At 34.2% G+C, this 113,678-nt stretch carries 138 protein-coding genes and 2 tRNA genes (1 of these 140 running past the window's edge); 86 read left to right on the top strand and 54 right to left on the bottom strand.

The genetic code is table 11. The annotated features are described in order from the left end of the window. Positions 1-610, top strand: partial view of a ribonuclease HII gene (rnhB, locus tag C6990_RS10015; RefSeq protein WP_182130966.1) — the 3' portion only. The gene continues 11 nt to the left of window position 1, outside the view; only the last 610 of its 621 coding nucleotides appear in the window; its start codon lies beyond the left edge, outside the window; the stop codon is at positions 608-610. On the opposite strand, the gene C6990_RS10010 is transcribed toward rnhB, so the two are convergent. Beyond that, positions 607-1,317 carry a fibrillarin-like rRNA/tRNA 2'-O-methyltransferase gene (locus C6990_RS10010; protein ID WP_182130964.1) on the bottom strand — a complete coding sequence of 237 codons (711 nt, stop codon included), beginning with the start codon at positions 1,315-1,317 and terminating at the stop codon, positions 607-609. The genes rnhB and C6990_RS10010 overlap by 4 nt on opposite strands. After that, on the bottom strand, positions 1,268-2,623 hold the full coding sequence (locus C6990_RS10005; protein ID WP_182130962.1) for an NOP5/NOP56 family protein: 1,356 nt from the start codon (positions 2,621-2,623) through the stop codon (positions 1,268-1,270). The genes C6990_RS10010 and C6990_RS10005 overlap by 50 nt, the downstream gene beginning before the upstream one ends. 43 nt (positions 2,624-2,666) lie before the next feature. Between C6990_RS10005 and C6990_RS10000 the strand changes: the two genes are divergently transcribed. From C6990_RS10000 to C6990_RS09985, 4 genes are read left to right on the top strand one after another with little or no spacing between them, the layout of a single operon-like run. After that, complete coding sequence (locus C6990_RS10000; RefSeq protein WP_255465428.1) at positions 2,667-3,620, top strand: dihydroorotate dehydrogenase; 954 nt, start codon at positions 2,667-2,669, stop codon at positions 3,618-3,620. Next, positions 3,604-4,416, top strand: a complete 813-nt coding sequence (locus C6990_RS09995; protein WP_182130960.1) for a dihydroorotate dehydrogenase electron transfer subunit — start codon at positions 3,604-3,606, stop codon at positions 4,414-4,416. The genes C6990_RS10000 and C6990_RS09995 overlap by 17 nt, the downstream gene beginning before the upstream one ends. A 51-nt stretch (positions 4,417-4,467) precedes the next feature. Next, a complete protein-coding gene (locus C6990_RS09990) occupies positions 4,468-6,192 on the top strand; it encodes a B12-binding domain-containing radical SAM protein (RefSeq protein ID WP_182130957.1) in 1,725 nt (574 codons plus the stop codon). Between the two features lie 40 nt (positions 6,193-6,232). After that, the gene (locus C6990_RS09985; RefSeq protein WP_048115322.1) at positions 6,233-6,415 is read left to right on the top strand and encodes a 30S ribosomal protein S30e; all 183 of its coding nucleotides are present in this window, start codon (positions 6,233-6,235) and stop codon (positions 6,413-6,415) included. A gap of 290 nt (positions 6,416-6,705) precedes the next feature. Here C6990_RS09985 and C6990_RS09980 read toward each other — a convergent pair whose 3' ends face one another. Continuing rightward, positions 6,706-6,849: a hypothetical protein gene (locus tag C6990_RS09980; RefSeq protein WP_182130955.1), complete on the bottom strand. Its 144-nt coding sequence runs from the start codon at positions 6,847-6,849 to the stop codon at positions 6,706-6,708. Between the two features lie 208 nt (positions 6,850-7,057). On the opposite strand from C6990_RS09980, the gene C6990_RS09975 reads away from it, so the two are divergent. Both C6990_RS09975 and C6990_RS09970 read left to right on the top strand, forming a co-directional pair. Further along, positions 7,058-7,243 (top strand): hypothetical protein, encoded by a 186-nt coding sequence (locus C6990_RS09975; protein WP_182130953.1) that lies wholly within the window; start codon positions 7,058-7,060, stop codon positions 7,241-7,243. A gap of 31 nt (positions 7,244-7,274) precedes the next feature. Further along, on the top strand, positions 7,275-7,547 hold the full coding sequence (locus C6990_RS09970) for a hypothetical protein (RefSeq protein WP_182130951.1): 273 nt from the start codon (positions 7,275-7,277) through the stop codon (positions 7,545-7,547). Here C6990_RS09970 and C6990_RS09965 read toward each other — a convergent pair whose 3' ends face one another. After that, positions 7,548-8,678: an IS6 family transposase gene (locus C6990_RS09965; RefSeq protein WP_255465422.1), complete on the bottom strand. Its 1,131-nt coding sequence runs from the start codon at positions 8,676-8,678 to the stop codon at positions 7,548-7,550. An 87-nt stretch (positions 8,679-8,765) separates the two neighbouring features. Here C6990_RS09965 and C6990_RS09960 point away from each other — a divergent pair, with 87 nt between their 5' ends. After that, positions 8,766-8,927: an AbrB/MazE/SpoVT family DNA-binding domain-containing protein gene (locus C6990_RS09960; RefSeq protein ID WP_182130949.1), complete on the top strand. Its 162-nt coding sequence runs from the start codon at positions 8,766-8,768 to the stop codon at positions 8,925-8,927. Here the strand turns inward: C6990_RS09960 and C6990_RS09955 are convergent. Next, positions 8,893-9,636: an Ntn hydrolase family protein gene (locus C6990_RS09955; RefSeq protein ID WP_182130947.1), complete on the bottom strand. Its 744-nt coding sequence runs from the start codon at positions 9,634-9,636 to the stop codon at positions 8,893-8,895. The genes C6990_RS09960 and C6990_RS09955 overlap by 35 nt on opposite strands. 216 nt (positions 9,637-9,852) lie before the next feature. On the opposite strand from C6990_RS09955, the gene C6990_RS09950 reads away from it, so the two are divergent. Then, a complete protein-coding gene (locus C6990_RS09950) occupies positions 9,853-11,793 on the top strand; it encodes an HsdM family class I SAM-dependent methyltransferase (protein WP_220463382.1) in 1,941 nt (646 codons plus the stop codon). Continuing rightward, positions 11,794-12,849, top strand: coding sequence for a restriction endonuclease subunit S (locus C6990_RS10915; protein WP_220463381.1), 1,056 nt, complete (start codon positions 11,794-11,796; stop codon positions 12,847-12,849). Between the two features lie 9 nt (positions 12,850-12,858). Here C6990_RS10915 and C6990_RS09945 read toward each other — a convergent pair whose 3' ends face one another. Next, positions 12,859-13,071, bottom strand: a complete 213-nt coding sequence (locus C6990_RS09945; RefSeq protein ID WP_182130945.1) for a hypothetical protein — start codon at positions 13,069-13,071, stop codon at positions 12,859-12,861. Positions 13,072-13,162: 91 nt separating this feature from the next. On the opposite strand from C6990_RS09945, the gene C6990_RS09940 reads away from it, so the two are divergent. The 8 genes from C6990_RS09940 (at position 13,163) to C6990_RS09905 (ending at position 19,177) form a co-directional block, all read left to right on the top strand. After that, entirely contained in the window at positions 13,163-14,278 is a 1,116-nt protein-coding gene (locus C6990_RS09940; protein ID WP_182130943.1) for a DDE-type integrase/transposase/recombinase, read from the top strand. Positions 14,279-14,380: 102 nt separating this feature from the next. Then, positions 14,381-15,544, top strand: coding sequence for a DNA repair and recombination protein RadA (radA, locus tag C6990_RS09935; protein ID WP_182130941.1), 1,164 nt, complete (start codon positions 14,381-14,383; stop codon positions 15,542-15,544). Between the two features lie 93 nt (positions 15,545-15,637). Continuing rightward, complete coding sequence (gene rlmN, locus C6990_RS09930; RefSeq protein WP_182130939.1) at positions 15,638-16,693, top strand: dual-specificity RNA methyltransferase RlmN; 1,056 nt, start codon at positions 15,638-15,640, stop codon at positions 16,691-16,693. A 57-nt stretch (positions 16,694-16,750) separates the two neighbouring features. Further along, on the top strand, positions 16,751-17,050 hold the full coding sequence (locus C6990_RS09925; protein ID WP_182130937.1) for a 50S ribosomal protein L21: 300 nt from the start codon (positions 16,751-16,753) through the stop codon (positions 17,048-17,050). Position 17,051: 1 nt separating this feature from the next. After that, entirely contained in the window at positions 17,052-17,378 is a 327-nt protein-coding gene (locus tag C6990_RS09920) for an RNA polymerase Rpb4 (RefSeq protein WP_182130935.1), read from the top strand. Between the two features lie 20 nt (positions 17,379-17,398). Continuing rightward, entirely contained in the window at positions 17,399-17,965 is a 567-nt protein-coding gene (locus C6990_RS09915; RefSeq protein ID WP_182130933.1) for a DUF655 domain-containing protein, read from the top strand. Next, entirely contained in the window at positions 17,962-18,669 is a 708-nt protein-coding gene (gene rsmA / locus C6990_RS09910) for a 16S rRNA (adenine(1518)-N(6)/adenine(1519)-N(6))-dimethyltransferase RsmA (RefSeq protein WP_182130931.1), read from the top strand. Before C6990_RS09915 ends, rsmA begins: the two co-directional genes overlap by 4 nt. After that, positions 18,644-19,177, top strand: a complete 534-nt coding sequence (locus C6990_RS09905) for a HemK2/MTQ2 family protein methyltransferase (protein ID WP_182130929.1) — start codon at positions 18,644-18,646, stop codon at positions 19,175-19,177. Before rsmA ends, C6990_RS09905 begins: the two co-directional genes overlap by 26 nt. On the opposite strand, the gene C6990_RS09900 is transcribed toward C6990_RS09905, so the two are convergent. After that, complete coding sequence (locus C6990_RS09900) at positions 19,178-20,209, bottom strand: isocitrate/isopropylmalate dehydrogenase family protein (RefSeq protein WP_182130927.1); 1,032 nt, start codon at positions 20,207-20,209, stop codon at positions 19,178-19,180. It lies immediately after the preceding gene. 109 nt (positions 20,210-20,318) lie between these two features. Between C6990_RS09900 and C6990_RS09895 the strand changes: the two genes are divergently transcribed. Both C6990_RS09895 and C6990_RS09890 read left to right on the top strand, forming a co-directional pair. After that, positions 20,319-21,065 (top strand): metallophosphoesterase family protein, encoded by a 747-nt coding sequence (locus C6990_RS09895; RefSeq protein WP_182130925.1) that lies wholly within the window; start codon positions 20,319-20,321, stop codon positions 21,063-21,065. A gap of 33 nt (positions 21,066-21,098) precedes the next feature. Further along, positions 21,099-21,185: transfer RNA gene (locus C6990_RS09890), tRNA-Ser, on the top strand. Between the two features lie 332 nt (positions 21,186-21,517). Here C6990_RS09890 and C6990_RS09885 read toward each other — a convergent pair. From C6990_RS09885 to C6990_RS09875, 3 genes are read right to left on the bottom strand one after another with little or no spacing between them, the layout of a single operon-like run. Then, the gene (locus C6990_RS09885; RefSeq protein WP_182130923.1) at positions 21,518-22,390 is read right to left on the bottom strand and encodes a hypothetical protein; all 873 of its coding nucleotides are present in this window, start codon (positions 22,388-22,390) and stop codon (positions 21,518-21,520) included. After that, positions 22,387-22,845, bottom strand: coding sequence for a hypothetical protein (locus C6990_RS09880; protein ID WP_182130921.1), 459 nt, complete (start codon positions 22,843-22,845; stop codon positions 22,387-22,389). The genes C6990_RS09885 and C6990_RS09880 overlap by 4 nt, the downstream gene beginning before the upstream one ends. Continuing rightward, positions 22,845-23,330, bottom strand: a complete 486-nt coding sequence (locus tag C6990_RS09875) for a hypothetical protein (RefSeq protein WP_182130919.1) — start codon at positions 23,328-23,330, stop codon at positions 22,845-22,847. The genes C6990_RS09880 and C6990_RS09875 overlap by 1 nt, the downstream gene beginning before the upstream one ends. 56 nt (positions 23,331-23,386) lie before the next feature. On the opposite strand from C6990_RS09875, the gene C6990_RS09870 reads away from it, so the two are divergent. From C6990_RS09870 to cas1, 4 genes are read left to right on the top strand one after another with little or no spacing between them, the layout of a single operon-like run. Next, the gene (locus C6990_RS09870) at positions 23,387-24,091 is read left to right on the top strand and encodes a hypothetical protein (RefSeq protein ID WP_182130917.1); all 705 of its coding nucleotides are present in this window, start codon (positions 23,387-23,389) and stop codon (positions 24,089-24,091) included. Then, positions 24,088-25,044 carry a hypothetical protein gene (locus tag C6990_RS09865; protein WP_182130915.1) on the top strand — a complete coding sequence of 319 codons (957 nt, stop codon included), beginning with the start codon at positions 24,088-24,090 and terminating at the stop codon, positions 25,042-25,044. The genes C6990_RS09870 and C6990_RS09865 overlap by 4 nt, the downstream gene beginning before the upstream one ends. Beyond that, positions 25,041-26,468 (top strand): hypothetical protein, encoded by a 1,428-nt coding sequence (locus tag C6990_RS09860; protein ID WP_182130913.1) that lies wholly within the window; start codon positions 25,041-25,043, stop codon positions 26,466-26,468. Before C6990_RS09865 ends, C6990_RS09860 begins: the two co-directional genes overlap by 4 nt. Further along, complete coding sequence (cas1, locus tag C6990_RS09855) at positions 26,465-27,676, top strand: CRISPR-associated endonuclease Cas1 (RefSeq protein WP_182130911.1); 1,212 nt, start codon at positions 26,465-26,467, stop codon at positions 27,674-27,676. Before C6990_RS09860 ends, cas1 begins: the two co-directional genes overlap by 4 nt. A gap of 7 nt (positions 27,677-27,683) precedes the next feature. Here cas1 and C6990_RS09850 read toward each other — a convergent pair whose 3' ends face one another. Further along, positions 27,684-27,824 (bottom strand): hypothetical protein, encoded by a 141-nt coding sequence (locus C6990_RS09850; protein ID WP_182130902.1) that lies wholly within the window; start codon positions 27,822-27,824, stop codon positions 27,684-27,686. Positions 27,825-27,891: 67 nt separating this feature from the next. Then, positions 27,892-28,824, bottom strand: coding sequence for a hypothetical protein (locus C6990_RS09845; RefSeq protein ID WP_182130900.1), 933 nt, complete (start codon positions 28,822-28,824; stop codon positions 27,892-27,894). A 105-nt stretch (positions 28,825-28,929) separates the two neighbouring features. Between C6990_RS09845 and C6990_RS09840 the strand changes: the two genes are divergently transcribed. The 4 genes from C6990_RS09840 to C6990_RS09830 all read left to right on the top strand — a co-directional run bounded on the left by C6990_RS09840 (position 28,930) and on the right by C6990_RS09830 (position 30,128). Further along, a complete protein-coding gene (locus C6990_RS09840; RefSeq protein ID WP_182130898.1) occupies positions 28,930-29,073 on the top strand; it encodes a hypothetical protein in 144 nt (47 codons plus the stop codon). Between the two features lie 227 nt (positions 29,074-29,300). Beyond that, entirely contained in the window at positions 29,301-29,426 is a 126-nt protein-coding gene (locus C6990_RS11095; protein WP_255465416.1) for a hypothetical protein, read from the top strand. Positions 29,427-29,451: 25 nt separating this feature from the next. Then, positions 29,452-29,640: a hypothetical protein gene (locus C6990_RS09835; RefSeq protein WP_182130896.1), complete on the top strand. Its 189-nt coding sequence runs from the start codon at positions 29,452-29,454 to the stop codon at positions 29,638-29,640. 212 nt (positions 29,641-29,852) lie between these two features. Beyond that, the gene (locus tag C6990_RS09830; RefSeq protein WP_182130894.1) at positions 29,853-30,128 is read left to right on the top strand and encodes a hypothetical protein; all 276 of its coding nucleotides are present in this window, start codon (positions 29,853-29,855) and stop codon (positions 30,126-30,128) included. Between the two features lie 35 nt (positions 30,129-30,163). On the opposite strand, the gene C6990_RS09825 is transcribed toward C6990_RS09830, so the two are convergent. Then, positions 30,164-30,595, bottom strand: a complete 432-nt coding sequence (locus tag C6990_RS09825) for a response regulator (protein ID WP_182130891.1) — start codon at positions 30,593-30,595, stop codon at positions 30,164-30,166. Between the two features lie 6 nt (positions 30,596-30,601). Next, positions 30,602-30,973 carry a response regulator transcription factor gene (locus C6990_RS09820; protein ID WP_182130889.1) on the bottom strand — a complete coding sequence of 124 codons (372 nt, stop codon included), beginning with the start codon at positions 30,971-30,973 and terminating at the stop codon, positions 30,602-30,604. A gap of 213 nt (positions 30,974-31,186) precedes the next feature. Here C6990_RS09820 and C6990_RS09815 point away from each other — a divergent pair, with 213 nt between their 5' ends. From C6990_RS09815 to C6990_RS09770, 11 genes are all read left to right on the top strand, one after another. Beyond that, on the top strand, positions 31,187-31,459 hold the full coding sequence (locus C6990_RS09815) for a hypothetical protein (protein WP_182130887.1): 273 nt from the start codon (positions 31,187-31,189) through the stop codon (positions 31,457-31,459). Between the two features lie 239 nt (positions 31,460-31,698). Then, the gene (locus tag C6990_RS09810; protein ID WP_182130885.1) at positions 31,699-31,932 is read left to right on the top strand and encodes a hypothetical protein; all 234 of its coding nucleotides are present in this window, start codon (positions 31,699-31,701) and stop codon (positions 31,930-31,932) included. Between the two features lie 2 nt (positions 31,933-31,934). Beyond that, a complete protein-coding gene (locus C6990_RS09805) occupies positions 31,935-32,348 on the top strand; it encodes a hypothetical protein (RefSeq protein WP_182130883.1) in 414 nt (137 codons plus the stop codon). Then, positions 32,345-33,568: a hypothetical protein gene (locus tag C6990_RS09800; protein ID WP_182130881.1), complete on the top strand. Its 1,224-nt coding sequence runs from the start codon at positions 32,345-32,347 to the stop codon at positions 33,566-33,568. Before C6990_RS09805 ends, C6990_RS09800 begins: the two co-directional genes overlap by 4 nt. 160 nt (positions 33,569-33,728) lie before the next feature. After that, positions 33,729-34,082, top strand: a complete 354-nt coding sequence (locus tag C6990_RS09795; RefSeq protein ID WP_182130879.1) for a hypothetical protein — start codon at positions 33,729-33,731, stop codon at positions 34,080-34,082. Beyond that, positions 34,072-34,482, top strand: a complete 411-nt coding sequence (locus C6990_RS09790; protein ID WP_182130877.1) for a hypothetical protein — start codon at positions 34,072-34,074, stop codon at positions 34,480-34,482. The genes C6990_RS09795 and C6990_RS09790 overlap by 11 nt, the downstream gene beginning before the upstream one ends. Positions 34,483-34,548: 66 nt before the next feature. Next, positions 34,549-36,027, top strand: a complete 1,479-nt coding sequence (locus C6990_RS09785) for a CAP domain-containing protein (protein WP_182130875.1) — start codon at positions 34,549-34,551, stop codon at positions 36,025-36,027. Beyond that, positions 36,024-36,818, top strand: coding sequence for a hypothetical protein (locus tag C6990_RS09780; RefSeq protein WP_182130873.1), 795 nt, complete (start codon positions 36,024-36,026; stop codon positions 36,816-36,818). Before C6990_RS09785 ends, C6990_RS09780 begins: the two co-directional genes overlap by 4 nt. Before the next feature lie 3 nt (positions 36,819-36,821). Continuing rightward, a complete protein-coding gene (locus C6990_RS11090; RefSeq protein ID WP_255465414.1) occupies positions 36,822-36,947 on the top strand; it encodes a hypothetical protein in 126 nt (41 codons plus the stop codon). Between the two features lie 107 nt (positions 36,948-37,054). Beyond that, positions 37,055-37,216 carry a hypothetical protein gene (locus C6990_RS09775; RefSeq protein ID WP_179371275.1) on the top strand — a complete coding sequence of 54 codons (162 nt, stop codon included), beginning with the start codon at positions 37,055-37,057 and terminating at the stop codon, positions 37,214-37,216. A gap of 73 nt (positions 37,217-37,289) precedes the next feature. Then, positions 37,290-37,460, top strand: coding sequence for a hypothetical protein (locus tag C6990_RS09770; RefSeq protein WP_182130871.1), 171 nt, complete (start codon positions 37,290-37,292; stop codon positions 37,458-37,460). On the opposite strand, the gene C6990_RS09765 is transcribed toward C6990_RS09770, so the two are convergent. Both C6990_RS09765 and C6990_RS09760 read right to left on the bottom strand, forming a co-directional pair. After that, on the bottom strand, positions 37,457-38,275 hold the full coding sequence (locus C6990_RS09765) for a SirB1 family protein (RefSeq protein WP_182130869.1): 819 nt from the start codon (positions 38,273-38,275) through the stop codon (positions 37,457-37,459). The two genes, C6990_RS09770 and C6990_RS09765, sit on opposite strands and share 4 nt — an antisense overlap. A 4-nt stretch (positions 38,276-38,279) precedes the next feature. Beyond that, the gene (locus C6990_RS09760) at positions 38,280-39,473 is read right to left on the bottom strand and encodes a hypothetical protein (RefSeq protein ID WP_182130867.1); all 1,194 of its coding nucleotides are present in this window, start codon (positions 39,471-39,473) and stop codon (positions 38,280-38,282) included. A 91-nt stretch (positions 39,474-39,564) separates the two neighbouring features. Between C6990_RS09760 and C6990_RS09755 the strand changes: the two genes are divergently transcribed. After that, entirely contained in the window at positions 39,565-40,434 is an 870-nt protein-coding gene (locus tag C6990_RS09755) for a methyltransferase domain-containing protein (protein ID WP_182130865.1), read from the top strand. Between the two features lie 5 nt (positions 40,435-40,439). On the opposite strand, the gene C6990_RS09750 is transcribed toward C6990_RS09755, so the two are convergent. Together C6990_RS09750 and C6990_RS09745 are read right to left on the bottom strand one after the other, a co-directional pair. Then, a complete protein-coding gene (locus C6990_RS09750) occupies positions 40,440-40,916 on the bottom strand; it encodes a hypothetical protein (RefSeq protein ID WP_182130863.1) in 477 nt (158 codons plus the stop codon). 76 nt (positions 40,917-40,992) lie between these two features. After that, positions 40,993-41,766: a PKD domain-containing protein gene (locus tag C6990_RS09745; protein WP_182130861.1), complete on the bottom strand. Its 774-nt coding sequence runs from the start codon at positions 41,764-41,766 to the stop codon at positions 40,993-40,995. 203 nt (positions 41,767-41,969) lie between these two features. On the opposite strand from C6990_RS09745, the gene C6990_RS09740 reads away from it, so the two are divergent. Both C6990_RS09740 and C6990_RS09735 read left to right on the top strand, forming a co-directional pair. Continuing rightward, the gene (locus C6990_RS09740) at positions 41,970-42,179 is read left to right on the top strand and encodes a hypothetical protein (RefSeq protein WP_255465413.1); all 210 of its coding nucleotides are present in this window, start codon (positions 41,970-41,972) and stop codon (positions 42,177-42,179) included. A 305-nt stretch (positions 42,180-42,484) separates the two neighbouring features. Continuing rightward, on the top strand, positions 42,485-42,784 hold the full coding sequence (locus C6990_RS09735) for a hypothetical protein (RefSeq protein WP_182130857.1): 300 nt from the start codon (positions 42,485-42,487) through the stop codon (positions 42,782-42,784). A gap of 17 nt (positions 42,785-42,801) precedes the next feature. On the opposite strand, the gene C6990_RS09730 is transcribed toward C6990_RS09735, so the two are convergent. Continuing rightward, positions 42,802-43,665: a prohibitin family protein gene (locus C6990_RS09730; RefSeq protein ID WP_182130855.1), complete on the bottom strand. Its 864-nt coding sequence runs from the start codon at positions 43,663-43,665 to the stop codon at positions 42,802-42,804. Positions 43,666-43,768: 103 nt separating this feature from the next. Here C6990_RS09730 and C6990_RS09725 point away from each other — a divergent pair, with 103 nt between their 5' ends. Together C6990_RS09725 and C6990_RS09720 are read left to right on the top strand one after the other, a co-directional pair. Further along, positions 43,769-44,191 (top strand): hypothetical protein, encoded by a 423-nt coding sequence (locus C6990_RS09725; protein WP_182130853.1) that lies wholly within the window; start codon positions 43,769-43,771, stop codon positions 44,189-44,191. 112 nt (positions 44,192-44,303) lie between these two features. Further along, on the top strand, positions 44,304-45,179 hold the full coding sequence (locus C6990_RS09720) for a transcription initiation factor IIB (protein WP_182131024.1): 876 nt from the start codon (positions 44,304-44,306) through the stop codon (positions 45,177-45,179). A 412-nt stretch (positions 45,180-45,591) separates the two neighbouring features. Here C6990_RS09720 and C6990_RS09715 read toward each other — a convergent pair whose 3' ends face one another. Then, a complete protein-coding gene (locus tag C6990_RS09715) occupies positions 45,592-45,729 on the bottom strand; it encodes a hypothetical protein (protein ID WP_182130851.1) in 138 nt (45 codons plus the stop codon). A gap of 131 nt (positions 45,730-45,860) precedes the next feature. Here C6990_RS09715 and C6990_RS09710 point away from each other — a divergent pair, with 131 nt between their 5' ends. The 3 genes from C6990_RS09710 to C6990_RS09700 all read left to right on the top strand — a co-directional run bounded on the left by C6990_RS09710 (position 45,861) and on the right by C6990_RS09700 (position 49,602). Beyond that, positions 45,861-46,127 carry a hypothetical protein gene (locus C6990_RS09710; RefSeq protein ID WP_182130849.1) on the top strand — a complete coding sequence of 89 codons (267 nt, stop codon included), beginning with the start codon at positions 45,861-45,863 and terminating at the stop codon, positions 46,125-46,127. Between the two features lie 313 nt (positions 46,128-46,440). After that, on the top strand, positions 46,441-46,839 hold the full coding sequence (locus C6990_RS09705) for a response regulator (protein ID WP_182130847.1): 399 nt from the start codon (positions 46,441-46,443) through the stop codon (positions 46,837-46,839). Between the two features lie 117 nt (positions 46,840-46,956). Then, the gene (locus C6990_RS09700; RefSeq protein ID WP_182130845.1) at positions 46,957-49,602 is read left to right on the top strand and encodes a DEAD/DEAH box helicase; all 2,646 of its coding nucleotides are present in this window, start codon (positions 46,957-46,959) and stop codon (positions 49,600-49,602) included. A gap of 177 nt (positions 49,603-49,779) precedes the next feature. On the opposite strand, the gene C6990_RS09695 is transcribed toward C6990_RS09700, so the two are convergent. From C6990_RS09695 to C6990_RS09685, 3 genes are read right to left on the bottom strand one after another with little or no spacing between them, the layout of a single operon-like run. Further along, positions 49,780-50,580, bottom strand: a complete 801-nt coding sequence (locus tag C6990_RS09695) for a helix-turn-helix transcriptional regulator (protein ID WP_182130843.1) — start codon at positions 50,578-50,580, stop codon at positions 49,780-49,782. Positions 50,581-50,622: 42 nt separating this feature from the next. Continuing rightward, positions 50,623-51,591 carry a nitroreductase family protein gene (locus tag C6990_RS09690; protein ID WP_182130842.1) on the bottom strand — a complete coding sequence of 323 codons (969 nt, stop codon included), beginning with the start codon at positions 51,589-51,591 and terminating at the stop codon, positions 50,623-50,625. Between the two features lie 42 nt (positions 51,592-51,633). Then, complete coding sequence (locus C6990_RS09685) at positions 51,634-51,783, bottom strand: hypothetical protein (protein WP_182130840.1); 150 nt, start codon at positions 51,781-51,783, stop codon at positions 51,634-51,636. Positions 51,784-52,100: 317 nt separating this feature from the next. Between C6990_RS09685 and C6990_RS09680 the strand changes: the two genes are divergently transcribed. The 3 genes from C6990_RS09680 to C6990_RS09670 all read left to right on the top strand — a co-directional run bounded on the left by C6990_RS09680 (position 52,101) and on the right by C6990_RS09670 (position 52,995). Then, positions 52,101-52,280 (top strand): hypothetical protein, encoded by a 180-nt coding sequence (locus C6990_RS09680; protein ID WP_182130838.1) that lies wholly within the window; start codon positions 52,101-52,103, stop codon positions 52,278-52,280. A 152-nt stretch (positions 52,281-52,432) separates the two neighbouring features. Then, positions 52,433-52,795, top strand: a complete 363-nt coding sequence (locus C6990_RS09675) for a hypothetical protein (RefSeq protein WP_182130836.1) — start codon at positions 52,433-52,435, stop codon at positions 52,793-52,795. Next, positions 52,792-52,995, top strand: a complete 204-nt coding sequence (locus C6990_RS09670) for a hypothetical protein (protein ID WP_182130834.1) — start codon at positions 52,792-52,794, stop codon at positions 52,993-52,995. Before C6990_RS09675 ends, C6990_RS09670 begins: the two co-directional genes overlap by 4 nt. Before the next feature lie 81 nt (positions 52,996-53,076). Here the strand turns inward: C6990_RS09670 and C6990_RS09665 are convergent, their stop codons facing one another. Further along, on the bottom strand, positions 53,077-53,277 hold the full coding sequence (locus C6990_RS09665; protein ID WP_182130832.1) for a hypothetical protein: 201 nt from the start codon (positions 53,275-53,277) through the stop codon (positions 53,077-53,079). 249 nt (positions 53,278-53,526) lie between these two features. On the opposite strand from C6990_RS09665, the gene glnA reads away from it, so the two are divergent. The 7 genes from glnA to C6990_RS09630 all read left to right on the top strand — a co-directional run bounded on the left by glnA (position 53,527) and on the right by C6990_RS09630 (position 58,051). Beyond that, on the top strand, positions 53,527-54,972 hold the full coding sequence (gene glnA / locus C6990_RS09660) for a type I glutamate--ammonia ligase (protein ID WP_182130830.1): 1,446 nt from the start codon (positions 53,527-53,529) through the stop codon (positions 54,970-54,972). 261 nt (positions 54,973-55,233) lie between these two features. Beyond that, positions 55,234-55,521 (top strand): hypothetical protein, encoded by a 288-nt coding sequence (locus tag C6990_RS09655; protein WP_182131022.1) that lies wholly within the window; start codon positions 55,234-55,236, stop codon positions 55,519-55,521. Positions 55,522-55,599: 78 nt separating this feature from the next. Then, positions 55,600-56,340 carry a DUF4377 domain-containing protein gene (locus C6990_RS09650; protein WP_182130828.1) on the top strand — a complete coding sequence of 247 codons (741 nt, stop codon included), beginning with the start codon at positions 55,600-55,602 and terminating at the stop codon, positions 56,338-56,340. Further along, entirely contained in the window at positions 56,333-56,695 is a 363-nt protein-coding gene (locus C6990_RS09645) for a proteinase inhibitor (protein WP_182130826.1), read from the top strand. The genes C6990_RS09650 and C6990_RS09645 overlap by 8 nt, the downstream gene beginning before the upstream one ends. A gap of 35 nt (positions 56,696-56,730) precedes the next feature. After that, on the top strand, positions 56,731-57,111 hold the full coding sequence (locus C6990_RS09640) for a nuclear transport factor 2 family protein (protein ID WP_182130824.1): 381 nt from the start codon (positions 56,731-56,733) through the stop codon (positions 57,109-57,111). A 319-nt stretch (positions 57,112-57,430) separates the two neighbouring features. Then, positions 57,431-57,595, top strand: coding sequence for a hypothetical protein (locus C6990_RS09635; RefSeq protein ID WP_182130822.1), 165 nt, complete (start codon positions 57,431-57,433; stop codon positions 57,593-57,595). 33 nt (positions 57,596-57,628) lie between these two features. Continuing rightward, positions 57,629-58,051 (top strand): hypothetical protein, encoded by a 423-nt coding sequence (locus tag C6990_RS09630; protein ID WP_182130820.1) that lies wholly within the window; start codon positions 57,629-57,631, stop codon positions 58,049-58,051. A gap of 128 nt (positions 58,052-58,179) precedes the next feature. On the opposite strand, the gene C6990_RS09625 is transcribed toward C6990_RS09630, so the two are convergent. After that, positions 58,180-58,482 (bottom strand): hypothetical protein, encoded by a 303-nt coding sequence (locus C6990_RS09625; RefSeq protein WP_255465411.1) that lies wholly within the window; start codon positions 58,480-58,482, stop codon positions 58,180-58,182. Between the two features lie 133 nt (positions 58,483-58,615). Here C6990_RS09625 and C6990_RS09620 point away from each other — a divergent pair, with 133 nt between their 5' ends. Continuing rightward, entirely contained in the window at positions 58,616-58,975 is a 360-nt protein-coding gene (locus C6990_RS09620) for a hypothetical protein (protein WP_182130818.1), read from the top strand. 163 nt (positions 58,976-59,138) lie between these two features. Continuing rightward, complete coding sequence (locus C6990_RS09615) at positions 59,139-59,972, top strand: hypothetical protein (protein ID WP_255465410.1); 834 nt, start codon at positions 59,139-59,141, stop codon at positions 59,970-59,972. A 74-nt stretch (positions 59,973-60,046) separates the two neighbouring features. Here the strand turns inward: C6990_RS09615 and C6990_RS09610 are convergent, their stop codons facing one another. Continuing rightward, positions 60,047-60,448, bottom strand: a complete 402-nt coding sequence (locus C6990_RS09610; RefSeq protein WP_255465408.1) for a DUF302 domain-containing protein — start codon at positions 60,446-60,448, stop codon at positions 60,047-60,049. Positions 60,449-60,540: 92 nt separating this feature from the next. On the opposite strand from C6990_RS09610, the gene C6990_RS09605 reads away from it, so the two are divergent. The 5 genes from C6990_RS09605 (at position 60,541) to C6990_RS09585 (ending at position 64,961) form a co-directional block, all read left to right on the top strand. Beyond that, positions 60,541-60,867 (top strand): rhodanese-like domain-containing protein, encoded by a 327-nt coding sequence (locus C6990_RS09605; RefSeq protein ID WP_182130816.1) that lies wholly within the window; start codon positions 60,541-60,543, stop codon positions 60,865-60,867. 155 nt (positions 60,868-61,022) lie between these two features. Further along, a complete protein-coding gene (locus tag C6990_RS09600; RefSeq protein ID WP_048115443.1) occupies positions 61,023-61,373 on the top strand; it encodes a winged helix-turn-helix domain-containing protein in 351 nt (116 codons plus the stop codon). Between the two features lie 483 nt (positions 61,374-61,856). Beyond that, positions 61,857-62,420 (top strand): hypothetical protein, encoded by a 564-nt coding sequence (locus C6990_RS09595; RefSeq protein WP_182130814.1) that lies wholly within the window; start codon positions 61,857-61,859, stop codon positions 62,418-62,420. A 121-nt stretch (positions 62,421-62,541) separates the two neighbouring features. Then, complete coding sequence (gene speB / locus C6990_RS09590; protein ID WP_182130812.1) at positions 62,542-63,393, top strand: agmatinase; 852 nt, start codon at positions 62,542-62,544, stop codon at positions 63,391-63,393. Beyond that, positions 63,390-64,961: an aldehyde dehydrogenase family protein gene (locus C6990_RS09585; RefSeq protein WP_182130810.1), complete on the top strand. Its 1,572-nt coding sequence runs from the start codon at positions 63,390-63,392 to the stop codon at positions 64,959-64,961. Before speB ends, C6990_RS09585 begins: the two co-directional genes overlap by 4 nt. On the opposite strand, the gene C6990_RS09580 is transcribed toward C6990_RS09585, so the two are convergent. After that, a complete protein-coding gene (locus tag C6990_RS09580) occupies positions 64,943-65,815 on the bottom strand; it encodes a proline dehydrogenase family protein (protein WP_255465407.1) in 873 nt (290 codons plus the stop codon). The genes C6990_RS09585 and C6990_RS09580 overlap by 19 nt on opposite strands. Positions 65,816-66,060: 245 nt before the next feature. On the opposite strand from C6990_RS09580, the gene C6990_RS09575 reads away from it, so the two are divergent. Beyond that, positions 66,061-66,579, top strand: a complete 519-nt coding sequence (locus C6990_RS09575) for a hypothetical protein (protein ID WP_255465406.1) — start codon at positions 66,061-66,063, stop codon at positions 66,577-66,579. 78 nt (positions 66,580-66,657) lie between these two features. On the opposite strand, the gene C6990_RS09570 is transcribed toward C6990_RS09575, so the two are convergent. Beyond that, positions 66,658-67,053, bottom strand: coding sequence for a hypothetical protein (locus C6990_RS09570; RefSeq protein ID WP_182130806.1), 396 nt, complete (start codon positions 67,051-67,053; stop codon positions 66,658-66,660). A 152-nt stretch (positions 67,054-67,205) separates the two neighbouring features. On the opposite strand from C6990_RS09570, the gene C6990_RS09565 reads away from it, so the two are divergent. Next, positions 67,206-67,349: a hypothetical protein gene (locus C6990_RS09565; RefSeq protein WP_182130804.1), complete on the top strand. Its 144-nt coding sequence runs from the start codon at positions 67,206-67,208 to the stop codon at positions 67,347-67,349. A 96-nt stretch (positions 67,350-67,445) separates the two neighbouring features. On the opposite strand, the gene C6990_RS09560 is transcribed toward C6990_RS09565, so the two are convergent. The 5 genes from C6990_RS09560 to C6990_RS09540 form a co-directional block, all read right to left on the bottom strand. After that, positions 67,446-70,565, bottom strand: a complete 3,120-nt coding sequence (locus C6990_RS09560) for a coiled-coil domain-containing protein (protein WP_182130802.1) — start codon at positions 70,563-70,565, stop codon at positions 67,446-67,448. 528 nt (positions 70,566-71,093) lie between these two features. Continuing rightward, a tRNA-Met gene (locus tag C6990_RS09555) sits at positions 71,094-71,208 on the bottom strand. A 71-nt stretch (positions 71,209-71,279) separates the two neighbouring features. Beyond that, complete coding sequence (locus tag C6990_RS09550; RefSeq protein WP_182130800.1) at positions 71,280-72,941, bottom strand: DNA topoisomerase I; 1,662 nt, start codon at positions 72,939-72,941, stop codon at positions 71,280-71,282. Positions 72,942-73,018: 77 nt separating this feature from the next. Further along, on the bottom strand, positions 73,019-73,849 hold the full coding sequence (locus C6990_RS09545; protein ID WP_182130798.1) for an SDR family oxidoreductase: 831 nt from the start codon (positions 73,847-73,849) through the stop codon (positions 73,019-73,021). 42 nt (positions 73,850-73,891) lie between these two features. Then, positions 73,892-76,402 carry a DEAD/DEAH box helicase gene (locus tag C6990_RS09540; RefSeq protein WP_182130796.1) on the bottom strand — a complete coding sequence of 837 codons (2,511 nt, stop codon included), beginning with the start codon at positions 76,400-76,402 and terminating at the stop codon, positions 73,892-73,894. Between the two features lie 95 nt (positions 76,403-76,497). Between C6990_RS09540 and C6990_RS09535 the strand changes: the two genes are divergently transcribed. Further along, positions 76,498-77,274 (top strand): DNA-methyltransferase, encoded by a 777-nt coding sequence (locus C6990_RS09535; RefSeq protein ID WP_182130794.1) that lies wholly within the window; start codon positions 76,498-76,500, stop codon positions 77,272-77,274. Here the strand turns inward: C6990_RS09535 and C6990_RS09530 are convergent, their stop codons facing one another. Then, positions 77,275-77,619: a Sec-independent protein translocase subunit TatA/TatB gene (locus tag C6990_RS09530; protein ID WP_182130792.1), complete on the bottom strand. Its 345-nt coding sequence runs from the start codon at positions 77,617-77,619 to the stop codon at positions 77,275-77,277. It lies immediately after the preceding gene. 129 nt (positions 77,620-77,748) lie between these two features. On the opposite strand from C6990_RS09530, the gene C6990_RS09525 reads away from it, so the two are divergent. After that, the gene (locus C6990_RS09525) at positions 77,749-78,063 is read left to right on the top strand and encodes a P-II family nitrogen regulator (protein WP_182130790.1); all 315 of its coding nucleotides are present in this window, start codon (positions 77,749-77,751) and stop codon (positions 78,061-78,063) included. Here the strand turns inward: C6990_RS09525 and C6990_RS09520 are convergent. The 3 genes from C6990_RS09520 to C6990_RS09510 are packed head-to-tail and all read right to left on the bottom strand — an operon-like array spanning position 78,060 to position 80,675. Beyond that, entirely contained in the window at positions 78,060-79,214 is a 1,155-nt protein-coding gene (locus C6990_RS09520) for an MFS transporter (protein WP_182130788.1), read from the bottom strand. The genes C6990_RS09525 and C6990_RS09520 overlap by 4 nt on opposite strands. After that, positions 79,211-79,900: a class I SAM-dependent methyltransferase gene (locus tag C6990_RS09515; protein WP_182130786.1), complete on the bottom strand. Its 690-nt coding sequence runs from the start codon at positions 79,898-79,900 to the stop codon at positions 79,211-79,213. Before C6990_RS09515 ends, C6990_RS09520 begins: the two co-directional genes overlap by 4 nt. Before the next feature lie 49 nt (positions 79,901-79,949). Then, complete coding sequence (locus C6990_RS09510) at positions 79,950-80,675, bottom strand: archaeal proteasome endopeptidase complex subunit alpha (protein WP_182130785.1); 726 nt, start codon at positions 80,673-80,675, stop codon at positions 79,950-79,952. Positions 80,676-80,779: 104 nt separating this feature from the next. Between C6990_RS09510 and C6990_RS09505 the strand changes: the two genes are divergently transcribed. Together C6990_RS09505 and C6990_RS09500 are read left to right on the top strand one after the other, a co-directional pair. Further along, the gene (locus tag C6990_RS09505) at positions 80,780-81,163 is read left to right on the top strand and encodes an ArsR/SmtB family transcription factor (RefSeq protein WP_182130784.1); all 384 of its coding nucleotides are present in this window, start codon (positions 80,780-80,782) and stop codon (positions 81,161-81,163) included. 66 nt (positions 81,164-81,229) lie between these two features. Further along, entirely contained in the window at positions 81,230-82,504 is a 1,275-nt protein-coding gene (locus tag C6990_RS09500) for a Glu/Leu/Phe/Val family dehydrogenase (RefSeq protein ID WP_182130783.1), read from the top strand. On the opposite strand, the gene C6990_RS09495 is transcribed toward C6990_RS09500, so the two are convergent. Next, the gene (locus tag C6990_RS09495; RefSeq protein WP_182130782.1) at positions 82,501-82,878 is read right to left on the bottom strand and encodes a toprim domain-containing protein; all 378 of its coding nucleotides are present in this window, start codon (positions 82,876-82,878) and stop codon (positions 82,501-82,503) included. The two genes, C6990_RS09500 and C6990_RS09495, sit on opposite strands and share 4 nt — an antisense overlap. Before the next feature lie 49 nt (positions 82,879-82,927). On the opposite strand from C6990_RS09495, the gene C6990_RS09490 reads away from it, so the two are divergent. The 3 genes from C6990_RS09490 to C6990_RS09480 are packed head-to-tail and all read left to right on the top strand — an operon-like array spanning position 82,928 to position 86,569. After that, positions 82,928-83,611: a type 1 glutamine amidotransferase gene (locus C6990_RS09490; protein ID WP_182130781.1), complete on the top strand. Its 684-nt coding sequence runs from the start codon at positions 82,928-82,930 to the stop codon at positions 83,609-83,611. 42 nt (positions 83,612-83,653) lie between these two features. Beyond that, positions 83,654-85,771: a 3-hydroxypropionate--CoA ligase gene (locus C6990_RS09485; RefSeq protein ID WP_182130779.1), complete on the top strand. Its 2,118-nt coding sequence runs from the start codon at positions 83,654-83,656 to the stop codon at positions 85,769-85,771. Between the two features lie 36 nt (positions 85,772-85,807). Beyond that, positions 85,808-86,569, top strand: coding sequence for an enoyl-CoA hydratase/isomerase family protein (locus tag C6990_RS09480; protein ID WP_182130777.1), 762 nt, complete (start codon positions 85,808-85,810; stop codon positions 86,567-86,569). 62 nt (positions 86,570-86,631) lie between these two features. Here C6990_RS09480 and C6990_RS09475 read toward each other — a convergent pair whose 3' ends face one another. Further along, the gene (locus C6990_RS09475) at positions 86,632-87,153 is read right to left on the bottom strand and encodes a cupredoxin domain-containing protein (RefSeq protein ID WP_182130775.1); all 522 of its coding nucleotides are present in this window, start codon (positions 87,151-87,153) and stop codon (positions 86,632-86,634) included. A 94-nt stretch (positions 87,154-87,247) separates the two neighbouring features. Between C6990_RS09475 and C6990_RS09470 the strand changes: the two genes are divergently transcribed. The 4 genes from C6990_RS09470 (at position 87,248) to C6990_RS09455 (ending at position 90,033) form a co-directional block, all read left to right on the top strand. Next, on the top strand, positions 87,248-87,604 hold the full coding sequence (locus C6990_RS09470) for a helix-turn-helix transcriptional regulator (protein ID WP_182130773.1): 357 nt from the start codon (positions 87,248-87,250) through the stop codon (positions 87,602-87,604). 90 nt (positions 87,605-87,694) lie between these two features. Then, positions 87,695-88,045: an iron-sulfur cluster insertion protein ErpA gene (gene erpA / locus C6990_RS09465; protein ID WP_182130771.1), complete on the top strand. Its 351-nt coding sequence runs from the start codon at positions 87,695-87,697 to the stop codon at positions 88,043-88,045. Between the two features lie 150 nt (positions 88,046-88,195). Then, on the top strand, positions 88,196-89,341 hold the full coding sequence (gene dnaG / locus C6990_RS09460) for a DNA primase DnaG (RefSeq protein WP_182130769.1): 1,146 nt from the start codon (positions 88,196-88,198) through the stop codon (positions 89,339-89,341). An 8-nt stretch (positions 89,342-89,349) separates the two neighbouring features. Next, a complete protein-coding gene (locus C6990_RS09455) occupies positions 89,350-90,033 on the top strand; it encodes a DUF120 domain-containing protein (RefSeq protein WP_182130767.1) in 684 nt (227 codons plus the stop codon). Here the strand turns inward: C6990_RS09455 and C6990_RS09450 are convergent. The 13 genes from C6990_RS09450 to C6990_RS09390 form a co-directional block, all read right to left on the bottom strand. Further along, positions 90,030-90,647: an FAD synthase family protein gene (locus tag C6990_RS09450; protein ID WP_182130765.1), complete on the bottom strand. Its 618-nt coding sequence runs from the start codon at positions 90,645-90,647 to the stop codon at positions 90,030-90,032. The genes C6990_RS09455 and C6990_RS09450 overlap by 4 nt on opposite strands. Positions 90,648-90,691: 44 nt before the next feature. Then, entirely contained in the window at positions 90,692-91,729 is a 1,038-nt protein-coding gene (gene dph5, locus C6990_RS09445; RefSeq protein WP_182130762.1) for a diphthine synthase, read from the bottom strand. Then, positions 91,729-92,814: a M20/M25/M40 family metallo-hydrolase gene (locus tag C6990_RS09440; protein WP_182130760.1), complete on the bottom strand. Its 1,086-nt coding sequence runs from the start codon at positions 92,812-92,814 to the stop codon at positions 91,729-91,731. Before C6990_RS09440 ends, dph5 begins: the two co-directional genes overlap by 1 nt. A 42-nt stretch (positions 92,815-92,856) precedes the next feature. Then, positions 92,857-93,699, bottom strand: a complete 843-nt coding sequence (gene lysX / locus C6990_RS09435) for a lysine biosynthesis protein LysX (RefSeq protein WP_182130758.1) — start codon at positions 93,697-93,699, stop codon at positions 92,857-92,859. Further along, positions 93,696-93,863 (bottom strand): alpha-aminoadipate/glutamate carrier protein LysW, encoded by a 168-nt coding sequence (locus C6990_RS09430; protein ID WP_048115651.1) that lies wholly within the window; start codon positions 93,861-93,863, stop codon positions 93,696-93,698. The genes lysX (C6990_RS09435) and C6990_RS09430 overlap by 4 nt, the downstream gene beginning before the upstream one ends. Before the next feature lie 22 nt (positions 93,864-93,885). Further along, on the bottom strand, positions 93,886-95,052 hold the full coding sequence (locus tag C6990_RS09425; RefSeq protein WP_182130750.1) for a LeuA family protein: 1,167 nt from the start codon (positions 95,050-95,052) through the stop codon (positions 93,886-93,888). 117 nt (positions 95,053-95,169) lie between these two features. Continuing rightward, on the bottom strand, positions 95,170-95,589 hold the full coding sequence (gene lysM / locus C6990_RS09420) for an HTH-type transcriptional regulator LysM (RefSeq protein WP_048115653.1): 420 nt from the start codon (positions 95,587-95,589) through the stop codon (positions 95,170-95,172). After that, positions 95,576-96,757, bottom strand: coding sequence for an aspartate aminotransferase family protein (locus tag C6990_RS09415; protein WP_182130748.1), 1,182 nt, complete (start codon positions 96,755-96,757; stop codon positions 95,576-95,578). The genes lysM and C6990_RS09415 overlap by 14 nt, the downstream gene beginning before the upstream one ends. Continuing rightward, positions 96,750-97,553, bottom strand: a complete 804-nt coding sequence (locus C6990_RS09410; RefSeq protein ID WP_182130746.1) for a [LysW]-aminoadipate/[LysW]-glutamate kinase — start codon at positions 97,551-97,553, stop codon at positions 96,750-96,752. The genes C6990_RS09415 and C6990_RS09410 overlap by 8 nt, the downstream gene beginning before the upstream one ends. Positions 97,554-97,557: 4 nt before the next feature. Next, positions 97,558-98,604 carry an N-acetyl-gamma-glutamyl-phosphate reductase gene (gene argC / locus C6990_RS09405; RefSeq protein WP_182130744.1) on the bottom strand — a complete coding sequence of 349 codons (1,047 nt, stop codon included), beginning with the start codon at positions 98,602-98,604 and terminating at the stop codon, positions 97,558-97,560. A gap of 28 nt (positions 98,605-98,632) precedes the next feature. Continuing rightward, entirely contained in the window at positions 98,633-99,490 is an 858-nt protein-coding gene (gene lysX / locus C6990_RS09400; protein ID WP_182130742.1) for a lysine biosynthesis protein LysX, read from the bottom strand. Next, the gene (locus tag C6990_RS09395; RefSeq protein ID WP_014965593.1) at positions 99,490-99,657 is read right to left on the bottom strand and encodes an alpha-aminoadipate/glutamate carrier protein LysW; all 168 of its coding nucleotides are present in this window, start codon (positions 99,655-99,657) and stop codon (positions 99,490-99,492) included. Before C6990_RS09395 ends, lysX (C6990_RS09400) begins: the two co-directional genes overlap by 1 nt. Then, complete coding sequence (locus C6990_RS09390) at positions 99,654-100,853, bottom strand: argininosuccinate synthase (RefSeq protein ID WP_182130740.1); 1,200 nt, start codon at positions 100,851-100,853, stop codon at positions 99,654-99,656. Before C6990_RS09390 ends, C6990_RS09395 begins: the two co-directional genes overlap by 4 nt. A 132-nt stretch (positions 100,854-100,985) precedes the next feature. Between C6990_RS09390 and C6990_RS09385 the strand changes: the two genes are divergently transcribed. The 4 genes from C6990_RS09385 to C6990_RS09370 all read left to right on the top strand — a co-directional run bounded on the left by C6990_RS09385 (position 100,986) and on the right by C6990_RS09370 (position 107,016). Next, the gene (locus C6990_RS09385) at positions 100,986-102,011 is read left to right on the top strand and encodes an ABC transporter substrate-binding protein (RefSeq protein ID WP_182130738.1); all 1,026 of its coding nucleotides are present in this window, start codon (positions 100,986-100,988) and stop codon (positions 102,009-102,011) included. Further along, complete coding sequence (locus C6990_RS09380; protein ID WP_182130736.1) at positions 102,011-102,775, top strand: ABC transporter ATP-binding protein; 765 nt, start codon at positions 102,011-102,013, stop codon at positions 102,773-102,775. Before C6990_RS09385 ends, C6990_RS09380 begins: the two co-directional genes overlap by 1 nt. Before the next feature lie 5 nt (positions 102,776-102,780). Further along, positions 102,781-103,539: an ABC transporter permease gene (locus C6990_RS09375; protein ID WP_182130734.1), complete on the top strand. Its 759-nt coding sequence runs from the start codon at positions 102,781-102,783 to the stop codon at positions 103,537-103,539. Positions 103,540-103,668: 129 nt separating this feature from the next. After that, on the top strand, positions 103,669-107,016 hold the full coding sequence (locus tag C6990_RS09370) for a multicopper oxidase domain-containing protein (RefSeq protein ID WP_255465401.1): 3,348 nt from the start codon (positions 103,669-103,671) through the stop codon (positions 107,014-107,016). A 33-nt stretch (positions 107,017-107,049) separates the two neighbouring features. Here the strand turns inward: C6990_RS09370 and C6990_RS09365 are convergent, their stop codons facing one another. Continuing rightward, complete coding sequence (locus C6990_RS09365; protein ID WP_182130732.1) at positions 107,050-108,150, bottom strand: MFS transporter; 1,101 nt, start codon at positions 108,148-108,150, stop codon at positions 107,050-107,052. A gap of 105 nt (positions 108,151-108,255) precedes the next feature. Here C6990_RS09365 and C6990_RS09360 point away from each other — a divergent pair, with 105 nt between their 5' ends. Both C6990_RS09360 and C6990_RS09355 read left to right on the top strand, forming a co-directional pair. After that, entirely contained in the window at positions 108,256-109,218 is a 963-nt protein-coding gene (locus C6990_RS09360) for a homocysteine S-methyltransferase family protein (RefSeq protein WP_182131004.1), read from the top strand. A 32-nt stretch (positions 109,219-109,250) separates the two neighbouring features. Then, complete coding sequence (locus C6990_RS09355; protein ID WP_182130730.1) at positions 109,251-111,749, top strand: methionine synthase; 2,499 nt, start codon at positions 109,251-109,253, stop codon at positions 111,747-111,749. Here C6990_RS09355 and C6990_RS09350 read toward each other — a convergent pair. Further along, positions 111,746-112,483 carry a 5,10-methenyltetrahydrofolate synthetase gene (locus C6990_RS09350; RefSeq protein ID WP_182130728.1) on the bottom strand — a complete coding sequence of 246 codons (738 nt, stop codon included), beginning with the start codon at positions 112,481-112,483 and terminating at the stop codon, positions 111,746-111,748. The genes C6990_RS09355 and C6990_RS09350 overlap by 4 nt on opposite strands. A gap of 73 nt (positions 112,484-112,556) precedes the next feature. On the opposite strand from C6990_RS09350, the gene C6990_RS09345 reads away from it, so the two are divergent. The 3 genes from C6990_RS09345 to C6990_RS09335 all read left to right on the top strand — a co-directional run. Further along, on the top strand, positions 112,557-113,105 hold the full coding sequence (locus C6990_RS09345) for an NUDIX hydrolase (protein ID WP_182131002.1): 549 nt from the start codon (positions 112,557-112,559) through the stop codon (positions 113,103-113,105). 37 nt (positions 113,106-113,142) lie between these two features. Then, a complete protein-coding gene (locus C6990_RS09340; RefSeq protein ID WP_048115676.1) occupies positions 113,143-113,301 on the top strand; it encodes a 50S ribosomal protein L39e in 159 nt (52 codons plus the stop codon). Beyond that, positions 113,302-113,678 (top strand): 50S ribosomal protein L31e (locus C6990_RS09335; RefSeq protein WP_182130726.1); only part of this gene is annotated, 377 nt, incomplete at its 3' end.

Here is a 113,678-nt window from a genome sequence, read left to right as displayed (position 1 = left end):
TGGTATAGATGATGCTGGACGTGGTCCTATGTTGGGCCCATTAGTAATAGCTGGAGTGTTAATTGATAAAAAAAATATGAAAAAATTAAGCGCATTAGGTGTAAAAGATTCAAAAAAACTTACTCCTAAACTACGTGAACATCTATACAAAAAAATTATTGAAATCGTAGATGATTATTATATTGCAAAAATTTCTCCTAGATTAATTGATGCTAGTGTAAAGAAACACTGCCTAAATGGTTTAGAGGCAAAATACATGGCAAAAGTAGTTTCAAAATTAAATCCGGATATATCATATGTGGATTCCTGTGATGTAAATCCCACTAGATTTGGAAAAGAAATCTCCAAACTATCTGACAATCATAAAATTAGATCATATCATCGCGCAGATAGTAGATTTGTAGTAGTCTCTGCTGCATCTATTCTTGCTAAAGTTACAAGAGATAAAGCAATTGCAAAGTTAAGAAGAAATCATGATTTGGGTAGTGGGTATCCTTCAGATTCTATAACAGTGAAATTTGTGACTAAATATTATAAAAATAATCATGCCCTGCCTAATTTTGTGCGTAAAAGCTGGAAACCCGTTCTAAAAATAACTGGAAATAATTAATTTTTATATTTTGCAATTACCATTGCATGATCTTTATCATATGGATGCAAATCAATTGATTGCAAGATATCAAAATTCTTTTTTAGCTTCTCAGTTTCCTCTTCAATAATTCTTCTTGGTGATTTTGTAACATCAATACTACGTGTCTTGATGACTAAAAAGAAATAACCTCCTTTTTTTAGATACATCTCACAATTATCTAATGCAATTTGTGTTTGATCTGGTTGTGCTATGTCGACATATATGATGTCTACTTTTCCAAAGACTGAAAAATATTCTTTTGGTTTTCTTGCATCTTGTAATATTGGAATGATGTTTTTTCTATATGATGCGACTCTATCGAGAAAATCTCTTGCCACTCTACTCGCATGTTCTACACCAAAAACTATTCCACTAGGACCTACAATATCTGAAATGTGACTAACCGTAGTTCCAGTTGAGGCTCCTAAATACAGAACTATACTTTTATTTTCAAATGGGAAATATTCAAGATCATTCATTATAGCTGCTGCTAATTTACTCCTAAATGCATCCCATAATCTATATTCTACTCCTTTTTTGATAATTAATTTTTCTTTATACACTTGATTTCCTGGAACTAAATTTTCAGTAGCTAGTTTTCTTTCGCCTTCTGATTTTATCCAAAAATATGATTGATTATCTTCTTCCAAACTTCTTTCTCTTTTTATTTGAACCTGATCTTTCATTTCTTGAACCGCCTTCTTCTCTTCTTCTATCTCCACCTTCTCTTCTTCTATCTCCACCTTCTCTTCTTCTATCTCCACCTTCTCTTCTTCTATCTCCACCTTCTCTTCTTCTATCTCCACCTTCTCTTCTTCTATCTCCAAAGCCCCTTCCTTCACGCCTAAATTCTTGGGGTTTTCTCATGTATTTCTCAGTTGGATTTTCATACTTTTTTCCAATCTCATCTACTCTGATGTTGAGTTTTTCAAGAAGTGTTTGGTTTAGTCCTTCTCCGTAGACATCTACTCTCGCAGCAATTACGGCTTTGGCAGCAACTGCTCTGGCAATTTTTCCTCTTTGCCATCTGGGAGCTGCATGAACCATAGCATGCTGGAACAATAATCCGTGCTTTGGAGGTTGAGAACCTGTCTTCAATGATCTAAACAATGCTTTTTCAGCTCCCAGTACTTGGATTGTACTGGCAGGTAATGATGCCAATCTCTTGAGACTTCCAGCTCTTCCTAAAATTCTTGCACCTACTGCACTTCCAAGAATTGCTGAAAGATTTGGTGCAATTTCTTGCATGGCAGTTTCAACATGCTCTTCAAGTTTTTTACGTAATTCATGAAAATCTAAAATTTGTTTTGCAATTGATTGAACTATAGCTAAATTGACATCTGAAATATCTCCTCCCCTACTTTTTGAAGAAATTAAAGTCAACATCTCTACTTTTGATTCTGGAAACCCTGCTTCTTCAAAAACTTGTTTTGTTAATGATTCTCGTTTTCCAGCAAGAACAATTTGTGCATATCCATTAATGCTGTCAATAATGTTATCTAATTCTGGAAAGTGTAATCCATACCATTCCCGAAGTCTTGAACTTAGACCATTTGCAATCTTGTCAATCTCATCTAATGAATTAATTGCTTGAATGATGTGAAGATCCGGACTTTCAGAAACCTCTGTTACTTTGGATGATGAAATTCCCAAAGCAAACTCTCTTAGTTTTCCTAATGTGTCTTGTAAATTAGAGGCAAAGCCAGAATCTACAATAATTTGTGGTTTTGTTGCTTGAACATTATCTAATTGTGCTGCATCCATCAAATAACAATCAATTGAATGTTTTTTTAAAATTGCAAGTAGTGCTTCATCACTAACGGAGACTCCTCTTTGAATTGAAGCTAAATAATTGATTAATTCATTAAGTTTTGATTCTTTGTTTTTTACTAAAAGATATTCTTTAACTGGATTTGAGAAAGGAAATGATTTTTCAAGCTTGTCATCATTGAAAACTGAGATTCCAAATTCTGTTAATATCACAGAATACATGACTAGTTGATTCTAAATCACCTTTAAAAAAGGTACCAGAATCGTGAATCAACTATTATATTCGAAACCAAGTTCATTATTCAAAGTGGAAACCAGTCTTGCAACTTCCATAGGTCAAATTCAATTAGATAGGCCTGTAATGCTTGCATCTGGAATTTTAGGTATATCTTTGGATGTTTTTAATCGATTATATCGTTCAGGTGCTGGTGCAGTTGTAACAAAATCACTTAGTACAGAACCATGGGAGGGTTATCCAAATCCAACAATCTTTGGCGTAAAAGGTGGTGGTTGGATAAATGCTGTAGGCCTATCCAACCCTGGAGCTCCAAATTTTGCTAAAATGATTGAACCAAACCAAGATGTTCCAATTGTAGTTAGTTTGGTTGGCTCAATTCCTGAAGATTTTGAGTTTATGATAAAACAATTTGAAAATTGTAAAGTTACAGCATATGAGCTAAATTTATCCTGCCCTCATGTTGCCAAAGTTGGTTTGGAAGTTGGCGATGATCCTGAACTAGTTAGAAAGATTGTAACTACATCTAAAAATTCAACTGATGTTCCTATAATTGCTAAAGTCGGTTTAGGAACTACTCATTATCTTAACACTGTAGGCACTGCAATAGATTCTGGAATTGATGCCATTACTGCAATCAATACTGTTAGGGCTATGGCTATTGATGTTGAAACACAGCGACCTATTCTTAGCAATAAATTTGGTGGATTATCTGGAACTCCAATCAAACCTATTGCGTTGAGATGTGTGTATGAGATTTCTTCAAAATATGACATTCCAATTATTGGATGTGGTGGTGTCTCAACTTGGGAGGATGCAGTAGAGTTCTTCTTGGCAGGTGCATCTGCAATTCAACTTGGAAGTGCGGTTGGTGATAATTGGATAAATGTATTTGGTGAAATCAATAATGGTATTCTAGAATACATGAAAAGAAAAAATTATTCTTCAATAAAGGAGATGGTGGGTCTTGCAAAGAAATCATAATCATACAACAATTGTCACAATTGAAAAAGTAATTGATGAAACACCTACTGTTAGAACTCTGGTTTTTTCTGATGATGTAATGTCAAATGTACTTCCTGGACAATTTGCAATGGTTTGGATTCCCGGAGTTAATGAATTACCAATGAGTGTAATGATTACTAGAGAACCTGGAAAAGCTGCATTTACTGTGAGAAAACATGGACCAGCTTCAACTGGATTATTTAATATCAAAGAAGGACAACAGATTGGAATTCGCGGTCCTTATGGAAATTCATTTGATCTAAAAGAAGGAAAACTTTTGTTAGTGGGTGGTGGAACTGGTCTTGTTCCAATGATGCGATTGCTTTCATTTGTAAAACCTACAGATGATGTTACTGTTCTGATAGGGGCAAAATCAAAAGATGAAGTTTTCTTTGAAGAATTTGCAAATAGCATGCTGGAGAACAATTCTCACAAAGTACTCGTTTCAACTGATGATGGAAGTTATGGCGAAAAAGGCTTTGTTACTGATTTAGTTGAAAAACTAGTCAATGAATCTCATTTTGATGGTGTGTATGTGTGTGGGCCAGAAATAATGATGTATAAAACTGTCCAATCTGCACATTCAAGGAACATGTTTGTCCAAGCAAGTCTTGAGAGAATGATGAAATGTGGTGTTGGAATTTGTGGAAGTTGCTGCGTTGGTGAAGACCTAGTATGCAGGGATGGTACTGTCTTTGATGGTGAGCATCTTTCTTCAAACAAGGAATTTGGTCATTTTTACAGGAATAAGGCTGGAATTTTAGAAAAATATTGAATTTCGCTAGCAAGGTTTAAAATAAATCATAAAATTATTTCCTTGAAGGATATGGGAACTCCGAAAATTGTTTTAACTGCAGACAGAACTTTAATGTCTCCATATCGAGGACTTTCATTAGCTACCTTTTTTGGATGTGCACCTGCACTTGACCCTAATCGGGATAAAAGCAGTTTTTGGTACAAAATTCTTGGAAATCAAGTAACCCCAAAAATTCTGTTTGATTTTATTTGTAATTATATTCCTCACACAAATGGTGTTGCAAACTATGCCCCATACGGTTTGAGAAAATTAGAAGCCGGTTTACTCCGAGATGGATTTAGCAGACAAGATGTAGTTGTAGCTCATCCTGATCACATTGAAAAATTCATTGGCCCTCAAACTGAAGTTGTTGGAACTTATGAAATGGATCCTCTTGGAATGGGTCCTGTAACAATGACATTTACTTATGGTAGAAAACAAACCTCTTATGATGAATTTTACAATGCTGAATTACATCATAGAATCAAAGCTGCTAAATTAAAAACTGGTAGTAAGGCAAAAGTGATTTCCGGTGCATCTGGAACTTGGCAATACAATTATGATCCAGAAAAAATTGAAGAGTTTGGAATCTATGCAATTCTAGAGGGAGAATTGGGTGGAATTGCACCTGAAATTGACGGACATGCTGGAAGATTCTTCAATTATTTGATTAATGGTGAATTTGAAAATATGGATCCTTTCAGAAAGAGAAGTGACTTTAAAGTCAACGTAAAAGAATTTGAAAGAAATGGTAAAAAAATCCATGGACGATTTGTTAATTTCTGGGATAGACCTGAACTAGAAGAAATTCCTGACATTGTAGAACCAAGTATGCATGGAATGGTAGAGGTAATGCGTGGTTGTGGTAGAGGTTGTAAATTCTGTGATGTTACATTAAGATCATTGAGATACTATTCTCCAGAAAAAGTCAAAAAAGAAATTGAAGTTAACATTAAGAAAGGTGGCTCCAAGTCTGCTTGGATTCATAGTGATGATATCTTTGTTTATGGAATGGATCCTAGAACCGCAAAAGGAATGGAGCCAAACAGAGAAGCTCTTGAAGAACTATTTACAGCAATCATGTCTACAGGAGTTGAGCACACAAATCCCACACATGGTACATTGGCAGGAGCAATTGCTGATGAAAAATTAATTCCAAATCTTTCTAAAATTATCAAAGCAGGACCTGACAACATGATTGGTGTTCAAGCTGGATTTGAAACTGGCAGTCTTAGACTAATTGGTAAATACGCTGATAGAAAATTAGCCCCTTATGATCCATCTGAATGGCACTGGGTTGTAAAAGAAGGTGTTAAGACATTAAATCAGGACTATTGGATTCCTGCCTTCACATTAATTATGGGTCTTGATAATGATGAAACTCCTGAAGACTCTTGGGAGACAATTCGTTTACTCAGTGAACTAGAGCATGAGCAACCTGATTCCATGTTTACTGCAACTGCACTAACCTTCGTTCCTATTGGATTGCTAGAAAAATCTGATTTCTTTAATATCGGAAATGAAATGACTCCTGCTCAGCTTGGAGTTCTATACAAGACATGGCAGCACAATTTCAAATATGGTATTCAAAAATTCATGACCAAAACTGGTTCTAAAGGACCTCAAAGATACTTCTTTAACGCCATTGCAAGATCTCTTGGCGGTGTTCCATTAGGTGCCATGGAGAGATATGCACGTAGAAAGAGTAAGGAACACGAACAAGTTATTGAGACTGTAAAGGCCAAATACTGGTAGTCATACAAATACATAAATTCACTAATTCCTATTTTATAACATGGCAACACACGGTTCACTTACCAAAGCAGGTAAAGTGAGAGGACAGACACCAAAGGTTGAAGGAAGAAAAATTGTAGGTACTAGCTCTAGTCTAAGAAACAAAAGTAACTTCAAAAAACGATTTGTCCTAGGTAGATTCCCTGGACAGAACAAACCAGGACAAAGAAGAAAGCGACGTTAGTCAATTTTTACTAAAATTTATCATTTTACGATCTAATTCTAAAACAGGTTCTGTCAAGCCTGCGGTTGGTAATTCAGGCGTAAAAAGTCGGTTGATGAGAATTTAGGCGGTACCGCACTAGGCGTAATAGCGATCAATATGTGAAACATCAACGTTTCACCATTTGTAGAATATTTTTATCAGTAACCTCCTTAAGTCACATCTTTCAAATTTGGATATGCGTGTATGGATTAAAGGCATAATCATATCTGCAATAATTAGTGCTGGTATTGGTGCTAGTTTCTATTATCTTAGCACCCTTCAATAATTATCATAATTTTTTCTTCAATTTTGTGTAAGTATCCAAGTATCCAAGTATCCAAGTATCCAAGTATCCAAGTATCCAAGTATCCAAGTATCCAAGTATCCAAGTATCCAAGTATCCAAGTATCCAAGTATCCAAGTATACTTAGTGGAAATGAAGGTTTAACTTTTGTAGCGGAGTGGAAATGAAGGTTTAACGATTTGGTTTGGTTATTTTTGGATGATTTTTGATAGTTTTTTGTTGATTTTTGATGATTCATGAAGATTCTTGTTTTGTCAAATAACATAGTGTGTAAGATCTAGAAATTCTTCCATAATTATATAAGTGAGAATTGTAACATGAAAAATACATTGGCAGCAAGTAAAGCATCCTATACAATATCCCCACTTAGTGAGGGATATATTGGAAAGTGCGATATTAATCCAGAGATATCTGTGTATGGAAAAACAAGTGAAGACGCATTAGAAAAAATTAAGGGCGCAATTACAGAATATGAGAAAGTATTCAAAAAGGCAGCGAAATAGTCAATAACAGCACTTTCTTCTCTTCTTTTGATTGGCAAAAAAAAGATACAAACAACATCGTGTTCTTGCAGTTTTAGAACAACTTGGATTTAAAATTCTGAACCCAAATTCTGATGCACCCGTTTTTTATTTACAGCATAGACAGGATCGTTCAAGTATCGTTTCTATTGATAGATATGAACAGGATTTTCTTGAGGATTATTTGGAAGCAAAATTTGAACCTGATTTAATTGACTTCACTATTTTCAAATATCTTTACGATAAATCTAAAGAAAAAGATATTCGAAAAAATTCAAAAAAATAATTATTCTGCTACGTTATTTTTAGCATTCTGAATCAATGTAATCCATTTATTGTCCCCGTTAATTGTAATCCCACATTTCTCACTTGGCGTCATTCCGTCTAATGCAGAATGTGGACGAAAATAATTATGAAAGATTTCAAAACCTTTCAAAATTGGCGTATCTTTTTTCTTGACTCCTCTCATTACTTTCTCTCTATCTCTAAATTCTCCATTCCATCTTTCCATTTTATTATTATTGTAATCTTTTTGCAAGTGAATATGTCTGATGTGTAAAGTTCTATGTTGCCTTTTCAATGTCCAAAATTCTTTCTTGTATGCTTGATGATATGATTCTAATCCGTCTGTGATGAACACTTTGGGTTTGGTTTGTGTAACTTGTTTTGATTTTTGTAATAGACCTCTTGCATCATGACCTTCTTTTCTATCTGCTACTTCATGTGCAATTAAGTAACGAGTCTCATCATCAAGCATTGCAAAAACATATTTCAAATCACCACGAATCTTTACATAGACTTCATCGGCTCTCCATGCATCACCGACTTGTGGGGTAATTTTATCAATGTATGATTCCATTAGTTTTGTGTATTTTTGAATCCAGTTGTAAATTGTCTGATGTGTTACGTCCATTCCTAAGAATCTAAGTGATTTAGCCACGTTTCTTAATGACTCCCCTGAAAAGTAGAGTTGCATGGCAGTCGTGATTCCTTTAGGATTATGCTTCATTTTCTCAAAGCCTAGATTCATTGAAAATGTTCTGTGGCAGTCTGAACACGAGAATCTTTGAATTACTGTATGCTTGTTCTTACGAATGCCGTATTTCTTGATGTTTTTACCCTTGCAGAATCTGCATGAATCCACACTTACAGGCTCGATTGTAACCTTGTTTCTCTCTCGTACTTCCTCTCTGATTTTGAGGGAAAATTCTATTGCGTGAATGTGCTTACAGCATACTTTACGGAATCTATGGTCTGGACAGTCACAATGCCATACTCCGTCTGATTTAATGACATGATAATCTCTGTTAGTAGTCTGTGAATGTACCTGATAGTGATAATCTGAAATTCTGATTAAATCTGATTTTAGTGCTATCTGTTTTCCTTTTTCTTGTCGTGGGTTGGGTTCTCTTTCCATATTTGTTATTAGGTACCTAATTATATAAACATTTAGGTACCTAAAGATTAACATTCAATTTATTAGGCACCTAACATAATTGATAATATGAAACTACAAAAACAACTTTCTCGAAAGGTAGGTAATGAAGAATATGCTAAATGGGTAGTGGTAATTCCACCAGAAAAAATTAAAGAATTAGGATGGAAAGAAGGTGCCGAATTAGAAATGGATTCTAAGAAGGATCGTCTTGTTGTGAAGAAGAAATAATCTTAGGCAATGTTTTTAAATTTTCCAATGCTTGATTGATTTTATTTATTTGTATGTCTGAATAATTTTTCATAGTTTCTAATTCTGATTTGTTTGCCGTACGAGCTGGATATTGTTGAATAAGATCATTAACATCTTTACCCTCTTCTTCTATAATTTCTGGAATAAACCAAACTTTTGGATTTCCACCAACTGAATCCTCTAACTTAAATTTTGTAATATAATCAACAAGGAAATAACCTACTTTTGCAAACTCCATCATTGTCATTTTTTTATTCCATAATTCCTTCAGTAAAAATGAACCATATGGAACACCCGAACCAATTGCAATGTATTCTTTGATTGGTTCTGCCACTCCACCAGAAGTTACAATGTTGAACAGTTTTGATTTGCCACCAGTCCCACGTAACCCAATTAATAACTCCATTCCATCTGCCCTCCCATAATATCTTCTATGAATATCTAAAGTCCTATCTTCTGAATAATTAATTAATTCTTCAATATTTGTAATGTCCTCATTCTCAATTTTGAGTTTTATTTCATCATAAAATCTATCAATAATACCTCTTGTGCCTGCACCACCCATTATCACACTTGGAAAAACTTCAACTAATTTCTCATGATAAGATGGTGTACTTCCACGAAGAAATTTTTGGTCACTTACTAAAACTACTCCATCGATACATGATGCACCCAAAATATAGGTCATATCAAAAGTATTCTTTCGGTACCTAATAAAAGATCTGTAGGTTTGATTTTTACTCATTTTCCACTCCAATCAACCGATTTTTTACAGGTCATATTTTCCACCGCAGATTTGACAGAACCCTAAAACAGGTTCTGCTAACTTGTCGAGACCCAACAAAAAACTCAATGGAAAACATTTTCCAAGTCAACACCAAGCAAAACGGAGACTTGATCAGGCATGAATAACAATATTAGAAAAATGAGTAAGTTAGAATTGATCCCAGATCACAAAAAAATTGACAAGGGGGGGGATCAACGTATTCTCGAAGGTCAGACATGTAGTCTGATGAATGAGAGAATTACCGAAAATATCGTAAGAGAACATTTCAAGAAAGATGCATTAGTTAAAGATTCCAAAGTCATAATAGAAGAACAGGATTCAATAAACCCAAGAATTAACAAACTACTCAAAAATGCATCAAAGAAAGGATTAGGTAAAGGTAAACCTGAATTTATAATTTCTTTTAAAGATGAATCCAATTTGATTATTGTTATCGAATGTAAAGCAGACATAACTAAACATGAAAGTAAGAAAAGAGATAATTATTCAGAGTATGCAGTTGATGGTGTTTTACTATATTCATCCTTTCTTTCTAAAAGTTTTGATGTTATTTCTATTGCAGTTAGTGGAGAAACAAAAAAAGAATTGAAAGTATCTCAATTTCTGCAAATACGTGATACTTTTGAAGCCAAAGATTTTCTTGGGGTTGATTTATTGTCATTAGAAAATTACTTAGATGAATACAAAAATGATGAACATAAACTTCATCAAGATTTTAACGATTTAATGGTATATTCAAAACAACTCAATGAAAGATTACATAAATTAAAAATTAAAGAATCTATACGCAGTTTGTTAATTTCAGGTATTTTACTTGCTCTTAGAAACGAGGTATTCAAAACATCTTATGAAAAACATAAGAAGCCAAAGACTCTCAGTGGAAGTTTGGTGACAACAATTTCTGAAGAATTGAAAGAAGGGAATATACAGGATATGAAGATCCAAGATTTAGAAAGAGAGTATTCTTTCATTAGACATCATGAATCGTTTGTTTCAGATGTTAATATTTTAAAAGACATCATAAAAGACATTGACACTAACATTCACAGTTTTATCAAAACGTACAAACATGATGTACTTGGTCAATTTTATATTGAATTTCTTAGATATGCTAATTCAGATAAAGGATTAGGAATTGTTCTCACACCCCCACATATTACCGATTTATTTGTAGATCTTGCAAAAGTGAACAAGGATTCAATAGTTTTTGATAATTGTTGTGGTACTGGTGGATTTTTGATTAGTGCAATGAATAAGATGATTGATGATGCTAAAGGAAATAATGTAAAAATCAAAGATATTAAGAATAAACAAATTATCGGTTTTGAATTTCAAAATGACATATTTGCTTTAGCATGTTCAAATATGTTTATTCATAAAGACGGTTCAAGTAGTATATTCAAAGGAGATTGTTTCAAACCAGATTTTATTGAACAGTCTAAAGAAGATTTTAAAAAGAAAACAGGTTCAGAAATGAAACCTAATGTGGGTTTTTTGAATCCGCCGTATAAAAATATAAAATCTGACACTGAAGAATTTGAGTTTGTATTAAATAATTTGGAGATATTAGAACCAAATGGTACTTGTATTGCAATCATACCCATGAGTTGTGTTACTGCAACTGAAGGACATTTGTTAGAACTAAAGAAGAGATTGATGGAAAAACATACTTTAGATGCAGTTTTTTCAATGCCTAATGAATTATTTTTCAATTCAAATGTCGGAACTATCTGTGCAATTGTAGTTTTCAAAGCACATCAACCACATCCTAAGAATAAAGAAACATTTCTAGGATATTGGAAAGATGATGGATATGTAAAAACAAGGCGTTTTGGTAGAGCCGATTATAATAACAAATGGGAAAAAATTAGAACTCAATGGTTAGATGAATATGAAAATAAAAAAAGAACCCCCTATTGTTTTACAAAGTTACTTACACCTGAAGATGAATGGTGTGTTGAAGCATATATGCAGGTAGATTATTCTATTCTAAAAGAAGATGATTTTGTCAAATCCATAAAAGATTACGTTTCATTCAAACTTGCAAACAGTGATTAAATGAAAATATCCAATAATCAAGACAACAAATTTGATTTAAATGTAAAAAATTGGAAAGAATTCAAAATTGATGATTTGTTTACTATGTATACAGGGGGTGATAAACCTAAAGAGAATGATCCAAAACACAAGGATGGTGTTTGGGTAAATTCCATAGAAAATCTCACAACAAATAATGGGATTAAGGGTAAAGTACGATATGACGGAAATAAAAAATTCAAGAATTTCATATCTGTTGCTTCAATAGGGGTAAACACAGGGCATGCTTTTTATCAATCTGAATTAGGTGCTGTATTTACAAGAGTGAAGGCGTTAGTTCCAAAAAAAGATACAAAGTTAAATCAATACACTGCTATTTTCTTAATAACTCTATTCAGGTTAGAAAAAATGAAATATTCTTATGGTAGAATTTTAGATAGTGCAAGATTACATAGTATGATTATCAAACTGCCTGTGGATGATGAAGGTAAACCTGATTGGCAGTTTATGGAAGATTATATTCATAATATTGAACAAAAAAAATCTATTAAACTTACAATACCTGAAAAATCATTTCATCAATTAAATCTAAAATTAAGTGATAGAAAATGGGAATATTTCAGATATGATAAATTGTTTTCAATTGAAAGAGGTAAAGGTCAAGGTGCACAAAAAAAAGATATGGATGAAAATGGAGAAACCCCGTATATCACATCTCTTGAAAAAAATAATGGTTTGACTGGAAAGTTGAATATCAAACCTGAACATAGGGGTAATGTAATAACAGTCAATAGAGATGGCAGTGTAGGAGAATCATTTTATCAACCATTCCCATTTTGTTCCACAGAAGCAGTTCATGTATTTGTTCCAAAATTTACATTAAATCAGTTTATTGCAATGTTTTTGATTTCTTTGATACGTTTAGAGAAATTCAAATATAATTATAGTAGAAAATGGAGTCTCGATAGAATGAATAACTCCATAATCAAACTGCCTGTGGATGATGAAGGTAAACCTGATTGGCAGTTTATGGAAGATTATATCAAATCCCTACCATATTCTAACAATCTAAAATAATCCAATTGATCATTTTTTCAACTTATTTTCTATCTCAATGACTTTTTCAGATAGATTCTTTTTCTGTTGTTTTAATTGTCCTAATTCCAGTTTCAATGCTTTCTTTTCTGATTCTGGATTTGATAATAGACCACAATAGATTGCTTTCTTCTTCCCATCCTCAGAAATTATGTAGTAAAGATAGTCCTTACCCTTAATGTTCTTGATGTTACGTGATCCCATTACTCTATCGAAACATTTTCTACTTTAATAAAGTTATACTACTTTGATAACTAACTATATATTCTAGTTATACTACCAATATAGTATAACAATGAATCCAAGAAAACAACGAGCAAAACAAATGATGGAATCATCAGGCTATGCTTCACAGTTTGAATCAAACAGATTCAAGGTTCGTTCACAAACTAATCCTAATACATTCTACATCGTATCAAAGACTGATAACGGTCTAGTTTGTGAGTGCAAAGACCATTCAGTTAGAAAGGCAGACTGTAAGCATATCAAAATTGTATTGGAATTAATCATGAAAAATAAGTGTTACAGAAACAATGTATTTAGAATCATGGAACGTTCTCAACTTAATCTTTGCAAATATTGTGATTCAGGCAGAATAACCAAAAAAGGAACTAGAAAGAACAAGAACTGTACAGTTCAGATTTTCAAGTGCCTTGACTGTAAAAAGAAATTCTCAGCAAATCATGGATTTGAGAAAACAAGATTTGATGTAAATACGATTACAGGTGCTTTGCAGATGTACTATTCTGGAATGTCAACACGTGATATTTCAAATCACTATGAGATGATGGGAATTGAAGTATCTGATGTTGCTATATACAAATGGATTTGTAAATACTCTACAATGGTTTCAAAGTATCTAAACGAGATTATTCCAAGAACTGGAAATTGGGTTAGGGCAGATGAAGTATGGATAAAGGTTGCAGGCAAACAAAAATATCTATTTGCAAGCATGGATGATGATACAAGGTATTGGCTTGCTTCTGATATGGCAGACACAAAGTTTCAACATAATGCAGATAATTTGTTAAAACTCACAAAAGAGGCGATAGGCAAAAATCCAACTCAATTCATAACAGATGGATTGCCAGCATATAGAAAATCCTCAAAGAGGATATTTGGCAAAAAGACACAACATACTAGACATATTCACATTCAAGGTGATATGAATAATAATAAAATGGAACGTCTCAATGGGGAGATTAGAGACAGAGAAAAAGTGTTTAGAGGTCTAAAGAAAAAAGATACTCCTATAATTGATGGAATGAAAGCATATTACAATTTCACAAAGAAACATGGTGCTTTGAAGGGAAAGACCCCATCAGAGGAAGCCTTGATAAAAGTAGATGGAAAGAACAGGTGGAAAACCATAATCCAAAACGCCAGTTTACACAAGGCAAATTCTAACTAGGAATGAAACTCAATTTGGAGAAGATCTATATTTCAGGTCTCGACAAGTTAGCAGAACCCTAAAACAATACTCTTATAAAGTACTGGTACCGTACCATACGGTATGGAAGATTTAAGATTAGATAGTTTAGAGGGCGTAGGTCCTGTAACCACAAGAAAATTATCCGATGCAGGTGTCCACAACGTCATGGACCTCATCGTCAGGGGTCCTGTAGAAATTGCAGAAATAACTGGAATGGAAAAGGACACTGCTGAAAAAATTGTCAATAAAGCCAGACAACACTTAGTTGATGGGGGATTAATTGCCAAACATTTTGTTAGTGCAAGTGAAATTTACAAACACCGACAAAGCATTGGTAAAATTACAACTGGTACAAACTGCCTTGATACATTATTTGATGGTGGTCTTGAGACTCAGGCCTTAACAGAAGTTTATGGTGAATTTGGTTGTGGTAAAACACAATTTGCTCATACAATGTCTGTAATGGTTCAAAAAACCAAAGAAGAAGGCGGTCTTGAAGGCAGTGTTTTGTATATTGATACTGAAAATACTTTTCGACCTGAAAGAATCGTATCCATTGCCAAAGCTCATGACATGGATCCTGAAAAAGTTCTAGATAACATCATAGTTGCTCGTGCATATAACAGCGCACATCAAGTATTGATTCTAGAAGAAGCCGGTCCTATAATTGAAGAAAACAATGTTAAACTAATTGTTGCCGACTCTGCAGTTGGATTGTTCCGTGCTGAATATCTCGGAAGAGGAACATTGTCAGTCAGACAACAAAAACTCAATCACTTTGTTCATTTGTTATCAAGGATTGCAGAAACATACAACTGTGCTGCAATTGCCACCAACCAAGTTATGGCATCACCTGATGTCTTCTTTGGAGATCCAACACGACCTATTGGTGGAAACGTAGTTGCACATACAAGTACCTATAGAATCTACTTTAAGAAATCAGGTAAGAAGCGAATTGCTAGAATGGTAGATAGTCCTCACCACCCTGAAGAGGAAGTAATCTTTGCTCTAGGCGAAGCAGGAGTAATTGATCCTGAAGAAGCTGAGAAAAAGACGAAAAAGACTACCAAAAAAACAAAAGCAGCAAAAGAGCCTAAGGTAGAGGCTACAGTAGAAACACCTGAAGTCGAGGCTACAGTAGAAACACCTGAAGTCGAGGCTACAGTAGAAACACCTGAAGTCGAGGATGTTGTAAAATCTACAGTAGACCCTGAATTAGATGATTCAGAACCAATTGAAGAGTAATTCTTCTCCTTTCTCTTCAATTCTTTTTGAATTTTCTTTTATTTTCAATATTATTGATTAAATTATAATATCATTTGAGACTGTCAATACATAATGACTGATCTATATCGATTACTTCCTGAAGAGATGGAGCAATTAGTAATTGACATGGGCTATCCTAGATATCGTGCAGATCAAATTTTACTTCCATTATATTACAAATTCCCTAAAGACATCAACGACATACCACAACTCCCAAAAAAATTAAGACAAGAACTTGTTGAATCTGGATACACTATTGGCTCTGCAAAAGAAACTCATAGAGTTGTAAGTGATGATGGTGAAACAACAAAACTTTTGCTTGATCTAAATAATGATAATGCAGTAGAAACTGTTCTAATGCAATACCCTTCATCAAAAATTGGAGGCCATCCAAGATCAACTATTTGTGTTTCTACACAAATTGGTTGTGCAATGGGATGTGTATTTTGTGCAACAGGACAGATGGGTTTCAAAACAAATCTTGCTGCAGAACATATTGTATCTCAAGTAATTCATTTTGCAGAAATTTTGGAAAAACGAGGAGAGCACGTAACGAATCTAGTGTTTATGGGAATGGGAGAGCCAATGGCAAACTATGACGAGATGATTAGAGCAATACGAATTCTAACACATGATAGAGGATTTGGACTTGGACAACGACACATAACAATCTCTACAATAGGCATTGTATCTGGAATCGATAAACTTGCAGAAGAAAATTTACAAATTGGTCTTGCTATATCGTTACATTCTCCAAACAACAAGTTAAGAAAAGAACTTGTTCCAACTGCAGGACCTAATTCTGTTGAAGATATCATTGATGCAGGCAGACGTTATTTCAAAAAAACTGGAAGGCGTGTGACATTTGAATATGCTCTGATGGATGGAATCAATGATTCCCCTGAAATAGCAGAGGAATTGTCTAGACTTTTGAAAGGGAATGGCTCTCATGTCAATCTGATTCCAATTAATCCTACAGCAGGCGATTTTAGACGACCATCAACAAACAGAGTCTATGAATTTGAGAGAATTTTAACGAATGCAGGAGTAAATTGTACAATACGGGTTGAGAAAGGAACTGAGATCTCAGCTGCTTGTGGTCAACTTAGAACTGATATTATTGGGTGATTTTTCCTAAATCCTGTTCTAAGTCTTAAAATAGGGCTTTCGGAGATTTGACACTTAATGGCAACTAAGAAATCTCATGGTCGTTCACATGGATTTAAGCACAAATCAAGATCTGTTATGAAAAAAGACTCTCCAAGAGGAGTCTCATTCTTGTTACGTGAATACCAAGAAGGTCAGCAAGCCCTTGTCATTATTGATCCTAGACAACATAAAGGACTACCACACAGAAGATATCACGGCAAAGTAGGTCGTATTACAAATGTTGGTAGACGTGCAATCACACTTGATGTCAAATTAGGTGAAAAAACGAAAACCTTAATCACTAGATTGGATCACATTAAACCATTCGGTGTATGATATGGAAGAAGTACAAAAGAAACAAGCCATTTCTCTTTCAGAAGTTAAAGAAATCTTAGGTAAAGTTGATCCTGAGGATATGGATCAAATTCAGCGATGGACCTATGATTATGTTTCAAAATTTGCAACAATCGAATCAAAAGATGCAAAAGAAATGAAGAAACAACTCATCAAAGAATGTGAACTAACAGAAGATGAAGCTGTTGAAATTGTAAACATTAGACCAACCAGTTTAGCTGAACTACGTTCATTTACATTCGGCTGGAAAAAACTAATTCTTGCTGAAACTCTAGAAAAAATGCTCAATATAATCAAGGGGCATTCCTAAGTTTTTCGGAGAATTTTATTTTGTATAGGGCACAATCCCCACCTAGAAAATATGAGGAACATGCTTATGTTTTGGATTTTAATCCTCGAGGGAAATCATCAACTGTGAGAGGACGGGAAGGAATTATCGTTACAGCAATTGGAGAAGACCGTCTAACTCTTTTAGAAATTCTTGGAATTCCAAATTCTACTTTTGAGATAGGTGAGAAAATCTATATCGGAAAAGATGGCAGAACTAAGGTTCTATCTGTATTGGGAAAGATGGAGTATGAAAAGATATCATCATCTGCACAAAGCGAATTGCCAACTGTTGTAGAAAACATTGTAACTAATAATGAATCTAAATTTGTAGAGTATCTCAACAAAGCACAACCATTAACACCAAGAATTCATGCTCTAGAGTTGATTCCTGGAATTGGAAAGACCTACATGAAAACAATGCTTGAAGAACGAGAAAAGAAAAAATTTGAAAGCTATGCTGATTTACAAGAAAGAGTTGGATTCAAAGAACCAGTTAAACACATTTCTGAGCGAATCATGGATGAAATAACTGGTGAAAGCAGAATGAATCTCTTTGTAAAGAGATGATAAAACGAAAACGTTTCGGACAACACTTTCTCAACTCAAATCCTATAGCACAAACCATTGCTTCTGAGGCTAAAATTACAAAAAATGATGTTGTCTTTGAACTGGGAACAGGATTAGGAATTCTGACTCCACTATTGTGTAAGAATGGAAAAAAGGTAATTTCAGTTGATGTAGATAAGCAGCTAACCGAAAATGCAAAATCAAAGTTTTCAGACATTGATAATTTAGTTTTAAAATCCGGTGATGGCTTTAAGGCAAAAGATTCTTTCACAATCTTTGTCTCAAATCTTCCATATTCTAAGAGTAAAGACGCAATAGAGTGGCTTGCAGAATCTTCTTTTTCCCATGGAGTGATAATGGTTCAAAAAGAATTTGCAGAGAAACTACTTGCAAAATCATCAAAAAAACGTAAGGCAGTAAGCGTCATAGCTGATTACTCTTTTGAAATAAAGGTTCTCTCAAATGTTGGAAAAAACAATTTTTCACCTCCTCCAAAAGTTGACTCTGTAATTTTAAAAATTGTTAAAAAAAATGTAATGAGTAAGGATCTAATCCAAACAATCAACAAAATTTTTTCATATAGGAGAAAGACTGTAAAAAATATTTTAAAACAGTTCAATAAAGAAAGTGAAATAGATAAAAGAGTCGATGATCTTTCTGGAGATGAAATAATTAATCTTGCAAACCAAATTCTTAAAAAATGAAGAATATCCTCCTTCAGAGGATACCTTCTTCATTGTAAAAAACATTGAAGATGAAAAAGGAGACTGTGCTTTGGATATTGGTAGTGGCTCTGGATATCTGACAAAATTACTATCTAAGAATTTTTCTCTTGTAGTTGGAACTGACATTAATTTTGCAGTACTAAAGGATCAAACCTACAAAACACAAAACCTTGTTTGCTGTAGTGGCTCTGATGCACTAAAAATAAAATTTGATTTCATTGTATGCAACTTACCCTATCTTGCAACTGATGAAATACTAGATATTGCAACAGATGGTGGTGCAGAGGGATTTGAGATTCCAAAGAAAATATTTGATTCTGTAATTAACAATATTGCAGAAAATGGAAAATTTGTGTTTGTTACATCGTCGTTATCTAACTATCAAAAATTAATTGACTATGCTCAAAAATTAGGCTTGAAAACGCGAATTATGGCAAAAAAGAAATTATTCTTTGAGGAATTAATTCTGGTAGAGGCTACTAACTAATTATTTTCTTAGATTATCTTTTGCATATGTGATAATTGCATCTGTCATTTGTGTAGTTGATGCATTACCTCCGATATCCCATGTTACTGTTTTTCCTTCATTGATGACTTGATATGTTGCATCAAATATTGCATCTCTGATATCTTTCTCACCAAGATATTCTGCCATCCAAGCTCCTGATAGAACAGTAGCAGTGGGATTCACTTTGTTCTGTCCTGCAAACTGCGGTGCACTTCCATGTGCTGCTTCAAACATTGCAAAATCATCCCCCATATTTGCTGAATAAATTAATCCAATAGAACCTACCAATCCTGAAGCTAACTCTGAAATAATATCCATAAACAAATTAGTACTTACAAGAACTGCGCCATTGAACTGCTCAGGGGCAACTACCATTTGCTGTGCCATGTTATCAATGTAAATCTCTGATAATTCTACATCTGTTCCCTCGACTGCTTTTTGAGCACAATTCCAAAAAATTCCGTCTGTTTCTTTTAGGATATTTCTTTTTGTAATTGCAACCATTTTTTTCATGTTGTTTTGTTTTGCCCATTTCAGTGCAGAATTTAGGAATCTGTCACAACCTTGTCTTGTAATTTTTCTAATTGCAATTGCTGCGTCTTCGTTAATCCTTGCCTCAACACCTGTGTACAATCCTTCAGTTGCTTCTCTAAAACACACACAGTCTAGTTTTCTATTGGGTGTTAATCTATCATAAGTTTTAGTTGGTCTGATGTTAGAATATAATTCAAATTTTTGACGCAGAGTAACTGCTACACTTCTTGGAGCTCCTGGAACTGGAATGGTTGTAGTTGGTCCCTTAAAGCAGGCATCAGATTCTTCTAAAATCTTGATTGTCTCATCTGGGATGTATGATTTGTCTTTTCTTCCATTTTTGTCCCATTGCTCAGAGCCTGCCTCACAAAGAATAATCTCTGATTGAGTATTGCATTCTTTTAGAACTTTGAGCATTGATTCTACAACTTCAGGACCAATACCGTCTCCTTTCATTACTGCAGCTTTTTTACTCAAAACTGAATATTTTCGAGGAGTTTATTATTTAATTCTACCTTGAAAATCATTTTACATCTACATATTTTCTATAGTGATAATTTAATACCTGATTTGTCCAAACAATCTCATGCAAATAGTTCAAATCTCTGATCTGCATGTTGGCTCTCAATTTTTACAAGACAAATTTGATACTCTAGTTTCTGAAGTAAATGAACTAAAACCTGAAGTCATTGTAATCACTGGTGATTTAACAAATGAAGGAATGATGAAGGAATATGAAAAATGCAAGTCAATGTTGGATAAATTTAACACAAAAAAAATTATTGCAATTAGTGGAAATCATGATTATCGAAACACCGGTTATCTATTATTCAAAAAATTCTTTCCATTTGAAGCTGTAAATGAGATCAGTGATGATGTAGTTTTAGTTACTGTTGGAACAGCAAGACCTGATAGAAATGAAGGTGAAGTAGGTTACAGGCAAAATTTGTGGTTGGAGAGAACCATGAAAAAATACAAAGATAAAGTAAAGATTGTTGCAATGCATCATCATTTAATTGCGATTCCAGACACTGGGTCTGATCAACTAACTGTTGTTGATGCCGGAGATGTTTTGCGTACTGTTTTAGATACCAAAGTTGACATTGTTTTATGTGGACACAAGCATAGACCATGGGCTTGGAATTTTAGAACCTTGACAGTAGTAAATGCAGGAACTGCTACTTCTGAGCGTGTTCGCGGTTTCTTTGAAAACACCTATAACATTCTCACAATTACTGACAAAAAAGTTCATGTGGATCTCAAAATAGTAGGTGGAAAAAGACTTCCAATTGATGAAATCGTTAATAATTATAGTCAATTTAGCGACGAGTGAATTTATTTACAGATTAATTCTAGGCATATTTGTGCGGGGGTCGCCTAGCCTGGTAGGGCGTAGGATTGCTAATCCTATGTTCGCAAGAACTCGTGGGTTCAAATCCCTCTCCCCGCGCCATTAAAACGTGTATATAGTTGAGGCATGGGGTTTTGCACTGATTCCATCTGAGACTATAGGGGAGTCTATATTTTTTTAAAAAAAAATATCTTAAGCTAGATCTATCTTATTTTAAAAAAAGAGATATTTTAAAAAATAAAAGATAGATAAAAAAGTGAATTTTCAAATTATAATTTTATTTTTATTTATTTTAATGCAAAAATGATACCTTGGAAGCGGTTTATTCCCACAATTCATGCATATTTCTTGAAATATTGTACTACAATCACTACATTTTGTGTTTGTGTATAGTGGTTTGCCACATTTTCTGCAACTTTCATCTGGCATATCTTTTATTTTTTATATTTTATTAAAAAAAAGATAGTAAATAAAATCAATAAATTACCATGTTCTAATTTATGTTTGGTATATCTATGATATTCCTGTTTTAGAAATGGAATGATGCCAATCTTTTCTAGATATGATTTTCCTATAGTTGCAGGTGAGAACAACTTGTTTTCTAGCTTGTCTAGACAAAACATTTTGAATCTGTTCATCAATTGTCTGTACAAAGAATAGACTGCCAAGGCATAATTGATTGGAGATTCATCCAAAACTATGGGAACATCAAAGTCAGAAATGATAGATTCTAAATCATATGAATTGTTTGTTAACACAAATCCCAGAGTTTTGCAATCAACAAAACATCCTCTGTAATATGGAATATTGTCTTTGATCTTTTTTCTAAATGTCTTGTTAAACTCGATGAACTGTGATTTACTATCAATGTTTTTGATTACTATGTGTGGAATTTTTGCCTTGTCTGACAATGTAAAAGAGAAACCGTTTGGATGACGTCTTGATTCTGTGGTATGAGTAGCAAGCCTTGATATGATGTATGGCAATTCAAATCCAATGCACTTTGCCCTTGCTTTCTGAACATATGGAAAAAATATCTTCTCAACAAACTCTCTTCTAGAATAAATGGGAAATCTAGAATCCAGTTTCTTTATTGCAGATTGTTTAGTGTTATCAGTACAGAAAAAGAGACTCTTTGAGATTTTCTGATTAATCCAAATGATGCATGTTCCATAATCTGATTTTCTATCATATCCTAACACAAGATGAATCGAGTCGTTTGGTTTTGGTTCTATTTTGAAAGTGTCATCATATGGTGTACCGTGAGAATCTGCAAAACACCTCAAAAACACCGAATCTAGGCTCAATTTTGAGCCCCATTTTGCAGATATGAGACCATTGGAATGATAGAATCTGCAATCTGAGAGTAAAGAGAATCTTGTCTTTTTGCAGAAATTAATTTTAAAACATCATAAACACCATGATACAAAAAGGATAATCTCAAGACTTCTGATTCTGTCTCATCCCACCATCTAGAATCCCAAAGTTTCTGTGTTCCAGTCAGGATGTTATGGCATGGAATGCATGCAGTGATTTGTCTATGGTCGTGCTTTCTTCCAGCTACATGGTGTCCCTCAAATGAAACATGTCTGACCAAACAGATTTCACAATACTTTTTTCTAGTCTTTGACTCTTGTAGTGTCTGATTGAATAATGCATTTAGAAAAATTCTAGTTTGGTTTGTCTCATGTTGAATTCTATCATGTACGGTAGAGATTTTGTCATTGAATATAATTAGTGGATCGTAATTCTCTAACATCATCAATCATACACCTCAAAGAATTCAATCTCCTCAATGGATTCGTGAATCTCTTCGATTATCTTTAATCTAGTCTCAAAGGAATGCAGTTTACCGTTTGAATCTCTAATTTTCTTTTTCTTGAATTTCTTTAGCTTGGATGAGTCCCCTGTGTTAAGATAGTGCCTTACTGCATTGTGGTATCGTCCTATGGTAGTAGAGTGTCTGGAGTCAGAAACCTGTACAGAACGAAATTTGCCGTTCTCTACAATTGTAACAGAACGTGAAACCTTGTCCCACTTTTTTGGAATCCACCTGCCCTTTACCTTCTTGAAAGCATTGGTATGTTTTTGAACTGTACTCAATGAGATTTCATTTTCTCTTGCAATGATTGATACTGGTCTTTTTGATTTTTTTGATTGTGTGATTACTGCTAGTGCCTTTTTTCTTGTGCTCTTCTGTCTTGGAGTTAATTTGTTCCAGGGCTTTTTGTGGATTTGTTGCTTCACATAATACAAGATAGCTGAATAATACTTAATAACTACCAAATGGTAGTAAACTACCATTGTATACTCAAGATATTGAAGAATCAGTCACAAAAGAGCTACGAAAAAACAGATTTTTGTCGCTTTTGGAGGCTGAACCACTGCCATTTTCTGAACTTGAACGGCAGTACGGCAAGGGCCCAAGCAGTGCCAATCGACTCAGAAAAGAACTGGAGGATGAAAAAAAGATTGAACTTGTAATATACCAACACAAAAAGGCATATGCAATAACTAAGAAAGGAAAAAACTCTCTTCTCTCCTTTGGAATTATCGGGATGCTGATTAACAAGATTCTGGTAAATGGCGGGTTGTATCATGAGGATTATGACAACATTAGAGGTTCAATGTACTATTATGATTTGCCGTGGGGAATCCAAGATGATCTGGTCTATGACAAGAAACTCTCAAAGAACAATCCAATTACAAAAGAGACTGCAAACAATCTACATCAAACTTTGTATCGTAACATTATTGAGGATATTAAAAACAAAAACATCAAACTTGATGATGCTAAAGACGGCAAAATAATTTTGGGATTCATTCTAGAATACAAGGATTTGGTAAAGTCAATCAAAGAACAATCCTTGGATTATCTTGATATCATGTCACAAAAAGAAAAAGACATCTTGGCAATATTTGAGGATGGAAAAGTAACAAAAGAAGAATCTGAAGAACTCAAACGATTACGAAACATTACAAAAGCAAAGCTGAGGATGAAAAAATGAAGACTGAACTGAAAATCATATCTGTCATGGCAGTCTTGGTATCTGCAACATTGTTTCTTGTATATCAAAACCCAAATGAAATCCCAAAATCCCTGTCATTTAAAAAACAAACAAACGAAATAATTTCCATCAATGAAAAGTCAAAAAAATACAAACTAGACGGTAACATGCAGCAATTCAACGCATCAAGAATACTGATGGGAGAAAAATTCAAGGAACTCTCACTAGATTTGCTTGGAATCAAGATCTCCAAAGTCACACTGCTTGAAGGCCAATATCCTTTCATGACTGTGCAGCAAAGAGCAGAAAAATTTGACTATGTTCCATCCTCAATATGCGCCATAGAGCAAAATATTCCTCTGCAACTGCAAAAAATCTCCCAGACAAAGAATTTTCAGATATTTTCCAAAAAATACGCCTCACACACCCTGGAACTGGACATATTTGATGAGCGAAATGACATATCAAACATTCACTATGGTTTGATTGCAACAAATGAAAAAAATCAGCTTGCATCAACATACTTTCATCTTGATACTTGTACTAATGAGATAACTGACAAGCAGCCATACCATTTGAATTGTTTTGACAAAAACACCGACTATAGGTTTGCCTCATTCAACACTGATGATGTCCTCTCTAGCTATTCTAATGGACATTTCTGTAACATAGAACTTGATTCATGGCGACAATCTCTTTATGAATACTCATTGACATTGCGTGATCAACGCCATCAATTACGACAAGAATCCATGATAGAATCCATAGATAATGAGTCGCATTGGAAATTTATTTCAGAGATGAACAAACTAGGGGAACTTGGAAACCTTGTTGGACAGATTATTCACTATAACTATGATGAGCAAAGCTTACATGAACAAATTGAGCAATATGAGAAACAATATGGAAGCATTCCTGAGGAATTGTCAGAGTTAATGGAGAAGAGAAAATGAAAATCTTGATAATTGTTGGAATAATTGTTGTGATACTTGCATCTTTGCTGGCATCTGATCAATATTATTTGTCATACCAAGACCAAGAAATAAAAAAATCTGATTGGGTACAAAACTGTGTTCCTCCTAAAGAACATCAAGTCGTTCCTTCAATTGGATTGTACAATCATACACATTCATTTGATTTACTAACATGCACATGGCATCCTACAGAACATGGCACACCTGGATTTTTAGAATCACTTTACATTAGTTTCATAGAACCTGTCTATTTTGATATTGCAAGTGGCATGGAAATCAAATATGCCTATGCGCTTTGTACTGAAGAAATAAACTATGATGCAAAGTTAAAATCATCTGAACTTGTCTTTACAGGAACCGTTACACGCCTTGACAATTATGATGGACCGCAGAGAGTTACCTTCTTTATTCATGATGTGATTAAAGGAAAAGTCGATACTCCAAAACATGTCTTAGATAACACTGGAAAAATATTTCATGACGATGATGCTGTTACAAGTTCTTCAGTAAGTGTTGATTATACCATTGGAAAAACCTACAAAGTATACGTTGAAAACGGCAATACTGATTCATGCACCACTAAACTAACTTCTCCTCCTGCTGGTTACATATGGGAGCCTGGGCCTGAGGATGGAAACTATTATTCTGAAAATCCTGTATATGTGGAACGCTGTGAGGAAGGATATGGATTGTCTAATGGCGTCTGCACTACTTTTGAAGAGATGAACAAGGATCTTCCAACATGTGACCCAAATCCTAAACATGACTTTGGAAAATGCAAAAAGAATATGGAAGAACCAGACAGCAAGCTACAAGATGTCTTGGATAATTGTGAATGTAAAAAATCTGGACAGGCTTGCATAGAACCTGAACTTCGTTGGTGGAATGCTACTCACTTTATTGACAACATTGACTGTGAATATTTAGACCGGGATGCATTTGGTGCTCCTCCTCCAGAACCAAAACCCGAAGTTACAAGTTCTTATGAAATTGTTAATGAAGATGGCGAAAAAATCTGTCTGGGAGGACGTGGCATGATACTAAATGATCAATGCCAAAGAATTGGAAATTATGACATTGAAACAGGAATTCCAATTGTAAATGACAAAGAAGAATGTGACAAGCTTGATGGCACTTGGTATAAAGACAGAAAACTATGTGATTCAAAATATGCACCAGCAGAATACAGATTTCAATTTGGACCTGAACATGATGCTTATGATGATAGTGAAGAGATGAAGATGGCAAGTGAAAAAGTATACTTTGCTGAAGAAAGTATGGGATTCGGTTCTGGAACTGGAATATTTAATGACTCTCACTTTGATTTGACTTTGATTGTTATTGCACTGGTTGCAGGAACTGGCTCTGGTATAGGTTTGATCATTTATTGGAGGAGAAAATGAATCCCTTACTAATTTCAGGCTTTGGCACATCAATTAACGTAGACAAGAGAAAACTAGTAGTTACAAACAAACTGCAAAACAAAAGACTGGAATTTGCACCACACAAGATAGAGCATGACAGTATCATAATTGACGGTCATACTGGAAACATTTCCTTTGAGTCAATGAGGTGGCTGATGAAACATAATATTCATCTAACTTTGTTAAACTGGGATGGAAATCTGTTGGCAACAACACTGCCAGACCAAACAATTTCAGGAAAGTTGAGATTATTCCAATACAAGAAACACCTTGATGGAATAATACGATATTCTATTGCAGAAAAGATTGTCAAATCAAAGATTGATTCTTCACTGAATCTATTATTGGAATTATCAAAATTTTATCCTATAGACAAAAATGAAATCAAGAAGAGATTTGAGGCCGAATTTGAGATTTTCCGTACCAAATCAGCCAAAAACACGCACAAAATCCCTGAGATAATGGGCCATGAGGCAAGAATCGCTAAAATCTACTTTGAGTACATCAGAGATGTATTTGGCAAACTGGCACCGCAATTCTCATTTGAGACTCGCTCCAGCATTGATCACAAAAGAGCAGACCATGCAGCAGACGAAATCAATGCACTGCTAAACTATGGTTATTCTATCCTAGCAGCTGAAATCAAAAAATCTCTCAACTCTGTCGGTCTTGACACACAGATTGGATTCTTGCATGAGACGTTACTTAGCAGAACTCCTTTGGTTTATGATTGTCAAGAGTTGTTCCGTTGGTTAATTGATTTGTCTGTCATTCAATTACTAGAAGAGAACAAGCTAAAGAAATCAGATTTTATTCTAACTGAAAACTATCACATTAGATTAAAACAATCAACTGCAAAGTTACTAGTTGATAAGATAAAGTACAATTTCAATCTCAAGGTATCCTATGGCAAAAAATATTTTGCATATCAGAATATTCTAAACAATAACATCTCACAGCTTGCACAGTTTGTTGGAGACAGGAAAAAGACTTTGGAGATTAAGATTCCACCAATTAAGATTAATCGTGATGATAATTTAGAGTTAAGACAAAAGATTTTGTCAATGAGTCCTGAGGAGGGAAAGAAGTTAGGTATTAACAAATCTACGTTATGGTATATGAAAAAGAATGTCCAGTCAAAAGATAAAATGAAAATCTATGACAAAATATTAGAAAAATTAGAATAAAATATTTTCAGAGTTTTTTTCTTAATGTTTCATTTAGTGCTTGGGAATAACTAAATGATGTCTGTTCTTTCTGTATTGTTTTTGCTTGTAGTTGTCTGAGTTTTTTGTCTAGATCATCATCAATCATGATTGTTATACGTTTCTTCATGTAATAGAATGTGATTATATGAGATATAAGGAAATAGCAAATGTTCCAAAAGTGGTATTGAAATAATTTAATATCCTTTAGGTAGCGTTCCTTTTTTTGTTATTGTTTTTTGTTTGTCGTTTTTAATCTCAGTTAGCAATTGAATTATTTTTTCTTCATTTGCAAGTTGTTTCTTTATGTCTTGAGACTCTGTATTTTCTTGTCTGTATCGGTGTAGCCACAATGCAAAATGAGCAAACTTTACTGCAATGTATGCTACGATAATGGATACAAAAACAATTGCAATTATTTTGAGATCTTCTCTTAAAATATCCCAGATGTTGTGCCCAATATTTTCAATAAAATGAACTACTTTGTGCTCAATATTTTCTACTTTTTTCTCAATAGAGATGATTTTTCTCTCTATTGTATTCACTGAATCTTTGATATCCGTCGTGACTACTTTTTCTAGAGATTTTGTGTCAGTCTTGATTTCGTTTATGCTCTTTTTGAGATCCTCTTCTACAATTTTTTCTAGTTTTTTAGCATCCTCCTCAATGGATGCAACATCGTTTTTTATTTCCTGAATGTCTTCTGAAAAGTCTTTTTCTATTGTACTTTCTATACTGTTGATTTTGGTCTTTATTTCTTTGATGTCTTTGTTTAGATCGTTCTCAATTGTATTTTCAAGTGATATTATTTTTGCCTCAACTTTTTGAATATCTTTATCCAAATCAGTTTCTATCTCTCTTGGAAGGTTTTCAATATCTGAAATTACTGTCTTTACGTCTCTTGAAACAGTATTTACATCATTTACTACTGTCTTTACATCGTTTTCTATTGTTTTAATTGGATGTTCGATAGGATCTAAAATTCCATTGATGATAGGATCGAGACATATGTCTAAAATTTTAACTGAATCACATGCAAACGCAATTCCTGGTGGAACTATGCTCATTGCAATAAGCAGAACTGTAATTATGTAGATTGATTTTGATTTAAGAACATATGATGCTCTCATGACCACAAACTATTACTCTATTAGAAATAGTTTTTGTTGATCGCAGAATATACTGAACAATCATGTGTGAGGTATAATAATGAGAAAAATCATTACAAAAGCAATATGGGTAATAGGATAACCATCGTACTTGATGCTGATGTTTTAAAAAAACTAAGACACTTACAGGCAAAGCAGATTAGAGACTCTGCATCTAACGTTAGTCTTTCTAGAGTTGTTAATGATTCATTAAAGAAATGTCTTAGTTAATTTTCATCTTTGTGTACAGTTCTACAATGCTTTCTCAAAAAACCTTCACTGTATAGTATCTGTCCACATATTTTGCATTTTGCTCTATTTCCCATAATATTACCATCATAGGCTCATTTGTTAATAATTCTTAGATGTTGATATCTATGAACAATTTCATATCTTAACTTTTGATATTATGATTTCTCTTCATTTTCTTTTAATTGTCTAACAGAGTATTGTATGGCATGAGAGTAATTTGCGAATCTGGATGTCTTGATCTGAGTCTCTATCCACTCAAGCAGGTCTTGGTCTATGGCGATGCTGAGCTTTTGTTTCTTCATGATTTAGAGATAATTAGTAAGACCTATTAAGAAGGGGTACGAATGAATACTACCTATGGCGACTAATTTGAGATATGATTCTGAAAACATCATAGATGGTAACCTATCGTGGGAGGAATTGATCATAAAGGCACAGCTAGAGCAATGGATTGTAGACGTACAGGAAAAGGCAGAACTAGAATCAAGACTGCAAAAGGCATTTGAGAATTCCAAGAGCCATACTGAATATCTGAGTCAATTATAGAACTGTCTGACTGCATGAATGTTTTACACAGACAAGAAATGATTAGTCTGTTTTTCCTAGGTTGACTAACATCGATAAACTCTCATTGGGAAGTTGTACTCTTTTCAACTACTTCCCTTTGAGAGGTTATTCTGTTCTTTTGAAATGATTTTTCTATATAATATCTTACGATGTTAACAAAGTGATAAATAACAATCACAGCGTCTTATCTTGTGTCAAATGTCAATAAACATGCAGTAAGACTTGCAGTAGAGCAAGCAATGCTAAAGATCGGTCTGTCTGAATTAGAAAAGGTACAAGCTATATTATCATCAAAATACCTCTTGACATTAGATGACTGCATTGATCATCCTGAAATCTTGAAGGGTATTTTACTCCAATTGTATCATTCCCAATACGATGAAATATTCCAATCAATCCAAAAAGCACTATCTGCAAATTTAATGGAGTCTGATATTGATAATTTTATAAAATTATTGAAAAACTGAAATTACTTATTCCGTGTTTTTAAAAAGCAAAAATTTCATTTTAATTTTGGAGCTGACTTTTTTAGTCTGCTAACTACGACCTGCTTTGATACTGCCATAACTATTGCACTAGAATCACAAGGCTTGAGGACATAATCCTTTGCACCACCCTTGTTTACCACATCTTCTACCGTTTCTTTGTTTTCCTTGGCAGAGATGACAATAATCTTGGCATTTGGATCATGATGTTTTATTGCCATTGTAGCTTTTACACCATCAATGTTTGGCATTATAATGTCCATAATTGTAACGTCTGGTTTGAACTGTACGTACTTTGATACTGCCTCCTGTCCGTCATTTGCCTCATAAAAACGGCTTCCAATGTTTGCCTCGGTGAGAATCTTCTTTACTGATGATCTAAAAAATGCAGAATCATCTGCAATGAGAATCTTGCAGAATCGTAGAGGATTGTTTGCCCTGATGCTCATTTTACATCAGTTTCCTGCCTTTTGCAACTTTGCAATGGTCTCTTTGACCATGATAGGATCAATTGGCTTTGTAATGTATCCTAGATTTGGAATCTTTCCGCTCTTTACTGCTATCATGTTTGACTTGATGGATGTGACAATTATCATCATGACATTCTTGTCAATCTCTCGAATCTTCATTGCAGTCTCTATGCCGTTTAATCCTGGCATCTCATAGTCTATTGTCACCAAGGCTGGTTTGTGCTTCATAAATGCCCTGACTCCCTCTATGCCGTTTTTGGCCTCAATAATTGAGCCAATCTTCAGGTAAGCTAGAGTCTCCCTTATGCTTTCTCTCATGAATTTAGAATCGTCTATCACTAGAGCACTTAGTCCCATGAAAAATTATGATGTTAATAATACATGATATTGTGTTTGTGTAAAACCTTCAAACACTGAATTTTATTAAGTTAATAACATATTATATAATTGGAAGCTGGATGCACAATATCTTCATCGAAATGATTATTCCTGAGCAAGATAATCCCACTCTACAAGAATAATCTATCTGGCTTCCAAAAACTTTATGCTTTATTTTTTTGTTAATTTGATATGGTTTCAGAACCTCCGATTCTAGGCTATGATGATAGATATTTTTTAGATCGCCCATACACTAGAGAGGAATTATTTGAATTACAACGCCAAATTCTATCTATAATTAAAAGAGGTTCTTCTGATATTGAAAAGGATCTGAAAACAACAATTGATCATAAAGAAATTGATACATGTTTGAGAAAATGTTATTCTAAACAATTAATCAAAAGAGAAAGACTTGGTGTGGAAAACAAAGTTCCTATTTATCGATATTATAACATTGAAACTTGAGACCAAAACCGAATCAGGTAACTTGGTGAAAGCTCCAACTGGATATGATTATTGCAAAATAGTATTTAGGAAACACTGAGAATTTGTATGAACGATTCATTCGTGTTGCTTTTATTATGATATAAATAACTAAAAACATAATAGATAGGTTGGAGGCTAATTCCCAGACCGTTTACCTCACACCATCTATTTACAAAAGATTAGAACACTTTATGAACTTCCTATATTGAGTTTGATTCATGGAAGTATATGTACGCAAAGATATTCAGGCTTTTGAATTTGTCTCTTTTACTGAATTCAAAAGTGAAGATGAACTGGATTTTTGCTGTGAGAAATTAAAGAAATATGTCTCAGTTGTAAAATCTTGGAGTGGGAAAATTGGAAAGTTCTGCATTGTAGAAAAAGACACTCTTACACCCATTGATTACTGCCCCTTTTGCGGTGAAAAAATAGAGTACATTTCAGTGGAGTAAATATGAAAACTAGAGCAGTGATAATAGTTGGCATAATTGTGGCGGGATTTTCGCTAATAATTACAGGAACGATCCTGATTGATTTTCCAATAAAGATGAATCCAACCTATGACCTACCTGAAAATGATGTCTATTGTAATACACAAATTCTAGTCCAAACAACTCACAAAATAGACCGGGAAGTTTTTGCAAAAACCGTTCTAAATGAGATTAAAAAATTAGATTGGCGATTTGATTGGTCAGACAGGTATATCTTGATAACTGACATGCAAAATGAAAAATTACGCATTAGCATTGAAGGTCTGTGGTCACCTGAGAGCAGTGGTATGAGATTGATAGAATCCTTGGAACAACTAGATGAAGTTGAATCAGTTCTTGAAGATAGAGGGGTGCGTTTAGCACTTGAATGTCAATGAAAACTAGATTTTTGATAATCATCTTAATTGGAATTATTGGATCTGTAGGAATTCCTTACTCTGATGCGTTTAATGGTGGTGGAATAATTGAAGTTCCTGGACAAATAATGGATATCTCGCAAAATATTATTTCTCCAGGGGAAACTATGTTTGTTAATGGAAGTTTTAAGCAACATGTAGATGATTTCACTACTAACATTTTCAAAAACTATGAGGATTCAAGTAAACTGGTTTTAACTCTAAATCCAGATACAAGTGAATCTGGGGATTTTAGCTTTAATTTCACTATTCCCGAACATTGGGAGGTTGGAAATTACTATATGGTATTGGAAAACGGAATTCAATCTATGGATTGGAACTTTGGTGTACGACAAAACTATGTTGGTGCATCTTTAGATCCAATAGTTTATCCAATTCCGCAGGAAATTTTATCTCCACTAAAGCAATTCAAGTCTGGTGTTCTAGCTGATGAAATACAATGCAGAGAATCATTGACTCTGGTTACAAAAAATAATGGCTCTCCTGCATGTGTAAAAGAACAAACTTTGCTAAAACTAGTCGAAAGAAAACTGATCATCTCATCAATAGCAGAAAGAGACCTAATGCTAGATGCAGGATACAAACTATATCCTGGTGTTGGCTGGGTTCCGGGAGTAACAAATAATGAATTGGCATCTGAACCTGAACCCGAACCTAACCCCATTCCTGAAGGAAACTATGCTGACAAGAACACATACGTCTATTCTATCAATGACGCAGAATCTTATCTGAATTACACACTTGGCACACCATATCTTCCAGAAGGAACAGAACTTGAAAAAATCAAAATTTCTAATGATAGAAGAAAGGCAACTCTTTACTATTCCAATGGACTGGAAGTGTCTCACCACCCAATGGGAATAAATTTCAACAATACACATTACAAACTAAACCCTGAACGAGAAGAAGGAAAAATATTCTATGATCTTCGTGGAACATTTGCAGAAGGATATGAAATTGATGAGCCAAACAGACCGCATTATTCAACAATAATTATTCACAGAGATGATAGAATCTATGTCAGGGCTACAATGGATATTGGTCTTGGTGAATTATTAAAGATGATAGAACCAATGGACTTGAATGTACCACATGTTCCATACACTCCGACCCTTGATTATGTGATGGGTGCGCCTGAACCCGAACCCATACCTGAACCGGAACCAGAAAATGAAGATTAGAACTTTGATTATCCTTGGAATAATTATTTTTTCTATTTTAATTCCTATATCTTTGAATTATCATATCGAATACGATGATCAAGAATCGGTCTATCTTTTTTGTGAGCAGTTTCTATTTAGTGGAAGAAAACAGTGTACAGTGATTTAGGTGATAAAGAAAATGAAAACTAGAAAAATATTTTGGTTCTCTGTTACTGCTTTTTCTGTAATTATTATTGGTGCTGTCTTGTACATGAATGCACTGTCTTTTGAACGTCTGTTTCCTTTGGATTGTGATGTTTCTGAAGAATGGTTGAGAGGAAAAACAGATTTTCTTGTCGTAAAGAATTTTTTGGATAATCATCCTGATTCAAAGTTTAACAATTTGGGAAATATGGAAAACATGCCAAGGTATTGCCAGTATGAGTTTGTTGAAGAAAAACAGGGAGATGCTAAACGACTGAAAATTACTATGGATGAGAATATGCAGCTAGTAAGAATAACTGCTGATAGTGGAGAAGGAAATGAAAACTAGAGTTTTGATAATAATACCTATAATTATAGGAGTGGCGATATCTCTTCCATTCATAATTAGTAATATGTCAGGTGGCACGCATTACACTCAAGATATTGATCCTAGAATCACTCAAGTCACAAATGGCTTTGCAATAGCATCTAACATGGATGTATACTCTATTACTGTTGAAGATGAGATGCAAGCAATAATAATTACAACGAGTAAAAACATTGATGGATTTATTCACATGGATGACCCATTGCCTATACTGCAAAAATTATTTCCTGACAAAAACATCGTCTCAATTGCAGTGTTGTCTGATGGTGTAGAGATACCATATACGCTTGAAGATGGAAAACTTGGAATGAGTGTAAATAATGCTCAAATAATTTCAATAATTGGATTCTCTAAAATATGAAAACTAGATACAAAATTCTTACTGTTGGAATCCTTTTAACATCAATAATTTTTGGAAAAACATAACATGAACAATAAAATCATCATAATTTCTGTGATTGTTGCCATTTTGTTTTTGGGATTCTCTTTTGCAGTTATTGGACTTACTGATTCTCGTGAACCTTTGACTAGGACAGAGTTCATTGATGCAGAACCAATGAAAAACAGATTCCTTGATTGGATTAATCAAAATCGAGCTGAAAAAAACCTCTCTGCCATAAACATGGATGCAAAACTAAGTGAAATAGCATACAAAGAGGCTTTGCGTATTGCAAATGCCAATTCTACTGAATATGCTGAGATTGTCAGTCAAGATGAAAATGATGTTGTAAAGTCATATGGGTATGGATGTGTAGGCAATGACAACAATCCTGCAACTGTTCGTGGTGTGGCCTTTGCATCTGAGCACACTAGATATCCTGGCGAGTTGGAGCCATTTGTCAAATATTACATGAATCAAGTAGTGTCTGAATCAGAATCATATGGAATAATCTTCAGCCCTGATGCATCAAAGATTGGCATGGGTATTGCAATGTCTGCTGAAAAATTCTATGTATTACAATATGTTTGTGGACTAGAAAATAAGGAAGAGGAAATTGATTGGTCCAAAATCACATTAATGGAGCCCAATTCTATGGAATTTTTTTACTATCCAAATCCTGAAGACACTGAAAACAGGGACGTCTTTCAAAAATTTGTGCTGATAAGACTTTCAGAACATTTGGGAGGCGATGCAAATGACGTCTCTGCATTTAGGGCATACAGTGCAGTATCTATCTCCACTGATCATTGCGTAACAAAGTACTGGCCTGATGGGGGACGACAAAGGCTGGAAGATCCTTGCTGGGGAACAGTATATCGTGCAATTGACGGCCTGATTATACAAAACACTGATCCTGTCTTGATTACCTCTCCTATGGCATTGCCATATCTTGATTTGTCAATGGATGAGAACGGTTCATTGTACATAGAACCTCCCGTGTGGACTGTAGAGAAAAACGGAGTTGTCGGTTACGGACGTTCCATGTCTGCACAAGAAATTCATCAGGGCTCAAAAGCAATTGCAGACTCTGTAAAGAAATCTCATCCAAACCACCCTTCAATTCCTGTGTCATTTGCAGGATACGGCCTTGCAGAGGTTGATGCCAGTCACAACAAAATAGAGTCTCGTTACTATGACTATTCCTCTATGGGACACCATAGCGTGTATCTTGACATTGCCAATGTCTCTGCACAAGACCAAAAGTATTTTCTGAATCTTGCAAAACATGATTCTGAGACTTGGCAGATAGGAGACACTCTAATTTCTGTTGGAGGGAATGCATTTGATGAGAACAACACTAGTCAAGATCCTTCACAAGGGTATGTAATTCAGTTTCTTTTAGATGGATTCAAGTACAGGGTATCTGGCGCAAATTTGGAGTTGTTAAAAAAATCAATCGTTGCAAACTTTTTCCCAGAATATTCCTATGATGATATGTTTTTGGTTTCTGTGACTGAAAAATGAAAACTAGTCTAATTATTCTTGCAATACTAATTCCTAGTTTCATTGGGATGCTTTATCTTGCTTACACTGTTGATTATGAAAATAAAATAAAATCAGAGTTTGAATCTATGCCATGTGAAAATTTTCGAGATGCTCTGACTACCTCTGATCCAGTAAAAAGCAAATATTATGATCAAAGGAGTCGTGAATGCTCTGAAGGATTAGAAGAGAAAAGAAGGCGTATGCTAGATGGTGGAGGAGGCAAAGGCGCATCTCCATTTGATAATTCTCACTTTGATGAAAGAGACTTTATAAAAATACCCTCTCTTGATTCAAGACAAAACGATGAACCAAAAACCCCTGCTGATTGCAGAATGAAATACGGCAAAGTTCAGCAAGATGTTGAAAGATGTGTTGCAAAAATAAATGAAACTCTGCCTCCCTGTACAAGTGGCAGAACAGCATGTTTTAACCAAGATGAAAATCTCTGTGATCCTTCTGGATGGAAATGCACAAACACTCTAGAAATTTTTGAGGAAATTATACAATCAAACTCTGAAACTCCATATGATCTTCAAATTGTATTTAGTGAGAAAGAATCTACTGTGGAATATTTTGTAGGAAATGGAACTACTGACAATATTGAAATTGAGATTCCTACTGATTTGATTGATGGGGTATTTATGGTTCACATTAATGGTGAGGATGTAGATGACAAACGAGTTTCCCTTGATGGAAACAAAGTGATTGTAAATTATGGTCAAAACATTGAATCTGTAAAATTGTTTGGCTATTATGAACTAGATGGATAGAAAATGAAAACTAGAATTTGTAAAAAATGCGGTGCTGTATTGGAGCATCTAGAATCTGACTCTCCAAATGGTATGCAGGGGTATCGATGTCCAAATAGGAAGAATCATCCTGCAACGTCTCTGAACTGATCCCCACTATTCCTAGAACGAAATTCGTCAATAATGCAAAATCTCAAGCCGTGGCTATATTCCCCGCGCCATTAAAACTTAATAGACCGATTTGGGAAGTTTTTACAATGGGACGAAGAAAAACACAAAAAATTATTCGCACTGGTCCAAAAAACGCGACTACTGGAATGTGTCCTGTATGTAAAACAATTGGCAAAGTATTCCTTTTAGGTCCTCCAGGTCAAGAGCGAGGAAAATGTGAAAAATGTCGCCAAGAATTTGAATTATAGTCCAAAAAGCTAACCTGTCCATCAAAATAATTACCCATAACTTTTTAAGACATTTTTTTAATAATAATAAAATATGAATTCAGAAGCCGAAACTATCTATGAGCGTGTTGCAAAACTAGAAGATGAAAATGCATTGCTTAGAACCGAAATTGACATTCTCAAAAAAGCATTTAGAAATAAAATTGCTCGTCATGAAATATCTATGATTAAGAAAGGACATGATATAGATTCAATCATCGATTAATTTTTTGATTTTATACTTCTAATTAATTCTAAAATAAAATCTACATCTTCTGCGTTTGGATTAATCTCCAAATATTTATTCAAATATTTTAATGCGACATCATAATTTAGCATTCTATCTTCTAGGATTCCTTTGTCTCTGATGTCTTCAGGAGACTCTGGTTCTATTGCTAAAACCATGTTGACACATCGTAATGCCTTATCGTATACAAATGATTGAACATAAGAATTTTTTAGATTACGAGTCATTCTAACTAGAATCTGTTCTGGTTTTACCTCATCTAGATATTCTGGCTGAAACTCTAACTCTCCTCCAAAATTAACATCTAGAATTTCTTGCAAGTCATCAATATCTACTAGTCTTCCATCATAGAATGGATCTAAGATCATCTCTTCGTTATATTTTACTAGTATGTGACCTGGAAATCCTGCAATCTTTAGATCTAATCCTACAAACTTTGCAACTTCTGCATAAAGAATTGATAAAGTAATTGGAATTCCTGATTTTTTATCAATTACTTCGTTTAGGAAATTATTTTTTGGATTGTAATAGTCATCATCATCCCCACTAAATCCTAGATTTTCAAAGAGATGCTCGTTTAACATTGAAATAAGATATGTTGGATTTTTTACATCATTAATTGACTCTTTGAGTGACATTCCTATCTTGCTAATTTTTTTGATGTAATCATCTACATTTAGATCAGGATATTCAAGTATCTGAGCAAACTTGAGACATTTTTCTACCAAGTTAAAATTTGGATTTTTTACAAATGCAAACCATTCTGCTACGAGTGGATCAAATTTTTCTTCCAATTGATTAACTCAGTTTTTTTAGGTATAGTTGAGGATCTTTTAGTTCTCTTGTGTTTGGTGGAATTTCAATCATTTTTTTGAATGTCTCTTTACCTAGTTTTTCATATGCTGCTTTAGTGAAATCTTTTCCCATGCTCTTTCTTACCTGGTATGATGAAAAGTCAGTTCCCATAAATGTCATAAGATAATTCTGAAAGTCTTTGTCATCTTTTAGGATATTCTCAATTGCAAATCCTGCCATTCCCTCCATCGCAGTAAATGCTGCATGATGCTGCTGAATTGGAACTAGCCATCTTTTGTAAATGTCAAGTAATTGTGGAATTGATTCGCCAATTTTTGGATCAATTTCTACATGCGTGAAAGTCATTACATCTGGTCCAATCTGTTCGATTAGGAAATGGTCTGGATTCAAAAAGAAAAACAGGTTTGCTTTTTTTGCAAAGGGAAAATCATCTGGAACTGCCTGAAGCTGGCAATATTCTGAGAGCTTGTTTACCGTCTCATTATCTAGCGATAGGATGATTCCTGCAAGTTCTTCATTTATTCTGTTTACCTCCATTGCAGCATTTTTGTTAATTTGATGAAGATTTCCTTGAGTTGAGTGAATCAATTCTTCAAGTACTGTCATTTTTACTGCTCCGAGATAACCTGAATTGACATTTTCAAATCTTGACTCGTATGGTTCCCCTTGCTTGTGGAGAATGATTTGTGGATATCTTGACAAAATGAATTTGTTTAGATAAATTACTGAATCAAGATAATCCCCATATGTTGTTGTAATTTTAGAAATGTATTGAATTGCATATGTTGAATATACCAAGTATTTTGCAGTGTTCTCTTTCATTAGTTCTGCAATGATTTTCAGATCTTCTTTTGCTACTGCGTTGAATAACTTCTTTACAAATTCTTTTGATTCAGGATCTGCAAATACCTTGTCCCCTTTGAGTCTCTTTAAATCTTCTAGTTCTGGAAATTTTAATTGTAAATCATCTGCAACTTTTACTCCAAGAAAATCTTGTACTTTATCTTTGAAATCCGGAAAAATTTCGTTTGCAATCTCTTCTAGTTCTTTAAATTCTACCTTTCTTGCAATGTCTTCTCGCGCATTGATTGCAAGCTGCATAATCTCTTTTTCTTCATTGATTTCAACTGATAATTGGCCAAATAGGGCTTCGGCAAACTCTTCAAATTCTCCCAATTTGCATAAAATCAAAAAATACTACATTTAACATTATCTTGATTATTTCATCAAAGAAATTATTAGTTAATCCCTCTCTGAGCAAACAGAAATGCTAGAATCTACTCTGAAATTCTTGAGCTGTGTTAGATGTGGATATAAACTTGAATTAGATGCTTTTGAAATTAAAAAAGAAGTTGAAGAAGGAATTTTAGAATGCAAAAAATGCAATCTCAAATTTCCAATAATTGGAAAAATTCCAATTCTTTGGGATGACTTTGGAAATTATCTGTCATCACGTAAGCTTCTAAGTGGTAAACTCTATCAGTTGTCAATTAATAAAAAAATGAAAAGTTTTTTGAAGAAAGCGATGTCAAAAACTGTTTTTACAGATGATAGAACTGCACTTGAAAATAGATGGTCTAAAATATATCAAAACAGCAGACATTCAAAATTTTACTCTATAATTAAAAATCATCTTGATTCATTGCCCAGATCTGATTTTGTATTAGAACATGGTTGCTCTATTGGAATTACTGCCTTTTCTTTGGCAGATACTCACAAAATGGTCTTTGGAATTGATAGATCATTTAGTGCATTACAAATTGCCAAAAAGTCTTACAGAGATAATCTTGATTATGTTGTAGCTGATTCACTATCTTCTGTATTTGCTAAATCGAAATTTAACCTTGTAATAGCATTAAATATTTTGGAATTAGTTGAACCTGTAGATTTTCTAAAACACGTATCAAAACAAATGACTTCTGGATATTTTGTAATCTCAGACCCATATGATTTTGATAGAGGCATAAATTCTGTCAAAACACCACTTGATGAATCTCAACTACGCACATATCTTCAGAAATTTGGATTCCAAATTACATCCAAGACAAAAAACCCTTCTTACATTCCATGGAATCTGAAACTCAATTCGCGTGCAACTCTAAACTATAAAGTGGATTTGATTATTGGTAAGAAATAAAATTTCTAAATCAAATCTCTCCAGATACCTTGAAACTCATCACTTGCTACTACTGAAACAATTTTGATCTTTCCTAGCTGGATTAGATCTTGTCTTTTATCATAGTAAACAAATTCTCCTTCTTTATCTGGATAAATTGTGATGATGTCTTGTTGTCCTGGTTCAAGAAGATCTGTTTGAACATTAAACCCATCTATGTAAAGTCTATGATTTGTTGTTCCGTTATTAATTACAGTCAGTACATATGCAAATGATGTGCGTGAAAGTAGTGTGGGGTTTACTTCTCCTGCAACACCCTTTATTCCTCTAATCTGAGTTTTTCCATCTATATCTTCAAAAATTACAGTATGCTCTACTTTTTCTTGCCAGAAAATTTGTACATGTCTGACATTCCCCTGTCCGATAAACCCTACAATTATTGCCAATGCAATCACTCCGCCTATAATAGCTGCAATTACCAAAATTTTATCATTTGATTGCATTACTTTTTACTTTGTTTTTCTCCTTAAAGAAACCAATTGTTAATTCTCAATAAAATATTGAATTTTTACACTCTAGTTAATCAAGTGTAATAGTAACTGTATCTGATTTTGATTTAGGTATAGAATCTGAAACTGTAAGTTCAAAAACAACCACGTCTGGTAAACAATTCCCTACAAATGAAGTGCTCTCTGCAGTATCATCAGCAATCGATATTACATTTCCAGATATGTCATTCCAAAGGTATGTTAGTGAATCTCCTTCAGGATCGTAACTTCCAGAACCATCTAATGGGTGAATGCAATCTGGAAGTAATGCATCTTCTGTATAGTCGTCACCTGCATCAGCTATTGGGTATTGATTAGGCTTGTAAAATGAATGGGTTGTGACTCCGTTATCTGTTACAAAGTTTACAATTAATGTACCACTTGACATATTATTTGACAATCCTGCACGGACATAGCCAGTTTCTCCTTCATTGATTATTTTAGGATCTCGTGTATCGTTTAAGATGCTGATATCCCAATCACCTATTGGTGGGCAGCATGCAACATCTCCTGTGTCAGTAAAATTCATTTTGTCTGTAACTAATGTTTCTGTATCGTCAATAGTTGCATTATAAATTACAAATAGATCAAACTTTTCAAAATCCCAAAATTTGTTTGTACCAGTACTGTTGAACTTGAATGAAATAGTGTCATTTCCTGTATCTGCAGTAAGATTTGAAATTTTAAGCGATGTTAATTTTATTATGTTCTCATTTAACATTGCTTTGTCTATGTTTTCGATAAATTCAATATGCAAATCCATTATTGATACCAGATAAAATATGAGCAACATCGTTCCAAACATGATGATTCCCCAACTAACGTTATTACTTAGAGCCATGTCTGTCTTACCTTGATGATTCGTTGATTGTTCTCATTAATTGAAGTTTGATATTCTCTGATAAATCCATTTTTGAAAATCAATAACAGTTACTTTAAGAACCACTATAAAGTAAATTTTCTAGATTGGTCCATTATTTCATAAATAAAATTAAACGTGTATCTGCCATGCCTTCAAAATGTGTGCATTGTCAGGGAATTGATATAAAAAATGATGCAGTATTGGCTACAATTGGTCCATCTGAATTAAATGCAGATTATGTGCCCTCAGTTCTTTGCCTTTCATGTGAAACTTTGATGGTGATTACTACTCTATCAGAATCAGTTGTTGGGATTCATCACTCCGTTGGGAATCAAGTTTCTATGCGTGGCTCTTAAATCCATTCTTTGAATAAGTTTCATTGTTACAAACTGTAAATAAAAAAACTAGGTTTCAAATTACTATTTCTTTTTTGAAACCTTTGCTTTTGTTGTTTTTGCTGCTGCTTTTTTCTTGGCTGCCATATGGAATTGATAATTTCGGTAGGATTTCTACAGAATAAATTAAATAAATTATACTAAATGAGTATTATTTTGGATATGGTTTCTTGGCTTGACAACCTAAAATTTTCCCATTTTTGTATACTTGGCACTAAATTAAAAAAAGAACAACAATGAAATACTAAAATCACATACTGTTATCCATGGCATCCGTAATTATCATTCCAATCATTATAGTTGCAATTGTGGGATTATCAGGGTATCTTGTTTATCGATTTTTAATTTATGATTTGTATTGTAAGAGATCTGTTAAACAGTCCCTGCAAAAATACAATATCCGAAAAACCCCCTCTCAAATAATTAAAGAATATTATGAAAACAAGGGTGAGCAAATTTCACATCAGCAAATTCAAAACCTTGAAAAAAATTACAGGCAAAATGAACCTGAACAGTTTCTTGCAATGTATGATGCACTCAGAGATGCTCAAAAAAATAACGAATAGAAAAATTTTCTAAATTTCTAAGGGTTTACTGGTATGGAAATGAATGGTGTTCCACCCTCTCCTACTACAAGTGGTAGTTTACCATCCCATGCTTGAGTCTTTAACCACTCTAAATAATTTGGATTTTCAGATAAGGCTTTGTTGATGATTGCTATCGCTTCAGCTTCACCTTTTGCCTCTGCAATGTTTGCATTTGCAAGACCGATAGCGTTGGCTTCTCTCTGTCTTGCTTCAACTTCGATTCTTCTCAAGTCATTTTCTGCCCTTAGTGCATTTTGTTCAGCCTCTACTTTAGATTCGATTGCTTGTGCAAACAATGGTGAAAATTCAAAATCCGTAATTGAAATTACTTCAGTTACAACGTTAAATTGATTCAATCTTTCTCTGATTGAAGCCTCAATATCTGCTTTGACTAGTGGTCTTTTTGTAATGAGTTCTTCAGCATTATAATTTGCAGTTACCTGTTTTACTGTTTCTTCAATTGCTGGTTGAATAACTCTATTTTCATAATCTAATCCTAAATTCTTGTATAGTCTGTGTACTTGCTCTTTATCTGGGTGATAGTTTACTGTAACTGTGGTCTCTACTGTTTGCAGATCCCTTGATGCGCTACGTGCATCATTTGCATACTTTAGTGTACGAACTTCAATATTTACAACCTCGTCTTGAAATGGAACTACAAAATGCAATCCTTCCTGAAGCGGTGGTTGGGTTAAATCAACTGCATTCCAATGTAATAGAACTCCTCTATTTCCAGAATCTACAATTTTAACAGAAGCTGATGCTACAACTCCTATAATTATTAAAAGAACTATGGCAATTCCAATTCCTTTTGCAGCACTCATATTCACGTTTACCTTAGGTGACTGATACTTTGACAATGAATCTAGTATGCTTTAGCTACTATTATACCAATCATATTAAGATAAAATCTTGACACTAGAGTTCTCAACAAATTTAAGACATCCAGACGTATTATGGTGTATGGCAGATCCTAATTTTTCCTGGATTTATCTAGTGATTTTCCTAGCAATTCCGCTATCAAGAATAATTCCTAGATTATTGGCAAAAAGAGGAATTGGGATGAAACCTAAGACAATCCAAGAAAATCAATATACTTCAGGATTTGATGACTCGCAAAAACCCTCCATGGGCTATTCTGAACCAAAAATGGAATCCTCCAAACCTCAAACAAAATCCATGCTGGTTTTGGGGGAACTAAACCGCGGTACAAAATACTTTGAAAAAATTCAAAAAAATACTGGAATTAATAATCAAGAACTTGAATCCATCTTGGAATCCTTGGAAAAAGATGGAATGCTAAAAGTACATCAAAAACAAGGTTTGTTTGGGCTCAAAACCGAATTACTCCCTACTGATAAGGGATTTAAGGAATATTATTCATAAATGCTGGATCATACTCGGTTTAAATTAGCGTGTAGTGGTAACTCTACATGATTCACATAGGTGGAAAAACAGGTGGGTTTGTTTGGTAACTTCAAATCAAAATTCTAGTTGCATGCGTTGTGGAAAAAATTCCATGCTAACTGATGATACTACCGGTGAACAATTTTGCTCAAAGTGTGGTTATGTGGTATCTGAAAAAACCCAGGAATCTGGTCCTGAATGGAGATCGTTCCAAAAAGATGGTGGTGCAGATCCTGCAAGAACTGGAGCTCCCTCATCACTTCTAATGCATGATATGGGATTATCTACAGTTATCAATCCATTAAACAAGGATGCATCAGGAAAACCACTTTCAACATCAATGAAGAGTACCATTGAGAGACTTAGAACTTGGGATAACAGAAGTCAAGTTCATGAACCTGTTGATAGAAACTTGAGGCAAGCACTTGGTGAATTAACTAGATTAAAAGACAAGATTGCAATTTCTGCAAATGTTCTTGAAAAAGCAGCTTACATTTACAGAAAAGCTTTGGAGAAAAAACTTGTTCGAGGAAGATCAATTTCTGCAATGATTGCAGCATCACTTTATGCTGCATGCAGAGACACTGCAACACCTAGAACTCTAAAAGATGTTGCAGATGCGGCAAATGTAAAAAGAAAAGATATTGCAAGATGTTATAGACTGTTACACTATGAATTAGAACTAAAGATGCCAGTTGTTGATTCTGTTCAATGTATTGCTCGAATTTCAAGTAAGCTCGACATTACAGAAAAAACAAAACGATATGCAATCAAAGTGCTCAAGGAAGCACAAGAGCGTGAAGAATCCGCAGGAAAAGATCCAATGGGTCTTGCAGCATCTGCCTTATACTTGTCATGTGTACATAATGGTGCATCTGTCACTCAAAGAGATATTGCCGAAGCTGCAGGTGTAACAGAGGTAACTATTAGAAATCGATACAAAGGATTGAAGGCTAGTCATTCGTAAGAATTTTTAAAAAAATAAAAAAATCAACTCTAGATCGATACTAATTTTCACACAATACTTAATCCGTTAATCATTCACTGCTTTTTTATGGATTGTAAGAAAGGATTTGTTCATAATTTTGCATATTTCTTAATCTTAGATGCTAGACGATGCATTAATTGCGGTCTTGATGAAAAAAATATCTAGTTAAAAATTTGTAAAAAAGAAAAATTGCACAAAAATTGTGCAAATATTCTTTAGCTTTTCAGCATTATGAGTGCTGTATACTGAACTTTATTATCAGACAATAAAACAGCGGTCAGCTTTATGTCTTCGACATCTCGATCTTGAATACATGAATTAATCAAGCTATCAAGTTCTGATTTGCTCTCAGACTGTACTATTTCTACCTTCATTGCTTTAGACATTTTGATTATTTGTATGTCTTAAGAATTTCTGTGCTAAATTTTTGGAACTTGTTCAAACCATGAATTTTTTCATTGATTTTGATAATTGCATCATACATTCCAAATTCTAGATTGTGTAGAAATGTTGTAAATGTTTCAATCATACTATTTTCACCTTCTTAGACGATTAGATTCTAATGAATAATTAAACTAAATTTAAATTGATTTAACTCTGAATACTATCAACTATCTCTTTGCTTATTATTTTCAAGTTTCTAATTACCTCTGAACTAAAATGGCATTTATTGCAAGCATATGTCCTTACTGTGATAATGGAAAACAAATTACCGCAAATAGGACTTCTTGGCTAATCCATCTTTCTGGTCATAGAGAGGAGATTATTGAGCATCTTACTGATACCACAGAATCCTGCCAATTCTGTTCATATCCAGAACCATCTGTGAATAAAAAACACGCTTCTTCACATTATAGGTGGGCTCATCAAAAAAGTACTCTGATAAACTGGGCTTTGGACAATCTTGAGAAACAGATTCTAGTTTAATTTTTCTAAATCTGTTTTTAATAAAAAAATAAAAAGAATCTCTGATTAGTTACCTGTAACCAAATCCCAAATAAATCCGAAGAATTCTTTTATCATTAAATTGTATTTTTAAAAAAGTAGTTAATTTCAAATCTAAATATTCGTTGACAAATGATCCAGAAAATTTTACTCTAATTGCTGGGTAGTCTATTTTGGATATGGCAACCCAAATACCCTGAAAACCAAAATCTAAATCAGTAATTTTTTATCTATATTACAGCTTGTTTATTTGATTCAAACTTCTTTTCATAACCCCTTAACCCTTAGAGCATTCATGAAACCTACGGTATTGATAATTGATGATGATCCAGAGACTGCAGAAATAATGTCGGATCTTCTTAATCTACGCTCAATTGAGGTTCTCGCATTGGGATATGATGGAAAAGAAGCAGTTGAACTTTATCGAAAACATTCCCCTGATATCGTAATGATGGATTATTGGATGCCTGAATTTGATGGCCTATATGGGCTTCAAGGAATTCGTAAAATTAATTCTGAAGCCAAAGTGATTATTATTACTGGTAGTCCTGATCATGAATGTAGCAAGGACCTCTTTGAATCAAAACCTTCAGCTATAATTCAAAAACCATTTGATACAAACAAGTTAATTTCACTAATTGACAAGATCTCACTGGGAGATACTGTAAAGGTTGATACAAAAACCAAATCTTAAACTATTTTTTTAAAATACCTTGATTAGAATTTGTAAAAAATTAAATGATAATTGATCTGATGTAAACATCAAATTAATCATATATTCATTAATGGTAAATTATTCAAAATCTTATTCATGAAGTTCTGTTCTAATTGTGATACTAAACTATCCCAAAATTTTGAAGATGTTGGAGGACCATGGATTTGTCCTAAATGCAATCCTGAAAAAGTTATTCCTAAAAGACCGACTTATGGAGTAAATTATTCTGGAAATACAAAATCATGTTCAAAAGGATGTGGAGCTCAAATCTATTGGGATGAAGAGTTCAAATCAGATAGTGGAAAATTTATTCCAATTGATTCGCAAACAGATGAGCCACATAGATGTGATGGCCCCACACTCTCAGAACCTTACTATCCTGATGAAATAAAAAAATACACTAAACAGAATGAAAAAAAACCAGAGCCCAAAATACCGCTGCCTGCAGAAATCTTATTTGATGTTAGTCAAATTCCACAATCTCTTGTAGATAACGATGGAATAGTTCGAGAAATAATTCAAGGTCATAAAGAAGAATCATTGGGAATTATTCATTATGAGAATATGGTTGCACCTGATCCAGAAAAGATTCCCATAGATAGTCTGAAAGACATATTGTCTGAAAATATTCTCAAAGGAATAGAGAAATACGGTTTTTCGGGATTGCTTCCATTTCAAGAAGAATCAATTAGATCCATCCTAGAGGGGAAAAATTCAATAATTTCTGCACCCACTGGTTCTGGAAAGACTGAGGCATTTTCTATTCCTATACTACAAAAGATTTCTCAAGAGGAGCAGCCAGGTGTATTTGCATTATTTGTATATCCACTTAATGCACTAATTGATGATCAAGTATCTAAGATATCGAATCTGATTGATAGGTGCGGCTTGAAAAGTAAGGTTGCCGTTTATTCTATCCATGGAGGTCAAAGTTCTGAATACAAAGACATGATAATTTCAGATGCCAGTAAAAAATCTCTAATCATCGCAACAAACTTTGATTTTATTAATTATCATCTTATCTTGCAAGACAAAAAATGGAATGAATTATTCAAAAATGCAAAAATTATTGTGATGGATGAGGCTCACTCTTACACTAGCTTTCATGGATCAAATGTCTATCATGTATTAAAAAGAATGAAGCGGTACATGGGAAAAGTACAATTCATTGGTTCTTCAGCTACTTTGGATAACTCTAAAGAATTTTTTTCAAACATGTTTGATTTGCCAGAGACTTCGTTTTCTTTCATTAAAAGCAAGATTCGACGAAAGCACAACATGCACATGTTTTTCATTATGCCTAGAAAATTTGGGCAGAGAACTACTATGGAGATGTTGGCATCAATTTGCTACAAAAATAATTCTACACAATTAATCTTTAGCAATTCACACAATGATTCAGAATTCCTTGCATCAAATGTAGAGGATGCAAATGATGGTATCCGAATTCAAATTCATAGGGGTGGCCTTGATCAAAATAATAGAAAATTATACGAGTCTCAAATGAAAGCAGGGGAATTAGATGCATTATCTTGTACACCTACATTAGAACTTGGAATTGATATTGGCCATGTTGATGTTGTAATCTCTGCTTTCAAAAATGAGTATGATTCTTTTGTGCAACGAATCGGTCGTGCTGGTCGTATGGGTCAAAAATCATACGCCATCTGTGTCTTTGATCCTGATGATGCTGCATGTCATTACTTTGCGCGTCATATTGATGACTATCTGTCTCAAAACCATGTTATTCCAATAAACAAGAAAAATCCAATAATTTCTGATAAGCACACAGAATCAATTGAGATTGAACAGGAGGCATCCACAGAGTCTGATAAATCACAATTTTTTGATTTTGCAAATAGCGTAAATCTTAGAGGAACTTCAGGTGAGATTGCAATTTACTATAATTCTAAAAAAATTGGAACTCGTGGTGTACCTGTTGGGTATTATCAACTTCATCAACATGCAATTTATCACTTTAACAAACAAAACTATGAAGTAACTTCTTTGATAAAATCACACAATGGTGCAAGAGCATATCTGAAGAGATCTTATGAAAAACAAAAAAGAACAATCCCAATTGTGAGAACTTCCATTCTTCAGACCTCTGAGAGAAATGCAATACATAGAGACGTTATTGTAAAATCAAAAAAACTTTCATTGCGATATGGTATAATTGAGTTGAGCAGAACCATTACTGGATATCTTAAAGGGAATTATAACGAGTCATCTGAAAACTTTGAAACTCATAATGGAACAAACATTTCATCGTGGCGGAATTTTAATTGGAAGTCAAAACATTCCTCTGTAAGTATCATTGTTCCTTCAGAGTTTATTTCAAAAACAAAGTCTGAATCAAAAAGCCAGATTGCAGCAGACTCTGCCATTCATACTATAACCCATGTGTTTATCAATGCTGCAAAAATTATCACAAAATCTGAATCAAATGATATTGATGCATACTATGAAAATGGGATAATCTATCTTTATGATAATTCTTCAGATGGATTCAATGGATGCAGTAAAATAATTTATGATGATTTTGAAAAAATTCTCAAGACTTGTTATTCACTACTTTGCGATTGTGACTGTCCGGTAGATCCTAAACAGAAGAAATTGGTTGCACAGGGTGAAAGTTGGGGTGGATGCCCGAAATGTACTTTTACGACAAACTATTGTGTCACAAAAAATAAAGATTTGTCAAAAGATAGGGCAAAAGAGTTTTTTTCAGTTTTTAACTAATTATAATTTCTAAAATAATTCTCAATGTTTGTGATTTTTAATACATGTATCACAAAATTCTGAACCGCATTTCTCGCAAGATATCAACTGTCCAGGACGATAACCTGTAAAGCAATTATCACAACTCGTTCCATTCATAGAATTTCTTGAAAATTAACGAAATAAAAAGATAAACAACTATTCTTTGAGCTTACTTTCTTTAAAAATATCTGAGCCATACCAGCAATATCTAAAGTAATCAAGGCACCATTCATGAAACATTAAGTCATCTGAATAAAACATCTCAGTAAGATCTGATTCCCCATCAAGTGTGGGAAACATAATGCATGCCTCTTTCTCATTTAGAATTAAGACTGTTTGAACATTTTTTTCCATCTTTCTTTCAATTAACCCCTTTTCAACTAGTTTGTCAAACCCGAGTTTTTTCAGTAATGCCTTTCGTCCTTTAGGGACTACGGCTGACTCTGAAAATATGTAGTTGAATTTCACTCCTTTTTTGACTTGTTTTACTAGAGGTTCTATCAAATCAAGTGGAACTTCAGATAAAACTTCGTAAATGTATTCGTTAGAATTTTTGTAGACATTTTTCCATTGTTCAAGCACCTTTGATATTCCCTTGATGTATTGACCGTTTGCAAGTTGACCGCAGCGCATTTGGAATTTGTGTGGGATGTTTCCAAAATAATGATCCTCGAAATATTTTCTATTCTGTGAAATAAACACTAGTGATGGAACCTGTGTGCATACTATTTTACCAAAAGTTGTTAATGTGTACTTTCCATCAGTTTTCTTTTCTATCAAACCGCTTTGTTCTAGTCTGGTAAAATTTCGATGTACCTCTTGTTTTGTAGCATCAATTTCTTTTGCCAAGCTGGTGGGAGTCGAATTTTTCTCTAATAACTTGAATAAAATTTGCATTCTCTGAGGGCTTGCTAAATCCAATACATAGTTTGCAGTTTCATCAAATAGATCCGTCATCGATAGTGCTACTCAACACTGGATAAAAATCATTACAGAAAATTATTCTATAACTTTGATGAGATCTTTGAGCTTTCTTCTTGATTTTGGAGGCTTTTTCTTGTCCGGATAGCCAATACACAAAATAGATGATGGTCTTAATTCTGTACCTAGAATCTGCTTTACTTTTTCCTCATCAAACATTCCAATCCATATTGTGCTTAATCCTACTCCTGATGCTGCAAGAAGTGAAAATGCAGCTGCAATTGTTGCATCCTGTAATGAAAATTTCTCTAACATGTCTGGGGGAAACTTTAGCTTTACTCTTGATGGTTCTGTACAAAAGACCAGCACTACTGGCGCATCAACATATGGCTGTTTATTTGCGGCCTCTACAAGTGCTTCTTTTGTTTTTTTATTTTTAACTAGGTATACTTGAAATCCTTGAAAGTTTCCAGCTGTTGGTGCCACATCAGCAGCTGAGAGTATCTTGTCAATCTTCCAATCTTCCACTTTGGTTTTTTCAAATTTCCTCGTTGAGCGTCTTGTGGAAAAAACTCTGAATATGTCAGTGGGTGAAAGATCTTGTCTTATCTTTTCAGGTTCTGATGATAGAATTGCTTCAATAAGTGATTTTTTTGCATCTTTTTTGGTTGTCTCTGACTGGGATTTTCCATCATCTCTTATCCAAACAGATGGATAGAATTCTTTTGTTCCAATGTATACGTACTGTGGTTCGTGAGGAACTTTGGCATACTCTAACACTTTTTCTTGAATTTCATTGGTCTTTACTTCTAACAACGGATGATTTGTTAGCATAAACTGAGTCACATCTGAATTTACTCTGATAATGCTTGTTTGGTCTTCTAACTCTACCTCGCCAGTAGAATTTTTTTTAAAAATCTCCACTAGATTTTCTAATTCATTTTTATTTAAAATTACAACATCTGTATCATCTTCATCTACTCCTTTCCAAACTAGTCTGCAACCTTCTTTTGATGTGTATGATGCCTCTATTGTTTGGAATTTCATAATGCTTGTCGTTATTGATTATTATAAAAAATAAGTTTGTTGCTAGCCGATTAAACCGCTAGCAACAAGATAGGCACCTGCACCCATTCCAATTACTGCGCCAATACCCATGCAGAGAAGATCAAATTTTACGACCTTTTTGAAAGGGGCGTGAACCATTTTATCCCAGTTTGAGATTTGTTCTGTTTTCATGATTATAGTATGGTAAATGCTGTTCATAGAGTATGGTAAATTTAGCAGATTACTGGTAAGCTGATTAGCTGACCAAGGTATATTGTTAAAAACACTGTATCTATTTCATGCGAGAACAGTATTACCCTAGACCAGTAAAAACCTGTGAGTTTTTTCACAGGGGTCTCGCTGTTTTTTCAAAGGAGGAAATACAATGATCCAAAATAAACAAAAATCAAAATTAATGATACCACGAAACAAAAAGGCATATTATGCCTTCTATGCTATCACAGCAATCTCTGTAATTGTTTTGTCTGTGATACTTTAGGTGGAAAACAATGAGAATTGATTGCTGTAGAAAGTGTGGTACTCTTCAAGAGATCAAACAAAAATGTTCGATTTGTTTTCAAGCGATAAAATTTGAATGTACAACTTGTCTTAACGAATCAGATGAACAAATTCACTCAACATGTAGGCTAGATGTTGATAACTATCTTCCTCTGTCACATGTTGCATAATTATAGTCAAGGCATACCACAGTTTGGAAAATATTTTGATATAATTGATATGTGTTAATCACTTTGGCGAAAACGTAAGAGGTTTGACATATCTCTCGGATCCCCTCGAATCCTGATAGTTGCCTCTTTACGTTTCACCAAAAAGGAATAAAATGAAAAAATCAAACTCTGAAAATAAAAAACTTGGACTGTTTTTAGGTACAGTGCTACTTGTCTCTTTATTTTCGGTTTCTGCATATGGTGATACCCCAAAAAACCCAAATGTTAATTCAATTAAGATACAATATCTGGCAAAAACTTCTGAAGACAGCTATTATGTTCAATTCAAAACCTGCATTGGACAAGAACATGTGACGACTCCTACATTTACCATAACATCTGATCTTGGCTCCAAAGTTGTAAAATATAATAAATTACAGTTGGCAAATTCATGTAAAAACTATGAAACATCAGTTGATGCCAAATACAGCAACAGTATTTTGATTCAGATGCCTCTAGAGGTGACAAAAAAATGAATCTTTATGATACAAAGTCAATAATTTGCCACAAATGCAAATTTGTAATTGGAGAGATTGATTTTGATGCAGAAGTAATCTTGCCACTTTGTGGAAAATGCGCAAATCCCATGCCTGAAGGGGATAAAATTCTCTATACTGCTAGCTATTTCAAGAATAATCCTCCTCTAAAAAAAGCGATGATTGTACAAGCTCCATAAATCTAATTTTGTCTCTGTCTTTCCTGTAAACATGTTTGATTTCTGGGAAATGTATTAAAAAAAAGAAAAAAATATTTTATTTTATAATTCTATTACTGAACCGGCAGATATTGAATATTTTTGACTTTGTTCATCTCCGTGAACGTCATACCATGAAATATTCAAGTTTACTTTGTTTCTAAGCGCAGACTCTACTGTAATGCAGCTTGCCTGTTTCAATCTATACTGTATTGGCTTTTCTGGAATTGGGTTTTCTATTGTTTGATTTATTGATTTTTTCATGTTTTTCAACTAGAAATTTGGATTTAGCCTGATGAGTGAAAATTAATTTTTGATCGATGTATCTATTTTGACTATTTTTTTGTTAATAAGCAGTACAAAATTTTACTGACATTTTATGCTATACTGATAAAAATAGTGATATTTCATTACTATTTCCAAAATAATTTGATCCTTTCAAAATAACATGACTAACTTGACAACTCTGACTTACAAAACAATATTAGTGAATTACTTTTTAAAAATATCTAATTGAATTCAGACCAAGTATTACAGACTATTCAAAATGAAAAGATATCGTTTGTTGATTTCTGGTTTGTAGATATTTTTGGTGAATTACATAATGTTGGAATGCCAAGCTATGCAATTGATAAGGATAGTTTTGTTAACGGCCTTGAAAAACTAGATGCCAGCTCTATTGTTGGATTCAAATCAGTGAATCACTCTGATATGATTCTATTACCTGACCCAAACTCGTTTAAAATTCTTCCAAATGACTATGATCCTGGTAATAGGAAAAATGCTCGAATATTTTGTGATTTGTATGATGGCAGTACAAGAAAGGAATCGAGATTTAATCGAGATTCCAGAGGCATTGCACATAAGGCATCAGAAAAACTATCTGAATTTGGATTAACTCATACCAATTGGGGACCGGAAATTGAATTCTTTGTATTTGACACCATCAATGTATATCCATCGCCATATGCTGCAACTCATGCCTATGGAGGCTCGGGATATTCAATTGAATCCAAAGAATCCCCTTGGGCTAAAGGAAATGTAAGTACGGCAATTGACCTCAAAGAAGGGTACTATCCATCACAGCCAAAGGATACTCTTGAGGGATTTCGAAAAGATGTTTGTGAAGATCTGTACAATCATTTTGGAATTAAAATAGAGGCAGAACACCATGAGGTTGCAACTTCTGGCCAATGTGAAATCAATCTAGTTTATGATGAAATGATTGCAATGGCAGACAACGTTATTGCAGTTAAAAATTTAATCAAAGTAAAAGCTAAACGAAAAAACAAAGTTGCAACTTTTATGCCAAAACCAATTTTTGGTGATAATGCATCAGCTATGCATACTCATCAAAGTCTGTGGAATGAAAAAACAAATGTGATGTATGATGAAAATGATGAACAATCACAAATGAGCCAAACCGGCAGATATTATGTTGGTGGGATTTTAAGTCACGCATCAGCTTTGTGTGCAATTACAAACCCGACTACAAATTCTTACAAACGCCTAGTTCCAGGTTTTGAAGCACCAACTAATGTTTGCTGGGGCTTGGGTAACCGTTCAACTGCAATTAGAGTTCCAATGTACAATCGAAATCAATCAAAGAGCAAGAGAATAGAGTATCGTGTACCGGATCCTACTGCAAACATCTATCTTTTAGAGGCTGCATTATTGTTGGCAGGATTAGATGGAATAAAAAATAAAATTGATCCTGGAGATCCTATTGAAGAAAATGTTTACAAACTTTCTCCTGACAAGAAAAGAGAATACAAAATTGGAACTTTACCTGTTTCTTTGAAGGGTGCACTTGATTCATTGGAAAGTGATTCAAAGTTCTTAGAGGAAGTTTTTACAAAAGACTTTCTTGATGCGTATGCTGAAATAAAATACAAAGAGTACACTGCATTTGCTCAAACCCCAACAGCTTGGGAAGTATCAATGTATGCTGATGCCTAGTTTCATCTGATTTTATCTAAATTAATTTTCATACTTTACAAAAAAGGCATACCACAAACTGTCCGGTATAACCAAATATTTTTTGTATATTCTACTTGTAATGCAAAACCCACCAGGCCAATCTGCAAAAAGTTGTTTACCAATTCAAGTCAGAAGGGAGTCCGACCACTCTCTTCTGACTAGAGGAAAAAACATACCTGTAATCATTTCTATTGTGAGGAATTTCACTTATCTTACTAAGAGGAGGTGTATTTGAAAATAATGAAAACATTTTTGGCAATATCCATTATGGCAATCTTGGCTACAGGAGTTGTTGCTCCATCATTAACTGATGCATATGCTCAACCTACAAAGGCTGATTATTCAGATAAACTCAAAGCAAAATCATATGGCGTAAAAACTAAAGACAAAATACCATTCCAGAGTTCACATAAAATCATTCACGATGAATTTGGTTCTGTAAAGAAAGAACAAGTAAAAATATACAAGAAGATTGTCGCAGAATATAGTGCAAAACAAGTCCTCAAGAATCTCTATAAACTAGGATAATTTTTTTATCCTGTTTTTTCTTTTTAGTAAAATTGAAATTTCATCAAAGTCTTTAAATGAATACTCTCTAGAAATAATATGAAAACAATTTGGTTTGCTATTCCATTTATTTTAATTGGCACGATTGCTATTTCAGAATCATTTTCTGAAGAAACAAAAACATTTTTCATCAGTCCTTCTCTTGCTGATTGTGTAGGTATAGCACCACAAAAATGCCTGCAGATTCGTGAAGATGAATCTTCTGACTGGCAGAATTTTTATGATTCAATTGAGGGGTTTTCTTTTCAGCAAGGACATTCATACAAAATATTAGTAAAAGTAACTGACGTAGAAAATCCACCTGCAGATTCTTCTAGTAAAAAATACACGCTCATTGACATATTAGAAAAAACTTCCACTAGACATATTCCTTACAAAAATATGTGTGCCCCAGGCTTTGTCCCCTTGGGTGAAATCTGTGTACTTAATGATAGGTGTGGTCCTGGAGCATATCCTGGCAAAGTATGTGTGATGGATGGGCAAGAAAAACCATATCTCAGACCCTTACTACAAGGCGAAGCTGGAATTCCTGCTCATTCTGTAATCTGTGCTGAGAAGTTGACTTTGATTTTCAAATCAAGTGATGGATCTCCTGCATGTGTAAAACCACAATCCGTTCAAAATCTTCAAACTCGTGGATGGCAAACAAATTTTCCTAACTTTGCATGTACCTTGGAATATGCTCCAATTTGTGGTGTTGACGGGAAAACATATGGGAACAAATGTATGATAGCATCTGAGCATATTGCAATTGATCATGTAGGTGAATGCAGTGAATAAAATAATTCCAATTTCCTTAGCAGTGGGGATTAGTATCTTGATAATGGTGATGGGAGTAAATTCACTAAATTTCGAGCCTGTACCTCCAGTAACACAACAAGATTTACGAATAATGATTGATGAGTGGATGGATAGTTCTGATAGAAATGATTTGGAACCTAGATTGGAAATTATGAAAGCATATTATACATTTGAAGAATCAGGACAAAAACTATCTGATGATCAGGAAGGACGAGTAATGCTAAATCAAATTCGAAAGATGATAAGTTTTGATATTCCAAAAATGGAATTGGATCAAATTAAAGCAGAGATAAGAAATGATCTGAGGGAAATGGGTTTTAATCCCGAAGAATAATTAACATAAAATATTTGTACATTAATTCCTTGGTAGTGTCTAATCTACAGATCATCAAAGAATTCTATGATTCTTTTAGAAATAAAGACAAAAAATATCTGGATTTATGTCATGATGATATTACATGGATTACTGCTGAGGATATGCCAAATGGTGGAAAATATGTTGGTGTCAAAGCAGTCTTTGAGGACTATTTTCCAAAAATGCTTTCAAATTTTAAAGAATTTCACGCCATTCCAGAGCAATTTCTAGATTTCAAGGATCACATAATGGTTATTGGAAAATATCGAGGGATTTCAATTAAGGACAAAAATTTTGAGATACAATTCTCACATGTATATCTAGTACAAGAAAACAAAATTGTTCAATTCAGACAATTTACTGATGCCAAAGTAATTTCAGATTCTTTGAAATAACTATTTTAAAATTAATTTCGAATCTAAAATTTTCAATGTGTCTATGATTACAAAAGATGTGTTCGTATAGTTCCGATCCAAAATTCAAAATGATTGAATATTTTGAACAAACACCAACCAATAAAGTAATTTTTCATAATGAAATTAACATCAAAAAACTCTCAAAGACTTTCGTATCCTTACGACTCCACACTTTGAGAGATTTTGATGTTTTTATCAAATCCAGAGTTTGTCTCCTCCAACCGTGTTATCTATTTCTCAAAAAGGCATACCACAAATTAACTGCTAATATTATATCATTCTAGTACGATAGTATACCATGTCAACTGTAATTCAATACAAATTTGACCAAAAACCAAGCCAGGAAATTCTGGTTGAAAGTGAGGCCAAAAACCCTCTCTCAACTAGCATTTCTGCTATGGATTTGATTGGTCTTTCTTGGGTCTTCAAAAAAGATGAAGATTTGCTTGAGGAATTCAAGTAATCATGCTTAATCAAATAGGAGGAGGTGCGAAAAATGAGTAAAATAGAAAACACAAGCAGTCACAAAGATATCTATTCTGTATGGAGTGATAGTGTTGACAACTTCTATTCAAATATAGAAAAGTCAATCCCACAATTCCATCAAGCAGCTACTAATCTGCTCCAAGAATATGTGCAAGCATGGAATAATGCTTCATCATCAATAATTGATATTCATAGAGAATTTGCAACAAAAACAGGAATTAAATCCAATCTACCAGAATCATCAATCAGTATGATGAATGACTCTACAGAAAAGATAAACCGTTCATTTAATGTTCAAAGTAAGATGTCAATTGCATCCATTGATGCAACCAAACAGAATATCCATACATGGAATGAAAATTCAAAGTCTTTTGTCAACATAAACAAAAGTATAATGGATTCATTGGTATTGCCATTTAATCCAAAAATATAATGGAGATAGCATCTCCATTATATTTATTCAATTTTTTTGAATTACATCCCTTTTTTCTAAAGATGCAGAAATTATTACTATGGCAAAAAACCTAGGAAATTAAGAATAAAAAAAGAAAATTTAAAAAATTAATTTGTTGGATTCATCAAAGCAGCACGTTCTTTTGTTTTTTGATCAACTAGTGCCTCGACATATTTTCCTGGCTCTGCATTACAATCGCCGATGTTTACTGCAAATCCATCCATAGTTTCACCAATACAGCCATTTTCAGTAACTGCGATTACTTTAACCATCTCCATATTGTGTTCTGGTGAAGTGTAGAACATCAAATATGCAAAAAGAAGACCAGCTCCTAATGCAATAACTCCTGCAACGATCATAGTGTTGGTTCTACTTGATTTTTTATCCGATTTGTTATTCACTGCAGACATGATGCCATTACTAGTAAATAAGTAATAAAGAAAATAGACATTTTCCAAAGGTAATTTTCAAATGTGAAAACTGTACATGGAAATTGTTTCTGTATGTTATATCTTGGTTTCACACTATATTAGGTGAAGAAAAATGTACAATCAAAAGCAAGAAGAAGGTAAAGTATCGCGACGCGTGCTTTTATCTGCACTGATTGCAGGACTTGCAGTCGTTGTAATCTTCACAGTGACTCCTTGGAACTACATTCCTACAGAGGTTACTGAAGACGTAACTGTGATAGCAACAACCGAATACGGCTGTGTTGGAGAATCACAATTTGGACTAAACGTGGTCGTGCCTGATTGTAGTGCACAAGTTGGCGATACTGTGTCTGCCACATTTAATGTTCCTTCGGGACTGTTAAACGGATATTGGGAAGAGCTTGAAAAAAGACAAAATCCGATGGTAGATGAATGGGATAAAGACGTTAGTGGCACAGGTCTTTCCCCATAATTTTTTATTTTTGAAACAAAATATGTTAAATGACTAAAATTGTAATGTTATTTTTAAAATTATTCAAAAAATAACTTGAAAACTTGTATTAAAACTATCAGTATGATTTAATCTAATAATTTCTACGAATCCCTCTTAAGCAATTTTTTCATTTTTGTGTTCAATGACTAAACTACTCTATGCATCAATCATTGCTTCAGTAATTGTTATGTCTGTTTTTAGTACTAATGCCTTTGCACAGTCCGATTTTAAAAAAATTGAAGGCGACGAACTGCTAAATCCTATTTCACAAGATATTCTTGCAAAAATAGAATTTTCAAAAAAACAATTCCAGCAAGCAAAAGAAACTGAAAACAAGCGTACTGCACAACAAAAACTCATCGACGAGCAACGAAAGATTTCTCAAGAATCTCTAAAACAAGAGATCAAAAGAATGGAAAAGTCCTATGAAGAATTTACTCCTAGAAACGCATTTGCAAAGTATGTTTCAAATCTAAATGCAACAAATCATGGGATATTCTGGGATCAATTTGATTATCTTCAAGTCAAAGTATCTCTAGCAAGGGATGCGCGGGACTCTGTTCTAAAACAGGGAGGAACATTTTCTGATGCCATGAAGCAATATGTTCAATTTGCCAAGATGCCAAAAATTGAAATGCAAAATATTGTGCGTGAACTTAACATAAAACATAACCTTGCACAAGAAGACATTCAATCCAATTTTGACATGAACGGGAAATTACCTCGATATGAAAATGATCTCGCAGCTCCATGCTATGGTTGTACTGCAAAAATATCCAAAGTCCAAGTTGATTCAAACCAATCAGTTCCTATATCTAGAACCGTCCTTGAACCAAAACCTCTACAGATAACTGATCTCAAAGAATCACTTTCAGACCTACAAAAAGAATTCCTAGAGTCCAGAAATATCATAGAACAGAAAAAAATGGTATTTGAGATGAATGAAATCATAAAACAAATTCAAGATCTCAAATAATTTTTTTATTTTAATATTAAATCCTAAACTACTTGATGCCTCTCATCTGTTTTAACAAATGACGATCTGACTGATTATTTTGTATTTTCTATGACTTTGATTAGCCCATCTTCAATATCTTCACCTGAAATTTTGAGATTTTCATCTGATGCCATTGAAAGTAATGATGTAGGCCTTGCCAAACTGATGAAATTCTCATTATTTTTTTGATAAACTGCAATAGTACATGGTAGCAATAACCCAAGATCTGGATTGGCCTCTAACACTTGTTTTGCAAGATGAGGATTACACACTTCCATTAGTTTGTATTCGTCTGCAAACTCTAGTCCTTTTTCTGATAGAATTTTTTTAAAATCAAGCGTTTCTAAAACACCAAACCCAATCTCTTTAAGATTTTCAGAAAGATCAGTGATGGTGTTGTCAATACTTTTTTTGGTTTTGACTGTATGTGTGAAATTCATATTACTATTTTTCATTTTGATCTTATATAGACAAATACGATTTCCACACTTGGAAGCTATTTTTGGAAAATGTATTTTGATATAATAATATCTACAGAAATAATTTCATGAATCAAAAACACATTGGAATTATAGTATCAATAATTATCGGATTTACCATAATTGGTGCAGCTGTTCTAGAGCAAAATTCAACTCCTGACAGTCATGAAAAATTTGCAGTAACTTCTGAAACATTGGACGTTTTGCTTGAAAACAAAGAGCATGTTTTAGTTGTAGATATTAGAACTGCAGAAGAATATCAATCAGGACATTTGTTTGGTGCATCTCATGATGCTCTGGATTCTTCAACTCTTGAAAAAAGAGTAACAACAATTCAAAATAGATTGCCTGATGTGATGTGGTTATTTGGGGTTCTGGAAATAGGGCAACAATAGCCACCTATGGGCTTGCACAAGAAGGTATTGACTTTCAAGTTCTAGAAGGAGGAATGAAAGCATGGAACTCCAAGTTCAATTGGGAATGTAGTGTTTTTGGTATTTTTATTTTTTTAAATCAAGATTATATTGTATGATGTAGAGAAAATCAGTGTATGGCTGATTTCAAAATTTTAGGAAGGGACTCTGATCTAAGAAAAGCCATTCTAAAAGCTCTATCAGATGAATACTCTAGAACTATAATGAATTTCACTATAGAGCAACCAAAATCTGTGGTGGAGATTGTAAAAGGATGTGACATTCCAATGACTACTGCATATAGACGTGTAAATGAACTTGAAGAGAACAAAATTCTAAAAGTTACAGGCTCTGTTGTTACTGATGATGGCAAAAAATATTTTCTGTATCAAAATAGACTAAAGTCAATCTATGTTATATTTGGTTTAGAAGAATTAGATGTACAAATTGTAGAGAATGACGGTATGGGAATCAGTGCTTACTGGTAATTTTATTTGTAATTTTCTTTTGAAATCTTGTTCCTGGCTTTTGTTCTTAGCTTAGTATGACAACATGGACATCTTGTTTCATTACACTCCATGAATATTCCACAAAAACTACATCGTTTCTGACCTTCCTGATATTTGAATTGCATTGAAACGCCACTGCTTTTGTATTTATGACAAACACCTCTACAAGTTACTGCCATTTTTACTCAAACCTCAACAAAGTACCACAACACTCACAGAGGATTCCGAATTGGTTTGATAATATTTTCTGACTCTCACACACAAGACATTTTCTTGATAATTTTGCATAGAATCCAAAATTCTTTGCAAAATTTGGATCTTCTAATTGTAATCTCATGTGTGTGATTCTTTTTTATAATATAATACAAAAGTAGACAATTTCCGACAACGATTCCCAATTTTGAAAGTCAGATGAGAAAATTACATTTTCAAGTTATAACTTAATGATGTTTTTTTTAATTAATGAACATAAGTAAAGGAATTTTGATTGGAATTGTAGCTGGTGTTCTTACTTCTGGAGCACTTGCTCTATCCTATGATTCCTCACAAGTAGATGCAATGCCTGGTATGAGTATGGGTAGTTCTAGTAGTTCAGGAGGAATGAGTCATGATTCTAGTTCTAGTTCTAGCATGGGTGGAATGATGGGGGGAGGTCCAAGTAGACATGGTGTCTTCTATGGTCCAGGAACTATACACCAACAATGTCACATGGGTGGTGATATGCCTCCACATTACTGTGAACCATACTACAAAGCAATGTCTTCCGTAGTGGGTGTTAAAGTATCCAATGTAGATCCAGTTGACGAAAAAACTCTTCGAGTTACACTCAAAGAACTTAGTGTAGCAAATCAAGGAGTCAACCAAAAGATATCAGTTTCTGCAGGTGCAGGTGATTTGGTAGGCACTGCTGTAATTGGTAGTGGTTGGTCTGGAACTACGACAGTGGATATTCCATTGAAAGGAATGGGTAATATCTATAATCATGAAAGCATGCACGTACACATATTTCCTGTAACCAACGGTTAAGGGAAATAAATTTTTTATTTTTTAATCCTTATTTTTTCTATCTTGTAAATAATTTGAATCAATAAATCGTACATTTTACAATGTTTTAAAAATACAAATTCTATGAATTCATAGAGAAATCATGGAAAAAATTTGTTGGGCTAACATAGAAAATTTCAATGATGCTGAATTTGTTATAGTTGGAATTCCTGATGAATCCCAATCTCATGCTTTAAGAAAAGGAACTGAAGAAGCTCCGTTTAAAATTCGTGAAATATCTAATTTGCGTGATTCATTTGAAAGAAATGGTAGAATCTCAATTGGTAGGCCCCTGAAAGGAACCGCAAAAAAAGTGCATGATCTTGGAAATATAACTCGAAACCAGATTAAAGATACATTTGAAAAAATTATTCATTCCTCAAAGATTCCAATCTCGATTGGAGGTGATCATTCCATAACTACAGAAATTATTAAAACGATTTCAAACAAAAATGAGAAAATATCTCTTGTTTATTTTGATGCTCATCCTGATTTTGTTAGCTCGTACAGAAACTATTATGGCTCTGTAATCACTGATGTTCTTTCACACATTGAAATAGAGTCTAGTCTTCAAATAGGAATACGTACTCCTGAAGAAGAGGAATTGGAGAATCTCAACAAATACAATTTTGATGTAATCACACCTTTTGATATTCAACAGCAAGGGATAGAAGACATTGCAAACTCTATTCTAAATAAATTGGGCAAAAATGTCTATGTCTCTTTTGATATGGATTGTATAGACCCTTCATTTGCACCTGGTGTATCAGTTCCTGTCCCCTTGGGTCTGAGCAGCACTGATTGTGTCTATTTATTGCAAAGAATTGCTGAAAAAGGAATAATTGGTATGGATATTATGGAAGTATGTCCAAGTTTTGATGTAAAAGACAGAACTTCTCATTTAGCATCTAGGATAATATCTGAAGTACTTTATTCCTCAGGAGAATCATCTTGACTGAATTTGAAAATGAATTTACGTGGGGAAGAGCAATCTCACAAAACACCACAGATGAATTTCATGAAAAATTTGAAAAAGCAGTTGATGATGCAAAAAAAGAGTTTGGTAAAAAATATCCGTTGATAATTAATGGCCAAGAAATCTATTCTGATGACACTTTTTCTGTAACCTCGCCTTCAGATTCACAAATTACTATCGGTGAATTTTCAAAAGCAACAATTTCTGATACAAATGATGCAATATCTAGTGCAAAAAATGCATTTGAAAAATGGAGCAATACATCATATCTAAAACGAGCTGAAATTTTTAGAGAATGCGCTGATTATTTTTCATCAAGAAAATTCTTTTTGACTGCAGTAATGACTTTTGAAAACGGTAAGAATCGTTTTGAGGCAATGGGGGATGTTGATGAGGCGATAGATTTTATGAGATTTTATGCCTTTCAGCTAGAAAAAAACAAAGGATTTTGCAAACAAACTTCTCATCCAAATCCTCGTGAAAAAACTCAGACTATGATGAAACCATATGGTGTATGGGGAATTATTGCTCCGTTTAACTTTCCTTCAGCAATTGCAATAGGGATGACTACTGGTGCATTGATTACTGGAAATACTGCTGTTTTAAAACCTGCAAGTACTGCACCGCTATCCTCTTTTTATTTTGTAAATTTTTTGTTCTCAAAAATTCCTAATGGTGCAATTAATTTTGTTACGGGTTCAGGTAGTACTCTAGGAAAAACCTTGATTGAAAGTAAAGATGTTGACGGAATAGCATTTACAGGTTCAAGAGAAGTTGGAATGCAAGGATTCCAAGAGTTCACCAAAACCACTACAAAGCCTTTCATCTCTGAAATGGGAGGAAAAAATCCGGCAATTGTAACCAAAAATGCTGATTTGGATAAGGCATCTGAAGGAGTAGTGAATGCTGCTTTTGGATTTGGTGGACAAAAATGCAGTGCATGCTCTAGGGTTTATGTTCAAAATGATGTCGCTGATCAATTCATTTCAAAGATAGTTGAGAAAACAAAGAAACTAAGAATAGGAATGCCTTGGCAAAAGGATGTGTTCTTGGGTCCTGTTATCAATAATGATGCTAAAATAAAATTTGAAAATGCAGTAAATCTTGCAAAGCAAGACGGAGAGGTTCTTACAGGTGGAACAGTTCTTAATTCTTCAGGACTTGAGAAGGGCTATTTTGTGGAACCAACAATTGTTACAAAATTACCTGAAGATCATAAACTTGTCAAAGAGGAATTGTTCTTACCCTTTCTATGTATTCAGAGATATGATACACTTGATGATGCAATCAAGCTTGCAAATCAAACAGAATACGGATTGACTGCAGGAATTTTTAGCAATGATGAAAAACAATTAGAAGAGTTTTTCTCAAAAATTCAGGCAGGTGTTGTGTATGCTAATCGTTTTGCAAGTGCAACAACTGCAGCATTAGTCTCTAGTCAACCATTTGTGGGGTGGAAAAATTCAGGCTCGACTGGAAAAGGAGCAGGTGGTGAAAACTATTTACAGCAATTTATGCGCAGTCAAACTCAAACCCGCTGTGATTGAATCAATGAACTTCCAAGTAACAAAATATTTCTTTTTCTTTCTTTGATCCTCCTAATTGAATATGGTAACCAATTAATTCCATACGGAATGTAATCTGACACAACAAATTTCTTTTTGATTAGTTTTGGTTTGAGTTCATCTCGTATTCCTTTTAGCATTTGAAATTCAAATTTTTTTGGATATTTTTTTGACAAATTCTCTGCTTTTTTTATTATTTTTCCATCATGTGATGCTATTCCAAATTCATTTCCTTTCTTGAATAATATCTTCATTAGTTTTACAAAATTTTTATCCACATCTTCTTTTGATTTGAAGGATATACTTGCCTTTTCTCTATATGCCCCTTTCACTAGGCGAATTTTTGCCCCAATTCGCAGCAAATCAATCAGATCCTCTTCTGTTCTTTTGAGATTTGCTTGTAATGCAATTCCTAGTCGTTCATACTTTGAAAAAAATTTATTGTAAATCTCTATGGTCTCATCTGTATGCTCTGAGGATTCCATATCAAGCCAGACAAAAACATGGGCATTGCGTGCATCTAGAATAATTTTTTCAAAATTTCGATAACACTCTTTCTGGCTTATTGAAAGACCTATCTGTGTGGGTTTTACTGATACAGCTCCACGAATTTTCCATTTTCTAAAGGAATTGATGATTTTTTGATACTCGTTAACTGTTATAGTGATCTGTTTTTTGGAAGTGTGATATTCGCCTAGTTTGTTTACAATAGCATGTCTTCCTGATTGATATGCATTTTTTGCAGATGTGAGGGCATCATCTATTGTATTGCCTGCAATCCATTGTTTTGCTATTTTAAACAAAACCTTTTCCATTAACTGAGTTCCTGATACCACAGTAAGTATTGACTGGCGATAATTATATGATTTTAGAATCCCAGACAGATTTTGATAAGAAATATTTTGATGAGAAAGGAAAATTAAATTAGTTTAAAACTACAAACCAATCAGATTTGGTTCAGATTCATTTTGTTGAAGTTAATAGTTTTCTGGATTTTGCGCGATTTGTTTGCGCATTCAGAGAATACCCTTTGAGGGTATATGCTCACAAATTGAATAATAGGATGATACTATCTTGCAGGTTGGTTCTATCAAATTCTATTCTTGCATTTTACACTGATTATGAAAATGGAAGATATATTGAATATGATCCAAAAGGAGGAAAGGAAACTGCAAAAGTTGTCAATTCTATAAATTCTTCTACTCAACATGCTCCGATAATTCATTTAGATTCTCTGCCTTTTCCATTAAAATCCTACAAAAAAATCTCAAACAAATTCAAAACTTCCAAAGTATTGGATTTAGGGAATTTAGCTAGATTGACATATGATCCTGAATGGCCTGATGATCCAAAGGTGACTCTGTTGTGTTTTCCGCATAGAAAAAAATGGATTATAGGTTACATGTCAATGATAGAATTAGTTGAAACTGTATACTGCTTTTATTATGTAGAGTTGGACAAAGAACCTGACAAACCATTCATAAAGTATTCTGGACATAAGGGAATTCCAGCACAATTTACAGACGTATTTCAACACGGATTTCCATATCTTCCTGTAGTTAAATTGAAAAAAGAGCACCCAATTTTTGGATTAAAATAACATTGAAATTAAATTCCTATCTTGTTTAATTTATTGAACTCTTTTTCAGAGATAAATTACATATTTTGTATCTAGTTTTCATATTTTAGAGAATCCTATTATTGAAATTATTTGAGCATTATTTACACTCATTCCAAGTTTTCCATCTTCAAATGTATGGGGTATCTCTACACCATCAGACAACACTGCAATTGAGACGATGTTTTTGTCAGGAAATAATTTTTGCAGTATAGGCAATGGGTCATCCATGTGAATAAATCCATCAATGTTTTTACTCGTTGTAATTATTATTGCTTGCATCTCATCTTCAACAGTAATAGAGTATACATCCATGTTAGATGCTATTGCAAAGCCATTTGTGACTTGAGTGATTCTAGGATCAATATCTTGAGTGTAATGCGTGCCACCTGACATATTACTAATTATGAATGGAAGAGATATTGCTAGTCCTACAATTATTGGAATTATTATCAAAAGTCTAGTTTTTATTTTCTTATCACCACTTAGAGGGACAATTATTCAGAATATCTCGTGGGATGGGATTTGAAACTATACATATAGGCTCATCGTAACTCCAGGCTCTCAAGAGAATTCTATCTTTTTCAAAAATCAATTCTACATCACCATTGGAAGTTCTGACAAGATATCAAATTGATGAGTTAAAGCAAATTATTGGAGATAGTTTTGATATTTTGGAAATGAATGTATACACGGAGATGGAAAAAGATGATTCCATCTATGTTGTATTAAGCAAATCTAGCAAGGCTTGAACCATCAAGGGAACAAAATGGATGTTGTTAGATTCCACATCACGGGGACTAAGCTACCATTTTGGGGTCAAAAATGGATGCAGATAGGCGTAGAATCTATGGAATTGTTACAGTAATCCTATCACCATCTCCACAGTATGACCCCATATTTTGGAAATTTACAATCTTGAATGTATAAGTTCCAGGACTTTGAGTGTTCCAAGTGATTTCAAGATTACCATCTCCGTTTGTTCTTACCGTTTTTGATGGAGGCCCACCTGGAAATCCAGTGATATCCATATCAACAGTCATAGAGTTTACGTTATTTTGATAATTTGGATTAGTATGTTGTAGTGACCATCCAACATTAAAGAAATAATATGGCAAGTCTGCTTCATAACTTCCCCACTTTTCAATTACTTTGATTTCCCCATATCCAAAAGGATCTTCAGTACATGAAGAATCAGGTGTTACTGAGGATGTTGATTCTTCAGAATCTATAGCTTCATCAGATTCATTGCAATCTCTAACAGTAATTACATTGGAAGGCCAATTGTATATTTCATATTTTCCTGAATAAACATCAAGTCTCACATCATCTTGTAATATCGCAGATGTCACTTCAAAGTAATACTTGCCAGGCGGTGGGTCTTTAATTATCAGTTTTCCTTCAGCAACCCATGCTTGTATTACATGAGATATTGTACCTCTAGGTCCTTTTTCTATCAGAGTTACATCTATTGGTATGGCAATATGCAAATTTACCAAGTCCATATTCTTGATGTTTACTCCAACTACAATATCTCCACGGCATTCAGAAGGAGGTGTTGCATCAGGCAATAATGTAAGCATAACATCAGTAGAACCTCTCCATTCTATTTCCCAAAGTTCTTCTTCTGTTAGATCATAATCAAGTCCAGGCAAAGAGTCATCATCTATGTCATCATCTAATCCCGGGAGGTAGTCATCTGTTTTGGAATCATCAAGTTTTGATAATGTTTTTTTACCATTATCAATTATTTTATTTAGTTCATCAGAATAAAAAATAACCTCTTCTACAAGTTCATGTAATGATTTTATACGTTCAGTACCAAGTAATGTATATCTATCAGAATCATCTACAGCTGAATCACTACCATCATCAATAGATGAATCAACAACACATGGAGGTACAATAACATCAAAGGTCAAATAGGGATTACTAGTATAATCTACTCGTGTATCTTTGTTTGACACTTTTTGAATAGTAACAATATCGTCTATAACAAATGAGTGAGTGCCAACTTGTAATGAGCCAAATTCAGTATTGAAAGTGTCAGTTGGAATATCTATGCCAAGTTTATAATCATATGGAAGACGTATTTCATTTTTGTCTTCATATGAACCATTAAAATAATGTCTCACTTCCAATATTACATAATTGTGAAATGGCATTCCTCCAGGATATTGTAATTTAAAGAAAATCTGAGCTCCGTAAGAATTTTTAATGCATGGATCACCAGTTACAATTGTACCGTAATCAGTGATTTCAATATATTTTGGAGAATTAGAATCACCTGAATACAATTTAGAAATACCATAGATTACTGAAGAAAGAGGTGCATCATTATCCTCAACAGCACTATCAATTTGATCTTTGAGATTCTTTGTTTGTTTTTGTGCCTTTTCAGCTTGTTTGTAACCCTCTTCAAGATCCTGTATGTTTTGTAATCTCTTAACCAAATCAAGAGAGTCAAGTGCTACTAACGCTGAAACTTCCAAATCCTGTTGAATTATTCCCATGTCTTGTGCATTATCGACTAATAGATCTTCAAGATCCCCGATTTCTTTCAAAATTTCTACAAGATCATTTGCATCATCAGTTGCTTCTTGTTGATTTGCATCTAATTCAGTTGCCCTATTCATTAAATCTGTGTTTTTATCATCAGAATATTTCATCCAGATATCATTTGATAATTCATCAAATAATTTAGATTCTGTATTTTTAATTTCTAATAGCCAATTTGCAGTTAGCTCATTCAATTTGTTTAGAGTATAGAGATTTTTGATGTTAGCCGAATTTAGTTTAAGACTTTGTTCAGATGATATATTTTGTGTAGAGGTAATTGGTTTTTCTTTAAATGAAATTACTTCTTCTTTTACCATGTGTTGAATCCCAGATTTAAAATCACTATCTGAAATTACTCCATCTGCCCACCATCTTGCATTATTTTTTATCCAGTCAGGAATTTCAATAGTATCTGAAATTTCTATATCTCCATTAGGATCAAAATCAACATTTTCAACTTGAATTAGTCTCTCCTTTACCATAAAACCCAAGCCTGATGCAAAGTCTTTGTCACTAATTAGCCCCTGCTCCCACCAATCAGCATTTTGTTTTATCCAACTAGGAATATCTGATGAAATAGCATAACTGTCATCCAAAGGTAAACCAAGTCCTGCAGTTTTTTCAGGAACTTCTAAAATTACTACTCTAAATTCTACAATTGCTTTATTTGTTTTCTTAGTTGTAGGATCTTTACTCTCAAGCGGGAATTGATACGTGTAATATTTTCTTAATTGTTGATCACCGATATTATAAATTCGAGAGTCAGCACCAAAAACATCGTTTCCTTTTATCAATAATGCATCTATCAAAGTTTTTACAGCTCCAACTGCCTGACCAGCAGGACTAATTTTTAAGGCAGTAGATAATGTGTTTTCAGTAACTTGTGATGCAAGATATTTTCCTAATTTGGAATTATACCATTTTACTTTGTAAGAATCACCAGAATTAATTGATTGAGCTGCTAAATTGACAACTAACTTGTCTACATCATGCCAACATGTATCATGAAGGTAGACATTATGTTTTGGCATTAGAAATGCTTTAGTTTTATCATTAGAACTTGGAGAAAATGGAACCTGTTGATGTTTGCTAAGATACCAATTTTTTAGTTCAATTACATCCATAGCTACACCATCTTTTTCTTTTTGATGATCAGGTTCCCAAAAAGTATAAGCTATTTCTACAGTTCCAGGATTTTCAGATACAACTCCTGGATCAAACTTTGCTTTTTTTGCATCAAAACCTCTTATCTTTTCAATTGTGATTTTAGTGACTTCCGCCTTTACTTTGACTTTGACACACTCTGCCATATTTCCAACTCTATGAGCATCTGCTTCTTGGAAATCACCAAAAGTTATAATCTGAAAAAGTAATACAAATATCAAAAAGAAGGCTAGAATGATTTTCAATGATTCCTAAAATTTTCAAGTTTACTTAAAGATAATGAAAATATTTACTCAATTCAAAACCTGAATCCTAATAGAGCAATCATCTCTTGAAATTTGCTTAGCATGGTTAATGCAAAGTCTCATTATTTCTTTACAGAATGGCTTGCTAAATCCTTCTTCAAAATGATAAAACATTACTTGTGTAAAGGCTTCACTATTGCATCCTAGCATATTACAAATCATGAGATCCTAATCTAGGAATTATTGAGGCTAAAAGACTAGGTTATTGTTAAATTCTATGTGAATCCTATAAGGCTTGAACCATTTATGGAATTAAATTAAGATTCCCAATCAATTCCATCATTATCTGCATCAAACCCATCTGTGGTGTACAATTAAAAGTTTGAAATCTGAAAAACTGTCTAGTTTTGTATAGTTATGAACTCTCTGTTTGGGTTTCAAACTACGTATTTTTAAAAAATGGCATAGTTTGGCATAGTTTTGAACATGAAATTTAGGAATCTGAACTAAATGTTATGGGATTTTGTGTGCCGGGGGCGAGTTTCGAACTCGCGACCTCCAGATTATGAGTATTGCCTTAGTTGGAGAACCGTTAGAGATTACCAAGCGAACTGGCACTCTAACCAGGCTGAGCTACCCCGGCATACTATATGCCTAAAAATTTGGGAAATTAAATGATTCTAAAATATATTGATTAATTTTTAGGTGTAAAATTTACTTTATTTCATTCCATTTTACATTTTCATTTTTTACCCAGAGGAATTTCTTTTGTAATGCTGATGTGTATAATTTCTCCCATTCAGCACCTACCTCATCAGTCCATGCCTTGAATACACGAGGATCGATATAATTTCTCAAAGACGTTCCAATGTTGTAATCTTTGGTTTTTTCAGACAAATCAATTTGCAATTCTAATTTTTGCATTCTTTCTTTCTGTTTCTTCTTTTGTTTTCTGATTTGTTCATTTAGAGTCTTGATTCTTTTTGCTTTGTTCTTCTTTTGAGTATCTGTCTTTGGTTCAGATGTCTGTACTTTTTTGAGTGTTTCTTCAGTCTTCTTCCAAACTTCTTCTTTCTTTACTTTTTTGAGCGTGTCTCTTTTCTTCTGCAATGATTGCTCGAAAGTTTTTGGAATTGTTCTTTTATGATTACACATCATAGCGGCTTCAAGGTTTGCTAGTTTTGCATGATATAGTTTCTCAGTTGCAGTCTTTCCTTTCATGTTGTCATGTTCTACAAGATAATTTTTCACAACTGTGGTAGCCAAGTATGTTCTGAATACCTTTGCAGTTAGTCCTTTAACAATACTTGAATAATATGCATTGACGTGTCTTGAGGTTATGTCATCGAATATCTCATCTTTTGGTTTTTTCTTTTCAACTAATTTCTTTAGATTTTCTTGGAATTGTTTATCATGTCCTTCAGCAACCACTGTCTCTTGCCATCTTACACTATCTTTACCTAGAAAATCAAACTCTATGGTATTTGCAGTAATTTTGATATGCTCTTTTCTAAGAGTAGTGGCACCTACAGTATCTGCCTCGTCTGGATCTTTTTCGTCTCCTACCCTCATCGCCGTTCTGTAAATTAAATAACATGCAGTTGCAATTCTGCTAATTTTTGGATCCTTGCTCTTCATGTCTATGACAATTCTATCTTTAATTTTGTCAATCTCTTTTGCAAGCTTTACTGCCTTTTCGTACTTTTCTTTATCTCTGTCTTGCTTTAGTCCTGCAGTATCAGCAAGCCATACGTATTTCCTTTTTTGTGTGAGAAAATCCATCCAGCTTGCAAGCCACATAGAGTCTTTATCATGAATTATCTTTCCCCAATTGCCTTCAGGTACTTTGGCTTCTTTCCCTAGATTTAGTGTGACATCTTTTGCAGTTACTCGTGGCTTCCATCTTCCTCGAATTGGATGCTCCCCTCTTCCAATAAAGATTCCAGGGGGCTCTGCCATGTAGTTTCCTACTTCGACTTCTTTGCCATCCATTATGGCAATTCCATATTTTGATTTCAATTTTTCTCGCAACTCCTTTCTTTTTGCAGCAAGTGCTTTTTTCTCCTCTTTAGTCATCATCTCTTTGAGATCTTTTTCCTTGTCGACAATTTTGTAGGCATTTGAAAAATCAATGTCATCATAAGAGATTTTTTTAAATTTAGGATCTAGAGTTTTAACAAAATCTGCTGTAAAATTTTTTTGAAAAACCTTGTCCTGAGCATATGGTGTGTCTTTCTTTTTTGCCCATTGATATGCCATCTCCTCTTGATTGGCATCAAGTGATACTGTTTCACCTTTGATCTTTATTGTAAATCCCTGCGCCTCATATTCAGGTGGGAATAAGATTCCATTATGTTGTAGCGTTTTCCATTTCATTTTTTTCACTTTAAAATTGCGGACTTTGATGAAAACTCTATTCTATGTGTATATCAATTTAACGTACAAGTGCTATTTCAGCCTGGAAATAGCTCTTTGCTGAGATATTTCTCAAATTCGATGTCTGTTTTCATCTTTTTTGCTTCCATGAACATAGCAGCATCAGTACCTACAATGTATCTAGGAAGCATTTCATCATCGTGAATTGCTTTGATGATTACTTTGGCAACTTCAGAAGGGGGTGTTCCCATCTGTACCATCATCTTTAATCCAGAGAGAATATGATCCGTGATCTCTTTGTATTTAGGATCTTTTTTTGAATCTGGAATCTTCATTGATTCAAAAAAGTTTGTTTTAATCACTCCTGGTTCAATCAAAGTAGTCTTTATTCCAAACTGTCCAAGCTCGTATCTCAGACATTCTCCTAGTCCTTCTAATGCAAATTTTGAACTAATATATGCAGGTGATCCTGGAAGGCCCATTCTTCCTGCGACTGAACTGATGTTTATGATGTTTCCTGACTTTTGTTTTCTCATAATTGGAGCAACCTCTTGAATTATTCTTACAATGCTAAAGAAATTAGTTTCAAACTGTTTTCTAAAATCATCAACAGATACATCTTCTGTGCAACCAAACTGACCATATCCTGCATTATTGACTAGAACATCTAATCTTTGAGAATCTGAAATTATTTTCTCTATTGCAGAAATTATTGATTCTTCTTTGTCTACATCTAACTCTATAATTTCAATTGAAAGGTTTTCTTTTTTTGCAGCTTGCTCTAACTCGATTCCTTTTTTTGTATCTCTCATGCTTGCAAAAGTTTTGTATCCATCTCTTGCAAGTGCTAATGAAGCTTCTAATCCAATACCTGAAGAACTGCCAGTAACCAGAGCTACTTTTTCCATATAACTGCTAGATTTTTGGTCTATTTATCCCATTTTGATTTGTCATACTAGTGGTCTGTCCCCTTCAGTGGGATCTACTAATTCTGTCTTCTCTCCTTTGTTTATTCTCTCAAGAATTTCCAATGCCGAATATTTGTGAAGAAATTCATTATTGTTTCCACATCTATATGAGAACGTACATCGTGGACATCCTGACTCATTTTTGCATGGGCACTCCTTTACGATGTGCATACTTCTCTCTAGGGCTTTCTCAAATCTGTCGTACAATGCCTTACTTGCACCACTTCCTCCAATGGCTCCATCATAGATGAATATCAAACCTGAAGTGCCCAATGATATCCCTCCTAGGTCTTGAGAAACACCTCCTGTTATCATGTTACTTCCTTCAATTACAACATGCTCTGTTGCATGGTATCCACTGGCTTCGGCATAATCTTCATCCTCTGCTTTTTCTATTACTTTGAGAGGTCTTGGCGCATGAAAGACTATGCCTTTGGTTATAAAATCATACTCTAATGGATTATCTAACATCACTTTTTCTCCTTGAGTAATTTCCTGTCCTAATTCGATATTGACATATCCGTAAACTTTCTTTTGAATATGTAATTTGCAAAATGCAACTTCTACTCCATTTGCAACTCTTTTCTCGAAAACAGTTTCTATAGTTGGCCATTCTTCAGTTAATGATTTTGTATAGTATGGATAGTCTCTTGAAATTTTTTCTAGTTTTGCAAGATTTTTTTTAGGATAATCAAATTCTTTTACCCTATAGCGGATACCTGCTAAAAAATAGATTGCATCTTTGTGCAATTCCTCTAGTGCAATTGGTAGCACTCTGTCTCCAACTTTTCTATCTGATAGAAATATGTCAATGGATTTTCCTATTCCTCTAATACTGTATTCGTTTAACATGGAATTAATTTTATCAAAATTGGGAACAATTCTGTTGTTAAACATTTTCAGATTTTCTTTGATGATGTGATGTTCTATGATTTCTTGATGCTCTTTTAATTCATGTTTTGATATTGGCCTATCGCATGCCATTGCCAATACTTGAAATTCTTCCACGAATGGATTTTTTGGATCAATGTAAGTTTTCTCAACATCTTCAAAATAATCATCAGGATGATTTTTGTAATATTGAGATATTGGATCATTTCCTAATGCCAAAAACGCGTAACCTCTTTGCCCCTTTCTAGCTGCTCTTCCAATTCTTTGGATTAATCTATTGACAGGAATGGTAGATGAAATCACACAATCCACATTTCCCACATCTATGCCTAATTCAAGGGTTGGAGTACAAGAAATAGCTTGTAATTTATCATCTTTGAACTGCTTTTCTACTGAAGCCCTATAATTTGCCATTAGTCCTGCTCGATGAACTTTGATGTTTACTTTTTGCTTTTTTGCTTGAATTGCTAATAGTTCGGAGTTAAGGTGAGAGTTGTTAAAGACCATGGTCTTGTGATTTTTTTCAGTTAATTTCTTTGTCAGTTCTACCATGAGTTTTCTTTGAGTTCTAAGAGATGGAAATAACATCACAAAATCTGTTTGACCTTTTTTTCCAGAACCATAAATTATCTGCATTTTCTCACCAAATAATTTCTCACAAAATTTCTTTGCATCATCTAATGTAGCTGATGCTGCAACAAATTGTAACTTGTTGCTGCAAATTCTTTTGAGTCTTTTTATGATATAGTGTACATTGGAACCAAAAATTCCTGAATACACATGTGCTTCATCTACAATTAAAATTTTGGTAGATGATAGAAGAGATGAAAATTTTGTTTGATGCCACATATGGTAATGCAATACATCAAAATTTGTAACTAAAATCTGAGGTGGATTCTCAATAGTGTCTCGTCTGTCTCCAACTTTGGTATCTCCATCAAAAACTCTGACATCTACTCCTATTTTTTCTGCAAATTTTTGAATTTTTGGGAATTGGTCTCGTGCTAAAGCTTTTGTTGGATATACAAAAATTGCAAAAACATTTCCTTCGTTTGCCTCTTTTTTTATTCTTTGAATAACTGGAATCAAGAAAGCTTCTGTTTTTCCAGATGCAGTTGGTGCCTCAATTACAACATTTTCACCAAATGTGATTTCTTGAATTGCTTCTTCTTGAAATTTGTAAAATTTTTCAATTTTTAATTCTTTGAGATGCTCAGAAATTGATTCATCTAATCCCATCTCTTCAATTTTAGAGCCCATTTTAGGCTCGGGATTCTTCAAAACTTTGTATTCTGAAATATAGTCCTTCTTTGAAAATAGAATCTCTTCTGTAATTTTGTCTGGATTGTTATTTCCTATCATCTTTTTGATTTCATTTTCTGTCCTGATGATCCCTTCATCCTTTAACTCTTCTGATAGTCCTACACTTGTGACTAGACCTTTATCAAAACGTGAGAGAAATTCAAGAAATACCTCGTCTATGTTTTTTGAAAATTCAAGCAGATCCTCTATACCACATTTTCCACAAGAAACATGCATTTTTTTGTTAAATGTTTTTTGTATCTCTATCTTTGATTTGCATTTTGGACATGAGAATTTCAAGATCTAATTGATATCACTTGATTGGTGATTTATTGTTTAATCATTACTTCGGACCCATGACATTATTAAGCTAGGAAATAGTGTTGAATTTAAAAATGAAAAAAATTGAAATCAACAAAATTTACAACATGAACTGTATTGAGGGAATGAACTTAATTCCTAAGAACAAGATTGATCTTGTAATTACTGATCCCCCATTTGCAATAAATTTTAAGGCTAAAAAAGCAAACTACAATAGAACTTCATCGCGTGTATTATCTGGTTACAATGAAATCAAAGTAAAGGATTACTATGATTTCACCTTTGCATGGATGAGTGAGGTCTTTCGAATCCTCAAAGATTCCGGTAGCATGTATATTTTTTCTGGATGGAATAATCTTAAAGACATTCTCAGGGCATTAGATGACGTTGGATTTACAACTATAAATCATATAATTTGGAAATATCAATTTGGTGTAGTGACAAAAAGAAAATTTGTTACCTCACATTATCATTGTCTTTATGTTTGCAAAGATGACAAGAAACGAAAATTCTTTCCCTTTACTAGATTTGGCAAAGATGAAAAAACAAAAGATGGTCGTAGTCTTCATTATAAAGATAAAGAAGATGTTTGGGACATCAAAAGGGAGTATTGGACTGGAGATGAAAAAACACCCACTAAACTTCCGTCAGAATTAATTCAAAAACTATTGGAATACTCTAGTGAAAAAAAAGATGTTGTTTTTGATCCATTCCTTGGTTCAGGACAAGTTGCAGTGGTAAGTAAGTCACTTAATCGACAGTACCTTGGTTTTGAAATTGTTTCTGATTACTACAAATTTGCCAAAAAACGACTTGATAAAAACATGTATAGAATTAAAGATTCAAAATAATTATTTTTTTTCAGGTTCATCTGTTCTTTTTTGACCAATTTTTTCTGCTATATTTTTTCGAATCTCTTCATCTGTCTTACCTTCAACTTTGACTCCTGCAGATCTTGCAATCATTTCTAACTTTTCTCTTTCTGTTTCCACAGGTCCTGAAATTTTTGGTGTATCTTCGGTAACGCTCTTCATCTGATCTTGGATTTCATTTTTTGCTTTGTTGTATTCATTGACTGCTTTTCCTAGTTTTCTGGCTGTTCCTGGAAGCTTGCCTGTTCCCAAAATTAATACAAGTGCTACAAAAATTATGATTAGCCATTCACTTCCTCCTACATTTAGTGAATGTTCTAACATATTCTGATATGTGAAAATTTGAAATTAAACGTAATGTTGTGGATTCATGCCTAGAAATGGATATTTTTATTGAATATCATATATGAGAAGCACTTATTGATTTAAATAAATTCAAACCTGTTAACTATTATGAAAAAAGTTGAAGCAATAGTTCAATCTGGCGTAAAAGATGCAGTAGTTGCTGCAATCAAAAAAGTTGGTGTTGGCGGTGTAACTACTCATCAAGTTCAAGGTCAAGGCGCACAAGATCCTCCTTTAGTTGGACAATATTTTAGCAGAGATATGATAATTTGTGTAGTCGATGATCCTAAACTCGATGATGTGATAGATGCAATTGCAAATGTTGCATGTACCGGAACCAAAGGTGATGGCAAAGTATTCGTTACAGACGTTTGTGACGCACTTGATATCTGCACCAAAAAACGCGGAACAATGGATATCTAATTCAAAACTCTTTGCGGTTCTAATTTCTTTCTAGATATTATTGCAAATACCGCTACTCCTATTCCTATTATACAAAATAGGGCATATGGTATTTCATTTCCAAATGATTGTGATATTGGTCCTCCAATTGTAGGTCCTATTGCCCATCCCATTCCGAAAATAGTTTCATAAGCACCAATTATTTTCCCTGATATTGCTTTTCTTGTCTTACTCAAAATTATTTCCAATGTAAGTGGGAAGAAAATACTAAATCCAAACCCCATCAAAACTAATGCAATTCCAAAAGTGATGATTGATTCAGCATAAATTGATATTGCCAATCCCATTGATACTGCAATAGTTCCTGCAATCAAAGTGTGACTGGTATTTCTTGCAAACTTCCCTGCTAGTGCTAGAGATACAACTCTTGATATTCCAAAAACAAAATACAACAATAGAATATCAGATGCCGTCATCCCTCTGTCATTTAGAAATGCAGGAAAAATAGTGAGAATTATTCCAAATGAGGATGTACAAAAAATCAACAAAATTATGACTTCGGGAAATTTCTTCATTTGTTTAATTGATGAAAAAGAAAATCCTTCATGGTGATTTCTAACCCTTTTTCTTGAGGCTAAAAGCGCAGTAATTATTCCTGCTGCCAGAATAAATGCTGCAATTTGGAATAGAATTCTATATGTGATGTCTAGGCCTTCAAGGAATGCGGTTCCAAGTAGTGGGCCTACCATAAATCCAATTACGAAAAACATTGTAAACCAAGAAATATTTCTGACTCTGTCCTTCTCCGAACTTTCATTAGATATTATGGATTCACATGGCGGCCAAAAAAATGCGTGAGCAATTCCTGTCATTACACGAAATCCCATTATCTCAGGAACTGATTGTGCGACAGATAAAAGATAGATTGATGCTGAATTCATTGCAGCACCTACTGCAAGTAAATGTCCATTGTTAATTCTATCAAGTAGAATTCCTACAAACAATGGAATGAACATGTAAGGAATGAAATTTGTTAGTCCGATTAACCCAAGTTCTGAATATGTTGCACCTATGACATTCTTTGCAAAAACTGGTAAGATTGGACCGTGAAGCCCATATGAAATTCCGATTATTAGACCTGTGATGTTTACTAAAATTAATACTCTGTTCATTTGTATGCTGCAACCATTATTGCCCCGCCCATGAGATCTTTTTCAAATTCAACTCTGGAAAATTTTTCTAGAATTAATCCTTCGAGTTTTTTGTTTGCAGGCCATCTCTTGAATGTTCCATATAATGTTCCAAACTTTAATCCCAATCTTCCACCCGCAATAAATGCAAGAATTGGTAGAATACATCTCAGATAAAATGAAACCCCTGCTCTGATGAATGCATCATCTGGTTTTCCTAAATCTACAATTACAAATCTTCCTTCTTTTTTTAAAACTCTGTGAATTTCTGAAATTGCAATTCTCAAATTGATTGCATCCCTTAAAGAATATCCACACAAAACAGCATCAAATTCCTCATCTCTAAACGGGATGTGTTCAAATACTCCATTTGCCATGTCTGGAGATTTGTCAAAATGACTGCTTGTATTTTTTAACATAGGGACAAGCGGATCATATAGTGTGATTGAAATTTTACCGTCCGTTAATTTCATTGCAGTCTTTGACATGTTACCAAAACCAGAGCCTGCATCAAGAATCTTGTTTCCTGGAAGCACTCTTCCTGAAATTCCTCGATTCCTGTGTTCAACATCTTTTCCCAAAGAAATAATGGAATTTACTTTATCATAAACTGGAATGATTTCTCGAAGTACTTCCATTACTTCTCCCCAATAACTTCCTAAACCCATGATTATCGTCTCAGTAAATCTGTTTGAATAGTTTTCAAATCTAAAACTTCTATTGAGTGCTAAATTTTGATGCGTTTTTTGAATAGTTTTCTACATCTGAATCAGAAATTTTCTCAAAAACTTTAGATTCTGCAGTTATCTTTGCCATCTTTACATTATTTGCACCATCTTTTTGTTCAGACTTTAGATTAATTGCTGCAATAGCTAATGTTGCAGCGTCTTCCAAATTCATGTCTTCGTTATAGAATTTTTCTAAAAATTCATTAACATCTTCTGCACCTGCACCTATTGCAACTGCTGAATATTGTAAATAAGTTCCACTTGGATCTGTGACATAGATTGATTCTCCTTTTTGATCAATCCCTGCAATGATCATTGACACTCCATTTGGACGTACTCCGCCATATTGTGTGAATTGATGTGCTTGATCAGCTAAATGTTTTGCAACTGTTGAAACTTCGACTGATTCATCATATGTCATTCTATTTCCTTGTGAAAAGAATCTTGCACTGTCTACTTGAACACGTGCATCAGGAATGTATCCTGCTGCTGCAACTCCTATATGATAATCGACTTGAAAAATTTTCTGTGTGATATTTTTAGTTTGTAATGGACGTGGTTTTTCCTCTACTGCTAAAATAACTCCTTCCTTGCTGAGGATGCCAATTGCGATTGTCCCTCTTTTTACGGTCTCAATTGCATACTCTACTTGGTAAATTCTGCCGTCTGGAGAATACATGGTTGGAGTCATATCGTAACCACGTGATGCCATCATGATATCACGAGTCTATTCTCAGTCAATTTAAGGGTAATTGTCTTGCCTGAATATGGAAAAGATCTGGAAATAGGGTTTTAAGCAAAAATCTCTATTTTCTATTGATGACAAACCAGCTCCTGGAATTCAAAGAAATTATCAGATCAAAGCAAGTTCTCCAACAAAGAAAACCCGACAAGCAAACTCGAAAATTACTTCTTTATTTATTTACAAGCACAAGAGGGGGATTTACCCGATTAAGAATTGTCATTCATTTGCTTGAAAAACCATACAATACTCATCAATTGGCACAAGCACTTGATCTTGATTACAAGGCAGTTCAGCATCATATGAAAGTATTAGAAAAAAATAACATGGTTTCAAAAATCGGAGAAAAATATGGAGTGATTTATCACCTATCAAATTTTCTCGAATTAAACATCCATACATTGGAAGAGGCAATCGATAAACTAGATAGAAAACTGAATCACAAAAAAATTTACATCTAATTCATCATTTGCGATCTGAAATTTTGAATGAAACTTAATATAATATAATTAATTTTGAAAATCATCTTGGTTAAGAATGATCCTTTTGCTAATGCAACTCAACAAGTTAATGATGCTTGCGATCTTCTTGGAATTAAGGATAAAGGATTACGCGAATATCTTGCAATGCCAAACAAAGTTTTGAGAGTAAAAATTCCAGTAACAATGGATAATGGTAAACTTAGAATTTTTACCGGTTTTAGAAGTCAACACAATAATGATAGAGGTCCGTACAAAGGAGGTATTCGATACTTTAACCCAGAAGGTGGTGTTGAATACATGGAACGTGAAGTTATGGCACTTTCATCTTGGATGACTTGGAAATGTGCAATTGTTGATATTCCATTAGGTGGAGGTAAAGGTGGTATCTTTGTCAATCCTAAAACTGAAAAAATTAGTGACACTGAACTTGAAAAAATAACACGAGGTTTTGCATACAAAATATCTGAAATTATTGGTCCTGCAAAAGATATTCCAGCTCCTGATGTCTATACAACTGGTAAAGAAATGACACAAATCATGGATACATTTAGCAAACTAAACGGTAATCAATATTCTCCAGGTGTAATCACTGGAAAACCAATTTCAATGGGCGGTTCACTTGCAAGAAATGTTGCAACTGGTTTAGGTGCAGCATATACAGTAAGAGAAGCTGCAAAGGCAATTAAACTAAATCTAAAAGGTGCTAAAGTTGTTTTACAAGGATTTGGAAATGCATCAACATTTGCAGGAGAGTATCTTGAAAAAATGGGTGCAAAAATAATCGGAGTTAGTGATTCTAAAGGTTCTATATCTATTCCTAAAAGTGCAAAGGTAAGTAAAATTTTAGAGTATAAACAAAAACATGGTTCTGTTGTTGGTTTCCCTGGAAGTAAAAAAATCTCTACTGAAGAATTACTTACTACAAAATGTGATGTTTTAGTCCCTGGTGCATTAGAAAACCAAATCGATGCAAAGATTGCAAGGAATCTCAAATGTAAAATTATTGCAGAAGCTGCAAATGGCCCAACATTACCTGAGGCTGATCCAATTATCTATAAAAAGAATATTCTAGTAATTCCAGATATTCTAGCAAACTCTGGTGGTGTATGTATTTCATATCTTGAATGGGTTCAAAACAATATGGGATACTATTGGACCTTTGACGAGGTTGCAAATAAGATGGAGAAAAATATCACTAAAGGATTCAAAGACGCATATGAAATGTCAAAGAAACACAAGGTAGACATGAGAAAAGCAACTATGGCTTTAGCAGTAAATAGAGTAATAGAGGCTTTTAACCAAAAAGGTATTTGGCCTTAGACTAGATAAGATTCGTAACAAACTAGTTGCTCAATAAACATAATTTTTCCTTTTGTTATCTCTCTGAGTTTTCTTTTGTATGAAAGATCAATCTTTGCTCTTCTTTGAAGAAGATGAATTGTTTTTCCAGTTAGGTGTCTTCCTTTTTTATCTCTGTCAAAAAGTAAGATGATGTTTTTGTATTTTGAAACATAGTCTGTAAAATCTACCATTCCCTTGAATTTGTAAAATTCTAAAATTTTTCCACGATATCCTACTTTTCTTAATGCACTAGAGTCTCGCTTTCCTTCTACAGCAACTATGCAATTAGTCTTTGAGTTTAATTGTAAAACAAGATTTTTCAAGTCTATAATTTCTTGTTCCGTTACTAGCATGCTATTCTCTCTGTTTTAACATATTAAGCACTTTTGTAAAATATCAATAATGTCTGAAGTTTTACTAATACAAAATACTAGAATCGAAGGTTCTGGATATCTTGGTGAACTTTTAGAAGAGGATGGATTTCATATTACTTCAGTTCATGCCAAACACGAAAAGATTCCCGAAAAAAAATTCCCACTTGCTGTAATTTTAGGTGCACCAGAAAGTGCAAATGATGATTTGCCCTACCTTGAAGAGGAACAAAAACTTATCAAAAATTATGTGGCAGAAAATATTCCTGTATTAGGAATATGTTTAGGTTCTCAACTAATTGCAAAAACATTCGGTGCAAAAGTTTATCCTGGACCTAAAAAAGAAATTGGATTTTATGATGATTTGAAAATCTCAAATAGTTCGCCCCTTTTTTCTGGTTTCAAAAACCCTTTCACTGTTTTTCATTGGCATGGTGATACCTTTGATTTACCTGATGGTGCTATCAATTTAGTCTCATCTGAGTATTATCCCAATCAGGCATTTCAATACAAAAGTGCAATTGGATTGCAATTTCATTTGGAAGTAAATGAGAAGATGGTGAATCTTTGGCTTGATAATACTGAAGAAAAACTCAAAGAAATCCCATACATCGATCCACAAAAAATCCGTTTAGATATCATTGAAAATATTTCAAGTGTAAAATCAAATATGAAGAATTTTTACAACAATTTCAAAACGTCATTTGACCTTTGACCAAAGTTTAATATACTTAGATTTGATTTCATCGATCGAACGATGGCTGCCGTGAAGAAAATTTTTGAAGAAATTATTCAAACAGATCACAAAGTAATTACTGAAGAATCATCGAAATCTATTCTTAAAACTTATGGAGTTAAAGTCCCACCTTATGCACTTGCTACTTCTGCAGATGAAGCAGCAAAACAAGCAAAAAAAATTGGATTCCCTCTTGTAATGAAAGTTGTATCTCCACAAATTTTACACAAGACTGATGTTGGAGGAGTAAAAGTTGGAATTGATAATGTCAATGACGTAAAAAAGACATTCAATGACATGTATGGTCGTCTTTCTAAAAAGAAAGGTGTTGAAGTTAAGGGAATTCTTTTGGAAAAGATGGTTCCAAAAGGCGTTGAACTCATTGTAGGTATTCAAAATGATCCACAATTTGGTCCAATGATAATGGCTGGATTGGGTGGAGTTATGACCGAAGTCTTCAAAGACGTTGCATTTAGAATGCTACCTATCTCTACATCTGATGCTAAATCAATGATTAATGAACTCAAAGGTTCTAAACTTCTGAAAGGCTTCAGAGGAAGTGAGCCAGTTGATCTTAACATGGTCGCAAAAATGTTAGTAAACATTGGAAAATTAGGCGTAGAAAATGCCGATTACATCAACAGCATTGACTTTAATCCGGTAATTGTTTATCCAAAATCACATTATGTAGTTGATGCAAAAATTATTCTAAATAATAAATTAAAAAAGAATTCTATCTCTAAAGCCAAACCAAACATTGAATCAATGGAATCCTTCTTCACTCCAAAGTCCGTTGCACTAGTTGGAGCATCTGCAACACCTGGAAAAATTGGTAATTCTGTTTTAGATGCACTTGGAAAACAAGATTACAAAGGTAAGGTGTATCCAATTAATCCAAAACAAAAATCAATTCTTGGAATCAAATGTTATCCGTCATTAGAAGACATTCCAGCCAAAGTTGACCTTGTTGTTGTTTGTATTGATCTTTCATTATGTGGACCAATTATGAAGACCTGTGCAAAGAAAGGAATTCATAATGTTGTAATCGTTTCAGGTGGAGGTAAAGAGCTTGGTGGTGATAGAGCTGCCATGGAAGCTGAAGTAAAAGAATTATCACTAAAACACAAAATCCGTGTGGTGGGTCCAAATTGTATTGGAATGTTTAATGCTGCTAATCGTCTTGATTGTGCATTTCAAGGACAAGAAAGAATGGTACGTTCAAAATTAGGAAATGTTGCATTTTTCTCTCAAAGTGGAACCATGGGAATTAGTATGTTAGAAAGTGCTGATGTGTTTGGTTTGTCCAAGATGATTAGTTTTGGTAATCGTTCTGATGTTGATGAGGCAGATATGATATGGTATGCTGCAAATGATCCCCAAACTAAAGTCATTGGCTTGTATGTTGAAGGATTTGGTGATGGTAGAAAATTCATCAATACTGCTAAACGTGTAATGAAAGAAAAGAAGAAACCCATAGTAATCTGGAAGAGTGGTCGAACCGCAGCAGGTGCAAAACAAGCTGCATCACATACCGGCTCACTTGGTGGTTCAAATGCAATGATCATGGGTGCATTCAAACAAGCAGGAATTATTTCAGTTGATAGTTATCAAGAACTTGTTGGAGCACTAAAAGCACTAGCATGGCAACCTCCTGCAAAGGGTAACCGTGTTGCTATGACTAGTAATGGTGCTGGTCCAATGATTGGTGGAATTGATCAATTAGAAAGATTAGGTTTGACAATAGGAAAAATGTCTCCACCAATTCTTAAAAAAATCAAGGCCCGATTCCCACCAACTGTTCCAATTCATAATGGAAATCCAGCAGATGTTGGCGGTGGTGCAACTGCCGATGATTATAGATTTGTCATTCAACAATTCCTAGATGAAAAAAATATTGATATTGCGATGCCATGGTTTGTCTTCCAAGATGATCCACTTGAAGAAACAATTGTTGGTTTCTTAGATGATCTCTCAAAGAAAAAGAAGAAACCAATTATCGCAGGTGGAAATGGTGGTCCATATACTGAAAAAATGATAAAATTGATTGAGAAACATAAAGTTCCAGTTTATCAAGATCTTAGAACTTGGGTTGCAGCTGCATCTGCATTAGCCCAATGGGGCAAAGTCCTAGGAAAATAGAGAACATTTAATTCCCATATCTTTTGCCAAATTAACATGTCACTAGTTACCACATCTACTTCTGATGGCATTTGTACTGTCAAAATTAACAGACCTGACAAACTCAATGCTATGAATACAGATGTTGCAAAAGAACTAATCAAAACTTTTGAGGAACTAAATCATGATGATAATGTAAAAGTTATCATTTTGACTGGTGAAGGAGAAAAGGCATTTTCTGCTGGTGCAGATATTGAATACATGTCAAAAATCTCCGCAGAGGAATCAGTTGACTATGCTAAAACTGGTCAACTTGTTACTTCAACTGTTGAATTAGTAAAACAACCAACTATTGCTGCCGTTAATGGTTTTGCTTTAGGTGGAGGCTGTGAGCTTGCAATGTCATGTGATATTAGAATAGCAGCAGATACTGCTAAACTTGGACAACCAGAAGTAACCATCGGAGTTCCACCTGGATGGGGAGGAACTCAAAGATTAATGCGAATTGTGGGAATAGCAAAAGCAAAAGAACTTGTTTACACGGGTAAAATGATCAAAGCTGATGAAGCAAAAGAAATAGGTCTTGTAAACCATGTAGTTCCTCTTGCATCATTACAAGAAGAAGCTTTGAAAATGGCACAACAAATAGCTGGAAACTCTACAATGGGTGTTCAAATGTCTAAAGTTGCAATTAACAAAGGACGAAATGCAGATCTTGATACTGGTCTTGGACTTGAAATACTTGCATGGAGAAATTGCTTCACTCATCCAGATAGAGAAGAGCGTATGACAGCATTTGTAAACAAGTCAAAAAAATAGTTATTTCCAATTTCCTTCTTATTTTATTCAAATTAAAAAAATAAAACTAGAGTTTTTCAACTCTACTTTACTGTAATTGAACCTACTCTCCAAGGATGGAATGAACAATAGTAGTTGTAAACACCAGGTTCATCAAAAACGAATTCATATTTATCACCTGTGTATAATGGGGGACTGTTAAACCAATCAATTACTTTTCCAGTTGCATCTAGACTCTGAATGTTGTGTGGTACTGAATCATCATTTACCCATGTAACTTTAGTGTCTTTAGAGATTTCTAGATTCAATGGTAGGTAAAATCCTGCACTTGCAACCTCTGAGTTTCCATTTGGAATTGTGACTAATGCTTGATGTGTAACTTTTTCAGTATCAACACTATCTATAACAATGACTCCATTTTCAATCAAAAATTTTACCATGTTTAGAAATTCTTGTTCTGAAACAACTCCTTCTCCATACCATAATGCTGTATTTTTTACCCATTCTGGAACTGATTGTGCATTTACAAAATTCACTGAAAATGAAATCAGTAAAATTGAAAATACTATTGTCGAAAGAACTATTTTTTTTGATAACTGTTCCATGTTTTAATTTTGATTTGGAGGATTAATCTAGAGTGTATACGATGTCTTGCAGTGCAATCATCTTTGTTAAATTCAATCTATTTTTCTTTAGACTATGCAGGAATTATTTCAATCTAAAAAGATAGTTGATGATGAAAGAAAGCAAATTATTTTAGAAATTCTAGCTGATAAATATTGCAAACAAATTCTCCATAATACTTTAGAAAAGCCAAAATCTGCCATGGAGATTTCTAATGAAAAAAAGATTCCAATTAGTACTGTCTATCGAAGACTACAAACACTTTATGATGCAAAATTACTGGCAATATCTGGATCCATCAATCAGGATGGAAAAAAATACTTTCTATACAAAAGTAAGGTGAAATCAATTTCTTTAAAATGTGATTTAGAAGTTACAACAGTTGAACTTTTTCCTAATATTTCTGGGGGTTGTGACAACGATCTCTGGTGAATAATGACTAAAACATGAATAAATTCCTGAATTACTAGTGTGCTGGGTGGGAAAAGCTTATTATAATTTGAAGCGGCATTTTTGTTTATAATGGCAACTGAGCAAACACAAAAGATGATCACAGTCAGCACAAAAGCAGCTGAAAAGATCAAAGAATTCATGAAAGAAGAAGCAGAATCACCTGAATATCTTCGAGTATATGTCCAAGGTGGCGGTTGTTCTGGTCTATCTTATGGGATGGGCTTTGAAAAGGCACCAGAAGAAGATGACATAGTCATGGAAGAAAATGGAGTAAAACTCCTAGTTGACAGTTACAGTGTTGACCATCTACAAGGTGCAAACGTAGACTATATTGAAAGTCTAATGGGATCTGGATTTAAAATCAATAATCCAAACGTTACAAAATCCTGTTCATGTGGTCACTCATTTAGTACTGAATAAACAACTATCATTATTTTTCATTTTTAGATTTGCATAGCATTTGCTAAGCTCATTTATTTTTTGAATTTTTCATGTGCTGTAACCTATTTTGCGATACCCTCATATATCGAAGGTAGACACCCAAATCATGATAATAAAGGAGATGAACTTATGTCCGGTAAATCAGGAATTGTCAAATATCACGTTAAACTTTCCTATGAAGTTGATGGGCTCGTTGAAAGAGCAGATATAATCGGAGCTATCTTTGGCCAAACAGAAGGACTGTTAGGCCCAGAGATGAATCTGAATGAGCTGCAACGAGTTTCAAAAGTAGGACGTATTGAAGTTAATAGTAAATCTACTGCAAACACTACTGCAGGTGATGCTTTAATTCCAATGAGTACTGATATTGACACCTGCGCATTAATTGCTGCAGGAATCGAAAGTATTGATAAAGTAGGACCTTTTGATTGCACCTTCAAATTAGAAGCAATTGATGATGTACGAGCAGCAAAGAAAGATGACATTGTAAGACGTGCAAAAGAAATCAAGCAAAAATGGGCTACTAAAACAGTTAGTGAAGGAGAAACCATGTTAAATGATGTTCATCAAGGCGATGCTGGTAAACTCTCAACATATGGACCATCTAAATTAACATGTAGTTCTGGCATTTTTGATTCTAAATGGGTAATACTAGTAGAAGGAAGAGCAGATGTAATCAATCTCCTAAGAGCTGGTTATGATAATGTTTTAGCAATTGAAGGTGCAAAAATTGATGAATCCATCAAAGAACTATGTAACAGTAAAGATACTGTAGTGGCATTTCTTGATGGAGATAGATCTGGTGGATTTATTCTCAAAGAACTAAAATCTGTTGTAACTTTAGACTATGAATTACAAGCTGATACTGGTGTTGAAGTTGAAGAATTAACTCCAACAAGAATTGATGAAATTCTAAGACCAATTGCAGATGAAATTAAATCCGGAAAACCTGCACCTGAACTAAAAAGTGAAGATGATAAACCTCTTGCAGAAATTGCATCAAAAGTTTTCCCAAATCTCAATGAAACGCTTGAAGCTGTTGCATTAGATAGTGATCAAAATGAAGTTTTCAAAGTTCCTATCAGTGAAGTAGTAAGTAAACTGTCTTCCCAATCTGGAATAAAGTATCTTCTACTTGATGGAATTATTACCCAACGACTTTTAGAAGGCGCCAAAAATGCAGGTGTAGAATGTGTTGTTGGTCACAGAGTTGCCAAACTTTCAAACTCTGATGGCATGAAACTAAAAACATTCGGTGACTTGGGCGTATCTTAGGAAACTAGATGACTGAACTAAAAATTCAGCACATCTTAACCCTCTCATATCTCTTATCCAAAGGTGCAAAACACAACTATGTTACCATTACCACTTCCTCTCTTGGAAAAAATATTAAAAAATCTCAGCAATCTGCATCCAAGCATCTATTGGAATTAGAACAGAATCAATTCATAGATAGAATAATTAGTGGTCGCAACATTTCTGTTAAAATTACTCCTAAAGGATTTAATGAAATGGTAAAACTCTCAGCCATACTTAGAAAAAGTTTGGATTCCTCACCCTCTTATGTTGAACTTAAAGGAACTCTGGTTTCTGGAATGGGTGAAGGTGCCTACTATATGGGATTAAAAGGATACACAAAACAATTCCAGTCAAAAATTGGATATGTCCCATTTCCTGGAACTCTAAATGTAAGATTAGATAAAAAAATACATCAAGAATCTATCAAACAATTTGAAACTTTGGATGGTGTAAAAATTAAGAGCTTCTCAGATGGAAAGCGAACTTATGGATGGGTAAAATGCTTTCCAGCAAAGTTAAACAATTTAGCCAATTGTGAATTAATCATACTTGAGAGAACACATCATGATGATTCAATTATTGAATTAATCTCTAAATCCTGTCTGAGAAAGACTGCAAAACTTAAAGATGGCTCAAAAATTTCAATTAAAATTAAAATTAATTCCTAGATTCCGTGAATAGATTCACCATACTCTTTTTCAATTTTAGAGCTGGAACTTTCTGGAATTGGAGACTGTAATCTTGCAACCTTTGCATCAAGCTCGATTTTTTTACATCCTTCAGTTATGAATTTCTCTTGATGTACTTGGTCATAACCCAATGCGATTATTTCTGGTCTTACAAGATTCACCGTTTTGAAAATGTCGTCTTCTTGACCTATCAGACATAGATCCACCATTGATAGTGAATTTACTAATTCTTGTCTCTGTTCTTGACTGTGAATTGGATTTCTTTTCTTCATCTTTACTGCTGTATTGTCTGTTGCCACAACAACTACAAGCACATCGCCTAATGCCTTTGCTGCATTTAGCGTATGAATGTGACCTGGATGAATAATGTCAAAAACCCCTCCAGCTAAAACTACTCTTAATGAACTCCTGCCCATTTCTGTAAGTGTGCATCTATCTTCATTAACAAATTGGTTTTTTACCAATTCATCAATCTTTGAATTTATCATGTCCTCTGATAACATACATTTTTTCATAATGGCTTGTGATAATGGTTTTCCATCAATTTGGCATACATACATCACTGTTAGAATTATTTTTTCACTTTGATCCAATATTTTTTCTATCTCTGACCCTCTCTTTAATTCATCGCTCAGCATTACATCTTTGGATCAAGACCTTTGGCCAGTCTTAATGCATCAACTAAACCATCTGCGTATCCAATGCTCAATATTGCTACCTCATCCTGACCATCTTCAAGAAATTTCTCTGCATCTTTAATGTACAATTCTGCATTTTCTAAAATCACTTGAAATTCTTTTTGATTCTTGTAATGTGGTTCAATTTCCTCTAAAGCCTCTCTTACCATTGGTACATATTTTTCCATCATTTGTTTTGAAATTTTCTTTGTTTTTGCCGAATTATCAAATGGCTCATCGATGCATTGACCTAATATCTTCAAGGCATCTGATTCTGTAAAATGTAATCTACCTGGTATTATCACTGTATGCGGTGGTTTTCCAAAATCTTTTTTCTTTAAACTAGATATTTTTCCTGAAATGATTAATTGATCTCTGAATCCTATTCTTGATGCAACAATTGCGTAGCTATCTGAACTAATCACATTTCTTTTTTGTCCTTTCTCTGTTTCTATTAGTCCATCTAATGCATCTTTAGGATCTAAGAAAAAATCTTTGTCTTGATTATATTCTAAAAGAAGAACTGTGTGGTTTCCTTCAATAATATTTTTGTAAATGACATAATATGGGGTTGTAAGAGATTTCATTTCACTCATTATTGTTGCAATTCTTCCAACTTTGTAAAAATGTAAACCACATTCTCCAATCATTGAGGTAAGGGATGATGATGCATGAATAGAATGCGTTTTTATTTTTTCTTCAATTGCTCTTGTTCGTAACTCTATATGCGTTGTTGCAATGTAAGGATCCCCGTAGGAGAGTAACACAACTTTCTTTCTCTTAGCATTTTTTAGAATCTCCTCTCCGTCTTCTACAAGCCATCTTTTTGCTGGTATGAATTCTCCTTTAATTGCATTTTTAATTTTAGTTAAGTCTGATTTACCAATTGGACTTGTAAATTGTTCAAGGTATACGATATCTGCCTTTGATAAAATATCTATTGCCTCAATCGGAATTGATTTGAATCCCGAAATTCCTAAACCTACAAACCAAAGCATTACTGCATCTTTCTGTCATGAAGTCTTTTTAAATGCTGTAGAGTCTTCTTTAGGATTTCTATCCCTTTTAGATATTCTTCAATGGATACTTTTTCATCAATTGTATGTGCTTCATGAGGATCTCCTGGACCATACGTGACTACGGGAATTGCCCATTGGTTCCCTAAAACATTCATGTCACCAGTTCCTGTTTTTCTGATTAATGTGGCCCTTGATTGTGTCTCCTCAAGAATACCTAACGTTAAGGCCCTAACTAGTGGGGAATTATGTGGTGCCTCAAATGGTTCTGTCTCATCAAGAATTGAATAAAATGCTTCGACCTCCCGTTTTTGAGAAATTTCTTTAACTATATCTGCAATTTTTTGCTCAATTGTCTTACAATTCATATCTACTGGAATTCTAATATCGAAAATTGTTTCACATTCCTTTGGAGTAATGTTATGGCTAGTGCCTCCTCTGATCTCCGTCATTGATGATGTTAACAACATTCCTTTGGTTTTATTTTCTTGATTTTCTTCCAATCTTTCTTTTAGCTCTTTTGCAAAAATCATTGATTCATGAATGGCATTTTTTGAAAGCCATGGTGCACTTGCATGTGAACTGTCATCGACACTTATTTTGAGATTAATAGCTAATCTTCCTTTGTATGCAATTGTTACTTGGTTAATTCCACTAGGCTCTCCAAAAATTGCATAATCAATTCCTATGTCTTTTTTAACAAGATTTTTAATTCCAGTTGCGTTTCCTTCTTCATCAACAGCTCCTACAAAAATTATGGTTCCATTATTATTTTGAATTGATGCGGCTGCAAATAGCATTGCCATTAATGGGGCTTTTGCATCTGATGCTCCTCTACCATATAGTGCATCTCCTTCTTTTCTTACTTTGACTTTTCCTGGTACAACATCCATGTGACCGCATAACATAATTTTTGGAGATCCAGTTCCCTTCCTTGCAATAACATTTCCAACTTCATCTATCTGTATATCTTCAAATCCCAAGTCATCACATTTGTCAGCTAAAAATTCTGCCATTGGTTTTTCACTTAATGATGGTGTGTAAAGTCTCAATGCTTTCTCTAACATCTTTACTGCAAATCTTGATTCTGATAAATGACTAGTCAATTCTTATTTTTCTATATTTAGGGCATAATTTAGCATTAATGATGGGATATCTACCTCGCAAACTCTAACTGTATTTTTGTATTCTGTGGTGTTGTTTACTTCATGTACTACCAATCCTTTTTCATCACTTTCCATCAAATCTACGCCTACAATATCTCCTTGAACTGCATTTTTTGCTTTGATACACATCTCTTCCATTTCTGATGTAACCTTACATGGTTCTGCCTCCCCACCAAGTGCCATGTTTGTTTTCCAATGTTTTGATTTTCTGTAAATTGCAGCAACAATTTTGTCTCCTACCATTATTGCTCTAATGTCTCTTGGAGGTCGTTTTACGAATTCTTCCAGATAATGGATTTGATAAATTGGATACATGTTCTCTCTACTTTCAATAATCCCTTCGGCTGAATCTCTGTCGTTGAGTTTTGAAATCAATCTTCCCCAACTGCCTACAGTTGGCTTGATTACTTTGGGGAATCCTTGATCATCTAATGCTTCTAACGCTGCATCCTTTGAAAATGCTACAGTAGCATCTGGTGTTGGAACACCTGATTTCTTTAGTAACATATGTGTAAATAATTTATTTCCAGCAAAAACGCCCGTGTTTAGACAATTAATTACCTTGACTCCTAATCCCTCAAGAGCTGCAGTTGAATGTAAATTTCTGTAATAGCTAACACATCTTTGAATTACAATTCCATAATCTTCAGGTTTTTTTTCTAAATCTAATGCTAACTTCTTACAATCCACCATCTGAATATTGATGTTGTTTTTTTTTCCTGCTTCTAGAAGGGCTTTTTCTTCCCAACGGATGGAATCGTAAAGAATAGTAACGTCAGGACTCACTGTCCCCAATCCTCGCCAACCGTTTGGGCAGGCTTTAGTTGGAAACCGTCTGAACTTTTTTCTAATTCAAAACTTGCGCCACATTCGGGACATGTTACAATTTCTCCTTCAAGTGCATCACTTGGGATGGATATTTCTGCATCACATTCTTCACATTTTGACATATCTTATCTTCCACAACCCTCTTTATTTATCATTAATTATCTTTTTTTCAAGTCTGTCTTCGAGTGGTATTTCTATTAGATCTCCCATTCTAAGTCCTTTTAATCCTGCAGCCACTGCTTTTGCACTCTCATCGTCTTTCTCTAGTCCTAATAATGACATCAAATAGGCTGCACCTGTTTTCCCTGCAAGTTCTCCAAATACAATTCTTCTTCGATTACCTACTGCCCTTGGTGGAATTGGCTCGTATGCAGCTGGGTTTCTAAGAATGGCTGCAAGATGTGTTCCTGCTTTGTGTTTGTATGCAGATGAACCTACAATTGGTTTTGAATCATATGGCTTGATTGATGTATACTCTTCAATTAATCTTGAAAGATCTAGTAGCATATCTAATCTGAAATCATTTGGTGATTTGTATAGGTATGTCAATGCAACTGCAACTTCTGCTAGTGGTGGAATCCCTGTTCTTTCTCCAATCCCATCAATTGTAGTATGTATTTGATCAACTCCTGCATCACATGCTGAAAATGCATTTGCTACTGCAAATCCAATATCATTATGAACATGTGCATCTAATGGAACATCCACTGCATCTCTAACTTTTTTTACAAAATTATACATTCCAATCGGACGTAATATTCCAACTGTGTCTGGAAGACTAATTCTATCAACACCTACTTCTTCTATTGCCTTACAAACTTTGATTAAAAATTCTGGTTCTGCTCTGCTTCCATCTTCAACTGTAAATCTAATTTTTAGACCATGAGATTTAGCATACTCTACTGTTTCAACTGATCTTCTCAATGCTTCTTCTCTTGAAATACGTAACTTGTCTTTAAGATGAATGTCTGAAATTCCTAAATATGCTGCACACCATTTGGCATCACAATCTAATGAAATGTCGATGTCCTCTTTTAGTGCACGTCCATGTGAAACTATATCTGCCTTTAACCCTTGTTTAATTATTGTCTTGGTTGCTTCTTTATGATCATTTGAAACAACTGGTGATATCTCAATTTGATCAACTCCGAAATAATCTAACATCCATGCAATCTGAATTCTCTGTTTGTTAGTAAATGACACACCTGGGTGCTGTTCTCCTTCTCTTAGAGTACTATCTAGTACTCTGATCTTCTTTGGATTTTTGTCATACGAGTTGTAGATATTTGCATAATGATTCGGATCTTTCATTACTGAAATCGTTAACATAATTTGATGATATAAACATATTCGTACTATCTTCGTTGAAAAAATTTATTTTTGATCCTAAATTAGTTCTGAAGTGATTTTTTTTTACGAAAGTCGTTTTTAGATTATTTTTCTTAAAATTATCACAGTATTTGTATCGACAACACCTGGAATCTTCCTTAATGCATCAATGGTATTATTAATCTCAGCAATACTTGATGCACTCATAATAGTTGTAATGTCGTATTGACCTGTTATTTCATAAACTGTTTTTACTCCTTCTAATTTTGCAAGTTTAAGAGAAACTTTTGATGTATCTGTTGCAGAATCAACTGAGACTAATACAATTGCACTTGTTGCATTCTCTTCTCCAAGCTCCAAAGTAAATTTTTTAATAGTTCCACTATCTACAAGATTTTTTACTCGTCTTCTAACTGCTGATTCAGAAAGTTTTAATTTTTTACCGATGTCTACAAATGATTCTCTGGCATCCTCTTTTAGATATCCTATAATTTTTTCGTCTACTTTATCCTTGTACAACCTTTTTTTGCTCCTCTTCACTTAGTACAGAATCTAGAGCATGTAAAACTTTTGTTATGTCCTCTTCGGAAATCACTAGTGGTGGGAGAATTCTTAGAATATTTCTTCCAGAGTATAACATGAGGACACCTTTTTTCATTAATCCCATAAGTATGTCCCTTACTTCAAATTTCATCTCTATGCCAATCATTAGTCCTTTACCTCTAATCTCTCTAATCATGGTGTGGTTCTCTTTTAGTTTCTCTAAACCTTCTCTGAATATTTTGCCCATTTTTTCAGAATTTTCAATTAATCCATCTTCAGTTAATGCTTTGAGTGCTGCAGTTCCTGCTGCACATGATAATGGATTTCCTCCAAACGTTGAGGAGTGCTCTCCCTTATTCATTGAAGCAAGTATGTCTGGTCTTACAAGTGTGGCACCCATTGGAACGCCACCTGCAATTCCTTTTGCAAGACACAAAATATCTGGTACAGTATCCCAATGCTCCGATGCCCATAATCGTCCTGTTCTTCCTAAACCAGCTTGTATTTCGTCAAAAATTAACAGAATTCCTTTTTCATCACAAAGTTTTCGTACATCTTGCAAAAATCCATCTGGTGCAACAATTATTCCACTTTCACCTTGAATTGGTTCTAAAATCACAAATGCTGTATCTTCATCAATTACTGAACGAAGTGATTCAATATCTCCAAAAGATGCAAAAGAAACTTTCTCAACTAATGGTTTGAATGCTTTTTTGTATTTTGGATTAAATGTTAATGATAAAGCGCCAAATGATTTACCGTGATATGATCCTTTCATTGCAACCATTCCTTTTTTGCCTGTGAATTTCCTTGCGAATTTCATTGCAGCTTCAATTGCTTCTGCACCGCTATTGTTTAGGTGAACTTGTGTGAGTCCTTTGGGAGCTAATCCAATCAATGTTTTCAAAAACTCCTCTCTCGTTTTATTGTATAGAGAACTGTGAACTGTAATAATTTTATCAACTTGTTCTTTGATTGCATTGTTGACTCTTTGATTTTGATGACCAACTAATGCAACACCATATCCTCCCATACAATCAATGTATTCTTTGCCATCAACATCCCATACATGTGATCCTTTCCCTTTCTCAACGGTAACTGGAAATCTCTGATAGAGATTTCCCATAAATTGATCTTCACTCATTCTGAATCACCGTACAATTATCATGTGCAATTGCACATGATATTGGATTCTCTTTTTGTCCATTTGCAATCAATGCTTCTTTTACTCCCATATCTAATGCTTCTGTTGATGCCAAAATTTTCTTTTCCATCCCAGGTCCTATTTTTGGTCTGATCTCTTTTGCTTCTGCCAATGACAACTTTGAAACAAGTTTGTCATCCATTAGAAGACCATCAACATTTGTAATGAATAATACCTTATCACATCCAACTTTTCCTGCCACATATGCTGCGGCTCTATCTCCGTCAACATTTAGGAATTCTGATTCTTCACTAATTGCAATTGGAGATATTACGGGTGTTAGTCCCTGCTCTAAGAGAGATTTGATAAATTTTGAGTTGACATCTGTAATTTTACCTGTATATCCACCATCAATTGCTTGCTTTCTGCCTTTTTCATTAACTATGAGAAGCTTCTTTTTTCTATCTGCTTGAATGATTTTAGCATCAACCCCTGAAAGACCAATTGCATTAATTCCATTTTTTTGAAGCATCTGAACAATAGTTTTGTTTATTCTACCTGACATTACCATTGTAAAAATCTCTGCAGTTTCTTTATCTGTATATCTACTTTTGATGCCACTTGGTGATGTGACAAATTTTGGTTCCTTACCAAGTTGCTCACAAACTTTTGTAACTTCTTTTCCCCCACCATGAACTAAGATTATACCTTCTGATTCTGCAACTTTTTTAATATCTGCAATTGTGGATGGATGTAAATCATCTACTACACTTCCACCAATTTTGATTGTGATCATATTTCTAAACAGGAGTTAACGGTGTATTTCTAAGTCCATCCATTTCATTAAAACCACACATTACATTCATGTTTTGAATGGCAGACCCTGCTGCACCTTTCATCAAGTTATCTGATGCAGATAATGCAATTAATCTATTATTGTCTTCATCAAGATCAAACCCTATATCACAAAAGTTTGAACCAACTAAGAATTTTGGATCTGGGAATTTGTATAATCCTTTTTTATCTCTAATTAGTCTGATGAATTTTTCTTCACCATAAGTTTGTCGATATAATTTCCATAATTCTTTTTCATCGATATCTTTTTTCAGGAATGTGTGATTTGTACATAAAATTCCACGAACTACATCTACAGCATGTGGACTCATTGAGACACGAATTTTATGTCCTGCAATTTCACTTAGCTCTTGTTCTATTTCCCCAGTATGTCTGTGCTTTGCAGGTTTGTATGGTCTAATTACTCCAGCTCTCATTGCATGTGCAGTTCCTGAACCTGATCCAGCACCAGAAGATCCAATTTTGGAATCAACTACAATATGATCTTCGTCAATTAGGTTATTTCGAATTAATGGTGCAAGTGCTAGCATTGATGTTACTGCCATACATCCTGGACATGAAACAAGCTGTGCTTTTTTAATTTCTTCTCGGTGTAATTCAGGTACTCCGAAAACTGATTTTGGTAAGTAATCTGGATGTGGGTGTTCCCAGCCATACCATTTGTCATATCCTTCCTGATTGTGCAATCTGTAATCGGCACTCAAATCAATAACTTTGACTCCTCGGTCATAGAGTGCTTTTACAATTTCAGTTGCAGTTCCATGAGGAACTGCTGTAAATACTAGATCACACTGATCAGTTAATTTATCATAATCTAATTCAGAGAACATCAGATCTGTGAATCCTTTCAAACTTGGTTGGACTCTGTGAAGATATTCTCCAACATGTTGTCTTGATGTTACCATACCGATCTCAACATCTGGATGATTAACAAGTAGACGAAGTGTTTCTCCACCTACATAACCTGATGCGCCAACTACACCTACTTTCATAATAAACCTCCTCGCAAAGGAGTATAATTTATTTCCTAACGTAGTTTAGAGCAAATTCTACCATTTCTTTTGGAATATTTCGTTGTGATACTCTTGCTAATCCTTTGAATTCTACGGTATTATTTACTTCGTGTACCACTAACCCATTCTGATCGTCTTCCATCATGTCTATTCCTAAAATTCCTCCACCCATTGCTTTTGATGCTTTTGTAGCCATATCCTCCATCTCTTTTGTGATCTCACAAAGTTCAGAATCTGCCCCAAGAGCAATGTTTGTTTTAAAACCGCCTGATGATTTTCTATACATTGCAGCGATTGGTTCATCACCTACTGTGATTACTCTGATGTCTCTTGGCGGCCTCTTGATTAATTCCTGTAAATAGTAAATTCTATCATGTGGGCTATCTGTAATATCTCTAATTTCAAAAACTGCTTCCATGGTATCTTTGTCTTTTAATGGCATAACTCCTCGTCCCCAACTACCAATTACAGGTTTAATGACTAGAGGAAATCCTACTTTTTCTAAATTCTCGGCTGCACTTTCACTTGAAAACGAAAAATAGGTCTTTGGAGTTGGAATGTTACTTTTTTTTAAAAGCAGAGTCATGAACATTTTGTTTCCACAAATATGTGCAACTTCAAATTTGTTTAAAACTGGGACATCTAAAAACTCTAAACTTGCAGTAAAATGAAGGCCTCTAAAATAACTGACGCATCTTTCTAGAACAACATCTCCAAAATCATAGTCTTCTTTTTTACTATCTGTGTTAATTTGAGTAATTTTTGCATCAAGCATTACTGCATCATGTCCTAGTTCTGATGCCTCTTTTTGTAGCATCTTCTCTTCCGCTCTTAGGCGGTCAAACACAATACAGACTTTTGACATTACTCTCCCCAGTCTTCGCCTACGGTTTCTGCTTGTTTAAGCTCAACATTTGATCCGTCTTTTTTGGAGATTTCAAAGTCAGCGCCACAATCAGGACAGGAGACTATTTCTCCAACTGAGGCATCATCTGGGATGTTTAGTGTTGCGTCACATTCTGGGCAGTTCATGTTTTTGTTGACCTTTTCTTTTGTAATTTATTAGCTTCTGTTGACTGCATTCCCCATAATTCCACAAATCCTTTAGCCAATCTTTGATCAAATGTTGATTCTGTACCATATGTGGCAATTTCGTGACTGTACAATGAATTCTTTGATTTTCTTCCAACAACCCTGAGACTTCCTTTGAACATCTTTAATTTGACAGTTCCAGAAACAGGTTTTTGTGATTGCTCGATAAATCCATCTAGATCTGCTCTTAATGGATCTTGCCAAAGTCCTGAATATACCAAATATGCCCATTCATCATCTATTATTGATTTGAACTTGTTTTCATGCTTTGTATGGACCATTTTTTCTAAATCTGAATGAGCTTCAATTAAACATGTGGCAGCTGGAGTCTCATACACTTCTCTGGATTTGATTCCTACAACTCTGTCTTCAATATGATCAACTATTCCAACACCTGCATCTCCTGCTTTTTTGTTAATATATTCAATTAGTTTTTGTGATTCTAGTTTTTTTCCGTCAACTGCAACAGGAATTCCTTCTTCGAATTTAATTTCTAGGTATGATGCTTTGTCTGGTAAGTTTTTTGTTTTGACCCAAATGAATGCATCATCTGGTGGCTCATTGTATGGATCTTCTAGTACTCCTCCTTCTATTGCACGTCCCCACAAATTTTGATCAATACTGAATCTTTTAGCGACAGCATCAATTTCTATTCCGTGTTTATTTGCAAACTTTAATTCTGTTTCTCTGTCTAAATTTTTATCGCGTATAGGAGCAATAATTGGAAGATCTGAGCCAGAACGTAATGTGATGTCGAATCTTACTTGATCATTTCCTTTACCTGAACATCCATGTGCAAGCGAAGTAACTTTTTCTTTTTTTGCAATCTCTAATACTTTCTCTGCAATTAGTGGTCGTGCAAGAGCTGTTGCAAGACAATATTTTTTTTGATAAAGAGCATTTGCTTTAATTGATGGAAAAATGTAATCTTTAACAAATTCTTTTCTAGCATCAACGTTGTAATGTTTTTTTACACCAAGTTTTTTTGCTTTGGCTGCAATTTTTTTAGTATCATCGCATTGACCTACATCTACTGTTACTGTAATAACATCCATGTCGTGTTCCTCTTGCAAATATTTTACAACTACTGATGTATCTAGTCCTCCAGAAAATGCAAGAATTCCTTTTTGTGTCATAAAACAACTTTTCCGTCGTATTTTGGAATTTATCTTTTGTGATAGCCTGAAAACTAATTATTTTTGAAAAATTTCTGACTAGCTTGAGCTAAAATTCGATGATTATTTAACCGCCAAATATAACGCTGTTTTATGAAAACTCGATCAATTGTTTCAACAGGAATTGTTGGAATAATTTTGATAATTACAGTTGGAATATCTCTAAATTCCAGTGATATCACACATGAAAATAAAATTCGTATTGCATATTTTCCAAATATTGGTCATGCTATTCCTATTGTTGGGATGGAAAAAGGCTTTTTTGAACAAAGTGTTGGGGATGATATACAAATTGAAACGCGTGTTTTTGATAGTGGTCCTCAAGCAATAGAATCACTATTTGCCAATTCGATTGATCTTGCATATGCTGGGCCTGGACCAGCAATAAACGGATTTCTAAATTCGGAAAATCATAATGTCAAGATTCTTGTAGGTGCTGCAAGTGGTGGGGCAAGCTTTATCGTTCATCCTCAATCTGAAATTAAATCTTCATCTGATTTTGCTGGCAAAAAGATTGCTGCACCTCAAATTGGAAACACTCAAGATGTATCCTTACGACACTACCTTTCCCTAAATGGTTTGAAGACTGCAGAAAAAGGGGGTTCAGTCATTGTTTATAATATTCCAAATCCTGATATCTATACTTTATTTGTAAAAGGAGATATTGATGGTGCATGGGTTGCAGAACCATGGGCTACAATTTTAGAAACCGAACTTGATGGAAAAAGATTATTCCACGAAGAAGAATTGTGGCCCAACAATGAATTTGCATCTGTTCTATTAATTGCAAATGTGGATTACGTTGAAAAAAATCGTAAGATTGTTTCTGATCTTGTGGCATCTCATTATGAAACTGCAGATTGGATCAATGCAAATCCTGTAGAAACTAGAATTATTTTTAATGATTTTTTAAAATCACACTTGGGACAATCTCTGTCTGATGATGTTGTTGATACTGCTTTGTCCAATCTTGTAATAACTTCTGATCCTCTACTTGATTCTGTGTATTCTTTTGCAGAAAAAGCTGATGCACTTGGGTATTTGGGAAGAAATGGATATGACTTAGCTGGAATTTTTTACCCCCTTAATTCAAATTCCGTATTGGAGGAAAACCCGTAATGACCAAACTTGAGGCAAAAAATATTGTAAAATATTTTAGTCATGATTCTCATAAACTAAAAGCACTAGGTGGTGTAAACCTCAAAGTTGAGGCTGGAGACTTTGTGTGTTTGGTTGGACCTTCAGGATGTGGAAAATCAACATTTTTACGCATAGTTGCAGGCTTGGAATCTCCTGACGAGGGACAAATATTGTTTGATGGTCATCCTGTTGCCCAAACAGGACCTGAGAGAATAATGGTTTTTCAAGAGGGTGCATTATTCCCATGGCTTAAGGTCCAAGATAATGTCGAATTTGGATTAAAGATGGCAGGAATTCCAAAAGAGGAGAGAGCAAAGATATCTCATAGATATCTTGACATGATGCAACTTACTAAATTTGCAGATTCTTACACTTTTCAACTTTCAACTGGAATGAAACAACGTGTAGCTATTGCTAGAGCATTAGTGATGGATCCTGATGTATTATTAATGGATGAGCCATTTGCAGCTCTTGATGCACAAACTAGAGACTTGCTATTAGTTGAGATGCAGTTAATTTGGGAAAAGACCAAAAAGACAATCTTATTTGTAACTCACAATGTTTCAGAAGCTGCAGTTCTTGGAACCAAAGTTGCAATCTTTAGTAATCGTCCATCAGTTATTAAAAAAGAAGTCGATAATAATTTTCCAAGACCTAGAGTTACAGAAGATGAAGCATTACTAAAATTTCAACAAGATATTTTAGCAGAATTAAGACCTGAGGTAAAAAAAAGTAAAGGCTGATTATTATGGCAAAAAATTTTACACCTCATAGAATTGCATTTTACATTGGAATTGTTGTTGTTTGGCAAATTATTGCGATGAGTGGAATTTGGCCTGATAATATTTTTCCATCACCTTATGAGGTAGCAGAAGATTTGGCATATGGTGCTTCCGATGGTAGTCTATTTTATGGGATTGCAACTAGTATGTGGAGGTTGTCTATTGGATTGGCAATCGCAATTGCCGGTGGAATAGTTCTTGGAATTTTTATGGCAAGAATTGAGGCGATAAATCAAACTGTTGGCTCATTGGTTTTGGGATTGCAATCAATCCCATCAATTGCTTGGGTTCCACTTGCAATACTTTGGTTTGGGTTAACAGATGGTGGAATAATTTTCGTCACAGCAATCGGAGCAATTTTTGCAGTAACTATCAACACTTACACTGGAGTCAAAAATATAGATCCTCACTTTATTGAGGCTGCCCGAAATATGGGTGCAAAAGGTAGCCAGCTCATTACTGCAGTCTTGATTCCCGCAGCCTTTCCATACATGATTTCAGGATTCAAACAAGGCTGGGCATTTGCATGGAGGGGAGTGATTGGTGCTGAAATACTATTTTCGTTCTTAGGACTTGGATTTTTGCTAAATGCAGGGCGTTCTCTAAATGATGTATCAGAAGTTATTGCTATAATGATGGTGATAATGGGAATTGGATTGGCAATTGATGGTGTTGTATTTACAAGACTTGAAAATAAAGTCATGTCTCGTTGGGGATTAAGATAGTTTTTACTTATTTGTGAATAATCATACTACTCTCTAATGATACTATATGATGATATGCGATCATCGGATCAAAGTATGAATAACATAATTACTTATATTATCTCTATTTGTGTTTTGTACCAATAACTTATGAAACGAACAAATACAATGATAATGACGACAGTTATACTTTCAATTGCATTAACTTCTGTTTTTGCATTTGATTTTGAAAACAACAAATTTACAACAACTTCTGAAATTCCTTTTGCAGCTGAAGCAAAGAAAAGCACTACACATAACATCACTATTGAAGCAGTAGCAATGCCTGATGGTCTTTATGCTTATCGAATGGTCGATTATGAACTCATCAAAGACAGTAATGACAATGATGATGACAATGAAGATAAGAAAAAATCAAATGTGAGAAATTTGGTTGATGAAGGTGTTTATTCTACAGATCCTACAATTCCTGGACCTACAATAATCCTTACAGAAGGTGATGAGGCAAATGTTACATTAATCAACAATGCATGTGACGAAACATTTGTGGATGGTGTTGATCATCCATTAGGTGCATTACCAACATACTCTGAAACATCAATGCTAGGAATTCATGTGCATGGTGTTCAATATGATATTAGTGATGATGCAACATATGGAAGAATGAACATGAATGGTGATTCTGGTGCATTATGTGGAGAAGATATTCAGTATAGTTGGATTGCTTCCCCTGGAACATCTGGAGCATGGCCATATCATGATCATACTTTTGCAATTAATGAAATTGGTGCTGAAGAACTTGGTCTGTTTGGTACTGTGATTATCAATCCAGCAAACGGTAAAGTTAATGGTTTGGTTGATGATAATTCTGGAAAAATCAAAAATGTCAAAGTAAAAGACATTGAAAAAGACTTTGTTCTCTGGATGGTTTCATCTGATGTATTAGGTCAACGAATTTTCTATGGAAATGAAATTGATTATGATACTACCACTTATTCTGGTGATTCTGGAGTAAGGGAAACTGCACTTTGGACAAATCCAAATCTAACTACTGTTGAAGGAGGAATTTACAGAATCCATGTTTTAGGATTGGGTGAAGAAACTCATGCATTCCATATGCATGGACACCGCTGGACTGAAGATATTCATGAGAAAGCATCTGAAGAGGATGTTATTGACGTAAAGGAAATCACTCCTTTGCAGAGACATACATTCCTTATCCAAGCAAGTGATAATGATGATGCAGATACTACTCATGATGGTGCAGAAATGTGGATGTACCACTGTCATTTTGTTGATCATATGAAAGAAGGAATGAGTGGTATGATGGCAGTTTTACCAGAATATGAGAGCGATGATATTCCAATCATTGGTGCGGTATTCACATTAAGTGATGAACCAGGATTATGGATGAAAACACTCAATGCAGGAATTGCTGATGATCTGGATAATTATCTTGCAGACACAGTTGGTGTTCCAATAAATGCTCGAGATGGAACAGGTTTCTCCTTGGGTTACATTAGTGAAGCACTTGGTCTTGCAGTAGATCCTGCAGCTGAAACTGACTTTACTAATTCAGAAGGACGTTCACTTGCAGTAATCAATCCTGGAGAAACTGTACTCTTTGGAATGAAAGATTCTCAGACAAAACATACCATCACCACTTTGATCTATCCGACAGATGCTGATCGTTTAGGAGGAAATGGAATCCTAAATGTTGCAGATTCTGTTCTTGGAAGTGACATAAGTCACTTTGATCAACAATTAGGAATTAGAGGTTCTACACTTCTAACTGACAAAGATGGTGTACCCACAGGATTGAATACTCCTGGATTGTATGTCTTTGTTTGTAAGATACATCCATACATGTTCAGTGCAGTAATAGTAGATGATCCAAATACAAAATTGCTGATTGGTGGTGATTCTGATTTACCTTTCCCATTGTTAGACTTGTCACCAAGTTTGACTGTTCTAACTAGGGCTGGTAACGTAGATCCTACAGCACTTGACTTTCCAACAGTTATTCCACCTACACATGATTTGGCAAAATCTCTTCTAACAACATTCTATGTAATCACAGATCCAAATAACTGGAAAGACTATACTCAACCTACTTGGAATGTAAGTCTGCCTCCAGTTTTGGTAACTACTGATTCTGAAGATGTAGTAAGAGCCTTAGCATATGATACTCCTACAACAATATTTGCAGCTACTGAACTTGGATTAACAAAATCTGATGGAGGTACTCCAGCAAGTGTGGAAGGATTTGCATTAGGAGGCTCTAATATTCCTATACCAGCTGTTTCTGATCCATCAATTAATGGAGTTGGAGAAGTTTGGGTCGATACCCAATTTGAGAGAACAGTCAACAAGAATCATGATGGAACTCCGGCTGATAAACCTGGAACGATTACTGTGGTGAATACTGGAACATGGGATGTTGAAAGAAAGATTGCACTTCCTGAAATCAACATGAACCATCCTCATAACATGTGGACTGATTCAAAGAATGAAGTCATTTACCAAACTGAATGGTTTGGAAATGAAATGGCTATAATTGATAGGGAAAGTGGTGAACTTATCAAAGAAGTTTTCACTGGACAATCTCCTTCACATGTTATGACTTCACCTGTAACTGACAAAATCTATGTTGCAATCAATGGTGAGGACACTGTAAATGAATTTGATCCTGTCACTTACGAACTGACAAGACAGATTTCCACAGGATTCCGTTCTCATCCTCATGGGCATTGGATAAGTAGTTCAGGTCAGTATATTGTCACTCCCGACTTTCTGGGTTTGAAAGCATCAATCATTGATCTTAATTCAAATACAGTTGATAGATCCGATTCAGTCTTGTATGGTCCAATTGCAACAGGAATGAAAAGTGATGATTCAGTATTTTATACTGCTGACTTCCTAGGAAATTCAAACACTGCTCTAGATCCATCTGATGGTTCTACTTTGGGCCATATTGATTGGCTTGCTGAAGGTGCAGCATTTGGGCAGGGACTTGTAGGATTGCCAATTCAAACTCCAATTAGTCCTGATGATCAATGGATGGTTACAGCCCTGACTTTGGGTGGTAAAATTGGTGTAGTTGATTTAACAGCAGATCCTGGTACAGTAACTGCAATATTTGATTGTGATCCTGGTTGCCATGGCGTTCAATGGGGTGCTAAAGATGGAGGTGGATACTATGCATATGTGTCCAGTAAATTCTCAAATGCACTACATGTTGTAGATCCAAACCCTGATAATGATTTAGGAACTAATGATGCATCTATTGTTGGCTCTATCATACTTGCAGATCGTTCTGTTGATTCTGATGATAGAATCATTGGTTATGATGGATTTGGTGGACAAGGAATTGTAACAATTCCAAATGTATATGATGGATGGATTGACAAAACAGTTTCTGAATGTAGTTCTGTAGGCTCATGTGGTGATGTAACCGCCTACATTGGTCAACTAAGTAGTGCACAAAAATCACCATAGAAAGTATAACTTCAAATTTCCTTTTTTTCTTTTTTATTTTCTAATCTTTAGTGATACTACAAATGCACAAATAATTATTGCAATTGCAAAATACATTACTGCAACATAATCAAATAGATATGCAATACTTCCTGCAACTACTGGCCCTACTACGGTAGCAATTGATAAAGTAGAACTGAATATTCCTGTTGATGTGGAACGTGGATTGTTATCCATCAAATGGAAATTCCCACCAATAAACAAAAATGCCCATGTTGCACCAACAAGCGACATAAATGGCATTGCCATCCACCAATCAGTAATTAGTGTCAATCCAATAAATACAAAAGTTGTAAAGCCAATACCGATTTGAAACTTGGTAACATTTGATAGATGAATTTTACTTGCCATTACATTCATCAAAATAAATGCAGTCAATGTGTTAGCAACGTATACTATTGATATTTGATATAGCTCAGCACCTAATCTCTCCATTAACATTATTGGTAAAATTGTCCATACAGCTGCTGCACCAATATGTCTTAGTAATAATGATGAAAAAAGAAATTTATTTTTGGTAATTACATTTTTTGTAGTTCCAGGTTTGAGTTCTTTTTCTTGTTGAGGATTTGGTAGTTTGATTGTAAATAATAACCCAATTACAAATGATGCAGCACTAAGTAAGAAAATTAGTTTGAGATCATTTGCAATTCCTGCTGCTGCAATTCCGGCTAACCATCCTAATGCATGAAATGATATTACTGTCGCGGCTCGCTTTTTGTCAATGTTTGCCTCATAGGTGTATGCAATCATTGCAGGAATCATAATTCCGCTAGCAATTCCCGCAGCAATTCTTACCAAGAAAAACATGGTAAGATCCTCTGCAAAATAATGTAGTCCAAAGGCTATCGCGCATCCGATAAAGCCAATTCTGATAAATTTGAGCCTGGTTCCTTTCTTATCTGAGTGCCTTCCAAAATAAATCTCTGATAAAATCTGGGCAAAACTAAATGAGGCTACTAACAACCCAATCTCAAAAATTGAATCTGTGACTCCCTTCGCTATTACGGGCATGAAAACAAAGATTATAGAAATCCCAGCATGCTGAAAAAAAGTGGCACTACGAACTAGGTTGTTTACTTGAAGTTTGAGCATAAATCTATAGAAAAAAATATTTCACCTAATTTCAACATACTCCTATAACTGTCTGAGTAATTTTCTGAAAAGAGTTAAACTGTGTCAGAATATTTTGAAATTAGATTGACTGATAAAGAACCCTTTCTTGATGCATTAAAAAATCGAATACTGTTGTTTGATGGTGCAATGGGTACTGAAATTCAAAGATATGATCCAAAACCTGAAGACTTTCCAAATAATCAAGATGGCTTTAATGATGGTTTAGTAATTACCCATCCTGAATGGATTAAACAAATTCATAGAAATTATTTAGATGCTGGTGCTGATTGCATTGAAACTAATTCTTTTGGTTCAAATAAAATTAAACTAGATGAATATGGTTTTGGTGATCAAACAGTTGAATTTAACAAAAAAATAGCAACACTTGCATCAGAAGTTTGCAATGAATATGCTGACAAACCTCGATATGTGATTGGCTCCATGGGTCCTACAGGATATCTTCCAAGTTCCAATGATCCTGATTTAGGTCAAAAACCTCTTGATGAAATCCGTGAAGCTTTTGAGTTACAAGCTGAAGGATTAATTCTTGGGGGAGTAGATGCATTGCTTATTGAAACCAGTCAAGACATTCTTGAAGTAAAACTAGTCATTGAGGCATGTCATAATGCAATAAAAAAAACTGGTAAGAAAGTTCCAATTATTGCAAATACTACTTTGGATCAATATGGAAAAATGTTGCTTGGCACAAATATTCAAGCAGCATATACGACTGTTTCTGATATGGGAATTGATGTATTTGGATTGAATTGTTCGACTGGTCCAATTGAGATGACCCCTAGTGTAAGGTGGCTTGATGAACAAAATGATCATGATGTGTTGGTAGTTCCAAATGCTGGTATGCCTGAAAATGATGGGGGGCAAGCAGTTTACAAAATGACTCCTGAAAAAATGGGTAAAGCACTTGGTGATTTTCTTGATGATTACAAAAGAGTTCGAATAATTGGCGGTTGCTGTGGGACTAATCCTGAACACATCAAAGCCTTGAGGAAAGTAATTGACGAAAGAGCCAACTCTATCGAGGGTTAAGTATTTACAAAATCAGATGTGATTTTACTACGTTGACAGTTCCTAGAGTAAGTTCAGCACTAAAAGCAGTGGATCTTAAACAAATTCCTGCCCCCTTGATTATAGGGGAGAGAATCAATACTCAGGGTTCTCGAAAAGCAAAGAAGCTAGTTCTTGAAGATGATTATGATGGTTTGGTGGATTTGGGAAGAATTCAAGTTGAGGATGGCGCGCATTGCCTTGATGTTTGTGTTGCAACTACTGAACGTTCTGATGAACGCGAGTTTATGCTAAATTTGGTAAAACGATTAAGCTTAGAAATTGACGCTCCACTTGTAATTGATTCTACAGATCCTGAAGTTATTGAACTTGCAGTTACACAGATCCCTGGTAGACCAATAATTAATTCAATAAATCTTGAAGGTGATGGAAGTAGATTTGAAAAATTAGCTCCAATTATGGCAAAGTATGGTTTGCCTGCAATTGCATTATGTATTGGACCTGAGGGTATGGCCAAAACCCCTCAACAAAAAGTTGATACTGCAGAATTGCTTTTTGAAACAGGAAAAAAATATGGATTAAAAATTGAACAATTTATTTTTGATGTTCTTACATTTACTTTAGCAACAGGGGAAGATGAGTTTCTTGATGCTGGGAAAAATACCCTTGAAGGAATAAGACTCGTCAAAGAAAAATTTCCAAACTGCTTTACTACATTGGGTCTTAGTAACATTAGCTTCGGTCTTGCACCTTATGCGAGAAAAATCCTAAACTCTGTCTTTTTGTATCATGCAGTAAAAACCGGTCTTGATACTGCAATAGTTAATGCAAAAGAGATAATTCCTTATGGTGAAATTGATGAGAAAGAGAAAAAACTTGCTGAAGATCTAATCTTTAACACTCATCCAAATGCTCTATCTGATTTAATTACATACTTTGAGAATGCGGGACCTCAAAGTAATAATGCTTCAAAGAAAGTTGATGTTGATCCTTCCTGGCCTGCAGGAAAACGCTCAAACTTTAGAATTGTAAATAGACTCAAAGAAGGGATTCAAAATGATGTTGTCTCTGCAATTGCTGAGAAACTTGGAAAAAATGATATTGTAAAAGATATTGATGGAATCCTTTCCCTTGATGCAGCAAAAGAAATCACTCATGATGGTGCAATTAAAACTCTAAATGAAGATTTACTGCCTGCAATGAAAGAAGTTGGTGATAAATTTGGTGCAGGAGAATTAATCTTGCCCTTTGTTCTAAAATCTGCAGAATGTATGAAGGCAGCAGTTGGGGAACTGGAGAAATATTTAGTCAAAGAAGAGGGAACAAGTAAGGGTGTACTTGTTTTAGGCACTGTATATGGTGATGTACATGATATTGGAAAGAATCTTGTAAAGACTATTTTTCAAAATAATGGATACACTGTACATGATTTGGGAAAACAAGTTCCGTTACAAAAATTTCTGGAAAAAATTGATGAAACAAAACCTGATGCAATAGGTTTGTCTGCATTACTTGTATCTACTTCAAAGCAAATGAAATTCTTTGTAGAGCATGCAAGAAAAAACAATATGACCATTCCGATTCTTTGTGGTGGTGCTGCAATTAACAGCAATTACATAAACAGAATTGCAAAAGAGGATGGAATTTATGAACCTGGAGTATTTTATTGCAATACCATGTTTGAAGGCCTTAAAACAATGGATATTTTGATTTCAGATCAAAAACAAAAACTATTGTCAGATTGGAAAGAAAAACTAGAGAATTGGAAGGAAAAATCTACGGCAGATATAGATCCTGACACACTTCCAAAAAGTGACATAAAACCAGTAACATCCCCAACTCCTAAAAAAATTGGAGAGCCAATTCGATTAAAAGCAGATCAAATCAATATGGCAGAAGTTTGGACTATGATTGATAAAAAATCTCTTTTCAAATTATCTTGGGGTTTGAGGGGAAAAGCTGGCTCTGAATCAGAGGCTGATCATGAACAATTGTTAACTGAATGGAAAATTAGGATAATTAGAGAAAAACTCTTTGAGCCAGAAGTTGTTTATGGTTTTTTCAAATGTCATAATAAAGACAGAAAATTACTTGTGGAGAATCCTAACGGTGATGACGTGGAATTAGAATTCCCTCGTTCTACAAAACCTGAACATTTGTGTCTGACTGATTATTTTGGTGATGATGATGTTGTTGCATTCCAATCAGTAACTGTAGGAAATAAAGTAGCTGATATTATTGAACAATGGAATAAGGATGACAAGTACACTGATGCATATTATCTACATGGGCTTGCAGTTGAAGTTGCCGAAGCTTTAGCTGAATGGGTGAATCGTAGAATTAAATCTGAATTGAATTTAGAAAAAGGTGGTCTCAGATATAGTTGGGGATTTCCCAGCTGTCCTGATGTTTCTCAACATCATTTAGTCTGGAAATTATTGGAACCTGAAAAATCTGGTATGACTTTAACTGAATCTGGACAAATTATTCCTGAACAGTCAACTGCAGCAATTGTGGTTCACCATCCTGATGCAAAATATTTTGTTCTTTAATTAGATAATTTCTTTAAAAATTCATTCAATCCGTTAAAATCACTGGGAGATGTAATTAACACGTCTCCAGTTATTTCATGTGTTTTATCTAACAACTCTTCAAATTCTTGAGAGTATGATTCTAAATATAAATTCAAAAACTTTGCAGATTTTTCATTTTTAGGTGATGGGTACAAAAGTATGGGAATAACTGAGAATCCCTTTAAATTATTAGATAAATTTTGAACTTGCTCTATGTTTTGAATTACCTGAGTCATGAATCCTTTTGGTTTTGATTCTAATTTCTTTCCAATTTTAGAAAAATTGGGTTTGTTGGAAATAGATAGATACAAATCAATTTTTGAATCAATCCCTTGCTCTCTTAACTTTTTTACAACCATGCTAGGAATTTGACCTGAATCTTGCTTTCCTGATTGTGAAGGATCTCCCATTAATACCAGAATTCCTGAAAAACCTATTGCGATACAATTTTCTACAAACTCTGAGATTTCCGTTTCACTCTTATCTCTAACTCTTAGACTAACTGTGATTGGTAAATCTGGAATTTCTTTTCTGATAATTTTTCCAACCTTGATTGGTGAAACCCTTTGAAATCCTAATACATTTTCAGTTAGATGAACTGCGTCACATTTTTTTGAAATAATTTTTATTTTCTCAATGAATTTTAGAATGGATTCATTTGTATCTACATCAGGTAAAATTTTTGGTGGATTTGCTTCATACCTGATTGTCATATTCTAATTTCTTCCAACCTTGGTTAAAACCTTTGAATACCAAAACCCATATGGAATTGTAGGAAAGATTGAAATGAATTTAGATGATCTAAAATTTGAACTCTCAAAACCTATAAACCCAAAAATTGATTATGATGAAAAATATCGATTGGCTTCAGTACTTGTTGTAATTTATGGAAAAGAACCAGTAATTGTAATGACTGAAAAACCTCAGGATATGAAATTCCATGCAGGTGAAATATCATTCCCTGGTGGTAAAATGGAAGATGTTGATTCAGATCTTCTTGATACTGCATTACGTGAGACTAGTGAAGAGATTGGACTTGAAATTACTCGAGACCAGGTAATTGGTCAACTTGAACCTGTTGTTACTTTGAATTCGGGATTTCTAATTTTACCATTTGTTTCAGTAGTTGAGAAAATTCCCCCTCTGTCAGCGAATCGTGAAGTTGAAAAAATTTTTCATATTCCATTTGAACCATTTTTACACACCATGACTAAAGATCCGGATCCTTCACATAATATCATTCAAGAAATGTATACGTTTGAGTATCAAAATCAAATAGTCTGGGGGGCATCAGCAAGAATCCTAAAACAGATTAGAAATATTCTAAAATTTTGAGATTCATTTAAAAAGAGCTCTTCGTGCCTGAAAAACTATGGCTGCACGCAAGTCCTCTCCAAGAAAAATCCGTCTTTTAAAAAAGACAAGACAAGCATCACCCGTACCAGCTTGGATTATTCTCAAAACAAAGAGAAGTGTTAGAACAAATCCAAAACGTAGAGCTTGGAGATCAACTGATGTGGAGGTAGGATAGATGTCTCAGGAATTAGAACGTGTTTATACAATTAATCTCGGTAAGGTTTTACTTTCACAATCTCAACATAGGGCTGTTAGAGCAATTAACATGATCAAAGAATTTGCTCGTCATCATATGAAAGTAGAACAAATCAAAATTGAGGAAGACCTTGCTCATTTGATTTGGGCAAAAGGTGTTAGAAGTCCTCCAAGAAAAATTAGAGTAAGGATGAGTAAAACCGATGAAGGATATGTTCTTGTGTCTCCATATACTGACGAAGTAGAACCGGCAGTACTTCCAGAAAAAGATACTAAAAAAATATCCGACAAAGTAGAAGAACCAGCTAAAGAAGCACCAAAGAAAGAAGAACCAGCTAAAGAAGCACCAAAGAAAGA

This window comes from Nitrosopumilus sp. b3 (genome assembly GCF_014078525.1).
In the GTDB taxonomy this organism is placed as follows: domain Archaea; phylum Thermoproteota; class Nitrososphaeria; order Nitrososphaerales; family Nitrosopumilaceae; genus Nitrosopumilus.
Note: the sequence above shows the minus strand (reverse complement) of the source record. Positions and strands in the feature narration are given on the sequence as shown.

Excerpts from the sequence above, each read along its gene's own strand:
- C6990_RS10010 (WP_182130964.1), bottom strand. The coding sequence starts at position 1,317 with ATGAAAGATCAGGTTCAAATAAAAAGAGAAAGAAGTTTGGAAGAAGAT.
- C6990_RS10005 (WP_182130962.1), bottom strand. The coding sequence starts at position 2,623 with ATGTATTCTGTGATATTAACAGAATTTGGAATCTCAGTTTTCAATGAT.
- C6990_RS09990 (WP_182130957.1), top strand. The coding sequence starts at position 4,468 with ATGGGAACTCCGAAAATTGTTTTAACTGCAGACAGAACTTTAATGTCT.
- C6990_RS09985 (WP_048115322.1), top strand. The coding sequence starts at position 6,233 with ATGGCAACACACGGTTCACTTACCAAAGCAGGTAAAGTGAGAGGACAG.
- C6990_RS09975 (WP_182130953.1), top strand. The coding sequence starts at position 7,058 with ATGAAAAATACATTGGCAGCAAGTAAAGCATCCTATACAATATCCCCA.
- C6990_RS09965 (WP_255465422.1), bottom strand. The coding sequence starts at position 8,678 with ATGGAAAGAGAACCCAACCCACGACAAGAAAAAGGAAAACAGATAGCA.
- C6990_RS09960 (WP_182130949.1), top strand. The coding sequence starts at position 8,766 with ATGAAACTACAAAAACAACTTTCTCGAAAGGTAGGTAATGAAGAATAT.
- C6990_RS09955 (WP_182130947.1), bottom strand. The coding sequence starts at position 9,636 with ATGACCTATATTTTGGGTGCATCATGTATCGATGGAGTAGTTTTAGTA.
- C6990_RS09950 (WP_220463382.1), top strand. The coding sequence starts at position 9,853 with ATGAATAACAATATTAGAAAAATGAGTAAGTTAGAATTGATCCCAGAT.
- C6990_RS10915 (WP_220463381.1), top strand. The coding sequence starts at position 11,794 with ATGAAAATATCCAATAATCAAGACAACAAATTTGATTTAAATGTAAAA.
- C6990_RS09945 (WP_182130945.1), bottom strand. The coding sequence starts at position 13,071 with ATGGGATCACGTAACATCAAGAACATTAAGGGTAAGGACTATCTTTAC.
- C6990_RS09940 (WP_182130943.1), top strand. The coding sequence starts at position 13,163 with ATGAATCCAAGAAAACAACGAGCAAAACAAATGATGGAATCATCAGGC.
- radA (WP_182130941.1), top strand. The coding sequence starts at position 14,381 with ATGGAAGATTTAAGATTAGATAGTTTAGAGGGCGTAGGTCCTGTAACC.
- rlmN (WP_182130939.1), top strand. The coding sequence starts at position 15,638 with ATGACTGATCTATATCGATTACTTCCTGAAGAGATGGAGCAATTAGTA.
- C6990_RS09925 (WP_182130937.1), top strand. The coding sequence starts at position 16,751 with ATGGCAACTAAGAAATCTCATGGTCGTTCACATGGATTTAAGCACAAA.
- C6990_RS09920 (WP_182130935.1), top strand. The coding sequence starts at position 17,052 with ATGGAAGAAGTACAAAAGAAACAAGCCATTTCTCTTTCAGAAGTTAAA.
- rsmA (WP_182130931.1), top strand. The coding sequence starts at position 17,962 with ATGATAAAACGAAAACGTTTCGGACAACACTTTCTCAACTCAAATCCT.
- C6990_RS09895 (WP_182130925.1), top strand. The coding sequence starts at position 20,319 with ATGCAAATAGTTCAAATCTCTGATCTGCATGTTGGCTCTCAATTTTTA.
- C6990_RS09880 (WP_182130921.1), bottom strand. The coding sequence starts at position 22,845 with ATGATGTTAGAGAATTACGATCCACTAATTATATTCAATGACAAAATC.
- C6990_RS09865 (WP_182130915.1), top strand. The coding sequence starts at position 24,088 with ATGAAGACTGAACTGAAAATCATATCTGTCATGGCAGTCTTGGTATCT.
- C6990_RS09860 (WP_182130913.1), top strand. The coding sequence starts at position 25,041 with ATGAAAATCTTGATAATTGTTGGAATAATTGTTGTGATACTTGCATCT.
- cas1 (WP_182130911.1), top strand. The coding sequence starts at position 26,465 with ATGAATCCCTTACTAATTTCAGGCTTTGGCACATCAATTAACGTAGAC.
- C6990_RS09850 (WP_182130902.1), bottom strand. The coding sequence starts at position 27,824 with ATGAAGAAACGTATAACAATCATGATTGATGATGATCTAGACAAAAAA.
- C6990_RS09845 (WP_182130900.1), bottom strand. The coding sequence starts at position 28,824 with ATGAGAGCATCATATGTTCTTAAATCAAAATCAATCTACATAATTACA.
- C6990_RS09840 (WP_182130898.1), top strand. The coding sequence starts at position 28,930 with ATGGGTAATAGGATAACCATCGTACTTGATGCTGATGTTTTAAAAAAA.
- C6990_RS11095 (WP_255465416.1), top strand. The coding sequence starts at position 29,301 with ATGAGAGTAATTTGCGAATCTGGATGTCTTGATCTGAGTCTCTATCCA.
- C6990_RS09835 (WP_182130896.1), top strand. The coding sequence starts at position 29,452 with ATGGCGACTAATTTGAGATATGATTCTGAAAACATCATAGATGGTAAC.
- C6990_RS09825 (WP_182130891.1), bottom strand. The coding sequence starts at position 30,595 with ATGAGCATCAGGGCAAACAATCCTCTACGATTCTGCAAGATTCTCATT.
- C6990_RS09820 (WP_182130889.1), bottom strand. The coding sequence starts at position 30,973 with ATGGGACTAAGTGCTCTAGTGATAGACGATTCTAAATTCATGAGAGAA.
- C6990_RS09815 (WP_182130887.1), top strand. The coding sequence starts at position 31,187 with ATGGTTTCAGAACCTCCGATTCTAGGCTATGATGATAGATATTTTTTA.
- C6990_RS09810 (WP_182130885.1), top strand. The coding sequence starts at position 31,699 with ATGGAAGTATATGTACGCAAAGATATTCAGGCTTTTGAATTTGTCTCT.
- C6990_RS09805 (WP_182130883.1), top strand. The coding sequence starts at position 31,935 with ATGAAAACTAGAGCAGTGATAATAGTTGGCATAATTGTGGCGGGATTT.
- C6990_RS09800 (WP_182130881.1), top strand. The coding sequence starts at position 32,345 with ATGAAAACTAGATTTTTGATAATCATCTTAATTGGAATTATTGGATCT.
- C6990_RS09795 (WP_182130879.1), top strand. The coding sequence starts at position 33,729 with ATGAAAACTAGAAAAATATTTTGGTTCTCTGTTACTGCTTTTTCTGTA.
- C6990_RS09790 (WP_182130877.1), top strand. The coding sequence starts at position 34,072 with ATGAAAACTAGAGTTTTGATAATAATACCTATAATTATAGGAGTGGCG.
- C6990_RS09785 (WP_182130875.1), top strand. The coding sequence starts at position 34,549 with ATGAACAATAAAATCATCATAATTTCTGTGATTGTTGCCATTTTGTTT.
- C6990_RS09780 (WP_182130873.1), top strand. The coding sequence starts at position 36,024 with ATGAAAACTAGTCTAATTATTCTTGCAATACTAATTCCTAGTTTCATT.
- C6990_RS11090 (WP_255465414.1), top strand. The coding sequence starts at position 36,822 with ATGAAAACTAGAATTTGTAAAAAATGCGGTGCTGTATTGGAGCATCTA.
- C6990_RS09775 (WP_179371275.1), top strand. The coding sequence starts at position 37,055 with ATGGGACGAAGAAAAACACAAAAAATTATTCGCACTGGTCCAAAAAAC.
- C6990_RS09770 (WP_182130871.1), top strand. The coding sequence starts at position 37,290 with ATGAATTCAGAAGCCGAAACTATCTATGAGCGTGTTGCAAAACTAGAA.
- C6990_RS09755 (WP_182130865.1), top strand. The coding sequence starts at position 39,565 with ATGCTAGAATCTACTCTGAAATTCTTGAGCTGTGTTAGATGTGGATAT.
- C6990_RS09750 (WP_182130863.1), bottom strand. The coding sequence starts at position 40,916 with ATGCAATCAAATGATAAAATTTTGGTAATTGCAGCTATTATAGGCGGA.
- C6990_RS09745 (WP_182130861.1), bottom strand. The coding sequence starts at position 41,766 with ATGTTTGGAACGATGTTGCTCATATTTTATCTGGTATCAATAATGGAT.
- C6990_RS09740 (WP_255465413.1), top strand. The coding sequence starts at position 41,970 with ATGCCTTCAAAATGTGTGCATTGTCAGGGAATTGATATAAAAAATGAT.
- C6990_RS09735 (WP_182130857.1), top strand. The coding sequence starts at position 42,485 with ATGGCATCCGTAATTATCATTCCAATCATTATAGTTGCAATTGTGGGA.
- C6990_RS09725 (WP_182130853.1), top strand. The coding sequence starts at position 43,769 with ATGGCAGATCCTAATTTTTCCTGGATTTATCTAGTGATTTTCCTAGCA.
- C6990_RS09720 (WP_182131024.1), top strand. The coding sequence starts at position 44,304 with ATGCGTTGTGGAAAAAATTCCATGCTAACTGATGATACTACCGGTGAA.
- C6990_RS09715 (WP_182130851.1), bottom strand. The coding sequence starts at position 45,729 with ATGATTGAAACATTTACAACATTTCTACACAATCTAGAATTTGGAATG.
- C6990_RS09710 (WP_182130849.1), top strand. The coding sequence starts at position 45,861 with ATGGCATTTATTGCAAGCATATGTCCTTACTGTGATAATGGAAAACAA.
- C6990_RS09705 (WP_182130847.1), top strand. The coding sequence starts at position 46,441 with ATGAAACCTACGGTATTGATAATTGATGATGATCCAGAGACTGCAGAA.
- C6990_RS09700 (WP_182130845.1), top strand. The coding sequence starts at position 46,957 with ATGAAGTTCTGTTCTAATTGTGATACTAAACTATCCCAAAATTTTGAA.
- C6990_RS09695 (WP_182130843.1), bottom strand. The coding sequence starts at position 50,580 with ATGACGGATCTATTTGATGAAACTGCAAACTATGTATTGGATTTAGCA.
- C6990_RS09690 (WP_182130842.1), bottom strand. The coding sequence starts at position 51,591 with ATGAAATTCCAAACAATAGAGGCATCATACACATCAAAAGAAGGTTGC.
- C6990_RS09685 (WP_182130840.1), bottom strand. The coding sequence starts at position 51,783 with ATGAAAACAGAACAAATCTCAAACTGGGATAAAATGGTTCACGCCCCT.
- C6990_RS09680 (WP_182130838.1), top strand. The coding sequence starts at position 52,101 with ATGAGAATTGATTGCTGTAGAAAGTGTGGTACTCTTCAAGAGATCAAA.
- C6990_RS09675 (WP_182130836.1), top strand. The coding sequence starts at position 52,433 with ATGAAAAAATCAAACTCTGAAAATAAAAAACTTGGACTGTTTTTAGGT.
- C6990_RS09670 (WP_182130834.1), top strand. The coding sequence starts at position 52,792 with ATGAATCTTTATGATACAAAGTCAATAATTTGCCACAAATGCAAATTT.
- C6990_RS09665 (WP_182130832.1), bottom strand. The coding sequence starts at position 53,277 with ATGAAAAAATCAATAAATCAAACAATAGAAAACCCAATTCCAGAAAAG.
- C6990_RS09655 (WP_182131022.1), top strand. The coding sequence starts at position 55,234 with ATGAAAACATTTTTGGCAATATCCATTATGGCAATCTTGGCTACAGGA.
- C6990_RS09650 (WP_182130828.1), top strand. The coding sequence starts at position 55,600 with ATGAAAACAATTTGGTTTGCTATTCCATTTATTTTAATTGGCACGATT.
- C6990_RS09635 (WP_182130822.1), top strand. The coding sequence starts at position 57,431 with ATGTCAACTGTAATTCAATACAAATTTGACCAAAAACCAAGCCAGGAA.
- C6990_RS09630 (WP_182130820.1), top strand. The coding sequence starts at position 57,629 with ATGAGTAAAATAGAAAACACAAGCAGTCACAAAGATATCTATTCTGTA.
- C6990_RS09625 (WP_255465411.1), bottom strand. The coding sequence starts at position 58,482 with ATGTCTGCAGTGAATAACAAATCGGATAAAAAATCAAGTAGAACCAAC.
- C6990_RS09620 (WP_182130818.1), top strand. The coding sequence starts at position 58,616 with ATGTACAATCAAAAGCAAGAAGAAGGTAAAGTATCGCGACGCGTGCTT.
- C6990_RS09615 (WP_255465410.1), top strand. The coding sequence starts at position 59,139 with ATGACTAAACTACTCTATGCATCAATCATTGCTTCAGTAATTGTTATG.
- C6990_RS09610 (WP_255465408.1), bottom strand. The coding sequence starts at position 60,448 with ATGAAAAATAGTAATATGAATTTCACACATACAGTCAAAACCAAAAAA.
- C6990_RS09605 (WP_182130816.1), top strand. The coding sequence starts at position 60,541 with ATGAATCAAAAACACATTGGAATTATAGTATCAATAATTATCGGATTT.
- C6990_RS09600 (WP_048115443.1), top strand. The coding sequence starts at position 61,023 with ATGGCTGATTTCAAAATTTTAGGAAGGGACTCTGATCTAAGAAAAGCC.
- C6990_RS09595 (WP_182130814.1), top strand. The coding sequence starts at position 61,857 with ATGAACATAAGTAAAGGAATTTTGATTGGAATTGTAGCTGGTGTTCTT.
- speB (WP_182130812.1), top strand. The coding sequence starts at position 62,542 with ATGGAAAAAATTTGTTGGGCTAACATAGAAAATTTCAATGATGCTGAA.
- C6990_RS09550 (WP_182130800.1), bottom strand. The coding sequence starts at position 72,941 with ATGAAATGGAAAACGCTACAACATAATGGAATCTTATTCCCACCTGAA.
- C6990_RS09545 (WP_182130798.1), bottom strand. The coding sequence starts at position 73,849 with ATGGAAAAAGTAGCTCTGGTTACTGGCAGTTCTTCAGGTATTGGATTA.
- C6990_RS09535 (WP_182130794.1), top strand. The coding sequence starts at position 76,498 with ATGAAAAAAATTGAAATCAACAAAATTTACAACATGAACTGTATTGAG.
- C6990_RS09530 (WP_182130792.1), bottom strand. The coding sequence starts at position 77,619 with ATGTTAGAACATTCACTAAATGTAGGAGGAAGTGAATGGCTAATCATA.
- C6990_RS09525 (WP_182130790.1), top strand. The coding sequence starts at position 77,749 with ATGAAAAAAGTTGAAGCAATAGTTCAATCTGGCGTAAAAGATGCAGTA.
- C6990_RS09520 (WP_182130788.1), bottom strand. The coding sequence starts at position 79,214 with ATGAACAGAGTATTAATTTTAGTAAACATCACAGGTCTAATAATCGGA.
- C6990_RS09515 (WP_182130786.1), bottom strand. The coding sequence starts at position 79,900 with ATGGGTTTAGGAAGTTATTGGGGAGAAGTAATGGAAGTACTTCGAGAA.
- C6990_RS09510 (WP_182130785.1), bottom strand. The coding sequence starts at position 80,675 with ATGATGGCATCACGTGGTTACGATATGACTCCAACCATGTATTCTCCA.
- C6990_RS09505 (WP_182130784.1), top strand. The coding sequence starts at position 80,780 with ATGACAAACCAGCTCCTGGAATTCAAAGAAATTATCAGATCAAAGCAA.
- C6990_RS09495 (WP_182130782.1), bottom strand. The coding sequence starts at position 82,878 with ATGCTAGTAACGGAACAAGAAATTATAGACTTGAAAAATCTTGTTTTA.
- C6990_RS09490 (WP_182130781.1), top strand. The coding sequence starts at position 82,928 with ATGTCTGAAGTTTTACTAATACAAAATACTAGAATCGAAGGTTCTGGA.
- C6990_RS09485 (WP_182130779.1), top strand. The coding sequence starts at position 83,654 with ATGGCTGCCGTGAAGAAAATTTTTGAAGAAATTATTCAAACAGATCAC.
- C6990_RS09480 (WP_182130777.1), top strand. The coding sequence starts at position 85,808 with ATGTCACTAGTTACCACATCTACTTCTGATGGCATTTGTACTGTCAAA.
- C6990_RS09475 (WP_182130775.1), bottom strand. The coding sequence starts at position 87,153 with ATGGAACAGTTATCAAAAAAAATAGTTCTTTCGACAATAGTATTTTCA.
- C6990_RS09470 (WP_182130773.1), top strand. The coding sequence starts at position 87,248 with ATGCAGGAATTATTTCAATCTAAAAAGATAGTTGATGATGAAAGAAAG.
- erpA (WP_182130771.1), top strand. The coding sequence starts at position 87,695 with ATGGCAACTGAGCAAACACAAAAGATGATCACAGTCAGCACAAAAGCA.
- dnaG (WP_182130769.1), top strand. The coding sequence starts at position 88,196 with ATGTCCGGTAAATCAGGAATTGTCAAATATCACGTTAAACTTTCCTAT.
- C6990_RS09455 (WP_182130767.1), top strand. The coding sequence starts at position 89,350 with ATGACTGAACTAAAAATTCAGCACATCTTAACCCTCTCATATCTCTTA.
- dph5 (WP_182130762.1), bottom strand. The coding sequence starts at position 91,729 with ATGCTTTGGTTTGTAGGTTTAGGAATTTCGGGATTCAAATCAATTCCG.
- C6990_RS09440 (WP_182130760.1), bottom strand. The coding sequence starts at position 92,814 with ATGTTAGAGAAAGCATTGAGACTTTACACACCATCATTAAGTGAAAAA.
- C6990_RS09430 (WP_048115651.1), bottom strand. The coding sequence starts at position 93,863 with ATGTCAAAATGTGAAGAATGTGATGCAGAAATATCCATCCCAAGTGAT.
- C6990_RS09425 (WP_182130750.1), bottom strand. The coding sequence starts at position 95,052 with ATGAAAGATCCGAATCATTATGCAAATATCTACAACTCGTATGACAAA.
- C6990_RS09415 (WP_182130748.1), bottom strand. The coding sequence starts at position 96,757 with ATGAGTGAAGATCAATTTATGGGAAATCTCTATCAGAGATTTCCAGTT.
- C6990_RS09410 (WP_182130746.1), bottom strand. The coding sequence starts at position 97,553 with ATGATCACAATCAAAATTGGTGGAAGTGTAGTAGATGATTTACATCCA.
- argC (WP_182130744.1), bottom strand. The coding sequence starts at position 98,604 with ATGAAAGTAGGTGTAGTTGGCGCATCAGGTTATGTAGGTGGAGAAACA.
- lysX (WP_182130742.1), bottom strand. The coding sequence starts at position 99,490 with ATGTCAAAAGTCTGTATTGTGTTTGACCGCCTAAGAGCGGAAGAGAAG.
- C6990_RS09395 (WP_014965593.1), bottom strand. The coding sequence starts at position 99,657 with ATGAACTGCCCAGAATGTGACGCAACACTAAACATCCCAGATGATGCC.
- C6990_RS09390 (WP_182130740.1), bottom strand. The coding sequence starts at position 100,853 with ATGACACAAAAAGGAATTCTTGCATTTTCTGGAGGACTAGATACATCA.
- C6990_RS09385 (WP_182130738.1), top strand. The coding sequence starts at position 100,986 with ATGAAAACTCGATCAATTGTTTCAACAGGAATTGTTGGAATAATTTTG.
- C6990_RS09380 (WP_182130736.1), top strand. The coding sequence starts at position 102,011 with ATGACCAAACTTGAGGCAAAAAATATTGTAAAATATTTTAGTCATGAT.
- C6990_RS09375 (WP_182130734.1), top strand. The coding sequence starts at position 102,781 with ATGGCAAAAAATTTTACACCTCATAGAATTGCATTTTACATTGGAATT.
- C6990_RS09370 (WP_255465401.1), top strand. The coding sequence starts at position 103,669 with ATGAAACGAACAAATACAATGATAATGACGACAGTTATACTTTCAATT.
- C6990_RS09365 (WP_182130732.1), bottom strand. The coding sequence starts at position 108,150 with ATGCTCAAACTTCAAGTAAACAACCTAGTTCGTAGTGCCACTTTTTTT.
- C6990_RS09350 (WP_182130728.1), bottom strand. The coding sequence starts at position 112,483 with ATGACAATCAGGTATGAAGCAAATCCACCAAAAATTTTACCTGATGTA.
- C6990_RS09345 (WP_182131002.1), top strand. The coding sequence starts at position 112,557 with ATGAATTTAGATGATCTAAAATTTGAACTCTCAAAACCTATAAACCCA.
- C6990_RS09340 (WP_048115676.1), top strand. The coding sequence starts at position 113,143 with ATGGCTGCACGCAAGTCCTCTCCAAGAAAAATCCGTCTTTTAAAAAAG.